General features: G+C 62.5%; 102 protein-coding genes (1 of these 102 running past the window's edge). 55 read left to right on the forward strand and 47 right to left on the reverse strand.

Annotation, left to right across the window (positions count from 1 at the left end):
- From C0456_RS07400 to C0456_RS07430, 8 genes are all read left to right on the forward strand, one after another.
- Positions 1–761: hypothetical protein (locus tag C0456_RS07400; RefSeq protein WP_291050152.1), on the forward strand; the 761-nt coding region annotated here is incomplete at its 5' end.
- A gap of 2 nt (positions 762–763) precedes the next feature.
- On the forward strand, positions 764–1,231 hold the full coding sequence (locus C0456_RS07405; protein ID WP_291050154.1) for a GIY-YIG nuclease family protein: 468 nt from the start codon (positions 764–766) through the stop codon (positions 1,229–1,231).
- A 346-nt stretch (positions 1,232–1,577) separates the two neighbouring features.
- Positions 1,578–1,814, forward strand: a complete 237-nt coding sequence (locus C0456_RS07410) for a DUF6538 domain-containing protein (RefSeq protein WP_291050155.1) — start codon at positions 1,578–1,580, stop codon at positions 1,812–1,814.
- Positions 1,771–2,313: a hypothetical protein gene (locus C0456_RS07415; protein WP_291050157.1), complete on the forward strand. Its 543-nt coding sequence runs from the start codon at positions 1,771–1,773 to the stop codon at positions 2,311–2,313. Before C0456_RS07410 ends, C0456_RS07415 begins: the two co-directional genes overlap by 44 nt.
- Positions 2,314–2,429: 116 nt before the next feature.
- Entirely contained in the window at positions 2,430–2,837 is a 408-nt protein-coding gene (locus tag C0456_RS07420; protein ID WP_291050159.1) for a hypothetical protein, read from the forward strand.
- Complete coding sequence (locus C0456_RS20900) at positions 2,783–3,097, forward strand: hypothetical protein (RefSeq protein WP_367179227.1); 315 nt, start codon at positions 2,783–2,785, stop codon at positions 3,095–3,097. The genes C0456_RS07420 and C0456_RS20900 overlap by 55 nt, the downstream gene beginning before the upstream one ends.
- Positions 3,098–3,293: 196 nt before the next feature.
- Positions 3,294–3,845 carry a YSC84-related protein gene (locus tag C0456_RS07425; RefSeq protein ID WP_367179228.1) on the forward strand — a complete coding sequence of 184 codons (552 nt, stop codon included), beginning with the start codon at positions 3,294–3,296 and terminating at the stop codon, positions 3,843–3,845.
- A 588-nt stretch (positions 3,846–4,433) separates the two neighbouring features.
- Positions 4,434–8,807: a CheR family methyltransferase gene (locus C0456_RS07430; protein WP_291050163.1), complete on the forward strand. Its 4,374-nt coding sequence runs from the start codon at positions 4,434–4,436 to the stop codon at positions 8,805–8,807.
- Here C0456_RS07430 and C0456_RS07435 read toward each other — a convergent pair.
- The 4 genes from C0456_RS07435 to C0456_RS07450 all read right to left on the reverse strand — a co-directional run bounded on the left by C0456_RS07435 (position 8,794) and on the right by C0456_RS07450 (position 11,232).
- The gene (locus C0456_RS07435; RefSeq protein ID WP_291050165.1) at positions 8,794–9,426 is read right to left on the reverse strand and encodes a heme-binding protein; all 633 of its coding nucleotides are present in this window, start codon (positions 9,424–9,426) and stop codon (positions 8,794–8,796) included. The genes C0456_RS07430 and C0456_RS07435 overlap by 14 nt on opposite strands.
- Positions 9,427–9,440: 14 nt before the next feature.
- Entirely contained in the window at positions 9,441–9,899 is a 459-nt protein-coding gene (locus C0456_RS07440; protein WP_291050167.1) for a hypothetical protein, read from the reverse strand.
- 2 nt (positions 9,900–9,901) lie between these two features.
- A complete protein-coding gene (locus C0456_RS07445; RefSeq protein WP_291050169.1) occupies positions 9,902–10,210 on the reverse strand; it encodes a hypothetical protein in 309 nt (102 codons plus the stop codon).
- A gap of 80 nt (positions 10,211–10,290) precedes the next feature.
- Positions 10,291–11,232 carry a sigma-70 family RNA polymerase sigma factor gene (locus tag C0456_RS07450; protein ID WP_291050171.1) on the reverse strand — a complete coding sequence of 314 codons (942 nt, stop codon included), beginning with the start codon at positions 11,230–11,232 and terminating at the stop codon, positions 10,291–10,293.
- Positions 11,233–11,345: 113 nt separating this feature from the next.
- Here C0456_RS07450 and C0456_RS07455 point away from each other — a divergent pair, with 113 nt between their 5' ends.
- The 3 genes from C0456_RS07455 to C0456_RS07465 all read left to right on the forward strand — a co-directional run bounded on the left by C0456_RS07455 (position 11,346) and on the right by C0456_RS07465 (position 13,574).
- The gene (locus tag C0456_RS07455; protein WP_291050173.1) at positions 11,346–11,699 is read left to right on the forward strand and encodes a DUF4398 domain-containing protein; all 354 of its coding nucleotides are present in this window, start codon (positions 11,346–11,348) and stop codon (positions 11,697–11,699) included.
- A gap of 12 nt (positions 11,700–11,711) precedes the next feature.
- Entirely contained in the window at positions 11,712–12,605 is an 894-nt protein-coding gene (locus C0456_RS07460) for an OmpA family protein (protein ID WP_291050175.1), read from the forward strand.
- Between the two features lie 315 nt (positions 12,606–12,920).
- Positions 12,921–13,574, forward strand: a complete 654-nt coding sequence (locus tag C0456_RS07465; RefSeq protein WP_291050177.1) for a Crp/Fnr family transcriptional regulator — start codon at positions 12,921–12,923, stop codon at positions 13,572–13,574.
- Positions 13,575–13,718: 144 nt separating this feature from the next.
- On the opposite strand, the gene C0456_RS07470 is transcribed toward C0456_RS07465, so the two are convergent.
- On the reverse strand, positions 13,719–13,973 hold the full coding sequence (locus tag C0456_RS07470) for a hypothetical protein (RefSeq protein WP_291050179.1): 255 nt from the start codon (positions 13,971–13,973) through the stop codon (positions 13,719–13,721).
- Positions 13,974–15,017: 1,044 nt separating this feature from the next.
- On the opposite strand from C0456_RS07470, the gene C0456_RS07475 reads away from it, so the two are divergent.
- The 10 genes from C0456_RS07475 to C0456_RS07520 all read left to right on the forward strand — a co-directional run bounded on the left by C0456_RS07475 (position 15,018) and on the right by C0456_RS07520 (position 31,957).
- Positions 15,018–15,755 (forward strand): ABC transporter ATP-binding protein, encoded by a 738-nt coding sequence (locus C0456_RS07475; RefSeq protein WP_291050181.1) that lies wholly within the window; start codon positions 15,018–15,020, stop codon positions 15,753–15,755.
- Complete coding sequence (locus C0456_RS07480) at positions 15,752–18,142, forward strand: ABC transporter permease (RefSeq protein WP_291050183.1); 2,391 nt, start codon at positions 15,752–15,754, stop codon at positions 18,140–18,142. Before C0456_RS07475 ends, C0456_RS07480 begins: the two co-directional genes overlap by 4 nt.
- A gap of 11 nt (positions 18,143–18,153) precedes the next feature.
- Positions 18,154–19,380, forward strand: a complete 1,227-nt coding sequence (locus C0456_RS07485; RefSeq protein WP_291050185.1) for an HlyD family efflux transporter periplasmic adaptor subunit — start codon at positions 18,154–18,156, stop codon at positions 19,378–19,380.
- 208 nt (positions 19,381–19,588) lie between these two features.
- Positions 19,589–20,356: a glucose 1-dehydrogenase gene (locus C0456_RS07490; RefSeq protein WP_291050187.1), complete on the forward strand. Its 768-nt coding sequence runs from the start codon at positions 19,589–19,591 to the stop codon at positions 20,354–20,356.
- A gap of 177 nt (positions 20,357–20,533) precedes the next feature.
- Positions 20,534–23,245, forward strand: a complete 2,712-nt coding sequence (locus C0456_RS07495) for a cation-transporting P-type ATPase (protein WP_291050188.1) — start codon at positions 20,534–20,536, stop codon at positions 23,243–23,245.
- Between the two features lie 247 nt (positions 23,246–23,492).
- A complete protein-coding gene (locus C0456_RS07500) occupies positions 23,493–24,068 on the forward strand; it encodes a sigma-70 family RNA polymerase sigma factor (RefSeq protein ID WP_291050190.1) in 576 nt (191 codons plus the stop codon).
- Between the two features lie 36 nt (positions 24,069–24,104).
- Complete coding sequence (locus C0456_RS07505; protein WP_291050192.1) at positions 24,105–25,127, forward strand: FecR domain-containing protein; 1,023 nt, start codon at positions 24,105–24,107, stop codon at positions 25,125–25,127.
- 184 nt (positions 25,128–25,311) lie between these two features.
- Positions 25,312–28,167, forward strand: coding sequence for a TonB-dependent receptor (locus C0456_RS07510; RefSeq protein WP_291050194.1), 2,856 nt, complete (start codon positions 25,312–25,314; stop codon positions 28,165–28,167).
- Between the two features lie 88 nt (positions 28,168–28,255).
- Positions 28,256–30,391 (forward strand): acylase, encoded by a 2,136-nt coding sequence (locus C0456_RS07515; RefSeq protein WP_291050195.1) that lies wholly within the window; start codon positions 28,256–28,258, stop codon positions 30,389–30,391.
- A gap of 21 nt (positions 30,392–30,412) precedes the next feature.
- Positions 30,413–31,957 (forward strand): CRTAC1 family protein, encoded by a 1,545-nt coding sequence (locus tag C0456_RS07520; RefSeq protein ID WP_291050197.1) that lies wholly within the window; start codon positions 30,413–30,415, stop codon positions 31,955–31,957.
- A 69-nt stretch (positions 31,958–32,026) separates the two neighbouring features.
- Here the strand turns inward: C0456_RS07520 and C0456_RS07525 are convergent, their stop codons facing one another.
- Positions 32,027–32,965, reverse strand: a complete 939-nt coding sequence (locus C0456_RS07525) for a sterol desaturase family protein (RefSeq protein WP_291050199.1) — start codon at positions 32,963–32,965, stop codon at positions 32,027–32,029.
- 13 nt (positions 32,966–32,978) lie between these two features.
- Positions 32,979–34,283 (reverse strand): amidohydrolase family protein, encoded by a 1,305-nt coding sequence (locus tag C0456_RS07530; protein WP_291050201.1) that lies wholly within the window; start codon positions 34,281–34,283, stop codon positions 32,979–32,981.
- 148 nt (positions 34,284–34,431) lie between these two features.
- Here C0456_RS07530 and C0456_RS07535 point away from each other — a divergent pair, with 148 nt between their 5' ends.
- Positions 34,432–35,340 (forward strand): crotonase/enoyl-CoA hydratase family protein, encoded by a 909-nt coding sequence (locus C0456_RS07535; protein ID WP_291050204.1) that lies wholly within the window; start codon positions 34,432–34,434, stop codon positions 35,338–35,340.
- 27 nt (positions 35,341–35,367) lie between these two features.
- Positions 35,368–35,853 (forward strand): CinA family protein, encoded by a 486-nt coding sequence (locus C0456_RS07540; RefSeq protein WP_291050206.1) that lies wholly within the window; start codon positions 35,368–35,370, stop codon positions 35,851–35,853.
- Positions 35,854–36,180: 327 nt separating this feature from the next.
- On the opposite strand, the gene C0456_RS07545 is transcribed toward C0456_RS07540, so the two are convergent.
- From C0456_RS07545 to rpsF, 5 genes are all read right to left on the reverse strand, one after another.
- Positions 36,181–36,885 (reverse strand): hypothetical protein, encoded by a 705-nt coding sequence (locus tag C0456_RS07545; RefSeq protein ID WP_291050208.1) that lies wholly within the window; start codon positions 36,883–36,885, stop codon positions 36,181–36,183.
- Between the two features lie 272 nt (positions 36,886–37,157).
- The gene (locus C0456_RS07550; RefSeq protein ID WP_291050210.1) at positions 37,158–38,648 is read right to left on the reverse strand and encodes a replicative DNA helicase; all 1,491 of its coding nucleotides are present in this window, start codon (positions 38,646–38,648) and stop codon (positions 37,158–37,160) included.
- Between the two features lie 171 nt (positions 38,649–38,819).
- Positions 38,820–39,404: a 50S ribosomal protein L9 gene (rplI, locus tag C0456_RS07555; RefSeq protein ID WP_291050212.1), complete on the reverse strand. Its 585-nt coding sequence runs from the start codon at positions 39,402–39,404 to the stop codon at positions 38,820–38,822.
- A gap of 12 nt (positions 39,405–39,416) precedes the next feature.
- The gene (gene rpsR, locus C0456_RS07560) at positions 39,417–39,674 is read right to left on the reverse strand and encodes a 30S ribosomal protein S18 (protein ID WP_035596393.1); all 258 of its coding nucleotides are present in this window, start codon (positions 39,672–39,674) and stop codon (positions 39,417–39,419) included.
- 18 nt (positions 39,675–39,692) lie between these two features.
- On the reverse strand, positions 39,693–40,034 hold the full coding sequence (rpsF, locus tag C0456_RS07565; RefSeq protein ID WP_162545157.1) for a 30S ribosomal protein S6: 342 nt from the start codon (positions 40,032–40,034) through the stop codon (positions 39,693–39,695).
- 650 nt (positions 40,035–40,684) lie between these two features.
- On the opposite strand from rpsF, the gene fabD reads away from it, so the two are divergent.
- The 7 genes from fabD to gmk all read left to right on the forward strand — a co-directional run bounded on the left by fabD (position 40,685) and on the right by gmk (position 46,792).
- Positions 40,685–41,632, forward strand: a complete 948-nt coding sequence (gene fabD / locus C0456_RS07570) for an ACP S-malonyltransferase (protein WP_291050214.1) — start codon at positions 40,685–40,687, stop codon at positions 41,630–41,632.
- A gap of 5 nt (positions 41,633–41,637) precedes the next feature.
- A complete protein-coding gene (gene fabG, locus C0456_RS07575) occupies positions 41,638–42,375 on the forward strand; it encodes a 3-oxoacyl-[acyl-carrier-protein] reductase (protein WP_291050216.1) in 738 nt (245 codons plus the stop codon).
- 113 nt (positions 42,376–42,488) lie between these two features.
- On the forward strand, positions 42,489–42,722 hold the full coding sequence (locus C0456_RS07580) for an acyl carrier protein (RefSeq protein ID WP_035596381.1): 234 nt from the start codon (positions 42,489–42,491) through the stop codon (positions 42,720–42,722).
- A gap of 15 nt (positions 42,723–42,737) precedes the next feature.
- The gene (gene fabF / locus C0456_RS07585; protein WP_291050219.1) at positions 42,738–44,024 is read left to right on the forward strand and encodes a beta-ketoacyl-ACP synthase II; all 1,287 of its coding nucleotides are present in this window, start codon (positions 42,738–42,740) and stop codon (positions 44,022–44,024) included.
- A 203-nt stretch (positions 44,025–44,227) separates the two neighbouring features.
- Positions 44,228–45,265 (forward strand): endolytic transglycosylase MltG, encoded by a 1,038-nt coding sequence (gene mltG, locus C0456_RS07590; RefSeq protein ID WP_291050221.1) that lies wholly within the window; start codon positions 44,228–44,230, stop codon positions 45,263–45,265.
- The gene (locus tag C0456_RS07595) at positions 45,265–46,149 is read left to right on the forward strand and encodes a YicC/YloC family endoribonuclease (protein ID WP_291050223.1); all 885 of its coding nucleotides are present in this window, start codon (positions 45,265–45,267) and stop codon (positions 46,147–46,149) included. Before mltG ends, C0456_RS07595 begins: the two co-directional genes overlap by 1 nt.
- Positions 46,139–46,792 carry a guanylate kinase gene (gene gmk / locus C0456_RS07600; RefSeq protein WP_291050225.1) on the forward strand — a complete coding sequence of 218 codons (654 nt, stop codon included), beginning with the start codon at positions 46,139–46,141 and terminating at the stop codon, positions 46,790–46,792. Before C0456_RS07595 ends, gmk begins: the two co-directional genes overlap by 11 nt.
- 40 nt (positions 46,793–46,832) lie before the next feature.
- Here gmk and rsmA read toward each other — a convergent pair whose 3' ends face one another.
- From rsmA to C0456_RS07670, 14 genes are all read right to left on the reverse strand, one after another.
- Positions 46,833–47,693, reverse strand: coding sequence for a 16S rRNA (adenine(1518)-N(6)/adenine(1519)-N(6))-dimethyltransferase RsmA (rsmA, locus tag C0456_RS07605; RefSeq protein WP_291050227.1), 861 nt, complete (start codon positions 47,691–47,693; stop codon positions 46,833–46,835).
- The gene (gene pdxA, locus C0456_RS07610) at positions 47,690–48,697 is read right to left on the reverse strand and encodes a 4-hydroxythreonine-4-phosphate dehydrogenase PdxA (RefSeq protein WP_291050229.1); all 1,008 of its coding nucleotides are present in this window, start codon (positions 48,695–48,697) and stop codon (positions 47,690–47,692) included. Before pdxA ends, rsmA begins: the two co-directional genes overlap by 4 nt.
- Before the next feature lie 51 nt (positions 48,698–48,748).
- Entirely contained in the window at positions 48,749–49,996 is a 1,248-nt protein-coding gene (locus C0456_RS07615) for a peptidylprolyl isomerase (protein WP_291050231.1), read from the reverse strand.
- A gap of 142 nt (positions 49,997–50,138) precedes the next feature.
- The gene (locus C0456_RS07620) at positions 50,139–52,319 is read right to left on the reverse strand and encodes an LPS assembly protein LptD (protein WP_291050232.1); all 2,181 of its coding nucleotides are present in this window, start codon (positions 52,317–52,319) and stop codon (positions 50,139–50,141) included.
- 259 nt (positions 52,320–52,578) lie between these two features.
- Positions 52,579–53,694 carry a DNA-processing protein DprA gene (gene dprA, locus C0456_RS07625; protein WP_291050234.1) on the reverse strand — a complete coding sequence of 372 codons (1,116 nt, stop codon included), beginning with the start codon at positions 53,692–53,694 and terminating at the stop codon, positions 52,579–52,581.
- The gene (gene plsY / locus C0456_RS07630) at positions 53,691–54,314 is read right to left on the reverse strand and encodes a glycerol-3-phosphate 1-O-acyltransferase PlsY (RefSeq protein WP_291050236.1); all 624 of its coding nucleotides are present in this window, start codon (positions 54,312–54,314) and stop codon (positions 53,691–53,693) included. The genes dprA and plsY overlap by 4 nt, the downstream gene beginning before the upstream one ends.
- A gap of 235 nt (positions 54,315–54,549) precedes the next feature.
- Entirely contained in the window at positions 54,550–54,948 is a 399-nt protein-coding gene (locus tag C0456_RS07635) for a PIN domain-containing protein (RefSeq protein WP_291050238.1), read from the reverse strand.
- A gap of 7 nt (positions 54,949–54,955) precedes the next feature.
- On the reverse strand, positions 54,956–55,195 hold the full coding sequence (locus tag C0456_RS07640; RefSeq protein WP_291050240.1) for an AbrB/MazE/SpoVT family DNA-binding domain-containing protein: 240 nt from the start codon (positions 55,193–55,195) through the stop codon (positions 54,956–54,958).
- A gap of 330 nt (positions 55,196–55,525) precedes the next feature.
- A complete protein-coding gene (locus C0456_RS07645; protein WP_291050242.1) occupies positions 55,526–56,125 on the reverse strand; it encodes a phospholipid-binding protein MlaC in 600 nt (199 codons plus the stop codon).
- 116 nt (positions 56,126–56,241) lie between these two features.
- Positions 56,242–57,084 carry a fumarylacetoacetate hydrolase family protein gene (locus C0456_RS07650; protein WP_291050244.1) on the reverse strand — a complete coding sequence of 281 codons (843 nt, stop codon included), beginning with the start codon at positions 57,082–57,084 and terminating at the stop codon, positions 56,242–56,244.
- Positions 57,085–57,095: 11 nt separating this feature from the next.
- Positions 57,096–57,830, reverse strand: coding sequence for an SDR family oxidoreductase (locus C0456_RS07655; protein ID WP_291050246.1), 735 nt, complete (start codon positions 57,828–57,830; stop codon positions 57,096–57,098).
- Position 57,831: 1 nt separating this feature from the next.
- On the reverse strand, positions 57,832–58,671 hold the full coding sequence (locus C0456_RS07660) for an amidohydrolase (RefSeq protein ID WP_291050248.1): 840 nt from the start codon (positions 58,669–58,671) through the stop codon (positions 57,832–57,834).
- Entirely contained in the window at positions 58,671–59,663 is a 993-nt protein-coding gene (locus C0456_RS07665) for an aldo/keto reductase (protein WP_291050250.1), read from the reverse strand. The genes C0456_RS07660 and C0456_RS07665 overlap by 1 nt, the downstream gene beginning before the upstream one ends.
- Positions 59,660–60,964, reverse strand: a complete 1,305-nt coding sequence (locus C0456_RS07670; protein WP_291050252.1) for an enolase C-terminal domain-like protein — start codon at positions 60,962–60,964, stop codon at positions 59,660–59,662. Before C0456_RS07670 ends, C0456_RS07665 begins: the two co-directional genes overlap by 4 nt.
- 279 nt (positions 60,965–61,243) lie before the next feature.
- Here C0456_RS07670 and C0456_RS07675 point away from each other — a divergent pair, with 279 nt between their 5' ends.
- Positions 61,244–61,573, forward strand: a complete 330-nt coding sequence (locus tag C0456_RS07675; RefSeq protein WP_367179229.1) for an L-rhamnose mutarotase — start codon at positions 61,244–61,246, stop codon at positions 61,571–61,573.
- A 9-nt stretch (positions 61,574–61,582) separates the two neighbouring features.
- Here C0456_RS07675 and C0456_RS07680 read toward each other — a convergent pair whose 3' ends face one another.
- The 4 genes from C0456_RS07680 to C0456_RS07695 all read right to left on the reverse strand — a co-directional run bounded on the left by C0456_RS07680 (position 61,583) and on the right by C0456_RS07695 (position 67,246).
- Positions 61,583–62,350 carry an IclR family transcriptional regulator gene (locus C0456_RS07680; RefSeq protein WP_291050256.1) on the reverse strand — a complete coding sequence of 256 codons (768 nt, stop codon included), beginning with the start codon at positions 62,348–62,350 and terminating at the stop codon, positions 61,583–61,585.
- Positions 62,351–62,465: 115 nt separating this feature from the next.
- Entirely contained in the window at positions 62,466–63,155 is a 690-nt protein-coding gene (locus tag C0456_RS07685) for a TetR/AcrR family transcriptional regulator (protein WP_291050258.1), read from the reverse strand.
- Between the two features lie 63 nt (positions 63,156–63,218).
- On the reverse strand, positions 63,219–64,655 hold the full coding sequence (locus tag C0456_RS07690; RefSeq protein ID WP_291050260.1) for an MFS transporter: 1,437 nt from the start codon (positions 64,653–64,655) through the stop codon (positions 63,219–63,221).
- Between the two features lie 23 nt (positions 64,656–64,678).
- Positions 64,679–67,246, reverse strand: coding sequence for a TonB-dependent receptor (locus C0456_RS07695; protein WP_291050262.1), 2,568 nt, complete (start codon positions 67,244–67,246; stop codon positions 64,679–64,681).
- 231 nt (positions 67,247–67,477) lie between these two features.
- On the opposite strand from C0456_RS07695, the gene C0456_RS07700 reads away from it, so the two are divergent.
- From C0456_RS07700 to C0456_RS07720, 5 genes are read left to right on the forward strand one after another with little or no spacing between them, the layout of a single operon-like run.
- Entirely contained in the window at positions 67,478–68,632 is a 1,155-nt protein-coding gene (locus C0456_RS07700) for a DUF2891 domain-containing protein (protein ID WP_291050264.1), read from the forward strand.
- The gene (locus tag C0456_RS07705) at positions 68,629–69,843 is read left to right on the forward strand and encodes an Nramp family divalent metal transporter (protein WP_291050266.1); all 1,215 of its coding nucleotides are present in this window, start codon (positions 68,629–68,631) and stop codon (positions 69,841–69,843) included. The genes C0456_RS07700 and C0456_RS07705 overlap by 4 nt, the downstream gene beginning before the upstream one ends.
- Positions 69,840–70,592, forward strand: coding sequence for a 5-oxoprolinase subunit PxpA (pxpA, locus tag C0456_RS07710; protein WP_291050268.1), 753 nt, complete (start codon positions 69,840–69,842; stop codon positions 70,590–70,592). Before C0456_RS07705 ends, pxpA begins: the two co-directional genes overlap by 4 nt.
- Entirely contained in the window at positions 70,589–71,218 is a 630-nt protein-coding gene (locus tag C0456_RS07715) for a carboxyltransferase domain-containing protein (RefSeq protein WP_291050270.1), read from the forward strand. The genes pxpA and C0456_RS07715 overlap by 4 nt, the downstream gene beginning before the upstream one ends.
- A gap of 2 nt (positions 71,219–71,220) precedes the next feature.
- Positions 71,221–72,150, forward strand: a complete 930-nt coding sequence (locus tag C0456_RS07720) for a biotin-dependent carboxyltransferase family protein (protein ID WP_291050272.1) — start codon at positions 71,221–71,223, stop codon at positions 72,148–72,150.
- On the opposite strand, the gene C0456_RS07725 is transcribed toward C0456_RS07720, so the two are convergent.
- Complete coding sequence (locus C0456_RS07725) at positions 72,147–72,302, reverse strand: hypothetical protein (RefSeq protein WP_291050274.1); 156 nt, start codon at positions 72,300–72,302, stop codon at positions 72,147–72,149. The two genes, C0456_RS07720 and C0456_RS07725, sit on opposite strands and share 4 nt — an antisense overlap.
- A 598-nt stretch (positions 72,303–72,900) precedes the next feature.
- Here C0456_RS07725 and C0456_RS07730 point away from each other — a divergent pair.
- From C0456_RS07730 to C0456_RS07740, 3 genes are all read left to right on the forward strand, one after another.
- Positions 72,901–75,237: a TonB-dependent receptor gene (locus C0456_RS07730; RefSeq protein ID WP_291050276.1), complete on the forward strand. Its 2,337-nt coding sequence runs from the start codon at positions 72,901–72,903 to the stop codon at positions 75,235–75,237.
- A gap of 247 nt (positions 75,238–75,484) precedes the next feature.
- Positions 75,485–76,129 carry a TetR/AcrR family transcriptional regulator gene (locus tag C0456_RS07735; RefSeq protein WP_291050278.1) on the forward strand — a complete coding sequence of 215 codons (645 nt, stop codon included), beginning with the start codon at positions 75,485–75,487 and terminating at the stop codon, positions 76,127–76,129.
- A 93-nt stretch (positions 76,130–76,222) separates the two neighbouring features.
- Positions 76,223–77,323 (forward strand): NAD(P)-dependent alcohol dehydrogenase, encoded by a 1,101-nt coding sequence (locus tag C0456_RS07740; protein ID WP_291050280.1) that lies wholly within the window; start codon positions 76,223–76,225, stop codon positions 77,321–77,323.
- Here the strand turns inward: C0456_RS07740 and C0456_RS07745 are convergent.
- Genes C0456_RS07745 through C0456_RS07755 form a run of 3 tightly spaced genes read right to left on the reverse strand, consistent with a single transcriptional unit; the run spans position 77,320 to position 81,352 of the window.
- Positions 77,320–78,414: an alpha-hydroxy acid oxidase gene (locus tag C0456_RS07745; RefSeq protein ID WP_291050282.1), complete on the reverse strand. Its 1,095-nt coding sequence runs from the start codon at positions 78,412–78,414 to the stop codon at positions 77,320–77,322. The genes C0456_RS07740 and C0456_RS07745 overlap by 4 nt on opposite strands.
- Positions 78,411–79,091, reverse strand: coding sequence for a Fe2+-dependent dioxygenase (locus C0456_RS07750; protein WP_291050283.1), 681 nt, complete (start codon positions 79,089–79,091; stop codon positions 78,411–78,413). Before C0456_RS07750 ends, C0456_RS07745 begins: the two co-directional genes overlap by 4 nt.
- An 11-nt stretch (positions 79,092–79,102) precedes the next feature.
- Positions 79,103–81,352: a catecholate siderophore receptor Fiu gene (locus C0456_RS07755; RefSeq protein ID WP_291050284.1), complete on the reverse strand. Its 2,250-nt coding sequence runs from the start codon at positions 81,350–81,352 to the stop codon at positions 79,103–79,105.
- Positions 81,353–81,930: 578 nt separating this feature from the next.
- Here C0456_RS07755 and katG point away from each other — a divergent pair.
- A complete protein-coding gene (katG, locus tag C0456_RS07760) occupies positions 81,931–84,105 on the forward strand; it encodes a catalase/peroxidase HPI (RefSeq protein WP_291050287.1) in 2,175 nt (724 codons plus the stop codon).
- Between the two features lie 157 nt (positions 84,106–84,262).
- Here katG and C0456_RS07765 read toward each other — a convergent pair whose 3' ends face one another.
- The gene (locus C0456_RS07765) at positions 84,263–84,835 is read right to left on the reverse strand and encodes a TetR/AcrR family transcriptional regulator (RefSeq protein WP_291050289.1); all 573 of its coding nucleotides are present in this window, start codon (positions 84,833–84,835) and stop codon (positions 84,263–84,265) included.
- Positions 84,836–84,970: 135 nt separating this feature from the next.
- On the opposite strand from C0456_RS07765, the gene C0456_RS07770 reads away from it, so the two are divergent.
- The 4 genes from C0456_RS07770 (at position 84,971) to C0456_RS07785 (ending at position 91,640) form a co-directional block, all read left to right on the forward strand.
- Positions 84,971–86,164: an efflux RND transporter periplasmic adaptor subunit gene (locus tag C0456_RS07770; RefSeq protein WP_291050290.1), complete on the forward strand. Its 1,194-nt coding sequence runs from the start codon at positions 84,971–84,973 to the stop codon at positions 86,162–86,164.
- Positions 86,165–86,225: 61 nt separating this feature from the next.
- Complete coding sequence (locus tag C0456_RS07775) at positions 86,226–89,432, forward strand: efflux RND transporter permease subunit (protein ID WP_291050292.1); 3,207 nt, start codon at positions 86,226–86,228, stop codon at positions 89,430–89,432.
- Positions 89,429–90,832: a TolC family protein gene (locus tag C0456_RS07780; RefSeq protein ID WP_291050294.1), complete on the forward strand. Its 1,404-nt coding sequence runs from the start codon at positions 89,429–89,431 to the stop codon at positions 90,830–90,832. The genes C0456_RS07775 and C0456_RS07780 overlap by 4 nt, the downstream gene beginning before the upstream one ends.
- Positions 90,833–91,247: 415 nt before the next feature.
- Positions 91,248–91,640, forward strand: coding sequence for a hypothetical protein (locus C0456_RS07785; protein WP_291050296.1), 393 nt, complete (start codon positions 91,248–91,250; stop codon positions 91,638–91,640).
- A gap of 215 nt (positions 91,641–91,855) precedes the next feature.
- Here the strand turns inward: C0456_RS07785 and ccoS are convergent, their stop codons facing one another.
- Genes ccoS through ccoN form a run of 8 tightly spaced genes read right to left on the reverse strand, consistent with a single transcriptional unit; the run spans position 91,856 to position 99,741 of the window.
- The gene (gene ccoS / locus C0456_RS07790; protein WP_291050298.1) at positions 91,856–92,026 is read right to left on the reverse strand and encodes a cbb3-type cytochrome oxidase assembly protein CcoS; all 171 of its coding nucleotides are present in this window, start codon (positions 92,024–92,026) and stop codon (positions 91,856–91,858) included.
- On the reverse strand, positions 92,023–94,242 hold the full coding sequence (locus C0456_RS07795; RefSeq protein ID WP_291050300.1) for a heavy metal translocating P-type ATPase: 2,220 nt from the start codon (positions 94,240–94,242) through the stop codon (positions 92,023–92,025). The genes ccoS and C0456_RS07795 overlap by 4 nt, the downstream gene beginning before the upstream one ends.
- Positions 94,239–94,757: a FixH family protein gene (locus C0456_RS07800; protein ID WP_291050302.1), complete on the reverse strand. Its 519-nt coding sequence runs from the start codon at positions 94,755–94,757 to the stop codon at positions 94,239–94,241. The genes C0456_RS07795 and C0456_RS07800 overlap by 4 nt, the downstream gene beginning before the upstream one ends.
- The gene (ccoG, locus tag C0456_RS07805) at positions 94,757–96,211 is read right to left on the reverse strand and encodes a cytochrome c oxidase accessory protein CcoG (RefSeq protein ID WP_367179230.1); all 1,455 of its coding nucleotides are present in this window, start codon (positions 96,209–96,211) and stop codon (positions 94,757–94,759) included. Before ccoG ends, C0456_RS07800 begins: the two co-directional genes overlap by 1 nt.
- A 14-nt stretch (positions 96,212–96,225) precedes the next feature.
- Positions 96,226–97,116, reverse strand: coding sequence for a cytochrome-c oxidase, cbb3-type subunit III (gene ccoP, locus C0456_RS07810; protein ID WP_291050306.1), 891 nt, complete (start codon positions 97,114–97,116; stop codon positions 96,226–96,228).
- A complete protein-coding gene (locus tag C0456_RS07815) occupies positions 97,109–97,270 on the reverse strand; it encodes a cbb3-type cytochrome c oxidase subunit 3 (protein WP_291050308.1) in 162 nt (53 codons plus the stop codon). The genes ccoP and C0456_RS07815 overlap by 8 nt, the downstream gene beginning before the upstream one ends.
- 11 nt (positions 97,271–97,281) lie before the next feature.
- Positions 97,282–98,049: a cytochrome-c oxidase, cbb3-type subunit II gene (ccoO, locus tag C0456_RS07820; RefSeq protein WP_291050310.1), complete on the reverse strand. Its 768-nt coding sequence runs from the start codon at positions 98,047–98,049 to the stop codon at positions 97,282–97,284.
- Between the two features lie 12 nt (positions 98,050–98,061).
- A complete protein-coding gene (ccoN, locus tag C0456_RS07825; RefSeq protein WP_291050312.1) occupies positions 98,062–99,741 on the reverse strand; it encodes a cytochrome-c oxidase, cbb3-type subunit I in 1,680 nt (559 codons plus the stop codon).
- A gap of 148 nt (positions 99,742–99,889) precedes the next feature.
- Here ccoN and C0456_RS07830 point away from each other — a divergent pair, with 148 nt between their 5' ends.
- The 4 genes from C0456_RS07830 (at position 99,890) to C0456_RS07845 (ending at position 102,510) form a co-directional block, all read left to right on the forward strand.
- On the forward strand, positions 99,890–100,180 hold the full coding sequence (locus C0456_RS07830) for a hypothetical protein (protein WP_291050314.1): 291 nt from the start codon (positions 99,890–99,892) through the stop codon (positions 100,178–100,180).
- Positions 100,181–100,250: 70 nt separating this feature from the next.
- Positions 100,251–101,417, forward strand: a complete 1,167-nt coding sequence (locus C0456_RS07835) for a PAS domain-containing sensor histidine kinase (RefSeq protein ID WP_291050316.1) — start codon at positions 100,251–100,253, stop codon at positions 101,415–101,417.
- A complete protein-coding gene (locus C0456_RS07840; protein WP_291050318.1) occupies positions 101,414–102,031 on the forward strand; it encodes a response regulator in 618 nt (205 codons plus the stop codon). The genes C0456_RS07835 and C0456_RS07840 overlap by 4 nt, the downstream gene beginning before the upstream one ends.
- Before the next feature lie 83 nt (positions 102,032–102,114).
- The gene (locus C0456_RS07845; RefSeq protein WP_291050320.1) at positions 102,115–102,510 is read left to right on the forward strand and encodes a response regulator; all 396 of its coding nucleotides are present in this window, start codon (positions 102,115–102,117) and stop codon (positions 102,508–102,510) included.
- Positions 102,511–102,518: 8 nt separating this feature from the next.
- Here the strand turns inward: C0456_RS07845 and C0456_RS07850 are convergent, their stop codons facing one another.
- Positions 102,519–103,136: a helix-turn-helix domain-containing protein gene (locus C0456_RS07850; protein WP_291050322.1), complete on the reverse strand. Its 618-nt coding sequence runs from the start codon at positions 103,134–103,136 to the stop codon at positions 102,519–102,521.
- Between the two features lie 240 nt (positions 103,137–103,376).
- Between C0456_RS07850 and C0456_RS07855 the strand changes: the two genes are divergently transcribed.
- Positions 103,377–105,272 (forward strand): TonB-dependent siderophore receptor, encoded by a 1,896-nt coding sequence (locus C0456_RS07855; protein ID WP_291050324.1) that lies wholly within the window; start codon positions 103,377–103,379, stop codon positions 105,270–105,272.
- An 88-nt stretch (positions 105,273–105,360) separates the two neighbouring features.
- Positions 105,361–106,224 (forward strand): glycerophosphodiester phosphodiesterase family protein, encoded by an 864-nt coding sequence (locus C0456_RS07860; protein WP_291050326.1) that lies wholly within the window; start codon positions 105,361–105,363, stop codon positions 106,222–106,224.
- Here C0456_RS07860 and C0456_RS07865 read toward each other — a convergent pair.
- Positions 106,221–107,660, reverse strand: coding sequence for a short-chain fatty acyl-CoA regulator family protein (locus C0456_RS07865; protein WP_291050328.1), 1,440 nt, complete (start codon positions 107,658–107,660; stop codon positions 106,221–106,223). The genes C0456_RS07860 and C0456_RS07865 overlap by 4 nt on opposite strands.
- A 157-nt stretch (positions 107,661–107,817) precedes the next feature.
- Here C0456_RS07865 and aceB point away from each other — a divergent pair, with 157 nt between their 5' ends.
- Together aceB and C0456_RS07875 are read left to right on the forward strand one after the other, a co-directional pair.
- Positions 107,818–109,455, forward strand: a complete 1,638-nt coding sequence (aceB, locus tag C0456_RS07870) for a malate synthase A (protein ID WP_291050330.1) — start codon at positions 107,818–107,820, stop codon at positions 109,453–109,455.
- A gap of 44 nt (positions 109,456–109,499) precedes the next feature.
- Complete coding sequence (locus tag C0456_RS07875) at positions 109,500–111,119, forward strand: isocitrate lyase (protein WP_291050332.1); 1,620 nt, start codon at positions 109,500–109,502, stop codon at positions 111,117–111,119.
- A gap of 57 nt (positions 111,120–111,176) precedes the next feature.
- Here the strand turns inward: C0456_RS07875 and C0456_RS07880 are convergent, their stop codons facing one another.
- Entirely contained in the window at positions 111,177–111,566 is a 390-nt protein-coding gene (locus C0456_RS07880; RefSeq protein ID WP_291050334.1) for a hypothetical protein, read from the reverse strand.
- Between the two features lie 596 nt (positions 111,567–112,162).
- Between C0456_RS07880 and C0456_RS07885 the strand changes: the two genes are divergently transcribed.
- Complete coding sequence (locus C0456_RS07885; RefSeq protein ID WP_291050336.1) at positions 112,163–112,360, forward strand: hypothetical protein; 198 nt, start codon at positions 112,163–112,165, stop codon at positions 112,358–112,360.
- Positions 112,361–112,362: 2 nt separating this feature from the next.
- Here the strand turns inward: C0456_RS07885 and C0456_RS07890 are convergent, their stop codons facing one another.
- Complete coding sequence (locus tag C0456_RS07890; RefSeq protein ID WP_291050338.1) at positions 112,363–112,926, reverse strand: TIGR00730 family Rossman fold protein; 564 nt, start codon at positions 112,924–112,926, stop codon at positions 112,363–112,365.
- Positions 112,927–113,046: 120 nt separating this feature from the next.
- On the opposite strand from C0456_RS07890, the gene C0456_RS07895 reads away from it, so the two are divergent.
- A complete protein-coding gene (locus tag C0456_RS07895) occupies positions 113,047–114,924 on the forward strand; it encodes an ABC transporter ATP-binding protein/permease (protein WP_291050340.1) in 1,878 nt (625 codons plus the stop codon).
- Positions 114,921–115,343, forward strand: partial view of a phosphatidylserine decarboxylase gene (locus C0456_RS07900; protein ID WP_291050342.1) — the 5' portion only. Its footprint extends 528 nt past the window's final position; only the first 423 of its 951 coding nucleotides appear in the window; it begins with the start codon at positions 114,921–114,923; the stop codon falls past the right edge of the window. The genes C0456_RS07895 and C0456_RS07900 overlap by 4 nt, the downstream gene beginning before the upstream one ends.

A 115,343-nucleotide genomic window follows, 5' to 3' on the forward strand; every position in this document is an offset into this window, starting at 1 on the left:
GTAGGTTCCTCAAGAGATATATTCTTCGTTCAGACGCTCATGGCTTTGTCGGCCGTGTAGTGGATCTTTCGATTGTTGGAATGCATTTCGACACATACGAAGAGCTTTGCGAATATGAAGACGCGAAGTATGTCTGGGATGTGTACAATGCGCTTTGCTCGGTAAGAGACCGTGTTGAATCGCTAAACATGGTTGCGGCCATGTTATGGCCGAAAAATCTACCGGAAGATTTTAAGCACTTTCCAGTATCTCGATATGAGTGGCTTAGAATATCAGTAGACGTATTTCTGGTTCGATACATTTCTGTAGTTGATTGCCTGATTATTCTTGCGAGCGAGGTATTGGATACCGGGTTGCCAATCAAATCTTGTACATTGAACAACCTGAAAAAAACGTCGGCGCCAGCTTCAATTATTTCGCACTTGGACCTAATGATCGGCGACCAGGGCGAGCTTCGATCTGAACGTAATCGACGTGTGCATCATGGACTGGAGCGAGCCTTTAGTTCTGACGATCAAATTCTTGAAATGGGAGCATTGTTTGAGCATCGGTATAGCACTGCTCGCGGCGAAAATGGCCGCCCGTTACCGGTAAACAAGTTGTTTAGAGAAGGGCTCGTCGAGCTCCAGCGTGACTTCAACGCTGCCTCTAAGTTACTCGTGCGAAGGATCGACGTTCTGTATGATATGCTGTCAACAGCGTTTGAAGAACGATTTTGCGAAAGACTTGAGCGGAGATTGTCAGAACAAGGAGGAGGTTAAAAATGTGCTTCAATGATATTGGAGGCATCATTCCTGTATGGCAGCTTCACCGGGTTGATCCAGGTTTTGTCTACATAATTGAGAGCCATGGGAAATATAAGATTGGAAAATCTAAACACGCAGTGCATCGCTTGAGGGCAGCGAAAACTTGGCTACCCGATATGAAGCTGATTGGCTTTAAGCCATTCTGGGGGGGCTCTCATCACGAGCGAATGATGCATGTCGGGTTTGCCAATTATTGGTACTCCGGTGAATGGTTCAGCTTCCCGGAAGACGACGACGTCCGAGAGCTGTTGATTGAAGGATTTTGCGCTTTTTCAGACCACCTGCCGGACCGGAACTCGATTGACTTCATTTATTGGTTCAACGGTAGTGGCATGGCTGAATTCGTAATGGAAATGGGCAAGCAGAAGCTCTCGCTTCCGAAATTTCAAAGGCAGGAATCCGATGAGCAAAAACGCTCTTTTTAAGCTGAGGGGGATTAATTACCGTTCGAAAGCGCCGCGAGCAGTCCTGGTAGGTTTTGGCGTGATTGCCTGATCACTAGCAAGCAGTGTGAACAGTTCCGAGCTAAAGATACTCTGGTACAATAACTGGTACGTTGGGCGTTTTGGTTGGAAAATTAGCTTATATATTTCAATGGAATAATTGTTTTGGGTTATTCTCCCTTCCTCTCCGCCAGATCTTATCTCCATATGATCAAATAACTCCCTGAAAATACGAAGTTAATTGGCTTGAATTGCTCTGGTGCACCCAGTCGAGCCTGAACTGCTGCACATATTGCTGCACATTCTGCTGCACACTGGCGGAGCGGCGATGTCTGTTTTCAAGCGGGGCTGCAAGTACCAGATGCGCCGGCGGGTGCCGCAGCGCTATGGCGGGATCGAACCCCGGGACATCATCTGGATCAGCCTGCACACCGCTTCTGAAAGCGTTGCCCGGAGCAAGGCGGACCTTGCCTGGGCCCAGCTCACCGAGGCCTGGGAAGCGCGGCGCGCCGGGAATTCCGGTGAAGCGGATCGGAAAGGCAGAGAAGCCGGCGATCACCGTTGAGGCGGCCCTGGAGCTCTACTGGCCCCTGGCGCGGGAGAAGGTGCTCGGCAAGAGCGAGGACCAGCTGCGCCGCTGGAAGACCCCCAGGATCAGGGCGGTGCGCAATTTCGTGGCGGGGGCCGGCAACAAGGCGATCAGGGAGGTCACGCGGGACGACCTGCTCGACTTCCGGCAGCACTGGCTTGAGCGGATCGAATCCGGAGAGGTGACCCCGAGTTCAGCCAACAAGGACCTCATCCATCTCGGCAACATCCTGAAGACCGTCAACACCATGAAGCGGCTCGGCATCGATCTGCCGCGGGGCGAGAGGCGCAACGCTGGAGCATGTGCACAAGCTGGTGCTGGGGATCGCGATCCGAGGCGCCGGACACTTGCAGGCGGCTTCGCGCGCATTGTCCCGGTTGTGAGGTATGGCCTCGATCTCGTGATGATCAGTTCCAGAAGCTCCGCCGACTGCAGGTATGACTCCTTCTGCGAAAATGATAGTGACTGCGCGTAAATCCGTGATTGCGGCGCCGCTGTGGCAGATCGTGTCTCGAAATCTTCCCGGCCGGTAAGAACTCATGGTCTGGTCAGGCACAAATGGCCCGATCTTCCCGATCGGGAAGATTTAGCATGATCAGTAACGCGACGGAATTCGGCCCGATGGTAGCCCGCGCCCGCAAGGCGCTGGGCATAACCCAGCGCGAGCTCGTCCTGGCAATCAATGCCGGTGAGCGCTTCATCGTGGACCTTGAAGCGGGCAAGCCAACCGCCCTGCTGGGGAAGGCGCTCGCTGCCGCCCGGGCGGCAGGTGTGCGCCTTGAAGACGTCTCTGGCAACAGATCAGGCGGAGCCCCGGGGATGAACCTGCGTGTCTTTGCCAATGGGATGAAGGTTGGCGCGTTTCGTTCCGGTGAGACAGGCGTGTCCTTCCAGTATGCCACTGGGTGGCGGCGCCACGGGGCGCTTTCCCGGTCTCGCTGTCCATGCCGCTCCGCCAGGAGATCGCCGGACCTGAGATTGCCACTCCCTGGCTCATGAATCTCCTGCCGGAAGGCGAACCGCTGCGGGCGATGACCCGCGCGTTTGGTCTGGGGGCGGAGGACATAGCGGGGCGTGGCGGCTCCGGACCCAGCCGGGGTTTTGCCCGGGCGGAAGAGAAGAGGAAGCGTCCGCATGGGCTGAAAGCGCGCCGCCGAGAGCGGCCCCCGCCTGCGATGCGAATGTATTATCGGCCGGCGACTGCGCCAGCTGCCCGCTGGTGCCCTATGGCCGCTCGCGTTCATCGAAGCGTTCATTGATGGACTGCGTGCGGAGTGTAGGCCGGCAATAAGCCCCTTGTTTCATGCAGAGGATGATCTGGCCTGGCGCCATGCGCGTTGTTTTCGGCTTTGAAGTGTAGAGCCGTCTCCGTAGATTCCGACCCTGCCCGGCTGCGGTAGGTCCCGATAGGAATGAATTGTGTTCGTGGCGAACCCACAGGAGCTGACGATGGCAATGCTTAGATATCTGTTTTTGAGTGCGCTTACTGGGGCGGTTTTGACGTTGACGGGGTGTACGTCAACACCGCCGTCTGCGGCGACCACCAGCAACATAGACGCGATGAGTGTTCAGGCGCTGGATTCATTGACCAGCAACAATGCCGCCGCGCGCGCCATTGCCAGCAAATCGAGAGCCGTTCTGATTTTTCCTTCAATCACGAAGGCAGGGTTCGTGCTGGGCGGCGCGTATGGCGAAGGAGAACTACGCCGTGGCAGGGAAGTGGCTGGTTATTACAGCACGTTTACGGGATCGTGGGGCCTTCAGGCGGGCGCGCAATCCTATGGTTATGCCGTATTCCTCATGACCAAGGAAGCCGAAGACTACGCACTTGCGGCCGATGGCTGGGAAATTGGAGTCGGGCCTACGGTCGTCGTCGTCAATCAGGGCCTGGCTGAAAACCTCTCTTCGACTACCCTACAGGATGACGCCTATGCCTTCATCTTTGATCAGAAGGGTCTGATGGCCAGTATAAGCATTGAAGGTACCAAGATTACACGCATCAAATAGTCTGTACCTTTAGGGGACGCCGCATTGGCAAGATGGGAACAGTAGATTGCTCTCTCCTGCTTCCAGATTGCCAGTGCGGTAGCTCTGTCCGTATAAACATCATTTTTTTGTCGTTCGGTGTCTAAGTAAAGTGGGGCTCAGGGCGTGCTTTGGACAGTCGAAATGTACTGGCCGGAGTTAGGTATTGGGGCTTGTGAGTTCTTATACACTCGGCATTTCATCCATGTACTGATTGTACTGACGGCAATTGCAGAAGCGGCGATGGCAATGACCTGACCGCCAGACACTCGGTTGGCTGGAAGCGAGTGCATTTTGGCATTGCCGTTGCGCCGCCATACCAATCAGGCAAGCTCCGGCCTAGGGGTTTGTCCGGATCCCGGGGCCAGTGACTGGATGATATGGTTAGTTGGCAGTTTGTTTGGGATTGACTGCTTCACCGGATATGGGAGCTGACAATATTCAGGCCCGCCCGGTTCTTCCGGTGCCGACTTTGGCCGGATCGCATGACAAGACGTCCGAATATTTCCCGTTCAGGCTGTGAAGTGTGGTAGGGATGAACATCAGCGATCGCGCTGAGGGTGCAAATTAATGCCAGAATCAAGACCACCCTCTTCGGGAGAGGGAGCCATTCCAGGTATTGCGGCTTCTCAGCCGGGCGTATCGGAATTGGAGAAGAAGGCGATTCCTGTCGTCGGAATCGGCGCGTCAACCGGCGGCCTTCATGCCTTCATTCACTTGCTCGAGGCCGTGCCTGAGCGAGCGGGAATGGCTTTTGTCCTCATTCAGCACCTTTCGCCGGACCATGAAAGCATGATGGCGGAGTTGTTGGGCGCCAGCACGCATATGACCGTTCGCCAGATTGACGCCGACATGGTGATCGAGCCGGACTGCGTTTACGTAAATGCGCCGGGACAAGACGTCTCCCTGTCGGAAAATACGCTTCTGGTGACTGATCGTCCTGCGAAGAGGGCGGATCGCCTGCCATTTGATACCTTCCTGATGTCTCTTGCCCTGGAGCGCGCCGGTCAGGCCATGTGCGTGGTGCTTTCCGGGATGGGGCATGACGGAAGCAAGGGTTTGAAGGCGATCCGGCATGTCGGAGGTTTTGTGATTGCGCAGGATCCGGCGGAAGCTGAGGCCGACGGCATGCCACAAAGCGCCATTCAGACCGGAGATGTGGACGCTATCCTTTCGGCAGCCCTTATTCCTGCCGCGCTGATGAACTGGAACAATCTTCCCGACCGCACCCGCAAACTTCGCACCAAAGCTGCGGTTGACGACGAGCCTGACTGGTTGAGCCGGATTCTGAAGATATTGCTGGAGCGAACCGGTACGGATTTCAGCCTCTATAAGCCCGGAACACTTGTCCGCCGGATTACGCGGAGGATGTCCCTGTTGTCGGCAAAAACTCTGCAGGGTGCAGATTATCTCAAGATACTTCTGGACAGCCCGCAGGAGTGTGAGGCGCTCGCGGCGGATTTGCTGATCAATGTAACGCGCTTTTTTCGCGACGGCGATGTGTTCCAGTTTCTGGAAAGCAGTGTGATTCCCGAACTTGTAGGCAATCACAGGGATGACCGGCCCTTCCGGGTCTGGGTTGCGGGCTGCAGCACAGGTGAAGAAGCCTGGTCGCTCGCCATGCTGCTGCACGAAGCGATAGCGTCCGACGGCCGGAACATAAGGCTGCAAATCCTCGCCTCCGATATTGATCCGGATGCAATCGCCACCGCAAGGGCGGGCATCTACCCCTCATCTATCGCCGCTGACATTTCCGCCGAAAGACTGGCTCGCTTTTTCACGCCGGACGAGCGCGGGTACCGGGTGCGGGACGACTTGCGCGCCCACGCAGTGTTCACGGTGCAGAACCTGCTTACCGATCCACCCTTTGCCCGGCTTGATCTTGTCTCATGCCGCAATGTCCTCATCTATCTGGGCCCTGAGGCGCAGGCCAAGATCATCTCGCATTTCGAGTTCTCTCTGGTTGCGCGTGGAATCCTGTTGCTTGGCTCGTCCGAGACAGGGGGAGACATCAGCGGCAGGTTCGAAGTGGTTTCCAAGCCGGCCCGCGTCTACAGGCGCGTTGGCCGCACCTGGCAGCCTGAAGCCCATACTCAGGACTTTTTTAAGGATGCTTATCCTGAACCGCCTCGCTTCTTCCTTGATCTGGAGCCTACACCGGATGTGCGCTTTGCCGATGTTTGCCGCCGGGCTGTATCCCAGCATTACACGCCTGCCTCCGTACTTGTGACGAGGGAGGGAGCATGCCTTCACTTCCTCGGCCCCGTCGACCGGTTTCTGGAGGTTCCTGAAGGCTCGGCCTCTCTGGACATTCTGCCGATGGTGCCGCTTTCACATCGCGCCGCCCTTCGAGCCGCCATCGAAGAGGTCGGACAAGACAATCCCTACATTCAGATTGCGGGTTTAAGCACGCTCGAGTCTGGCGCCGAAAAGCCGTTCAGTACGGATGTCAGGTATACGCCCTCAGAGTCTGATGAACTCATTCTGATCACATTCCACCCTTCGCATCTGCCTGACCGGGAAGCTGGGCCGGATTCTGCGGCGCCCATTGGCAGCGAAGCGCTCCGGCTGGCTGAGATTTCTGGGCTGAGGCGGGAAGTTGCCCATGCAGGCCGCCTTGTGGACCAGGCACTGGAAAGCGAACGCAAGACCCGGCGAGAGTGTGTGCGATTGAATGAAGAGTATCAGTCTACGAATGAAGAGCTATTAACTTCGAAGGAAGAGCTTCAGGCCCTCAATGAAGAGCTGACAGTCCTGAACAGCCAGCTTCAGGAAACAATCGAGCGCCAGCGCACGACCGCAGACGACCTGACCAATGTTCTCAACAGCACAAATGTGGCGACCCTGTTTCTGGATCTCAATCTCTGCATCCGCTTCTTCACCCCCGCGACCCGGACGGTGTTCGGTGTCATCGCCACGGACATCGGCAGGCCAATCTATGATCTCCGTCCGTTGGCGTTGGATACATACCTGCTTGATGAGGCCAGAAAAGTTCTCGATTCAGAAGAGCCGATCGAACGCCAAATCTCGACATCTGAGGACATATGGTTCCTCAGGCGCATACTGCCCTACCGGACGCATGCCGGCCAGGTCGAAGGTATCGTGATCACTTATGTGAACATTCAGGAACAACATCTGGCGAATGAAACGCTCAAGGCCGCTATCTTCAAGGCGGAGCAGGCGATTATCGCCAAGAACCGGTTTCTCGCATCGGCGAGCCACGATCTGCGCCAGCCTCTGCAAACACTGACTTTTATTCACAGCTTGCTTTCCCGCAGCGCGGAAGCTGAAGAGGTGCGGCTCCTCGCGAGCCGGATGCAACAGGCCGTCAGCGCGATGTCCGGCATGTTGGATACAATGCTGGACATCAATCAGATACAGGCAGGGATCATAACCTACGAGCTCGAAAACATTCCGGTTGCCGAGATCCTGTCAAACCTCTTCAACGAGTTTTCATACCACGCGCATGCCAAAGCACTTGAGTTGAGAATGGCTCGTTCGAGCGCGGTCATCCGTACCGATCGCCGGCTTTTTGAGCAGATGATCCGGAACCTGCTAAGTAATGCCATCCGGTATACGGATACAGGGCGCATTCTTATTGGTTGCCGCCGGCGAAACGGCCGCCTGCGGATCGAAATCTGGGATACCGGCATCGGCATCTCAGAGAGAGAGCTTCCCAAAGTGTTCGGCGAATACCATAAGGTGGGCACCGGGAACCGCGTCTCATCCGGGGGCGTGGGTCTGGGCCTGTCTATTGTCCAGAGGCTTGCCGGCCTTCTGAGCCACAGCATTCACGTCCGCTCCTGGCCGTCCAGAGGGTCAATGTTCTCCATCGAAGTCGACCTGGCCAGTGACGCTCCCGACGAAGCAAGGCGGCATTCCGGCGATGCCGTATCCTCGGTGCAGGCCAGCCCCCGGCTGACAGCCCGCATACTGCTCGTTGAGGATGAGCCGGACCTGCGCCAGATGCTTGAGATTCTGCTCAAGAAGGCCGGTCACGATGTTGTTTCAACAGCAACGCTGGAGGAGGCCATGGAGGTAGCGGCGTTGCGGGCGGGGTATCCTGATCTTGTGATCGCCGACTACAATCTTCCCAATGGCCGGAACGGGGCCGAACTGGCGCGGTTGCTCCGGCGGCAGAACGCTTCGCTTCCGGTTATTATCCTGACAGGTGACATATCCGCTTCCACCCGCAGCCTGATTGCGGGCGAGGGGCTCACCCAGATGAACAAGCCTGTCAGTGCAGGCGATTTGGAAGACCAAACCCAGGCCATGCTGCGCCTGCAAGAGGGGGGCTCTGAAAGCACTTCTCGATATGAGCCGCAGGTCACCTCGGGTATTCACGTCGTTATTGTAGACGATGACCTGAACTTCTGTGAAACACTTTCGCTGCTGCTTCGGGCGGATGGCATTCCCACATCTTACTTCGCCTCAGGGGAAGCCTTCCTTGGGCAATGGAATGACCTCGATACCCAAGGCGGGGAAGTCTGCGTTCTCATTGATGCTTATCTTGGCGGCATCAGCGGCTTTGATGTTCTGGCGGCATTGAAGAAAGCCGGATCGAGGGCGCGGTCTATAATGATCACCGGGAACGGCGATGTGAGGATGGCAGTGCAGGCGATGAAGTCAGGTGCCCTCGATTTCATCGAGAAACCTGTGGAACTATCCAGTCTTCGGGCTGCCATTGACCGCGCGATTGCCATCGGCCGGTACACCCTTCCGCGTCAGGAAGCCGATCCGGATGCTTCAAGACGTTTGGAAAATCTGACCCCGCGGGAGCGCGAAGTGCTGGAGCGGATTCTGTCAGGTCAGCCCAACAAGAATATTGCGGCTGATCTGGGGATCAGTCAGAGGACGGTCGAAAGTCATCGGGCGTCGATAATGGTGAAATCCCAATGCAAGTCATTGCCGGAGCTTGTGCGTCTTGCGTTCATGGCGTCCTGACCACATGCGCGCGGTATCCACGGCCTCGCGCTGGATGGTAGTATTTTAGACGGTTTCCCGCCGGCCAACCTGGCAATGGTATCGAAATTTCTGTCAGTATACCGAATGGTCCACGCTTTGATACGCGAAGCTGAGAATTTCTGACAAGAGGCGTGGATGCAAGGTTTCGGATTATAATGAAAGTTTGAAGCTGCTCGGCATGTTTCTTTATGTTGTGTAGCGAAGGCGCGCCGGCAAACCAGATCGTGGCTGAGCGCACAGGTGCGATCGTTCGCAGATGCAGACGGGGATCGGCAGGCTGGGGAAAATATCCCCTGGAGGCATCATCCGGAAAATCAAACCTGACAACCGGTTTTCCCCTTACCCGTTCTGCTTCCGCAGGTGCGGCAAGAACCCATTGGTCATCCGCCGATTGCTCCACGGGTGCCCGAAGATTTATGGGGCGGTGAGAGGCATTGCGGCCTGACAGGTAGTCAATGAGGATGAGATAACAGTTCTCTTCAGAAGCGTCTTCGCCCTCAACAATGTCGATTTCCGCCGACAGATGCTCCGGGATTTCCCGGATCTCTATCCGGCCCTCCCTCAGTATTGTCCGTCCCCGATGGTTTTGCGTTTCCATACCATCGGATCCTTTCAATTTGTGGTTCTGCTGCCGGGAAGTCTTTCTGCATCGTCCATGATCTTTATGAGGAATGGGCTCAGTGCCGCCGGGAGGCTCACAGAACCAAGACCTGACAGCAAGGCAACAAGAAGCGCGGCCATCGGACTGTCAGGCGCCATGCGTTCGGCAATCCGCATTCCGCGGGCCACGACGTCGTCTGATCCCGTCATTTTCTCCGTATCAGAGGCTTCATTCTTTGCCTCTGGTCTGGCCGTCATGCTGCGGCTTACAAGATAGCCGAGCAGCGATATGCAAATGAATACTCCGCCGGTAATCGCTGCCGCCAGCGGCTGCGCGACGATCAGCGCAAACCAACCCCACACCGCGATGCTAAGCCAAACAAGGCCAAGCATCGCAATTGTGCTGAGTGCCACCAGGAGCAGGATGCGCCCCAGCGCACTCTCAGATTTGCGGATTGCATAGTTGAGCATGCTCAGCGACGACCTGACAGCATCATGCCAATGAGTACACCAATTCCGGCAACCACACCCACGGTAAGATTTGGGCGCTCCTGAAGGGACTGGCGGACAAATTTGATGACCTTCGAGGATTCATCTTCGGCAAGGTGCGCCAGCTGGCGAACACCGTCCTTGGTGTCCGACTGAGCAGCCTCTGCGAGTGCACCAATGTCTTTGGCTGCGGTGCGAGCTGCCACGGCGGTGTCGTGAAACGTCTCGGCAGCTGCGGTGGCAGTGTTCTTGGCGCTTTTTACAACAGTATTGGTGATGGATTCGTTCGACATTTTAATGCTCCGGGAGGCAGATGCGTAAGTGACAGGATCGTCACGCAGGCATCACACATATTTAATGTTTTCCGCGCGGCTCACACAGGCTCGGATTGTACGGGTTGCCTGTGCATCAATCTCGCCGTCGTATCCCCGGCCCGATCCGTACCACCTGCAAGCAGGGCGAGCTGATCCATAAGGTCGTCGATCGCGTCGCCGGCACTGAGAGTGGAGTTTGAGATCAAGCCCTGCTCGCTCCCTAACATGAGTTCAGCCAGCCGGACGCGCGCCCGCGACACTCTGCTTTTGATCGTACCTACTGCGCAGCCGCATACCTTTGCCGCTTCGATGTAGCTTTTGCTGCCAACCCCGACGAGAAGTATTGCTTCACGCTGGTCCAAAGGCAGCAATCCAATCGCGTGCCTCAGGGACAGCAGCTCAAGCCGGTGGTCGAGGTTGCATTCTTCTGAAGCAAGATTGGCGATGATATCGTCGGACAAAGGTGTCGTTCGCCAACTGCGCCGCTTATGTGAAAAGAATACGTTGCGCAGGATCGTGGTGCACCAGGCTTTCAGATTGGTGCCTGCCTCAAAACGGCTACGTGCCGCCCATGCGTTGAGAAGAGTTTCCTGGATCAGATCGTCCGCCAGACTGCTGGACCGGCAGAGCCAGAGCGCATAGCTGCGTAACTCAATCATCTGGCGGGCGAGATCGACGCTGAAACTCTGCTGGCCCTCTTGGGCGGGGCGTATTCCCGGGTTTGCCGGAACGCCAGCGGCAACGGGCAGGCCGTTAGGAAAACGGACGGGCAGCGCAGGTCTTTCCGCCGGCTGTCTCACCGGCCAGAGACGACCGGTTTCAGGCGTTCGTACGACATTCTTCCTAGCTTGAGAGATCATTGGAAACCTCGACTTTCGCATTTGTGCGCCAAATCCGGCGTCAGCATGAGCAATGATGAAAGGCCAGCTCTGGTGCGCCTTCCCACTCAGGTTCATTAAAGAATACACAACAAACTGATCTCGGTTAGCTTCGGGAATCACGCAGGCCGTCTGCCGTGGAAATAATCAGGAGCCGGAAGGGAACCATTCGGCTCACCCGGCACTAACAGGAAACAGATCACGCTCCGCCAATGGAGCGGCTGAGGAGATTTCCGATGAGTAAGATTTTTGCAGCGACCCTTCTGGGGCTCGCATTACTGGCTGCACCTGCGGCATTTGCCGATCCTGCCCGGGATGAGCTGATCCGGACTGAAGCGCAGATCGCTGCGCTAAACACAGCGGATGCATCAACTGCCGCCCCCGCGAATTTCAAGGAAGCCCAACTCCGGCTCAGTGAAGCGCGCGCTGCAGAAGACAAGAACAAGGACAAGGAATCCATATGGCGCTCTACGGAGGCATCGCTTCAGGCAGAAATTGTCCAGGAAAAAATCAAGCTTCGCAGTCTCCAGCGAACAGTCTCTGAAATCGAGATTGGCATCGCCACGCTCCGCCGTGAACTGAACTCATAGAAAGTGACGACGATGAAACGCCAACAAACACAACAAGCCGGGCTCACAGGAATCGCCCTTGTTCTTGCCCTGGGCGCCTGTGCTTCTGCGCCGGATGCGAGCCCCCGGCTTCTCGCGGCTGAGGCGTCTCTGGCGCAGGCCAGAACCCAACCGGCAACCATGCAATCGGGCCGCTCTGCAATCGAAAGAGCAGACATAGCAATGGCAGAGGCGCGTGAGTACTACATGCGCCGCAAACAGGATGAGTACATTCACGCAATCCGTATGGGGGAGGGGTATGTTACCCTTGCTGAAACGCGTGGGCTTCAAAGTACCTCAAATGCGCGTATCGCGGCCCTCAATGCGGAACGCGCAGAAATTGTCTCGCAAGCCAGATTGCGAGACCTGGCAACGGCCAGAGACAGGGCAATGGTTGCCGAGAAACGGGCAGACCGCTCAGAAGTGGTTGCTGCCGGGGCAGTCGCAGACAGCGAAATCTCGGAAGCCGGCCGCGTCTCGGCTGAAGCCCGCGCTACCACCCTGAGAGAAGAACTTGCCGAATACGAACAATCAAGAACAGACCTCGGTGTGACGCTTATCCTTAGAGACCTGCAGTTTGCTTCTGGATCTGCGGTGCTGACCAGCGGTGCAAAAGGACGTTTGTCACCTTTGGCCTCCTTTCTGGCCAAGCAGCCCGAAGCGCGTATCCAGATTGCGGGCCATACTGACTCACAAGGCACTGAAGACTACAATCTGGGCCTCTCCGAACGCCGGGCAAGGTCGGTAGCGGCCTACCTCATTTCTACGGGCGTCGATGCCGGGAGGGTCACCAGTATTGGCTTTGGTGAAAGCGTTCCATTGTCGTCAAATGATACCGCCGCAGGCCGGGCGATAAATCGCCGCGTGGAAGTGACAATTATGGACTGAGGTTTTTGTTCGGCGAAATATTCGGGCTCCTCATTAGCCAGCCCTAAGAGGGGAGGCGGCTGCAGGGGCACGAATCCGCCTGACGGCGATATCGGTTCTTGTTTCCTGAAGCTTATGGAGAGTGAAATGCCGCGCAATGCAGACCGCGCCTTTCGCGCAGAGGCGAACCTCCGGTCTCAGGTGCCCAAGCCCGATTCCCTGGAGACCGGACTGGATATATCGGGCGTGCGACACTCGAGCGTTCTGCCGCTGCCTGAGGCTTTCCGGTACAAGCTTGAAAGATACGCTCGCCTGAGGGGACGCGCGCCCAAATCTATGGACGCGCTGCTGAAATCAAGTCGTGGGTTTGAACCTGGTGTGCAGCTGCTTTGCCAGGGTGAGCGCGCCGGGCAGGTGTTCATCGTCAAGCAGGGTTGGACATTTACCAGCTGCTCACAGCCCAATGGAACCCGTCAGATTCACAACGTGCAGATACCGGGGGATGTGGCCGGCTTGCAAAATCTTCTTATGCCCTTCACGCTCTGTGACCTTACAGCCATCACACGCGTTGAAGCATGCGAGATCGGCGCAGATTGCCTGGCAGAGGCTGCGGCAACAGATCCTGAACTTGCGCATTTCCTGCTCTGGCTTCTGGCCTGTGAAATCGCAGTGGCGGGCGAGCGCCTGATTGGCGTCGGCCGCCGGACAGCGATCGAGCGCACAGCCCATTTCATTCTGGAACTTGCGGCCCGCCTGAAGCTTGCAGGTTTGGAAACAGAGAATGCGTTTGCCTGTCCGATGACACAGCACCTCTTTGGCGATTCGCTGGGTTTAACGTCCGTACACGTAAACAGGATGATGCGGGAACTTCGTACAGCAGGCCTCGTCCACCATCAATGCGGCTGGCTGCGGGTGCTTGATCGGGAGAGACTTGCGCGGATGGCAATGTTTGACAGTGCCTATCTTGATTATCCGGCTCTGGCTGGCTGAAGAAACGGAAACGGCACCGCTGGGGATACCAGGGTGCCGTCATTCCAATGCTCCCCCGGCTGTAGCAGTCTAGCATTTTCCGCCAGATCGGGAAGCCGGCGCTCAATCTTGCGCGGGGCCGTTGGAGTTCAGAAACAGTTCGACTTACTTGAGCGCCCGGGCCGCTTCCTTGAGTTCACGCATAGCCTCGGTGTTATTGCCGGATTTCTGCGCTTTCTCAGCAGACTGATAATGCTTCAGAGCGTTGGCTTTCTTGACGCCTTCCGGCGCCTCGTCCCAGGCGGTCTTCACCGTCTGCATTTCGGTGATCACACCTGATTGACTGTCATTGGAAGAACCTTCTGCCGACAGCTGAGTCTGAGGAACGATGGGGTCTTTGTTCGTGTTCTGATCGGTCATTTTCGGTTTCCTTGTATTTGTGCCTGGACTCCGGTGGTGGCGCCCGCGCACACTTCTGCTGACGGGTCACCGTCAGCAGAAAAGCAAGTGTATGTCGTCATCGGAATTGGCGCATTGATTCAGGTTGGTTTCGAACCAGATAGTAATTTTTGGGTCATTGGCATTTCACCTGACTTCACTTGCGGAACCCGCCTCATTCGTCCGGCAATGCGGATCCAATGCCAGATTCACATTCGACCTCAGATCTCCGCAGGAATTCTGGGTGAAGCGGGCGCGCCGATGCGGCAGTGTTCAAGGGATGCCTAACCATTGGATGTCAGCACTTCGAGACACGTGGCTATCCCTTTTGCCGCTCCGTACCGGCACCCGAGCGGCCAAGCTAAAGAGGCATTGAACGCAAGCCGTCGGCAGCAATATCGCCGCCGCGCGCATTTGTCCTAGGGCATTTGGATTATGCATCAACAAACATGTCGAATCCGGCGAGCCTGGTGCTATGGATCATTTGATAACTGCTGCACGCCGGATGAGTAATGAAAAATAAAAAATGCCTTATGTTATTCGTCCGTTGACGGAAAATTATTCCTCTCCGCCACTTTCCTGGAAAGTTGAAACAAGACAAACGCCTATCGCGGCGGGTAACCGTCTTATGAAGTCGATGAAGGCTTCCTGCCGTCCGGGCGGCTGGCGGCTGATGTGGGCAGATCTGCAAGGGTATCTCTGGGCGGACGGTATTGCTGGCAGGCTGAGGCAGACTTTTGGGGAGTTTATCTCCCCGGTGCCTCAAACGAAGGTGGTCCTGATACGTGAGGCAGCAGGCACACATATTCCAGGGCGCGGCCGGGTGGGATGCGTAGGCTAACTTGAAGTTGACGAAGCACGGTTGCGCCTGCCTGCGGGAGGCGCAGTAGAATGGCCTCCTCAGGGGCGATATTTCGCACATAGGGAGAACTACCTAGGGCCCCTCCGGCCCGTGTCCGAGTATGAAGCGGATGTGAGGCTTGCAGGCCTCTGCCTGGGCGCCCACACTTCCGGAGCGAGGGTTTCATGCCGCAAACAGCCGCCCCAGCCCTTACTGATACGGGCAATTGTTTCGAAGTCCGCAGGCTCCGGCGCGTCTATGGGACCGGGACGGCGGCGGTGCATGCGCTCCGCGGGATCGATCTCGACCTTCCCAAAGGCGAACTGGTCGTTGTTCTCGGCGCTTCGGGTAGCGGGAAGTCGACCTTTCTCAACATCATCGGCGGCCTCGACCGGCCGACCGAGGGAACGGTGCTGTTCCGGGGGCAGGATATTTCAAAAGCTACAGACCGAGCGTTGACGGACTACAGGCGCCGCCATGTCGGATTTGTTTTCCAGTTCTACAACCTCATGCCCAGCCTGACCGCCTGGGAGAATGTGGCGCTGGTGACGGAGATTGCCGAAAACCCCATGCCCCCCCTTGAGGCACTCGCGCTCGTCGGGCTGGAAGAGAGGGCGAACCATTTTCCAGCGCAGCTTTCGGGCGGCGAGCAGCAGCGCGTTGCCATCGCGCGCGCGGTTGCCAAACAGCCGAATGTCCTGCTGTGCGACGAGCCGACGGGCGCGCTCGACTCCCGGACAGGGGTACGCGTGCTCGAAGCGCTCAAGACCGTGAACGAAAACCTCAACGCCACCACGCTGCTGATCACGCACAATGCGGGTATCGCGGCGATGGCCCATAGGGTCATAGAGTTCTCTGACGGACTTGTACGGGAGGTTAGAGAGAACCGGAGCCGGATCAAGCCCAGCGAGATTTCCTGGTGAGCTTCGTTCATCTTCCCGCCTGGCTTGGCATTCTTGATCGCAAGCTGCTGCGTGATCTCTGGGCCATCCGCGTGCAGGTGCTTGCGATTGCGCTTGTGATTGCGGGCGGTGTGTCGATCCAGCTCCTGTCTGCAGGCTTGATGACCTCTTTGCAGGAAACCCGGCGCGTCTATTACGAGCAGTCGCTGATGGCGGATATCTGGGCGCCGGTGGTGCGCGCGCCAGATCGCAGCGTCCAGCCGCTCGCCGAGATTGGCGGTGTCCAGGCCGTGGAGGCGCGCATTCGCATGCCGGCCAGGATTGACGTGCCGGGCAGGGCCGGGTTTGCGGCCGGCGAGCTGATTTCGCTACCCGAGGGCCGGGAAGCGTCGGTGAACCGGCTGTATCTGGAAATGGGACGGCTGCCGGATCCGCATCGCCGCGACGAGGTAGCCGTGCTGAAGGGGTTTGCCCTCGCCAATGGGCTGTTGCCCGGAGACTTTCTGGATGTAACCGCGCAGGGATCGCAATTCAGGGTGACGATCACCGGATTTGTTCTGTCTGCAGAACATGTCTACAGTATCGCGCCGGGCCAGCTTGTACCCGATGAAGCCGAGTTCGGTGTGCTCTGGATGAGCCATCTGCCCCTGGCCCAGCTTACCGACCGCCGGGGCAGCTTTACCGAGGCAGTCTTCCGTCTGCGCGATCTTGCGCAGGAAGCTGCGGTGATTGCCGAGATTGACCGGATACTGGCGCCCTATGGCGGCCTTGGGGCTTATGGGCGCAAGGATCAGCTCTCCGATGCGTTCGTCTCAAGCGAGATCGACCAGTTGCAAACGCTGGGGCAGGTTGTGCCGCCGGTGTTTCTCGCTGTGGCCGCATTTCTCGTCTATGTGGTCGTCTCCCGCCTGGTTCAGGTGCAACGCCCTGCCATCGGGCTCCTGAAATCCTATGGCTACAGTGATCTTGAAGTGACGATGCACTATTTCCGGCTGCTGATGATCATCGGTGGCCTGGGGCTTCTGATCGGCATCCTGCTCGGCGCCTGGTTTGGGCACCGGCTGACGGCCATGTATATCCGCTATTATGATTTTCCGTATCTCATCTTCCGGGCCAGCCTGACGGACTATGTGATTGTCTGCGCGGTGTCGGCTGCGGCTGTTGTGGGCGGCGGGCTGGTCGCCGTCCGGCGGGTGGCCCGGCTGAACCCTGCCGAGGCGATGAACCCTCCTCCGCCGCCGGACTTTTCGCGCGGCGCAGGCACCTGGATCACGCGGTTTGACTTCATCGATCAGCAAACCCGGATGATCCTGCGCCAGATCGTGCGCTGGCCGGGCCGGGCCGCGCTGACGGTGAGCGGCGTTACCGCATCGCTCGCGCTGCTGATCTCGGTGATGACCATGACCGATGCCATGCAGCACATGATCGCGACCCATTTCGCCGAGGCCAACCGGTACGACGCCGCCGTGATCTTCAATGAAGCGCGCGACGCCCGCGCTGAACGCGAGATTGCCCGCATGCCGGGGGTGACAATGGCAGAGCCCTTCCGGGCCGTACCAGTCAGGATCGAGGCAGCCCAGCGCAGCGAACGGGTTGCGCTGATGGGTGTGGTGGAGGGCGCCGAACTCTCGCGGCTGCTGGACGCGAAAGGGCGGCCCGTGACGCCCCCGCCGGGCGGTCTGGTCCTGTCGTCCGATCTGGCCGCGCGGCTGTCCATAGCGGCTGGCGACGACGTGCGGATCAGTGTTCTTGAGGGGCGCCGTCCCGTGCGGACCCTGCCGGTGTCTGCGATTGCGGAAACCTATTTCGGCTCAGGCGCCCAGATGGAAGCGGGGGATCTGGCCCGGCTTCTGGGAGACAGCCAGCTGGCCTCGGGTGTCTATCTTCGCCTTGACCCGGCATTGGAAACAGCCGTCCATGACAAGCTTCGCGACGCCCCGCTCGTCACCGGTGTCACGCTTCAGAACCAAGCGCGGGAACGCCTGTCGCAACTGATGGATGAGAATCTCGGCGTGTCGCTCGGCGTATTCGTCATCTTTGCTGCCGTGATTGCGCTCGGTGTGGTCTACAACACCGTGCGGATCAGCTTCATCGAGCGTCAGCGCGAACTGGCTTCCCTGCGCGTGCTGGGCTTCTCCCGCGGCGCCGTCTCCTACATCCTGCTGGGGGAGGTGGCGCTGCTGACCCTCCTGGCCATCCCCTTGGGCCTGATCGCCGGGGCGGGCTTGTCCGTCTATTTCTCTCACGCCATGGCATCTGACCTGTTCCGGCTGCCGTTCATCATCAACCCGGCGACCTATGCCTTTGCCACGCTTGTCATCCTTGGCGCGGCGGCCCTTTCGGGCCTGCTCGTGCGTCATCAGATTGACCGGCTGGATCTCGTCGAAGCTCTCAAGGGCCTTCAGTAATGGAGAAGCCAATGCCTTTCCGTCTCCCGCAATTCGTGTTCCGGCATTATCTCTGGGCCGGCGCAGCGATCATCCTGGCCTTGCTGCTTGTCTTCGCCTTCCTGCCCCGCCCGCTGGAGGTCCAACTCAGCGAGATCACGCGCGGCGAGGTCAATGTCGAGGTCCGGGAGGAAGGGCGCACCCGCGTCCGCGACATTTATCTGGTCTCCGCGCCTCAGGCCGGACATCTCCTCAGGATCGGGAACCCGGTGGGCGAGACCGTCCAGGCCGGGGAGGTCATCGCCGTGCTCCTGCCGGGGGAGTCTGCATTGCTCGACCCGCGCAGCCGGAGTGACGCCGAAGCCGCGCTCAGGGCGTCGACCGCAGCTTACAGCGCCGCCGAGGCCGGTCTTGCCGAAGCCGACGCCGCGCTTGAACTCGCCCGGCGGGAAGCTGAACGCGCAGAAACGCTGTTCGCCAGGGGCGTGTCGGCCCAGGCGGCACTCGACAGGGCACGCACCGAACTGGATGCCTCCCGGACCCGGCGAAACGCGGCGGCAGCAGGCGTTGCCCGGGCGGCGGCAGAGAGAAACGGCGCCGCGCAGCGGCTCACCCCGCCCCGCAACGGTCAGCGGGAGGCCGATGTCATCGACATCCGCGCGCCTGTCACGGGAAGGGTGCTGCGGGTCCTGCAGGAAAGCGAAGCGGTCATCGCCGCAGGTGCGCCCATTCTCGAAATCGGCGATCCGGCCAGCCTCGAGATTGTCGCCGAATATCTGTCCGAGGACGCCGTGCGCATCGCTGCCGGCGCGCCTGTCCGGATCGAAGCCTGGGGCGGAGAGGGGCCCCTGGATGGACGTGTACGGATGGTGGAGCCTTTCGGCTTCCGCAAGATATCTGCCCTTGGCATCGAGGAGCAGCGCGTCAATGTGATCATCGATTTTGCCGACACTGACGCCGACCCGCAGGTGCAGCGCCTCGGGCATGGCTACCGGATGGATGTTTTCGCTCTTGTCTGGTCAGGCAGTCATGAATTACGCGTGCCGGTCGCCGCGCTTGTGCGCCAGGGCAGTGGCTGGGCGGTCTTTCGGGAGGAGAATGGCAAAGCGCTCCTCACCCCTGTGACCATCGGCGCCCAGGATACGCGCCATGCTGTTGTGGCATCCGGTCTTTCCGAGGGCGACCGTGTGATCCTCTATCCCGGCCGGGATATTGAATCCGGCACGTCAATCCGTGCACGCAAAAATCAGAGCCAGTGAGCGCAGGAATCGTCGTTCCGGGAGCAGGATCGGCGCTTTATGAGTAGTTTCCCTTATTAACCCCCTCCTGCTGTTTGCTAGCCTGCGGTTCATCGGTTCAATTTGTGTGATCTGCCGGGCGGACAACAGATGTCCCCCAAAGGCGCGCACAGCGATTAGCCTGCGCAATCACCTGCGCGGGCGGAACCAGAAAAGGGAGGCATGAGAGATGGCAGAGCTGGAATTTGCCGGTCAGGTAGCACTGGTTACGGGTGGTTCATCAGGTATTGGCGCGGCGACCGTGAAGGCGTTCTGCAAGGCTGGGGCGGCCGTCGTCATTGCCGATATTCTGGATGCCGAGGGCAAGGCGCTGGCCGCAGAACTGGCAAAGGCCGGTCATCGCGCAGTCTACCAGCATTGCGATGTGACGCGCGAAGGTGACATCGCTGCGGCTGTGGAATGCGCCACCGGAACATTCGGCGCCCTGCATCACGCGTTCAACAATGCCGGTATTGAGGGCGAGGCCGCGCCGGTCGATCAGGCAACGAATGATGATTGGGAGCGCGTCATCGCGGTCAATCTGCGCGGTGTGTGGTGGTGCATGAAGCATGAGATCCCGGCCATGCGTGCGACGGGAGCGGCCTGTTCGATCGTCAATTGTTCGTCGATCGCCGGCCTCACCGGCTTTGCAGCTATCCCGGCCTATGTGGCGAGTAAACATGGGGTGGTCGGCCTCACCCGCAGCGCGGCGCTCGACCTGGCAACAGGATCAATCCGTGTAAATGCAATCTGTCCCGGCGTGATCCAGACCCCGATGATCGACCGGTTTGCGGGCGAAGACGGCGCAGCCCGTGAGGCGCTCACATCGGGCGCGCCGATGGCGCGGATGGGCACGCCCGAAGAGATCGCGCGCGCGGTGCTCTGGCTTTGCGGCCGGGGCGCGAGCTACATGACCGGGCAGGCGATCGCCGTGGACGGCGGCTGGACGGCCCGGTAGGGGCTGCAGGTAATGCGAGGAGGGGCGTGAAGCATGAAACGGGCCGCAAGGGGGGGTGATTGCCTCTCGCCTCGGATCGCACACGCGCCTCATCCTTGCCACTGCCGCCGGTGAAATGCGCCACGCTCAGAGACATCCGCCCAGGAACTGACTGACTCCAACCGCAGGCTTCCGAACATGACCGACATTGCGACATCTCCCCCGGCTGCCGCGCCGGCCTATCATGCCCGCCCCATTGCCGATGTCGTGTCGGCGCTCGGCGCTGATCCGAGGCAGGGGTTGACCGAAGCTGAAGCTGCGGCCCGCCTTCAGAAATACGGCCCCAACCGGTTGCCTGAGGGAAAGCGGCGCCATCCGGCGCTCCGCTTCCTCGCCCATTTCCACAATGTCCTGATCTATGTGCTGATCGGGGCGGGTATTGTGACGGCTTTTCTGGAGCACTGGATCGACACCGCCGTCATCCTGGCTGTGGTGGTGGTCAACGCCGTCATCGGCTTCATCCAGGAAGGGCGCGCCGAACAGGCGATGGACGCGATCCGCGACATGCTGAGCCCGCACGCCTCGGTCCTGCGGGGCGGGCACCGTATCTCCGTTGACGGAGAAAATATCGTGCCCGGCGACATCGTGCTGCTCGAAGCGGGAGATAAAGTGCCTGCCGATTTGCGCCTCATTCAGGCCAGCAATCTTCAGGCCCAGGAAGCGATCCTCACCGGCGAGTCCGTTCCGGTGGCCAAACATGTGGATCCGGTGGCGGAAGCCGCGCCCCTCGGCGACCGGAAATGCCTCCTCTTCAGTGGCACCCTGCTGACCTCCGGCACAGCTCGCGGCGTTGTTGTCGCCACCGGCCAGGAAACCGAGATCGGCCGGATCAGCGGCCTTCTCGGCGAAGTGCAGACGCTGACCACGCCTCTGGTCGCCCAGATGGCAGGCTTTGCCCGCTGGCTCACGGTGATGATCCTGCTGATATCGGCGGTGCTGCTCCTCTTTGGCTATTTCGTCGATCATTTCGAATTCATCGATGTGTTCATGGCAGTGGTCAGCCTGGCGGTGGCCGCCATTCCCGAAGGGTTGCCCGCAGTTCTGACAATCACCCTCGCCGTTGGCGTCCAGGCCATGGCGCGCCGCAATGCCATCGTCCGCCGGCTGCCTGCGATCGAGACGATCGGGTCGGTCTCCGTTATCTGCAGCGACAAGACCGGCACCCTCACCCGCAATGAAATGGTCGTCGCATCCGTTGTGACATCTGCGGGCACAGCCGAGATCGGTGGGGAGGGCTACGCGCCTGCCGGTCCTGTCACCGGGCTTGACCCGGCCAGCCTCGTCCCGCTCGCCCGGATCGCGGCGCTCTGCAATGATGCCAGCCTCACGCAGGCGGAGGGCGACTGGCGCGTGGAGGGCGATCCCATGGAGGGCGCCCTCATCGCGCTCGCCGGCAAACTCTCTGTTCCCCGCGACGAGGTAGAAGCGCAGCATCCGCGCATTGCCGAAATCCCGTTCGATTCCAGCACGCGCTATATGGCGACGCTTCACCGGGACGAAGCCGGGCGGGGCCTTGCCGGCATCAAGGGCGCGCCTGAGCGGATCGCGGCGATGGCAACCCTTCAGCGCGCCGCCGATGGCGGCACCGAACCTGTCGATCCCGCCTACTGGCAGAAGATGGGCGATGAGATCGCGGCGCGCGGCATGCGTGTTCTGGCGCTCGCCGAAAAGCCGCTTGCCGCGCCGCCGGATGAATTTGATCCGTCCACGCTCGAAACCGGTGTCGTTCTCCTCGGCCTCGTCGGCCTCATAGACCCGCCGCGCGCCGAGGCGATCGAAGCGGTTGCTGCCTGTCATGGCGCGGGTATCGCGGTGAAGATGATTACCGGCGATCATGCGGGCACTGCCGCCGCCATCGGCCGCCAGATCGGCCTCATCAATCCGGACGAAGTGCTCACCGGCGCCGATCTCGACATGCTGGACGACGCCCAGCTGCAGGCGCGGATCGAGCGGACCAACATCTTCGCCCGCACCAGCCCCGAGCATAAGCTGCGCCTTGTCATGGCGCTGCAGGCGCGCGGTCTCAGCGTCGCCATGACCGGTGACGGGGTGAATGACGCCCCCGCCCTGAAGCGGGCCGATGCCGGCATCGCCATGGGCCGGAAGGGATCGGAAGCGGCCAAGGAAGCGGCTGACCTTGTGCTCGCCGACGACAATTTCGCCTCCATCGTGGCCGGCGTACAGGAAGGCCGCACCGTCTACGACAATATCAAGAAGGTCATCAGCTGGACCCTGCCGACCAATGCCGGCGAGGCGGCCACGATCATGGTCGCCCTGGTGTTCGGCTTCGCCTTGCCGATGACGCCGGTGCAGCTTCTCTGGATCAATCTGATCACCGCCGTCACGCTCGGTCTCGCGCTCGCCTTCGAGCCGACCGAGAAGACCACGATGCGCCGTCCGCCCCGCCCGCGCAGCGAGCCGCTGCTCACCGGCGAACTTGTCTGGCATATCGTTCTGGTATCCACCCTCTTCCTGGCCGCCGTGTACGGTATGTTCCTCTATGCCAAGGATCAGGGCTATCCGATCGAGCTTGCCCGCACCATCGCGCTGAACACGCTCGTTGTGCTGGAGATATTCCATCTGTTCTTTATCCGGAATATCTATGGGGCATCGCTGACCTGGGCGGCTGCAAAGGGAACCAGGTTCGTCTGGTTCGCTGTCATCGCCGTCACAGCAGGGCAGTTCGCGATTACCTATGTTCCCTGGTTGCAGCAGATTTTCGGCACGGCGGCCGTGCCGCTGCAGGACGGCGTTCTCATCGTCGCCGTGGGGGCGGCCTTCTTTGCCATCATCGAAACCGAGAAGCAGATACGCCTGCGCGTCGCCGGCCTGCGCGGTGTCCATGCCTGAGGCGGCGCGCGGGACATTCGCGAAGGGGGCCGCGATCCTGCCGTGAATGCAGGCGTTTGAGTGTGTTCCAGCCCTATCGAAGCTGCGGATGGCTGGCTGAAATGCGGAAATGTGGCCGTTCGGACCCGGCATTGACCGGATTGTGCGCAGATGGCCGCCTCGCAAAGCATATCCGGCCGGGCGCCTTGATGCGGCGCGAGAAAAGCGCAACACTTCTGAGGTGTTACAACAGATGCGGGCGTTGGACGTGAGCAATTCACCTGTGGGGTCTCTGCCAATAGACCAGAGCGGCCGGCCGGCACCTTCCGGCGGCGGGCGGTCACATGCGGTTGCCATTGAGGAATTGTACCGGACCTACTGGAAGGACCTTTGCCAGCAGCTCCGCCGGGCATTTGGCTCTGGCCCGCCTGAGCCGGAAGACGTTGCGCAGGCCGCTTTTGCGCGGTTTGCGGAGCTTGGCGAGGCGGTGCAGGTTCGCAATCCGCGGGCATTGCTGCTGGTGACTGCCCGGAACATTGTTCTGGATCACAAGCGCCGCAATGGGCGCCATGCGGCCTATGCCCGGTCGATGCAGGCGGAACTCCTCAATGCGGGCCAGGATGATATCTCGCCGGAACGCGCTCTCCTGGACATGGAGCGGCTGGAGATTGTAAGGCGCGCCATTGATCAGCTGCCGCACAAACAGAAAGTCGTCCTCAGCCTCCACCGGCATCGCGGATATACCTATCAGCAGATCGTCCAGGAAACCGGCTGGTCGTATGGGGATGTCTACCGTCAGATGGAATCGGCGCTTGCCTCGCTCTCCGAAGCGTTGAAAAGCTGATCGAAATACCAACCGGCCAGGGATGGGCTATCTGACGTGACTGAGGACAACCGCAAGGGAAACGGGATAGAGGCTGCCGCCCGCAGTTGGGCGGTCTACCTGCATTCCGGCGATGCCCGGCCGGAGAAGGTCGCGGAGTTTGATGCCTGGCTTGCGGCAGACCGGGCGCACTTGCTGGCGTTCCGCCGCTATGAAAGATTGATGAGCGATCTGGCGCTGATCCCGGAGCTGGGCGATGTCGACATCGCCGCAGCGCCGAAGCTGCCGCCGGGCCAGCGTCCGCGCGTTCATCGTCCCCAGCAGCTGATCACGGCCCTTGCCCTGATAGTGGTGGTGCTGGGCGGCGCATTCGTGGGATTGCGCGGGGCTTCGCCCGGTTCCTCGCCGGTGGCTGATCCGGCGTATGAAACGATGATTGCGGAAATCCGCGATATTCATCTGGCCGATGGCAGCATCGTGACCCTCGGTGCCCGCTCGCGCATCGAACCGGCATTTACCGACACGATGCGGATCGTGAAACTGCAGGAGGGGGAAGCCTTCTTTGATGTGGCGCCTGATCCTGAGCGTCCATTTTATGTTGAAGCCGGGGACCGCCTGATCCGCGTGGTGGGAACACGTTTCGATGTGCGCCAGGGCCCTGACACCGTAAGAGTGGCCGTGGTGGAGGGGATCGTCGAAGTGCTTCAGGCCGAGACGCCCGCGCAGGCGGAGGCTTCACGCCAGGTGATCGAGAAGAACGTGCTGCAGGCGGGAGATGAAGTCGTCGCCCGCATCGGGTCTGTCGAGGCCACCCTCGGCGCCATAGAGCCGGCGGAGGCGGCGCCCTGGCGGCGGGGATGGCTGACCTATGAGGATGCGAGCCTCGCCGAGATCGTGTCGGACGCCAATCGCTACAGCCGGCGGCAGATCATCCTCAAAGATGAACGTATCGGCGACCTGCGGATGACGGCCGCCTTCAGTGTCGAGAAGATTGATCAGTTCGCCGCGGGCCTTGAGGTCACCTATGGTCTCAGGGCGGATTATGCCGACCCCACCAGGATCATCCTGAGCGGTTCGTGACGCCGCCAACCCCCCAGACGCGCTTAAAAGTTGGGTGAGCTCTGCTTAAAACCTGCGCATATCCCGGCATGTGTAAGAAACATTCAACGCAGAACCTCATTTATTTTGGATAATTGGCATCGCACGCTCGTCCTCACTTATGAGGGCTGCCTGCAGGGGGCGCCCATATCGGGGTTACAATTCCATGCGCAAGACGCTTCCTCCACTTCTCCGGGTCAGCCTGGCGAGCGCGGTCTCGATGACTGCTTTGCAGTTCGCGGCGGCCTCCGCCCAGATCGCCACCAGTTCGCCGGCAGCATTTGAAATCGAATCCCAGTCGCTGGCCAAAGCGCTGGTGAAGTATTCCGAACAGTCACACATGGTGATCGTGGCGCCTGTCGAACTCGTGAATGGCAAGACGTCTGCTGCGGTCCAGGGCGTTTTTCCGCCTGAGCAGGCGCTCAACAATCTGCTGACCGGCACGGGCCTGACCGCTCAGACGCATGAAAGCGGCGCCCTTACGCTCAAACTCGCCTCGGTCGAGGAGGGCCGCAGCCCGGCCCGCCCTTTAGTGATGGCGCAGGCGGCGACCACGGCGCCGCAACCCGCACCGGCACGGGCAAGTAGCCCCGCAGAAGATAGCGTCAGCGTCCAGGAAACGGTCATTGTGACCGGTGTTCGCGGCGCGCCGCGCTCGATCATCGACAGCCCGACACCGATCGATGTGTTCTCGGCCGATGATATTCAGCAGGGCAGCCCGACGGGCGTGTTTGAATCCCTGCGCTATCTGGTGCCCTCCTTCAACCTGCCGACCCGCGCAGGCGGGGGCACGGCCACGGTTATCGCGACCGGCGGCCTGCGTGGCTTGAACCCGGACCACACCCTCGTCCTCGTCAACGGCAAGCGCCGCCACAAGACGGCGCTGATCAACTCGGTCTCCTCGCTCTATAACGGCGCTGCGGGCGTTGATCTCAACATGATCCCGTCTTCGGCGATTGCGCGCATCGAAGTGCTGCGCGATGGCGCGGCAGCCCAGTATGGGTCTGACGCGATTGCCGGTGTCATCAACATCATCCTGAAAGACAGCCCCGAAGGCGGTGAAGCCTCGGTCAGCTTCGGCGAGAATTTCGACCGTTCGGACGGGGAGTTCCTCACCGGCTCGCTCAACCAGGGATATGCCATCGGCGAGTCCGGCTTTGCACATTTCTCCTACAGCTATATGGACCGCAACGCGTCCAACCGCGCCGTGCCGATTGCCGACACGGTGAACCTCTATCCGCTGCTGCCGGGCGGTGTGCGCGATCCCCGCGAGGCGACGATTGACCGTCTCGTGACGAAAAACTATGGCGCCTTCCCGCAGACCTCCCACACCTTCGGCGTGAACCTCGGCTATGAGGTCAATGGGCTGGAGCTTTACGGCTTCGGCACTTATGGCGCCCGAACCTCCGTGCTCGACTGGTCCTATCGCGCGCCCAACAATATTGCCTCGCTGCCGGAACTCTATCCCAACGGCTTCAGCCCGCGTCTGACGATCTATGAAGACGATTTCGAAATCGCCGGGGGCGTGCGCGGCAGCTATGGCGAATGGAACTGGGATCTCTCGTCCAATTACGGCATCGACATTACCGACTGGGAGAATGACAACGGCCTGAATGCCAGCCTCGGCCCGGCGAGCCCGACGCATTTTGAAGTCGGCCGGCTGATCTCGTCTGAATGGGTCAACGCGTTTGACGCGACCCGCCCCTATGACCTGGGCAGCTCCGGTGAACTGCAGGTGTCTTTCGGCTTCCAGCACCGTCTTGAGAAGTATGAGATCGAAGAAGGCGAAGAAGCCAGCTGGGCCGCCGGCACCTATGTCCGCCCGGTGGGTCAACCCTTCGCTGGCCAGTTGCAGACGCCAGGCTCGCAGGCCACCCCCGGCTTCCGTCCGGATGATGCCGGATCTGTTGAACGCAACAACCTGTCCGTCTACGGCGAACTTGGCTGGAGCGCGACCGACAAGCTGTTCCTGTCCGGCGCCCTGCGTTTCGAGAGCTTCGATGACGATGCCGGCGAGGAACTGATCTACAAGCTCAATGGCCGCTATGAACTCACCGACTGGCTGGCGGCACGTGCGTCGTATAACACGGGCTTCCGGGCGCCGACGCTGGCCCAGCAGGCCTATTCCTCGACCACCAGCCAGTTCCGCGATCTCAATGGCGACGGTGAGAACGAATTGCTGTTGCTGAAGAACCTGCCGGTCAATTCTGCGGCGGCCATCGCCCTTGGGGCGAGCCCGCTTGTGCCGGAGACTTCCACCAATATCAGCTTCGGTGTCACCCTGACGCCGCTGAACAATCTGGCCATTACCATTGATGCCTACCGCATTGATGTGGACGACCGGATCGCAGTGACTACCACTTTCTCGCCGCTCGACACCCGGTTGTCGGCAGATGGGGTGACGACCATCGGCCGGCAGATCCAGAACATCCTGACGGCAAACGGTCTGCCCGCCGAGATCAGCGGACAGTACTATACCAATGCCATTGATACGCGCACTGAGGGTGTCGATGTGGTGGCGACCTATATGCTTCCGACAGACGGTTTCGGCGATTTTGCCTTCAAGGCCGGCTACAACAAGAACGAAACCGAGATCACCGGCATTGTCGATAACCCGGCGTCGCTCTCCGTTCTGGGGGGCATCGTGATCTTTGACCGGAGCAAGCAGAATGCCCTGACCACCGCCATTCCCGATTCCAAGATCACCCTTGGACTGGACTGGACGCTCGGCGGTTTCTCGGTCAATGCGCGGACGACGCGGTTTGGCACCTATACCGTTCAGAATGCCACAAACCCGGCGGCAGATTATGATGTCGATCCGGCATGGATCACTGATCTCGAAATCGGCTATGCCATCAGCGAAGCATTGAGTGTGTTTGCCGGGGCGAACAATGTGTTCAACGAATATCCTCAGGAGATCGCAGCGCCTGGTGCAACGACGGGATCGAACATGTACAACACGTTTGCGCCCTTCGGTTTCACGGGCGGCTCCTGGTTCGTTCGCGGCGTCTATAAGTGGTAATTTGAAGCATAGGGCCCGGCAGACCGCTGCCGGGCCCTATCCATTCTGCAGGCAGATAAAAATCGAGAGGATTTCAGGGATGAAACAAATGAGGTTGGCTGCGGCCGGCTTCCTGGTGATGGCCCAGCTCGGGCTCGCAGGATGTGCAAGCGGCGGCAACGCCGCGTCAACGCTCGCCGGGGAAGTTGAGCCGGCGCCCCAGCAGGCCGAGATCCTCTGGGACACCTATGGCGTCCCGCATATCTATGGTCCGGATGCGGACTCAGTCTTCTATGGCTATGGCTGGGCGCAGGTCGCCAGCCACGCCAACACGGTGCTGCGCCTCTATGGCGAGGCACGCGGCAAGGGCGCCGAATATTGGGGCGCAGAGTATGAAGAGACCGCCAGATGGCTGGTGATGAACGACGTGCCGGCCCGCGCCCAGAAATGGTATGAGGCCTACTCGCCGGAGTTCCGTGTAAAGATCGATGCGTTCGCCGAGGGCATGAATGCCTATGCGGCCGCCCATCCCGAAGCGATTGATCCTGAGCTTGCGATTGTCCTGCCGGTCAGCGGCGTGGATGTGGTGGCCCATGCCCACCGGCTGATGAATTTCATCTATGTCGCCTCGCCCGGCCGTGTGGCGGGGGAGGGCGATCCGCCCGAGCTTTCCGAACAGGGCTCCAACACATGGGCCATCGCCGGTTCGAAGACGGCATCGGGCAACACGATGCTGCTGCAGAACCCGCACCTTCCCTGGGGCACAGGCTATTTCATCTATTACGAGGCTCACCTCACCGCCCCTGATTTCGAGATCTATGGCGCCACGCAGATCGGCCTGCCGGTGATCCGTTTTGCCTTCAACCAGCAGATGGGCATCTCCAACACCGTCAACGGAATGCTGGGCGCCACCACCTACAAACTCTCGCTGAAAGACAATGGCTATCTCTTCGATGGCGAGGTGCTGCCCTTCGAGGTGCGCGAAACCGGCTACAAGGTGCGCCAGGAAGATGGCAGCCTGCTGGACGTGCCGGTTTCCGTGCGCTCCACCGTTCATGGCCCTGTGTTCGACAAGCCCGATGGCACGGCGGTTGCGCTACGGGTGGCCGGCCTCGACCGGGGCGGCATGCTGGAACAGTATTTCGACATGGTCACCGCAGACAGCTACGCCGAATTCGATGCAGCGATGAGCCGCCTGCAGGTGCCGACCTTCAACATCTCCTATGCAGACCGGGACGGGCATATCGAATACACCTTCAATGGCATCGCGCCCAAGCGGGCTTCGGGCGATCTTGCCTTCTGGCAAGGGCTCGTGCCGGGCGATACATCCGAATATCTCTGGACGGAGGTTCACCCCTTCGAAGACCTTCCGCGCGTGACCGATCCGGCCACCGGCTTCATCCAGAATTCCAACGATCCGCCCTGGGAGGCGACCTATCCGGTCGCCTACAAGCCGGAAGACTTCCCGCCCTATCTTGCCCCGCGCACGCCGCTCTCCATGCGCGCTCAGGAATCCATCCGCATGATGGTGGAGGCTGAAAACCTCACGCTTGAAGAACTCGTCGAGTTGAAACTCTCCGCCAATGCGCTGATGGCAGACCGCGTGTTGCCGGACCTGCTGGCGGCGGCCGCCAATGATCCGGACCCGGATATGCAGGCGGCTGTTGCGCTTCTCTCGGAATGGGACCGGACCTTTTCCAGCGATAATCGCGCGGGCGTCCTCTTCGAGGAATGGGCCAAGCTCTTTACCGGCCCGCGCATGACGGGGCAGGCCGGCTTTGCCGTGCCCTGGTCTGCGGATGATCCCATCAACACGCCTTCCGGCCTGAAAGATCCGGCCGCCGCCACCGAACAGCTGCGCAAGGCAATTGCTTCGACCAAGGAGAAATATGGGCGGATCGATCCGGTCTATGGGGAGGTGTCGCGCTTCATCCTTGAGGATGTGGATGTGCCGGGCCATGGCGGCTTTGGTAACCTCGGCGCCTTCCATGTGATCACCTGGTCGGACCCGGACGCCGAAGGCGTGCGCACGCCCACACACGGGGAAACCTGGGTCGCGATGATCGAGTTTTCGACGCCCGTGAAGGCTTACGGCCTGATGAGCTATGGCAACTCCCGCCAACCCGGCACCGCCCATTACAGCGACCAGCTGGAGATGCTCTCGGAAGGAAAGTATCGCGAGCTCTGGCTGCAGCGCGATCAGGTAGAAGCCAATCTTTCCGAACGCACCCCGCTCAATCGATAATCCGATAACGGAACAGAGAACATGCAACATCGCCTGAAATACCTGCCCGTCCTGCTTCCGCTGCTGGCGGCTGCCTGCGCGGCCACGCCCGAAGCGCCACAGTTCGCCGAAGCCGGGGCTGCCACCCCGGCAGCTGAAGAGGCGGGGCCCCTGTTGCCCTTCGTTTCGGTTCAGCCGGAACTCTTCGGGGAAGCCGGATCCCTCTCCAATGCCTGGGCCGATTTTGACGGTGACGGTCAGCTTGATCTTGCTGTTTCCGTCAAAGGCGGTGCAATCCGGCTCTACAGGCAGGAGAATGGCGTCTTCACCAGCGTTGGCGAAGCGCTTGGCCTGCCTGTGTCCGGTCCGGAATTCCGTGGGCTGAGCTGGGGCGATTTCAATGGCGATGGCTATCCCGACCTCATGGCCGGCGCGACCTCGCCACAGGAACTCAGCCGCGTTTTCCGCAACGAGGCCGGAAAGGGGTTCACCGATGTCGCGCCTGAGATCGGCCTGACGATCCCCGGCCGATCGGCCCGCCAGACCAACTGGATCGACTATGACAATGATGGCGATCTGGATGTCTATTCGGCAAACCGCGCCGGTGGGAACAAGCTTTATCAGAATACAGACGGCCTCTTCACCGAAGTCTTCATGGGCGAAGGGCCGAGCGATGAGCGCCCCACGGTGGGTGCCTGCTGGTTTGACTACGATCAGGATGGCAGGATTGACCTCTTCCTGACAAACCAGTCCGGCGCGGAAGATGCCGTCTGGCGCAATGAGGGTAAGGGCTTCACCGATGTTGCCGCCAGTATCGGCATCGAGACGTCCGGGCGTACACAGCAGGAAGGCGGCGTTGGCTGCGCTGTTGGCGACTTCGACAATGACGGCCTGCTCGACGTCTATTTCATCAATTACGGCCCCAACAAGCTCTATCGCAACACGGGCGATGGAAGGTTGGAGGATGTCACCGACACCTTCGGCCTGGCCGAGCCTGACCATGCCGTGGGCGGTGATTGGGGCGATTTCAACAATGATGGATATCTCGATCTGTTCGTGGTCGGCTATGAGGGGCCCCCCGGCGAGCAGGTTCCGGTCAACTATCTCTATCTCAATGACGGCAAGGGCGGGTTTGCCAATATCCTGCCACTCGACCACCCCATGAATGCCGGCGATCATGGCGCGATCTGGGTGGATTATGATCTCGATGGCGCGCTCGACCTGTCGCTGACCGATGGGTATGGCCCGGAGGGCGGGCATTTCGTGTTCCGCAATACGCTGGGCGGCAAGGCGGCCGGCCGGGCGCTGAATGTCATGGTGCTGAACAAATCCGGCCTGGGTGTTGTACCGGGGGCTGAGGTTCGCCTCTATGACGCGAGCGGCAACATCCTTGCCACACGCCTGGTGCATACGGGCGGAGGCTACAATGCCCAGAGCGCCATACCGGTGCATTTCGGCCTGAAGGATCTCCGCCCGGTCACGGTCGAGGTAACCTTCCTGACGCCCGAAGGCCGCGTGACCCAGTCCATACAGGGTGTGGACCCGGCCGAATGGGCCGGAAAGGCGTTTGTGGTTCAGCAACAATGATAGACGAAGGCTGAGCCGGTTTCTGAACCGCTCGCGGGTTTTCACGGCCGGGGAACTGGTGGCGCTGGGCTAGTCGCGCGCTGTTGGCAAGCCGGGCTGGCCGGCCTGGTCGGGATGGGCAGCGATATAGGCCTGTTTGAGCTCTGCGGAGCGGTTGTGGCGTCCCTCCGGGCTCCAGCCGGGCGCATTGACCGCGCGGCCCAGCCAGCGCCAGGGGCGCAGGCCATCGCGGGCGCAATCGGTCAGGAAGCCGCCGAGTTCGTGGAAGGCGATGGTGACGGGATTGTGCGTGGTCAGCTGTCTGACGATGCCATAGCTCGGCTTGTCATCCTCCCGCTCGGGCACGAAGGTGCCGAACATCTTGTCCCAGATGATGAAGACGCCGGCATAGTTCGTATCCAGATAACGCGGATTGGTGGCGTGGTGGACGCGGTGGTGGGAGGGGGTGTTCATCACCGCCTCGAACCAGCGGGGCATCTTGCCGACCGCCTCTGTATGTATCCAGAACTGGTAGATGAGGTTCAGCCCGCCCGCGAGAGCGAGGACGTAGGGGTGGAAGCCGAGCCAGACCAGCGGCAGGCCGACGAGGATGAGCCCGGTGAACGGGCCGAACCAGGGCTGGCGCAGGGCGGTCGTCAGGTTGTAGTGGCGGGAGGAATGGTGCGTCACATGCTCCATCCAGAACCAGCGCATGCGGTGGGCGAAGCGGTGTTTCCAGTAATAGATGAAGTCATACGCCACGAAGCAGAGGGCAAAGCTCCACCAGGTGAGCGGGATGGTCATTATACGGAACGGCCAGGCGAGCATCATCATCCAGAGGGCGATGGTGGCCGTGAGGGTGTTGACCACGACATTGCCGAGCCCCATCGCCATGGAGGCGAGGGCGTCCTTCGTTTCATAGCGGCCCCTGGCGCGTCCGGTTTTGACCGCCCACCATTCCCAGGCCACCGAGGCCACGAAGACCGGGGCGGCAAGGGCGGTGACATCCGGGAAGGGCGTGAAGTCCACGGGGCGGTGATCCTTAGAAGGACGAAGCCTGAGGCACGCCGCCCTGTTTGTAGACGACGCCGCCCTTCATCACGAAATCGACATTGGCGAGGCGTTGCATGTCGGCCAGCGGATCAGCGGTGACGGCCACGAAGTCTGCCTTGCAGCCAACGTCTCCGCAGCCGACTTCGCCGGACCTGCCGAGGGCTTCGGCGGCGAAGGAGGTGCCCGCGCGCAGGGCCTGCATCGGCGTCATGCCGAAGGTGACCATGCGGGAGAACTGGTTGCCGTTGAGGCCGTGGGGATAGACCCCGGCATCCGACCCGAACACGACCTTGGCGCCGGCCTTGACGGCGGCGGAGAAGCTCGCCCGCTGGCGCGCCGAGATGGAGCGTTCCTTGGCGAGCGATTCTTCCAGGAGGCCATTCTTGGCGCCTTCGGAGAGGATGTATTCGGTGTTGTAGATGTCCATCGAGAGGTAGGTGCCATGCTCGACGGCGAGCTGGATGGTGGCCTCGTCCATGATCGAGCCATGCTCGACCGTGTCGACGCCGGCGAGGATCGCGTTGCGGATGCCGACCGTGCCGTGGGCGTGGCTGGCGACTTTCAGGCCGCGGGCGTGGGCCTCTTCGACGATGGCTTCGATCTCTTCGATGGTGCCCTGGGCGGCGCCGAGCGCCGTGCCCTTGGAGAGGACGCCGCCCGTGGAGCAGGTCTTGATCAGGTCGACACCATACTTGATGTTCTCGCGGACCTTGGCGCGCATTTCCCAGGGGCCGTTGGCGACGCCTTCGCCCTTCAGGCGGTATTCTGAGGGCAGGAGGTTCATATCCGAACAGTGGCCGCCGGTGATTCCGACTGGCGGGCCGGAGACGAGAAGGCGCGGGCCGGGCACTTCGCCCGCCTCGATGGCGTCGCGCAGGGCCACATCGCCATAGCTTTCGGCGCCGAGATTGCGGACCGTGGTGAAGCCGGCGAGCAGGGTCTTGCGGGCATTCTTGACGCCCTTGATGGCCATCCGCTCATCCGAAAGGCTCAGGGAGTAATACGGGCCGTCTTCCGCGTCGCTGGTGAGGTGGACGTGCATGTCGATGAAGCCGGGCATCAGATACGCCTGGCCGAGATCGACCGTTTTGGCGCCGCGCGGGGCTTTGAGGCTGGCCCTGGTGCCGCGCTGGGTGACGGCGCCGTTCTCGATCACGAAGGCGGCGTCGCGCACGGTCTCGCCGGAAACAGGGTCGATGAAATGGCCGGCGGTCAGGTAGACCGTTTCGGCGGCAGCGGGGCTGGCGGCAAGGGTGAGGGCTGCGGCAGCAGCAGCGAGGGCGCGAAGGATCATGGCCGGGCGATTCCTGTATCTTTCGTCATGCGTCGTGTCTGTTGTGGGGCGCGGGGGGCGCTCGCGTCAAGCACCCCGGCACGCTTGACGGACGTTAGGGAAGGCGGGCCTTCTCGGGCGGGAAACACATCACTGGAGGAGACCGACGATGGCCAGACCCAAGGAATTCAAGGAAATCATTCTCGACATCGAGGACGGCATCGCCACCCTCACCCTGCACCGCCCGGACAATATGAACGCCTTCACCGGCACCATGATGTACGAGATGATCGAGGCCTTCGACATTACCGACGCCAATGACGACGTGAAGGTGGTGATCGTGACCGGGCATGGCGACCGGGCCTTCTGCGCCGGGGCCGACCTTTCGGCGGGCGCCAAGACGTTCGACTATGACGCCCGCGCGGGCGACGGCGAGAAGGGCCGGACCGAATCGGTGGACATCCAGCGTGATGGCGGCGGGCGCGTGACCCTGCGCATCTTCCAGAGCCTGAAGCCTGTGATCGGCGCGATCAATGGCGCGGCGGTGGGCATTGGCGTGACGATGCAGCTGCCGATGGATATCCGCATTGCGTCTGACAAGGCGCGGTTTGGCTTTGTGTTCAACCGCCGGGGCATCAACCCGGAGGCCGCTTCCAGCTGGTTCCTGCCGCGCCTTGTGGGCATCCAGCAGGCGCTGGAATGGTGCTATACCGGCCGCGTGTTCCCGGCCGATGAAGCGCTGAAGGGCGGGCTGGTTTCCCGTGTTGTTCCGCATGCGGAGCTGATGAATGAAGCGCGCGCGCTGGCCAGGGAGATTGCCGAGAATACCGCGCCGGTTTCCAACGCCCTGACGCGGCAGATGATGTGGCGGATGCTGGGCGCGAGCCATCCGATGGAGGCCCATATCGTGGATTCGGCCGCCATCTATACCCGCGGCAAGACGCCGGACGCGAAAGAGGGCGTGATGAGCTTCCTGGAGAAGCGCACGCCGACCTATCCGGTGAAGGTTTCCGACGGGATGCCGGGCTTCTTCCCCTGGTGGGACGAGCCGGAATTTGAATGGATCGGCAACAAGTGATGCTGGCCGGCGAGGGGCGATAAGACCATGCAGACACTATTGCCCCTTGCCGCCGAGGTTGGCGACATTCTGAAGGCGCGGCGGGAGACTGTCGCGATTTCGGAATCCTCCGCTGGCGGACTGATCTCCGCCGCCCTGCTGGCCGCGCCGGGCGCTTCGCGCTATTACCGGGGCGGCGGGGTGATCTATACGCCGCAGGCCTTTCGCGGCCTTCTGGGGCTGACCCGGGAAGACCTGGGCGACAAACGCTCGTCCACCGAGCCTTATGCCAGGATGCTGGCCGGGCGCATCCGGGAATTGCTGGAGGCCGATTGGGGGCTGTGCGAGACGGGCGCTTCGGGGCCCACGGGCAATATGTATGGCGACGATGCGGGGCATACCTGCGTGGCGCTGGCGGGGCCGGGCGGCGTGATCGTGTCGCGCACGCTGGAGACGGGGATATCTGACCGGGAAGCGAACATGCGCCTGTTTGCGGCCGAGGCGCTGGACCTGCTGAAGGGCGGGCTCGGCTGAGGCTGGCGGCGGCGGGCTGCTATTCAGTCAAACACACGCCTCTTTCTCTTTCGTCTTCCCGGGATTTGCGAAAGCAAATGCCCGGGATCCAGCGCAAGCGAGAAGGTCTGGGTCCCGGTCTTCGCCTGCGGCGAAACCGGGATGACGCCACATGTGATGTGCGCATGCGGAGCGTTCAGGAGATGGGCCCTCAGATGGCCTACGGCCATCGAGGGTGACGATGGAGGGGAGAGGGCGGGATATGCCTGCGCGATCTGACTTGCGCACAAACGCCTTTATCCTCCCTCGCTGGGCGGGGGAGGTGATCGGCTGGCGAGGCGGGGATGTTCAGGATGTGTTGGGGAGCGCCCTGGCGCGGGCGGCCTGGGTCAGTTCCTTCAGGAGGCTGATGGTATTTTCGCCCAGGGATCTGCTGACGCCGGGGATCTTGACGGGGGCCAGTGCCCTGGCGGCATCGGCGGCAGAGCGCGCGCGGCGGCGGAGCCAGCGGCGGGCATAGGGGGCCGGATCGTCATAGGCAGCGCGCAGCGCCTGGAAGCGGCGGTGAAAGGCAGCGGCAGGATCCTGCGGCGCGGGCGGCGGCCGGGCCGGCGCCGTGCGGGCGCGCAGGACAGACTCGGTGAGCAGCGTGATGCGGGGCATCAGGTCTTCTGAAAGATAATCCGTCTTGCGGTAGTGTGTGGGGCGCGGCTGAGGCTCGCTCATGCGGAAGAGGGGCGCGCGGGGGGCGGCCGGTTTGCCCTTGGCCGCTGCTGCAGGCTGGCGGGCAGCTTTGGAAGGGGCCCGGGCAGGCGCCGGGGGCGGCAGCTTGGTGGCGATCAGGAGGATGGCGCGGCGCAGGGCGGCTTCGGCAGGCAGCAGCGCGCGGCGCATCAGATAGCCGGCAGCCCGCGCATCGAGCGGAGTATCGCCCAGCCGCTCCAGCGCAGTGTCGATAAAGCCGATCAGACCAAGAATGAAATACCGCGCCCTTCCCAGAAGGTCGTTCAGGATGTCGAGGTCATCCGCAGGCTGAAAGGGCGTGTCATCCATGCCGGGAAGAATAGCATGGCCGCAGAGGGGGTGGACAAGTTGGCCGGAATTTCTTTCAAGGGGTTGAAAGAGTTGAGGTTTTTGTCGGGATTTTGGGGGATAAGAGGGCGCGCCGCTTCATCCTTCGGCTTCGCTCATCCTTCGGCTTCGCTCATCCTTCGGCTTCGCTCAGGATGAGTATTGTGGGGGGCCTGGCGAGATCCCCGCCTTCGCGGGGATGAGCGGGAAGGGGGAGGGGATGAGCGGAAAGGGGGGGAGGGGGAGCTTGGCCGCTATTCGTAGACGTCTTCGCCCATTCGGGATTTGTCGAGGTCTCCGAAGCGGGTGACGTTGGCGTCGAAGGCGAGCTTGACTGTGCCGATGGGGCCGTGGCGCTGTTTGGAGACGATGACTTCGGCGGTGCCGTAGACCTGGTCCATCCGGGCGCGCCAGGCGTTCCATTTTTCGTTCGAGGTCGGATCGTTCGGGTCGGCGGGCGGCTCTGTCCGCGCGAGATAGTATTCCTCACGGAACACGAACATCACGATGTCGGCGTCCTGCTCGATCGAGCCGGATTCGCGCAGGTCTGACAGCTGCGGGCGCTTGTCGTCGCGCTGTTCCACCGCGCGGGAGAGCTGGGACAGGGCGACGATGGGGACGTTGAGATCCTTGGCGAGGGCCTTGAGCGCCGTGGTGATCTGGGTGACTTCCTGCACGCGGTTGGTCTGGCCGCCGGAGCTGGAGACCGTGATCAGCTGCAGATAGTCGATCACGATCATGTCGAGGCCGACCGAGCGCTGCAGGCGGCGGGCGCGGGCGGTCAGCTCACTGATGGAAATGCCGCCGGTATCATCGATATAGAGGGGCAGGTTCTGCAGCTCGGCGGTGGCTTCGACGAGTTGTTCAAAGTCTGCCTTGGTGAGGTCGCCCTGGCGGATGCGGTGAGCGTTGATGCCGGTGCGTTCGGCGAGGATACGGGTGGCGAGCTGCTCGTTCGACATCTCGAGCGAGAAGAAGGCCACGACCGCGCCGTCCATCGTCTTCTTCGAGCCGTCTTCCTGGGTTTCGTATTTGTAGGCGGCGGCCGCATTGTAGGCAATGTTGGTGGCGAGCGAGGTTTTGCCCATCGAGGGGCGGCCGGCGAGGATCAGAAGGTCAGACCGGTGGAAGCCGCCAAGCTGGCTGTCGAGATCGCGCAGGCCGGTGGGGATGCCGGCAATCTTGCCGCCGCGCTTGAAGGCGGCTTCGGCGGTGATCAGCGATTCGGCGAGGGCTTCGGCGAAGCTGGAGAAGCCGCGTTCGGCGCTGCCGCGTTCGGCCAGATCGAAGAGGGCCCGCTCGGCCTTGTTGATGAGGACCGAGCCAGTGTCGTCGGGCTCCGGCATGATCGCCTGGGACTGGATCGTGCCGCCGACATTGATGAGTTCGCGCCGGATGGCGAGGTCGCGGATGATGCGGGCATAATCCTTGACCTCCGGCCCAAAGGCGGCCGCTTCCAGCAGGTCTACGAGGTATTTTGCGCCGCCGATCTCGGCGAGCTTTTCGCGCTGCTCGAAATATTCGCGCAGGGTGACGCCGTCGGCCACCCGGCCGGTCTGGATCATGTTGGAGGCGACGGCGTACACCTCGCGGTGGGCGGGGGCGTAGAAATCGTTCGCGGTGAGGATGTCGGCGATGAACTGGTAGACGTTGTTGTCGAACAGGATCGCGCCGAGCACGGCGGCTTCGGCGGCAAGGTTGTTGGGCGGCGTGATCGCGCTGCTTCCCGGCTTTTGCTCAGACATTGGCACCCCCATGGCGCAAACGTTTACTATAGCGGGCCGGGCCGGTTTTGCGACTCGCCGAAGCAGGTTGGGGCCGAATTCCCTCAGCGTTTCCCCAGCCTTTGGGGCAAAGAAAAACGGCGGCCCGTGAGAGCCGCCGTTTGGATTGTGTGGCCGTGGCCGGGACGAAGATTACTCTTCGTCGCCGCCCAGTTCTGCGCGTTCGGCAGCAGCAGCGGCGAGTTCGCCGGCCTGCTCGTCGGCCTGAGCCTGGTTGGCAGCCTGCAGCGCGGCGACGATGTCCTCGCCTTTTTCCTGACGCTCGGCCTCTTCGGTCGAGCGGGCCACGTTCACCTGAACTTTCACGCTGACTTCAGCGTGCAGGCGGACGGAGACTTCGGAAATGCCGATGGCCTTGATCGGCTTGTCGAGGCGAACCGCAGCGCGGTCGACCTTGTAGCCGGCAGCGTCAGCGGCTTCAGCGATGTCGCGGGCCGAGACAGACCCGTAGAGCTGGCCGGTTTCGCCAGCCTGACGGATCAGCACGAAGGTGGCACCTTCGAGTTTTTCCGCTTCGGTCTTTGCGGCGTCGCGGGCAGCGGCGTTGCGGGCTTCGATGGCTTCACGCTCGGCTTCGAACCGCTTGCGGTTCTTGTCGTTGGCGATCAGCGCCTTGCCTTGCGGGATGAGGAAGTTGCGCGCGAAGCCGTTCTTGACGCGGACTTCGTCACCGATCTTGCCGAGGCGGTCGATGCGCTCAAGGAGAATGACTTGCATGGGGGTCTCTCCTTACTTCACTTCAAACGGAATCAGGGCCAGCATGCGGGCGCGTTTGATCGCCTGGGCAAGCTTGCGCTGGTTCTTGAGGTTTACAGCCGTGATGCGGCTCGGCACGATTTTCCCTTTTTCAGAGATGTAGCGCTGAAGCAGTTTCACGTCTTTGTAATCGATTTCCTGTGCGTTCTGGCCGGTAAACGGGTCCACCTTGCGGCGGCGTCCGAACGGGCGGCGGGCAGGAATGTTCGTGATGTTGATTTTCTGTGCCATGTGTCGGTTTCCTTCCCGTTAGTCGCGCGGACGGCGCTCTTTGCGAGAGAGAACCGGCGAAGGCTCGTCGCTCAGCGTTTCAACGCGGACGGTCATGTAGCGCATGACATCTTCGGAAATGCGCTGGCGGCGTTCCAGTTCGTGGATCGCGTCGGCGGGGCCGTCGATGTTGATCAGGGAGTAGTGACCCTTGCGCTGTTTCTTGATCGGGTAGGCGAGGCTGCGAAGGCCCCAATACTCGGTCTTGCCGACAGTTGCGCCTTTTTCCTTGAGGAAGGTGGAAATCTCTTCGATGAAGGTTTCAACCTGGGCGGGCGAGATATCAGGCCGTGTGATCACGACGTGCTCGTATAGTGCCATGTTTTCATTCCCAAAATTACGAAGATGCGGCACCGGGGAGCGGGAAACTCTTCCAGTGATGGCCCCTCTTTCTCCGGCTCATTCCGGATAGTCGAGGACCGCACCTTGCTGTGAAGAGGCGCTCTTAAGCCTATCCTTGTGGAAAATTCAAGCGCTTGCATGCTGGAAGGTGCGCATAGGGCGCATTGCGCTGGGCTTAATGCACCTTACGGAGCAATGAGGCTATACAGCTAGCGTTCATTACCGGTCTGAGGGCTTGCTTCTATGACTTCGGCGTCGGGTAAAAAGCCAGCACAATCCGACAGTTGCGGCTGACCAAGGAATGAGGATCGCAAGAAACCATGAGAGGAAAACTAGCGAAGAGTAAGCAACATCCACGTTTCCGTCGAGAATGAACTCCCCCTGCATGTTGTGCCGCATTCCCGCATAGAGGCAAAAGCTCGCCCAAGCGGTAGAAAGAAGCACTCCCAAAGCTAGGAACTTTTTCATTCTAGATCATGCCTGCTGACAAGTTTCATGGTCGCCAACCAAACAGTTGGGCAAATAGTACGCCGCATTGATTGAAGCGCAATGTGCTTCATCTGGCCTCGGGTTGTACCTTTCTCCGGACCGCTTTAGGTACGCCGGAAAACTAGGGAGACACGGGTAACATGACCCTCGCATTCATCTTTCCGGGGCAGGGCAGCCAGGAAATCGGCATGGGCAAGGCGCTGGCAGACGCCTTTCCGGCCGCCAGAGCCGTATTTGACGAAGTGGATGAGGCGCTCGGCCAGAAGCTGTCCGCCCTGATGTGGGAAGGCGACATTGCCGAGCTGACCCTGACGGCCAACACCCAGCCCGCCCTGATGGCCCATTCGGTGGCCGCGATGCGGGCGCTGGAGGCCGGTTTCGGGATTTCGGCGAAGGACGCCGCCTTTGTGGCCGGCCATTCGCTGGGCGAGTATTCGGCGCTGGCCTCTGCCGGGGCGATTGGCGTGGGCGATACGGCCCGCCTGCTGCGCATTCGCGGCAATGCCATGCAATCGGCGGTGCAGCCGGGCCAGGGCGCCATGGCGGCGCTGCTGGGGGCCGATTACGATCAGGCGGAAGCGGCCTGCAAGGCGGGCCGCGAGACCGGTGGGGTGTGTGACATCGCCAATGACAACGCGCCGGGCCAGCTGGTGATCTCCGGCAGCAAGGCGGCGATTGATGCCGCCGTGGCCTGGGCGCAGGGCAATGGCGTGAAGAAGGCGATGGCGCTGAACGTGTCGGCCCCCTTCCATTGCGGGCTGATGCAGCCGGCGGCGGACGCCATGGCTGCGGCGCTGGCGGACGCCGAGATCAGGGCGCCGATGGTGCCGCTGGTGGCGAATGTGATGGCGAGCGCTGTCACCGACCCCGAGACGATCCGCCAGAATCTCGTAAAACAGGTCACCGGCCGGGTTCGCTGGACCGAGAGCGTGCAGTATATGGTCAGCCAGGGCGTCACCACGACAGGGGAAGCCGGGGCAGGCAAGGTGCTGACCGTGATGCAGCGCCGGATCGAGAAGTCACTCAACGGCTTCACCCTCGGCACGCCTGAGGATCTGGAAGCCTTCGCCACAGCGATCAAAGGATAAGACCCATGTTTGACCTGACCGGCCGCACGGCCCTTGTTACCGGCGCTTCGGGCGGCATTGGCCGGGCGATTGCGCAGGCGCTTTCCGAAGCAGGCGCCAAGGTCGCCCTTTCCGGCACCCGCGAGGCGGTGCTGCAGGAAGTGGCCGCCACCCTCAAGGGCGAGACCGCCATTCTGCCCTGCAACCTGTCTGATCCGGCCGCCGTGGACGCGCTGGTGGGCCAGGCAGAGGCCGCCATCGGCCCGCTGGACATCCTGGTGGCGAATGCCGGCATCACCCGCGACAAGCTGCTCATCCAGATGAAGGATGAGGACTGGAGCGACGTGATCAATGTTAACCTGGGAAGCTATTTCCGCCTGACCAAATCAGCTGTGAGGGGAATGATGAAGCGCCGCCATGGCCGCATCATCGGAATCACCTCGGTTGTCGGGGTTACGGGGAATCCCGGACAGACAAATTATTGTGCCTCCAAGGCCGGCATGATCGGCTTTACCAAATCGATCGCCCAGGAGGTCGCCTCGCGCGGCATTACGGCCAACACGATTGCCCCCGGATTCATCGAATCGCCCATGACGGATGTGCTGCCGGAAGCCCAGAAAACGGCGCTTTTGGGGCAGATTCCGGCCGGAAGGCTGGGGGCAGGCGGCGACATTGCAGCCGCAGCAGTGTATCTTGCTTCGAATGAAGCGGCTTATGTCACCGGCCAGACGCTGCACGTAAATGGCGGCATGGCAATGATTTAAGCCCAGCAGTAGGGCATCAGACTAGGGCTTGGCGCTCATCCGTAGTGTGTGCTAGGCGCAACACCAATGGTTCGCATGAGGACCAGTCATCAGACATATCGAGAGAGGTATTCATGTCTGACGTTTTTGAACGTGTGAAGAAAATCGTAGTCGAGAACCTCGACGTGGATGCGGACAAGGTCGTGGAAAGCGCAAGCTTCATCGATGACCTGGGTGCAGACTCGCTGGACCTCGTCGAACTCGTGATGGCTTTCGAAGAAGAGTTCAACATCGAGATCCCTGATGACGTGCAGGAGTCGATCCGTTCGGTCGGTGACGCCGTCTCGCACATCAAGGCTCACGTCTAAGACGCGGGGCCAAGGATGTCGGAGCGTCGAGTCGTCATTACCGGTATCGGTATCGTGTCACCGCTTGCAAATGGCCGTGAGGCTACGTGGGAGCGGCTGATTGCCGGTAAATCCGGAGCAGGCAAGATTGACGCCTTCGATGCGTCCGACATGCCGTGCAAGATCGCCTTCCAGGTTCCGTGGGCCTCTGGCCGCGGCGGCGGGGCGGGCGATCCGCATGCCTTCGATCCTGACAAGGTGCTCTCCGCCAAGGAGCAGCGCCGGATCGACGAATTCATTCTTTACGGGATCGCCGCTGCGGACGAAGCCCTCGAGGATTCCGGCTGGAAGCCGGAGACCGAAGAGGAAAAGGAACGTTCCGGCGTCATGATCGGCTCGGGCATCGGCGGCCTGGAATCGATCTATGATACGGCGATTACCCTGCACGAGCATGGCCCGCGCAAGGTCAGCCCGTTCTTCATTCCCTCGGCGCTGATCAACCTGGCCTCCGGGCAGGTGTCCATCCGCCACGGCCTGAAGGGGCCCAACCATTCGGTGGTGACGGCCTGTGCCACCGGGGCTCACGCCATTGGCGATTCTGCCCGCCTGATTAAGTATGGCGATGCCGATGTCATGCTGGCGGGCGGCGCCGAAGCCGTGATCGGCCGGATTGGCATTGCCGGCTTCTGCGCGGCCAAGGCCATGTCCACCAATTTCAACGAGACGCCCGAAAAGGCCTCGCGCCCCTATGACAAGGACCGCGACGGCTTCGTGATGGGCGAAGGCGCGGCTGTTCTGGTGCTCGAAGAGTATGAGCACGCCAAGAAGCGCGGCGCGAAGATCTATGCCGAAGTCCTCGGCTATGGCCTGACGGGCGACGCCTACCACATCACGGCCCCTGCCGAGGGCGCCGAGGGCGGCTACCGTGCCATGAAGATGGCGCTGAAGAATGCCAAGATCGACCCGTCGGAGATCGATTATGTCAACGCGCACGGCACCTCCACGCCCAAGGGCGATGAAGGCGAGGCCGGCGCTGTCGAGCGGGCATTTGGCGATCACGCCAAGAACCTGTCGATGTCATCGACCAAATCGGCGGTCGGGCACCTGCTCGGCGCGGCTGGGGCGATCGAGGCGGCGTTCTGCGCCCTCGCGATTCGCGATCAGGTGATGCCGCCGACGCTGAACCTCGACAATCCGAGCTTCGAGACGGTGATCGACCTCATCCCGCACAAGGCCAAGAAGGGCCAGGTGCGCGCGGCCATGTCCAACAGCTTCGGCTTTGGCGGCACGAACGCCTCGCTGGTGCTGCGCAAGGTCGACTGACGCCTCGCGCGAGCGTCTGACGCTTTTGAATAAACCGCTGGCTGTAAAGCCGGCGGTTTTTTCATTTTGCCTGACAGCGCGCCGACTCATGGCAAGGTTCATGACATATCGGTTATTGCCTGATCCGGCTGCGGAGTATGCTTTTCGCAGGCCACATGGCCGGGTTAGAACTCCGCGCTGGGACACGCGAACAAGAGGCCTGCATGGGATTCCTGAGAACGCTCCTTACCTGGGTGTTTGTGCTCGCATTCATTGCGGCCGCTGCGCTTGTGGCCGGCTGGGTGTGGATCAACAACGAGATGACCCGGCCGGGGCCTCTGCAGGACGAGATCGTCTTCATGGTGACGGAGGGCGACACGCTGACGGCGGTGGCCTCGCGGCTTGAAGAACAGGGCATCATCACCGATGGCCGCATCCTGCTGCTCAAGAGCCGGATCGACAAGGAGATGCAGGGCACCGTGCCCCATGTGAAGGTGGGCGAGTATGTTCTCGACCCCGGCATCAGCATGGCGGGCGTGCTGGCGATCCTCACCGAGGGCCGCTCCATTCTCCACAGGATCACCCTGCCGGAAGGGCGCACGACCGCGCAGCTACTGCGCATCATCGAGGCGCATGAGGCGCTGGTGGGCGATATGCCCGAAGTGTTGCCCGAGGAGGGCACGCTTCTTCCGGACACCTATCTTTTCCACCGCGGCATGACGCGCCAGCAGCTGATCGACAAGGTGCAGAAGGCGCAGGCTGATGTGCTGGCAGAGCTGTGGCCGCAGCGGGCTGAGGGCCTGCTGCTGGAGACGCCGTATGAAGCGGTGATCCTGGCCTCCATCGTGGAGAAGGAAACGGGCATTGCGGAGGAGCGCGACGAGATTGCCGCCCTCTTCACCACGCGCCTCAAAAAGGGGATGCGCCTGCAGAGCGATCCGACGATCATCTATGGCATTTCGCAGGGCGAGCCGCTCTACAACAGCAAGGGCCAGCGCCGCACACTGCTCCGTTCCGAGATTGACCGGCATACCGAGTGGAACACCTATCAGATTGACGGCCTGCCCAAGACGCCGATCTGCAATCCGGGCCGGGAGGCGATCGCGGCTGTGCTGAACCCTCCGGATACGGAATATCTGTTTTTCGTGGCGGACGGGAAAGGCGGGCATCTCTTCGCCAGGACGCTGGCCGAACATAACCGCAATGTTGCGGCTTACCGCGCCTATGAGCGCAGAGAAATCGAACGGGAGCGGTCTAACTGATGGGCGCATTGTCTGGGATGACGGGGTTCGCGCGGGTGACCGGCGAAGCGGGCTGGGGCGGATGGGCCTGGGAGGCGAAAAGCGTCAATGGCCGCTCGCTGGATGTGCGGGTGAATGTGCCGCCGGGCGCCGAAGCGCTGGAGCGGGAGGTCAAGGCCATGGCGGCGGCGCGGTTCAATCGCGGCTCGCTGCAGGTGGGCCTGCGGATTGAGCTGTCTGCATCCGGCGCCAATGCCGTGATCAATGACGCGCTGCTGACCGAGCTGGCGCAGGCGGCGCGCAAGGTTTCGGGCCGTGAGCTGTCGTCCGAGGCGATTGCGACGCTGATGGGGGTGAAGGGCGTGGTCGATGCCGGCGCCACCTCCACGCGGGATGTGATGGACGAAGAGACGATCGCGGCGCTGACGGCGGGCGCGGCGCATGCGCTGGACGGGCTCGCCGAAGGGCGCCGGGCCGAGGGCGCGTCGCTGGAGACGCTGCTGGGCGATCTGCTGAATGAGATGGAGCGTCTGAAGGGCGAGGCCGAGACATTTGCGGGCGCCCAGCCAGAACTCATCCGCGCGAAGCTGACCAAGCAGCTGGAAGACCTCGACCGGGAAGGCAGGGTGGACGCCGAGCGCTATGCGGCAGAGGTGGCGCTGTCGGCGGCCAAGGCCGATGTGCGCGAGGAGCTGGACCGGCTGGCGGCGCATATCCGGACGGGCCGCGAGCTGCTGAAGGCAGGCTCGCCGGCGGGGCGGAAGCTGGATTTCCTGGCGCAGGAGCTGAACCGGGAAGCCAATACGCTCTGCTCGAAATCCCTCAGCCTCGATTTGACGAATGCCGGCCTTGGCCTCAAAGGGGTGATCGACCAGTTCAAGGAGCAATCGGCCAATGTCGAATAGCGGACATCCCAAGGACAGCGGCCACCGGCGCGGATTGATGCTGGTGCTGTCGAGCCCGTCGGGGGCGGGCAAGACGACGCTGTCGAAGATGCTGCTGGACGAGTTTCTCGATGTGAAGCTGTCGGTTTCGGCCACCACGCGCCCGCCGCGGCCGAACGAGGTGGACGGGAAGGACTATTACTTCAAGACGCCTGAAGAGTTTCACAAGATGATCGAGCGGCGCGAGTTTCTCGAATGGGCGCAGGTGTTTGACAAGCATTACGGCACGCCGAAGGCCGACACGGTGGCGCGGCTTGAGGCGGGCGAGGACGTGCTGTTCGATGTGGACTGGCAGGGCGCCGACGCGCTGCATGACCAGATGCCGAATGATGTGGTGTCGGTATTCATCCTGCCGCCGAGCATCGAGGCGCTGCAGGCGCGGCTGATGGGCCGGGAAGGCTCGACACCGGAAATGGTGGCCCGCCGCATGGACGACGCCAAGCGCGAGATCATGCACTGGCGGCGCTATGACTATGTGATCGTCAATGACAAGCTGGAAGTGGCCTATCAGCGCCTCAAGCGTATTCTGCTGACGGAGCGTCTGAAGCGGCTGCGCCAGCTCGACCTTGAGGATCATGTGCGGGCGCTGCTGGGCGAGGCTTAGCGTAGTAGCCCCTTCTCCCGAGGGAGAGGGGCTTCAGGGGCTAGGCGAGGCTTTCGGCGAGTTTGCGGAATTCGGCCTGGGTGAGCGTTTCGGCGCGGGCGGTGGGGTTGATGCCGCAGTCTTCCAGCCAGGCTTCAGCCTTCATGCCGCGCTTCTTGGCGAAGGGTTTGAGGGCGGCGCGCAGCATCTTGCGGCGCTGGCCGAAGGCGGCGCCGGCGATCTGTTCGAGAAGCGCGAGATGTTCGAAGCGTTCGCCGGGCGGCAGCGGCTCGAACTCCACCACGGCGCTGTCCACCTTCGGCGGCGGGCGGAAGGCGCCCGGCGGCAGGGTGAAGGCGATGCGGGGGCGGGTGACGGCCTGCGAGATGACGGCGAGGCGGCCATAGGCATCGGTATCGGGCCTCGCGCAGATGCGGTCCGCCACTTCCTTCTGGAACATCAGCGCCATGCGCCCGCGCCAGTCGCCGGCTTTGAGCCAGTCGATCAAAAGGGGCGTGCCGACATTGTAGGGAAGGTTGGCGATGATCATCACGGGCGTCTTCGCGCCCGCTTCGGTCAGCACCTTTTCCCAGTGAACCTTGCGGGCGTCGCGCGCGATCACCTGCAGCTTGCCGGATTTCGCTTCGGGCCAGCTGAGCAGCGCTTCGGAAAAGCGCGGATCGGTCTCCACGGCGATCAGCAGGGCGGGTTCCTCGTTCAGGATCGCGCGGGTGAGGCCGCCGGGGCCGGGGCCGACCTCTATGACGGTTTGCCCCTTGAGGGAGCCGGCGGCATTGGCGGCGCGCTTCAGGATGCTGGGATCAAACAGGAAGTGCTGGCCGAGCGCCTTGCGCGCCGGGGCGTCAGTGAGGGCGGGCGTTTCCCCGGTGTCCTCATCATAACTGTCGGTGTTGTCGCTCATGCGGCGTTCCTTGCGCGGTGGGCGGCCTGTTCGCGGGCGGCGTGGAGGGCCGCGATCAGGCTGTCAGGTTTGGCAGTGCCGGCGGCGGCCGCGTCATAGGCGGTGCCATGGTCCGGGCTGGTGCGGATGAGGGGCAGGCCGAGCGTGGTGTTGACGCCGCCCCACATGTCCAGCGTCTTGACCGGGATCAGGCCCTGATCATGGGTCATGGCGATGACCGCATCAAACCGCCCGGAGAGGGCTTCGGCAAACACCGTGTCGCCGGGGCGGGCATCGGAGATGTCGATGCCTTCGGCGCGCAGCCGGGCGGCGGCGGGATTGATGATCTCGATTTCCTCGCGGCCGATCGTGCCATCCTCGCCCGCATGAGGGTTGAGGCCGGTGAAGGCGAGGCGGGGGGCGGGCAGGCCGAAATTCTGTTTCAGGGCGGCGTGCGTGATGCGGGCGATGCGCGGCAGGCGGCCATCGGCCAGCGCGGCGGGCACGGCAGTGTAGGGCATATGGATGGTGGCGAGCGCCACGCGCAGGCCGCCGCCGGTGAGCATCATCACAGGCTCGGGCGCGGCCCGGCCTTCCGGCGCGCAGAGGTCTGCAATGAATTCGGTATGGCCGGGAAAGCGGAAGCCCTGGCCATAGAGCAGCGCCTTGTTGATCGGGTTGGTGACCACCGCGCCGGCAAGGCCGCGCAGGGCGTGACCGGTGGCCAGCGTGATGGCGGCGATGATGCCGGCGGCGGTTTCCGGATCCGGCGTGCCGGGAGTGACGGGGCGGGCGTTTTCCAGCGCCAGAACCGGCAGGGCGCGCGGGAAGACGGCGGCCGCCTCTGCGGGCGCGGCGATGATTTCCACAGGCACGCCGGGGTAAAGCCCCGGCCAGCCGATGACATAAAAGGTGTTGGCGGGGTCAGCGTGCAGCGCCTTCCAGGCAGCCATGGTGATCTGCGGCCCGCAACCGGCCGGGTCGCCCATCGACAGGGCAAGGGGAAGTGCAGAGGGCGTGGTCACGCGCCGGGGTGTCGCGCCAATTGCGCGGCGGATCAAGCGGTTTCGCCTGTCCTAGCGGTAGATGATGGTGGCGAGGCGGCGCGCGTTGCGCAGTTCGCGCTCGGAAATCATGTTGAGTTCGCGCGATTTCAGCGAGCCTTTGAGATCTTCGCGGGAGGGCAGCGCCTCGGCGCCATCTTCGCGGCGGCAGACATACATCACGGCGAGGCCGGAGCTGACCGCGAAAATCTCGGTCGGGCTGCCAACGTCTGCGGCCAGAACCAGGCTGCGGCCTTCGGGGCCAAGTTCCTCGACATTGATGTCGGTGATGTCCTGAGCGCGGAGGGTGGAGCGGGAGTTGGCGACGGACTGGACCTCATCGCAGCTTTTGATGCGGCTGATGGCTTCGGTGAGGGTGGCTTCGGCCCCGTCGGTGGCGACAAGGCGTTTGAGGTCCACGCGGGTGACCGGCTCGGCCGGTTCACGCTTGCCGCCGACCAGGATGATGTAGATGCCGTTGTCAGTCTGGACCGGCTCGAGAAGGCCGTTTCCGGAAGACGCGCGCACGGCGGCCGCAATGGCCGGATCAAGGTCGTCGGTGGTGACCCAGCCCATGTCGCCGCCAGCAGCCGAGGTGGGGGCGGAGGAAATACGCTGGGCGGCGACGCGGAAGTCGGCGCCCTGATTGAGCTGGGCGATGATGGATTGCGCTGCCGGCAGGGCCTCGGCCTTGGTGGCCTCATCGGGCGCATAGAGGAAGATTTCGCCGAGCCGGTACTGGGTCTTCCTGGAAGCGGCGCGCAGGCGGGAGAGCTGGTCGTCGACCTGATTCTCGGAGATGCGGATACGGTTGCCATAGAGGCCGCTCATCAGGCGGTTCCAGGCGATTTCGGCGCGCATCTGCTCTTCCAGGCTGACCGGGTTGACGCCCGAGGCCGTCAGCTGCTGGCGCAGAACTTCGCCGGAAAGGCCCGCATCGGCGGCCATATCACGCACTGCGGCGTCGATTTCGCGGGGATCCACCTCGACCTTGTATTCCGCCACGCGATCAAGCTGGAGCTTTTCGTCGACCAGCTGTTCCAGCGCCTGGCTGGTGATCTGCTGCACCTGTTCCTGGGTGGGGTTGGCCGCGCCGATCGTCAGCAGCAGCAGACGGGCGCGCTGGCGCACATCGGAATAGGAGATGGGCTTGTCATTCACGATGGCGGCAATGCCTTCGAGGGTCTGCCGGTCTGATTCCTGCGCGCTGGCGGGCGACACCGGGGCGCTGAGCGCGCTGATCGCCGCAAAAGCTGCTGCCAAGAACACAACACGTACCATACGACGTCTCCATGGCCCCCAGAACCGGGAAATTAAGCCTGTTTTTCGCTTGCCGACCTTACAAGTCTCGTCTCATCGCGCAACGCGCCGCTACAGTCATCAGCGAAGTTTGCTGCAGTTCGTTTTTTGTGTGGGAACCGGTTCAGAAGCCGTTGGAGCCGAAATTGCCGAGCGACAGCAGCGAGAAACGGATCTGGAAGCTCTCCTGCGGCCCGAGCGTCCGGTCGCGCACCTCTGAGCGGTCATAGATGATCTCGAAACGGGCGCAGTCGTCGGTATAGGCCAGGCCGATTTCCTGACGTGTATCGACATTGCGGCTGATGTCGCGCAGCTGGCCGAAAATGATCGAATAGCGGCTGGTTATGTCGATTTCGCCGCGCAGGTAGATGCCTTCATCGGAGGTTCCGGCCGGGCTGATGCGTTCGTCGATCTTGTAATACTGGCCGACCCCGCGGAAGCGGTTGAAGGAGGTGGAGGCGCGCATATCGAGCCGGCTGAGCGACAGGTCGTCCTCGTTCAGGCGCACGCGCGAGTTGAGCTGCAGCGCCTGTCCCATCTTCAGGCTGGCGGAGGCAAGCCAGTCTGAGGAGGTGCCATTGAGGTTGCTGGCGACATCAAAGTTCGGATCGACGCGGGAGCGCCAGCGGCGCCCGACCGTGGTGGAGATTTCCGTGCCGTTCTTCCAGATCGCGCGCGCGGTGATGCCGGCGCTCAGCTTTCCGTCGCCTTCGTAAAGGTCGTAATTTCCAACGCCATTGGGTTCAAACAGGCTGGATTCGTCGAATTCGTAGAGCAGGCTGTCTTCCACCGGGATGGCGGGGTCGTTCACATTCGAGAAGCCCCAGGCCGCCATCACGGCCGGTTCAAGCATCAGATCCACGCTCTTGCCCCGGCGGATCAGCGGATAGGCGAGCGTGGCGCCCGTATTGCCCACGGCGCGGGCCACCGAATCCTTGCCGCTGACGGCTTCGTCCAGCAGGTAATAGTCGCCGCGCAGCTCTGCGAAGGGCTTGAAGGTGAAGCCGCCGGGCAGGATTTTCATCGTGCTCCAGTCCCCGCCGAGGCTGACGCGGTGGCTGTCGGCGCCGACTTCCCGGGTGAGGATGGCCGAAGAGGCGTTGACGGAGGCAAAGCCCAGATCGCCCATATCCCAGTATTTCTCGGCATAGGCGAGGGGCGCGACATTGGGCAGGCGGGCGGCATCATCCTCGCCGCGCAGGCCCTGGAAGTTCAGGACAGCCGCGTCTGTGTAATAGCTGTCGCCCTGGCCGGTGACGAACACCTGGGAGAGCAGGCGGCGCGGCTGGTTTGAATAGAGGCCCCGCTTGGCGTTCTGATTGCTGATCCGGTAGCGCAGGTCGTAGAGGTCGTCCGTCTGGGTTTCCAGGCCGAAGCCCCACTGCCAGCCCGGCGTGATCGTGAACAGGCCATTGCCATAGAGGTGGCCGCGGAAGGACTCTTCGCCGAAGGTCTGCCCGTTGCTGTCAAAATCCGCTTCGTGGGTGAAGCTGCCCTCCAGACTGACGGCGCCGGAATAGAACCGTTTGCGCGCTTCCACCCCGATCAGCGGGTTCACCTTCTGGTAAACGGTGGGCGAAATCGTGATGTCGGAATAGTCTGAAACGGCCCAGTAATAGGGCTGTTTGTAGAAGCCGCCCACCATCGTGGAGAGGCCGGCATTGGGCATCAGGAATCCTGAGCGGCGCTCGGAATTGGGATCGGGGTGAGACAGATAGGGCAGGTAGAATACCGGGACGCCGGCCACTTCGAGCACCGCGTCACGGTAGGAGATCATCTGCGTTTCTTCGTCCAGCACCGCGCGGCGCGCCCGGATCTGCCAGGTAGGCTTCTTGTCTTCGCAGACAGGGCAGGCGGTATAGACGATATGCTCCATGGCATTGATGCCATCGGAGCGGCGGATGGCGGATTTGGCGGCGACGGAGGCATTGCCTTCCAGCCGGGCCGAATAGCCGATGGCATAGCCATCGGAGAGGTTGGGGCCGACATCGACCTCATCGGCGAATTGCTGGCTGCCATCGGCCTCGATGATGATGACATTCCCCGAAGCGCGGGCGCGCTCGGTGGTGCGGTCATAGATCAGCCGGTCAGCGCGCAGGATGCGGCCCTGATAGAGGGCTTCGACATTGCCTTCGGCGATGATCGTGTTGTCGGCGGAGTTTTCGTAGACCGTATCGGCCTCCAGAACCACGCGTTCGTCCGTGGTGGCTGCAGGCGTGCCGGTTTCAGGGCCACTCTGGGCATGGGCCGCGACGGGCAGGACCGCCGAAAATCCGGCGAGCAGCGCATAGTGAGACCATTTCACCACAGATGGCATCCTGAACAACCCGTACACAACGCCCCACCCGGCATCCGGCGCCGCGTTTTTCCCGAAAGGTGAGGCTTAGAGAGGAACCGCCGGGGCGTCCAGCCATCCAATTGCCGGTATATGCTTTCGGGCCATTACAGTGCTGTCAGGCCACAGCCGAACCTTACCATTCCCTGACAATTCAAGGCGCGAGCAGGCACAGACAAGGACAGGGCGCGGACATTTGCGGACAAATCCGGACATTTCCGGACAGGTTTCAGACAGCCCGCGCCGCCAGGCCGCCGGGGAAGGTGATCGCCTCGCCGGCAAGTTCCAGCTCCATCAGGATGGCCCCGACACGGGCGGCGTGGATGCCCGTGGCGCGGGCGATCTCGTCCAGCGGCATGGCATGGGGGCTGAGCGCTTCGCGGACGCGGGCGGTTTCAGACGGCGGGATGGGATCGCCGCCGCCATGGACCGGATCATACATTTCCGCCGGGGGCGCGGAGACCTGCAGCAGGGGCAGGCTGCTCAGCACTTCCAGCACATCGCCGGCATGGCGGACCAGGGCCGCGCCGTTGCGGATGAGGTTGTTGGTGCCTGCCGCGCGCGGATCGAGCGGGGAGCCGGGGACGGCCATCACCTCGCGGCCCTGTTCATTCGCGACACGGGCAGAGATCAGCGAGCCGGAGCGCTCGGCCGCTTCTACCACCACGGTGCCGCGGGCAAGGCCGGTGATGATGCGGTTGCGGCGGGGGAAGTCCTGCGCCTTGGCGCGGTGGCCGAAGGGCATTTCGGAGAGGATGAGGCCCTGCTGGGCGATTTCGGCATAGAGCCGGTCATGCTGGGGCGGGTAGACGTGATCGATGCCGCCGCCGAGCACGGCGATGGTGCCGGTGGAGAGGCTGGCGGCGTGGGCCTCCCCGTCAATGCCGAGGGCGAGGCCGGAGACGATGGTGTAGCCGGCCTTCCCAAGGCCAGCGGCCATATCCCGCGCGATCTTGCGGCCGGCGGCAGACGCATTGCGCGCGCCGACGATGGCGCAGCTGGGCTGGGCAGCGAGGGCGGCATTGCCCAGCAGGGTGAGCGCCGGGGGCGGGGGATCAAGCGCGCGCAGGAGGGCGGGGAAGTCCGGCTCGCAGCTCGCCACGATGCGGGCGCCATATCGGGTGGCCGCGTCGATCTCGCGGGCGATACTGTCCGCAGACGGAATGGCGACGGATTTGCCGCGCAGGGCGCGGCTGGCGATTTCCGGCAGGGCGGTGAGCGCGCGCCCGGCATCGCCATAGCGGCCGATCAGCTGGGCGAAGGTGACCGGGCCGACGTTTTGTGTGCGCGCCAGGCGCAGCCAGTCAAGGCGTTCCCCATCGGTGAGGGGACGCGCCAGCGTCATTCTCCGGCGGCGTCTTTCTTCTTGGCGCCGAAGCGGGGCTCAGTGCCTGCAAGCAGGCGGCCGATATTGGCCCGGTGCGTCCAGAAGACGAGTACGGAGAGGGCGGCAAGGCCGCCGAGGATCACCGGGCTGCGCTCTCCCAGAAGATACGCTCCCGGAGGAACGGCGACGGCGGCGGTGAGCGCCGAAAGCGAGGAAATGCGCGTGAGGGCGAACATGCCGAGCCAGACCGGCGCGCCTACGACGAGGCCGTGCAGCGGCGTGATGAAGAGGAGCAGGCCGGCATAGGTGGCCACGCCCTTGCCGCCCTTGAACTTTAGCCAGAGGGGATAGCAATGGCCGAGGAAGGCAGCGGCGCCCGCGACCATGCCCGCTTCGCGCCCCGCGATCAGCGTGAAGGCGAGGGCGACGAGGCCGGCCTTCAGGCTGTCGAGCAGGAGGGTGGCGAGGGCCAGATCCTTGCGGCCTGTGCGCAGGACGTTTGTGGCGCCGATGCTTTTCGAGCCGATCTCGCGGATGTCTCCGAGGCCGGCGGCCTTGACCAGGACGAGGCCAAACGGGATCGACCCGGCGAGATAGCCCGCCACCGCCGCGACTGCGTAAATTGCCCATTCCGGCATGTGTGCTGGTTCCTCGCCCGACCCTGTTGAGGGCAAGGTTTAGGGGGGCGGGGGGGAAGGGGCAAGTGGGCAGGCGTTGTGGTCTGCTGAGAGCTGCCCCACCCCAACCCTCCCCACATCCGTGGGGAGGGGGCCTGTTGCTCTGTGGGGATAGGTAAGCTCTCCAACGGCACGACCTTACCCCCTCCCCATGACTATGGGGAGGGTTGGGGTGGGGGTCGGGGATTGGGAAAGCCTACTTCAACAGCCGCATCCCCGCTTCCTTTGCGGCGTTGCGGTCGAAGGTGACGGTTTCGCTTGCGCCGGCGAGGCTGGCGGTTTCGGTGATGAGGGCGTCGGCGAAGTCGGCCGAGGAAGACGCCATGTAGACGCCGAGCGCCCGGTAGGCGGCTTCGGCGTTCTCGACGATGAGTTCAGACGAGCGGAGCAGGCCTTCGAGGACGCGGGCAATGTCTCCGCGCGGGGCCTTGTAGGCACGGGCGAGCACCCAGCTGATTTCGGCCAGGACGACGGCGCTGATGAAGCCGGGGCGGTCTTTCGTCAGGCGCGAGATGAAACGTGTGGCGGCGGCAGACTGGGCGGCATCATCCTGCACGAGGAAGCGGATGACGATATTGGTGTCGAGGCCGGTCATGGACCGGTCATCCGCCTTTGGCGCCGCCCGCGATGGCGGCGTCCATGTCTTCCAGGGAAACAGGCTTCTTCGGTTTCGGGATGATGCCCTTGAGGCGTTTGACCGGCTGGGTGGCAGGCAGGACGGCGAAATTTCCATCGGCCATGCGCACGAAATCCACCCGGTCTCCTGGCCCAATGCCAAGGGCCTCGCGCACGGCCTTGGGCACGGTGATCTGGCCTTTGGAGGTGATCGTGGCGGTGGACATGGGCTTGCCTTAAGTCTGGTAAGGAGAAAAGTAAGGCGTAGGGAAAGCCAAGTCAAGGAAAGCGGCTGTCCAGCTTGCGCCCCTTAGCCTCCCCTCCGCAGCGGGGGAGGTGGATCGCGCTGCAGGCGCGAGACCGAGGGGGCGATTGATTGTGGAGAGCTGCCCCACCCCGTCATTCGGGCAATCGCAGTGCGATTGCTGATCCTCATGACCCCCATAGTCATGGGGAGGGGGCCTGTTGCTCTGTCGGGAGATAGGGAAGCTCTCCAACCGCACGACCTGACCCCCTCCCCATGACGATGGGGAGGGTGGGGGTCGGGGGTGGGGGCGTTAGCTGGCCGCGCCGATTTCTTTGATCAGGGCGCTGACATCGCCGCCATTCTTGTCCAGCATGGCCTGGAACTGGGCGCGTTGTTCGATGGCGAACCAGAGGCCCATGGCTTCGATGTCGGTGACTTTCCAGCCATTGTTCTCATTGACGCGCCAGCTGACCATATGTTCCTTGTTGTCGACGCCGCTGACTTTGGTGGTGACGATGGCGTCGCCCGGCTTGCGCTCGACGGTGCGCAGGATTTCCACTTCGGCTTCGGAGAAATCGGCCAGGTGTTCGCGCAGCTGGACGCGGGCGAAGCTGTGGAAGGCTTTCATGAAGTCTGCCTGCGTGGCTTCGTCCATGCCGCGCCAGTGGCGGCCCATGGTGAACTGGGCAACGCGTTCCACATCGATCACTTTTAGAATTTCATCCGCCTCCTGATCGGAAATATGCGCGTCCTGCAGCGCCGCGAGGGTGCGGTCGACAGCGGTTTCAACGACGGCTTCGGGGGTCGCGCCTGTCGCGGCTGCAGGCTGGGCGAGGAAAGCGAAGGAGAGCGCAAGGCCGGTGAGGGCGTGGCGCGTCTTGAGGGCTGGGAGGGACTTCAGGACTGGCATGTTCGGCTCCATCGGGTCTGTGTCGTATCCGGAAGGAATTCGACTTCGCTGATGAACGCCTCGCCGGGTCTATCGGTTCCCGGCGGCACTGAGGGTGGGATCAGGGGGTGTGGCTTTCAGGCATCAATGCAGACCTGCTTCTGGTCGCCAAGGCCTTGTATTCCAAGGGTAACCACGTCGCCGGCGCGCAGATAGCGGGGCGGGGTGCGCGAGAGGCCGACGCCGGGGGGCGTGCCGGTGGAGATCACGTCGCCGGGCTGGAGGCTCATGAATTGGGAGAGGTAGCTGACGATGTGGGCGACGCCGAAAATCATCGTCGAGGTGGAGCCGCGCTGCATCGCTTCCCCGTTCACGTCGAGCCACAGGGAGAGGGCGTGGGGATCGGGCACTTCATCCCGCGTGACGAGCCAGGGGCCGATGGGGCCGAACGTGTCAGCGCTCTTGCCCTTTACCCATTGGCCGGTGCCTTCCAGCTGAAACGCACGCTCGGAGACATCATGGATGACGCAATAGCCCGCGACATGATCCAGGGCATCTTCCCGGCTGACATATTTCGTCTGTTTACCGATGACGATGCCGAGTTCGACTTCCCAGTCTGTCTTTTCCGAGCGGCGGGGAATTTCCAGATGGTCGTTCGGGCCGCAGATGGCGCTGGTGGCCTTGAAGAAGACGACGGGCTCTGCCGGGACGGCGGCGCCGGTTTCGGCGGCGTGATCGGCATAGTTCAGCCCTATACAGATGAATTTGCCGACGCCCGCGACGCAGGGGCCGATGCGGCTGGCGGGCGGGAGAATGGGGAGGGCGGTGAGGTCCTCCTTGCGCAGCTGGTCCAGCACGGCATCGGCGAGGGCGGGGCCGTCCCAGTCATCCACCAGGGCGGAGACATCGCGGTAGTTTCCGCTGGGATCGAGGAGGGCCGGCTTTTCGCGCCCAGCAGGGCCGATTCTCAGGAGTTTCATCTCATCGGTTCCTAATTGGTCCAGCCACCATCCACGACATGGATGGCGCCGGTGGTGAAGGAGGCCTCATCCGAGGCGAGATAGACGGCCAGATGGGCGATTTCTTCGGCTGTGCCGAGGCGGCCCATGGGCTGGCGGGCGATGAACATCTGGCGGGCTGTGTCATAATCCCCCTGCGCCGACATGCGGCCCTGCAGGGAGGGCGTATCGACCGTGCCCGGACAGATGGCGTTGCAGCGGATGTTGCGGCCGGCATAGTCTGCGGCGATGGCCTTGGTGAGGCCGATGACGCCGGCCTTGGTGGCGCCATAGGCGAAGCGGTTTGGCGCGCCGGTGACGCTGGAGGCGACAGAACTCATGTTCAGGATGACGCCGCGGCCATGGGCCAGCATGTTCGGCAGGGCGGCGCGGCAGGTTTCGTACATCGAGGTGAGGTTGATCAGCAGCGAGCGGTCCCAGTCTGCGCGGCCGCATTGCTCAATCGTGCCGTGATGGACCCAACCAGCGACGTTGAAGAGGATGTCCAGATCGCCATGGGCCGCAAGGAGGCGGGCGATGGCGGCGGGGTCTGTCACGTCCAGCACCTGCGTTTCAATGTTCGCGGCGTTGAGCGCCGAGAGGGCGTCTGCGTTGATGTCGGTGGCGATGACATGGGCGCCTTCGCGGGCGAACGCCTCGGCCGAGGCGCGGCCGATCCCGGCGCCTGCAGCGGTAATCAGTGCTTTCTTGCCTGTCAGACGGCCCATGTCATGCTCCTGATCGGTTGAGATAGATGCGCCGGGCATTGCCTGCCCAGACGGCATCCTGATGCTCCGGGAAGAAACGATTTATCAGCCGCGCGCTCTGGGCGGCCCAGCCGGCATAGTCTCCGGCCAGATTGAGCACCGGCCAGTCGCTGCCCCACATCACGCGGGACGGCCCGAAACAGTCGCGGATATGGGCGGCCACCTCACCGAGGGCGTCGTCGCTGGTGCGGGGCCCGGCTTCGGTGAGCAGGCCGGAGAGTTTGCAGGCGGCGTTGGGGCGCCGGGCGAGGGCGGCAAGGTCTGTGCGCCAGGTGGCGAGATTGCCGCTGGCGATCTGGGGTTTGCCGCCATGGTTGAGGACGATCTGCAGGGCGGGGTGGCGATCGGCCAGCCGGGTCATGAAGGGGATGAGATCGGCGCGGGCATGGCCGTCGAAGACGAGGCCGTGCGCGGCCATCGCTTCCAGCAGGGGCGAGAAGGCGGGGCGGAGAATCCATTCCGGGTCCGGAAGGTCGGCGATCATGGGGCGCAGGCCGAGCATTCGGCGGTCAGCTGCGCGGCGGGCGATTTCGGCGGCGGCATCAGCTGCCTCGAAATCCACCCAGCCGACGACGCCGGCAACCCTCGCGTCGGCTTCGGCGAGGGAGAGGAGGTAGTTCGTTTCGGCGGCGGTGGCGGCGGCCTGGACGAGGATGGTGCGCGAGATGCCGGCCGCGCGAGCGGCGGGCCAGGCGTCGTCGATCTCAAAGTCACGATAGATCGCGCCGAGGTCTGGCGTCATCCAGTCATAATCGCCGCGCGCGAGGCGCCAGACATGCATATGGGTGTCGATCTTTTCCATCAGGGCACCGGCGCCTCGGCGGAAATGAGGCCCTTGTCTTTCAGCGCGGTCCAGAGGGCAGGATCAATCGTCTCGCCGATCCAGCTGGCGATCTGGTTTACCTGCGCCGCTGATTGAGCGCCGGGGACAACGGAGATGACCGCCGGATGGGCCTTGCAGAAATGCAGCGCAGCGGCCGGAAGGGACGCGCCGAATGATCCGCATACGTCCCGAAGGGCGTTGGCGCGCTCGACCGCCCAGCCAGGCGCGGCGGCGTAGTTATAATGAAGCGCGTCCCCCGGCGCGGCGGCGAGGAGGCCGGAATTGAAGGCGCCGCCGATGATGACTTTAACGCCTGCGCGGTGGCATTCATCGAGGAAGCCGAGGGAGGCGGCATGTTCCAGCAGCGTGTAGCGGCCGGCGAGCAGCAGCAGGTCGAGATCGAAATGTTCCAGCACGTCCCGGCAGACATCGATTTCGTTGACGCCGAGGCCGATGGCGCGGGTGAGCCCTTCCCATTTCATGGCGGCCATTTCCGGCAGGGATTCTTCCAGGGCCTGCGCCAGGATTTGCGGATGGGCGGCGCCATGCGTCATCTCGCCAATATCATGCAGCAGCAGGACATCGACCGACGGGACGCCGAGGCGGGCCTGGCTGCCCTCAAAGGCGGCTCGGATACCGTGGGCGGAATAATCGAAGACGGGGACGAACGGGGCCGGATCGGCAAAGCCATTGTCTGGAACAGGACGCCCGGCGGCCGGCTCCAGCCGGCGGCCAACCTTGGTGGAGAGGAAAGGCTGGGCGCCTTCGGCCCAGCGATGGGCGCCGACGCGCTGCTCGCTGAGGCCGTGGCCATAGAAGGGGGCGGTGTCGATATAGGTGAGGCCCGCCGCCTGCGCTGCCGTCAGTGTATGACTGGCCTGCGCATCAGAAACCGCCGTATACAGATTGCCGAGCCCCGCAGCGCCGAGGCCGAAATCCGGCAGGGAGAAGGGGGCGGGCGCGGCTCTCATCCGGCGACGGGCTCCTCCGCCCAGACCTTGCCATTCGGAAACTCATGATCGGCCATACTCTGGGGCCAGAGGTCTACCGAATAGCCCGGCGCGAGCGGGGCAAGATAGCGCCCGTCGCGGATTTCGATGGGGTTGCGGAAATGCTGGTGAAGGTGGGCGGCGTGTTCGATGACGCGGCCCTCCATCGTGCCGGAGATGCAGATATAGTCGATCATCGAGAGGTGTTGCACATATTCGCAGAGGCCGACGCCGCCCGCATGGGGGCAGACGGGGATGCCGGCCTTGTCCGCCATCAGCATCACGGCGACGACTTCATTGACGCCCGCAAGGCGGCAGGAATCGATCTGGCAGAAGCCGATGGCGCGGGCCTGCAGGAATTGTTTGAACATGACCTTGTTATGGGCGTGTTCGCCGGTGGCGAGCTGGATGGGCGCAACCTGGCGGGCGATTTCCTTGTGGCCGAGCACATCATCCGGGCTGGTGGGTTCTTCTACCCAGTAGATGTCGTAAGGGGCAATCGCCTTGATGGCGGCAACGGCCTGGTCGATGTTCCAGACCTGGTTGGCGTCAACGCTGAGCTTGACGTCCTTGCCGAGGGTTTCGCGGAAGAGGGCGCAGCGGCGCACATCGGTGGCGAGATCGCCGCCGACCTTGATCTTGAAATGGCGCCAGCCTTCGGCATAGGCGGTTTTCAGCAGGCTGACGATCTGGGCATCAGTGTAGCCGATCCAGCCGGCGGATGTTGTGTAGGCCGGATAGCCTTCGCTGAGCAGGCGTTCGATGCGGGCGGCCTTGCCGGGCGCCTGCGCACTCAGGCGGGCGAGGGCTTCTTCCCGGCTGAGGAAGTCTGCGATGTGGCGGAAATCGATGGCGGAGACGAGCTTCTCCGGCGAGAGATCGGCCACATAGCGCCAGAGCGGCTTGCCGGCGCGCTTTGCCAGCGCGTCCCAGACGGCATTGTTCAGCGCGGCGGCGGCGAGATGGACCACGCCCTTTTCCGGGCCGAGCCAGCGATACTGGCTGTCATTCAGCAGGAGGCGCGAGGCAAGGCCGAGATCGGCTTCGAATTCGTCGAGGCTGCGGCCGATCAGATGCTTGCCGAGGCCATGAATGGCGGCGACGCAGAGATCATTCCCCCGGCCGATGGTGAAGGTGAGGCCGTTTCCATCCGGATCGCCGCCGCGCATCTTCAGCGTGGCATAGGCGCAGGAATAGTCCGGGTCCGGATTCATGGCGTCAGAGCCATGGCTATCGCGCGAGGTGGGAAAACGGATGTCGCGGGCCTCGATGGTTTCAATCATGCCTTGGGTTCCAGTGTGTCAGGGAGGGGGAGAAGGCCTGCAGGGCCGGGGCGCTGCAGGGGCGCGGGCGTTTCGGCGCGGGGGCGCGTCCGGAGCGGGGCGTCATGTTTCCTCCCTGGAATCATTTTTCACGGCCGCCTCTTGCCGGGTGGCCTCTGCGGAGATTGTTAGGTAAAGAGTGTTTCATATGCAAGCGGGATGTTTGTATATGAACCTTAAATGACCTCGCGTCAGGCGGCGCGAAGTGGCAGGCTGAGGGCGGGAACGCGGGAGGAAATGATGCAGCGCAAGGCGATGATGATCCGGCTGAAGCCGGAAAAGATTTCGGAATACAAGGCGCTGCACGCCAATGCCTGGCCCGCGATCCTGCGGCAGATCACGGCCTGCAATATCCGCAATTACAGCATCTTCCTGCGCGAGCCGGAGAATCTGCTGGTCGGCATGTTCGAATATCACGGCAGCGATTATGAGGCCGACATGAAGGCGATGGCGGAGGATCCAGAGACCCGGCGCTGGTGGGCGCTGACCGATCCGTGCCAGAGCCCGCTGGAGTCAGCCGCGCCGGGCGAGTGGTGGGCGCCGATGGAAGAAGTGTTCCATCACGATTGATTCTTCGCCTTAGCGGGGCGCGTGGCCCAGCGTGGCGGAGATGCGCGCGGCGGTTTCGGCCACGAGATGGGGCGCCTCTTCCAGCGAGACGCGGGCGCGGCGGGTGACCACGAAGGGTACGGTGAGGCTGGCGACGGCGCCGCGGCTGGTGGCATCGAAGATCGGCGCGCCGATATCGGTCACGCCATCGACCATGCGGGAGGGCATGCAGACAAAGCCCTTCTCGCGCACGTCTCTGGTCTGCGCATAGAGGGTTTCAAGCTCTGCGGCGGTGGCGCCGGCGGCTTTCAGGTCTTCCACCATCTTGGCCTCATGCACGGGGGAGGCGAAGGCAAAGAGCACAAGGCCAGAGGCGGATTTCATGATCGAGCGGCGATGGCCGAGGCGGACGCTGAAGCCGACATCATCCGGGCTTTCCGTCCGTGCAATGACGACGATCTGATCGGAGCTGACCACGGCGAGCTGAATCGACTGCATCATGCGGGAGGCCAGCGCCGACATTTCCGGCAGGGCCGCCTCATGCAGGTCCATCTTCGGCGGCGAGCGCATGCCGACTTCGAACAGGCGGTTGGACAGTTGCAGCTTTTCCGGATCGTCCGTACGCTCCACATAGCCGCGCATTTCGAGCACGACGACCATGCGGTAAATCTCGCTGCGGGAGCGGCCGAGATTGCGGGCGATATCGGAGATGGATTGCGGCGTGCGCAGGCTGGCCAGGCATTCGAGAATATCGAGGCCTTTTTCCAGGGCGGGGGCTTTGTAGGGCGCTTCCGTCATTGATCGCCAGTATCCTCAGATTGCTCGGGCTGTTTTATATATGAACGCAATCTGTAAAAATATCCATGGGTGACTGGGGCAAATTTCGCGGAAAAAGCAGGCCTGGCCGCGCGGGTCAGGCGCCGGTCACATCCTTGGCGGCCAGCATCTGGCGGGCGGCATTTTCAGCCAGGTCCACGGCCTGTTCGATTTCATCGGCCAGTTTGCGCTTTCCCGGGGCGGTGGCCCATCTTTCGTGGGGCAGGATCAGGCATTCCACCATCAGGGCGGCGGCAAGATCGGCAAGATAGCCGGCGGCGCGGTCCAGTTTGAAGTCTGCGGCGATATATTCCGCATAGACATCTTTTTGTCCGTGTTCGTACTGTGTCCAGGCAAAGGCGAGTTCCCGGTCATGGCGCAGATTGTTCCAGAGGGCCGCGTCGGACTGCTGGGCGCTGCGGCGGATGGCGGCATAGGCGAGGGCCTCTTCCCGGAAGAATTCAAAAAAGCCCTTGCTGGCGCGCGCGGCCCAGGCGCGTTCGCGCAGTGTGTCGACCGCGACGGCGGCCAGGCTGCTGGCGAGGTCATTCTTGGAATTGAAATGCATGAACAGGGTGGTGACGTGAATGTCCGCCTCATCCGCGATGGTCTGCATCGTGGTGGCGGCAAAGCCTGTCTTGCTGAACTGTTCGAAGGCGACGTTGAGAATCTTTTCGCGCGTGCGCCGGCGCCGCTCTGTGCGCCGGGGATACTTCACCTCTGCCGCCGTTGCCGGTCCGGCCCCCTGGACGGGCTCCGGCTTTTCGGTTTTGGGAGTTTTGGCCATTGAAAGTCTCTTGTCCAGGATCAGGGTGGTCTGCGGGTTAGTCTAGGATGGAACGCCGGGGCGTCAAAGTTGTTCGGCCCTTTTGCGCGCCAGTGTTTCAACAGCCCTTTCATGATCCTGCTTTGATACGGGATAAAAACTCATGATGATGAGGGCCGCCGAAGTGAAGATGAAGGTTGCCACTGTCAGCGCCAGTGCCAGATCATTCACCGTCGTGAGGTCTACGGCGCCCGGTTTAGCGTCATTCGGGAAGCCTACAAGCGTCAGCAGCAGGCCGGACACCAGAACGCCCATTCCCGACACGGTCTTTCCAATGAAGGTGGCGGCCGAAAACAGGAGGCCTTCGGATTGCCGGCCGGTGGTAAGCTGAATCTGGTCGGTGGCGTCAGCGATCATCGAGGCTGTGAGGATCGCCGCAGCGACCACCGACATGGCCACCACCGCCTGGAAGAGGAACAGCGAGGGCAGCAGGGCAGAGTTCCCATTCTCCGGGAACAGACCACCGAGCCGCAACAGCACGGGAACCACGATGCCGGTCAGCGTGACGGCGAACAGCGTCAGCGTGGTCCATTTCTTGCCGAAGGTTCTGGACAGGGGAAGCGCAATCACCAGGGCGAGAACGACGCCGAGCAGGCCGGCCGAGGTGAGCACCGCGATCTGGTCGCTGGTCAGCTCCCAGAAATAGGTCTGCATGTAGATGGTGAGCGCCGCGTTGAGGCCGCCGGCCATGGAGCCGAAGATGCTGCCGATGAAGATGGGCGCGTTCACGCGGTGGAAGAGCGTGGCAAACATCTCCCTGATGGTTTGCAGGAAGGGTTTGCGCTCAGGCGGCGGGGGAGTGAGGAGGCTGGATATGCGGCTGTGCGTGCCGAGACTTGAGGCGAAGATGGCAGTGGCCATCAGGGGCGCCGCAATCCAGGCATAGGTGTGATAGCCGGCGCTGTCGAGCAGGCCGCCGGCCGAAGCGGCCTCGGGCGAGAAGATGACCGTGAACACGAATATGCCCATCAGGATGCCCCCGGCAACGCCGAAGAAATACCTGTAGGAAACAAGTTCCGTGCGCTCGTGATAGTTCTGGGTGAACTCGGCCAGGAGCGCCGTAGACGGAATTTCATAGATGCCGATGAAGGTCCGCGTGATGGTGGTCAGGATCAGCAGATAGGCAAAGAGGACAGTGTAGGAGGCCTCAGCAGGCGGGAACCAGAGGAGAAGATAGAAGATACCCACCGGCAGGACAGAGGCATACATGAAGGGATGGCGCCGCCCCCATTTGCTCCGCAGGCTGTCAGACCATTGGCCGACCACGGGATCGAGAATGGCATCCGCGACCATGGCAATCATGATCGCGGCGCCAACCCAGGCGGCCGGGAGGCCCATCACCTGGTTGTAATAGATCATCAGGAGGGCGTTGAAACCATGGTCCTTGATACCGAACGCAATGGTTCCAACGCCGTAGACGAGTTTCGTCCGCCAGGGCAGTTTTCCAGCCTTGTCAGCCACAGACAACTCCCCCAGCCGCCGGATCAGAAACGCACTTGCAGCTGAACGCCATAGGTGCGCGGCGGGGTAAGGTAGAGCGTTGTGGACGAGCCGCCAGCGGGGATCGCCGTCAGCGTGCCGGTTGCCCCGTCATAACCCTGCTCGTCGAACACATTCTTGACGTAGCCCACGACACGGTATCGGTCTGCCGGGCTTTTCCACACGCCGATGAGGTCTATCTGATCGAAGGCTTCGGTCTCCGAATACGGACGGTTGAAGACGCCGTGATAGGTGGCGTCCTGCCAGGAATAGTTGCCCGATACGGTCAGATCGCCATTTGCCCCGAGCGGGATGTCATAGCTGATGTTGAGGCCCACCTTGTTGGGAATGGTGCGCGGCAGCATCTGGCCTTTGAGGTCCTGCGGCTGGTTGCCGTTGGCATCAATCGGGCCTACGGGCTGGGCATCCGGTTGCAGGCCGAGCGGGTCTACAACGTCGATGAAGCAGCAGGCGCTGCGCACTTCGGAGTCGTTATAGGCATAACTTGCCAGGATGCGCAGTTGATCCGTAGGCGTCCACATGGCCTCCAGCTCGACGCCCTGGGCGCGGGAATCCTCAATGTTGAAGAAACGCGTGAGGCGCACGCCATTTTCCACCACATCCAGCGGCACCTGCAGGCCATCGTAAGCATAGTAGAAATAGCTGGCGTTGAGTTGCAGCTGATCGCCGAAGGATTTCTTCAGGCCCACTTCATAGGCATCAAGCGTTTCCTTGCCAGTCAGCGGGAACTGGCTGATGCCGCCGGCATTGAAGCCGCCGGATTTGTAACCGCGGCTGTAGCGGGCATAGTAGTTCGTGGCCGCATCCGGCTGCCACTGGATGCCGGCCACACCGGAGAGCGCGTCCCAGTCATGGGCAAGGCGGCGGCGGGCAAGGCCCGTGGCCGGATCAATTTCCACACTGCTGGCCACACCGGGCGCATCGGCATAGGATACTGTGGCCGCCGTGAGGTCGATCACCGGCGCCAGGGCGCCCGAGCCGCCGAGCGAGATGCCCGGAATGATGCCATAGCCCAGCACGCGCAGCTGTTCGGAGCCGTATTTCTCGTCCTGCGAATAGCGCAGGCCGCCCGTCAGTGTGATCGTGTCAGTGACCGAATAGTCGGCCTGGCCGAACACCGCGTAGGATTTGGTGTTGAGGTCCGAGATCGCAGTGACGTAATCGCCGCTGGGATTGGGCGCTGCGCCAAAGGGGGCGAGCATCTGGGGTTGGGCCGCATTGCCGAAATGCGATTCCTGGTGGGCATCCTCATAGTAGGCATAGGCCCCGGCAATCCACCACAGATCCGAATCGGCCGTGGACTGAACAGTCATCTCATGGCTGGAATAGGCCCGGTCCTCGATATAGCCGAAGGTGCGCGCGGGAAAGACGGTGGCCGGGGCGCAGATGGGGCCGATATTCTCGATCAGCCAGGCGCAGTTCGGCCCGCCGGTGAAGAGTTCCCCGGCTGCAATGTTGGCCGGGTCCAGCGGATAGGTGTAGGAGATCATGTCCGTGTTGTCGTCATCACGGATCGAATTGTAGTCGAACGTGCGGTAGCCGCCCTGATACTTGATGTCGACGGTGGGCAGGCTCCAGGTGGCGATGGCGGCAAAGCCGTAATTGCCGTCCACATTGGAGCGAGTGGGCGTGTTGGCGTTGAACTTGCGGATGTCGCTGGCGCCGGGATTGGTGGTCGCCGATCCGGCCTGGGTGAAGCCCGGCATGTAATAGCCGAAGGCGTTGCCCGGCGTCAGATAGCCCGGCGGGAAGGGGAAGGGATCATAGGGCGAGGCAAGATTGGTGCTGCGATTGCGCAGGGAGGCATCGAGATAATCGGCCTTGAGCCACAGGGAGAAGCCCTCGGCGGGGTCCATATCCAGCTGGAATTCCGCATACGTTGTTTCATTGGCGCCGCCCTCGCTGGGGCCGCCGGCGACATTCTTGTAATAGCCGTCTTCCTGATTGCGGAACGAGCCGCCGAGCTTGGCGCGGACCTTGTCGGTCAGCGGGCCGGAAATGGCGGCTTCGACTTCATAGGTCTGATAGTTGGCGATGCCGGCGCGTGCTTCGGCGCTGAAAGTGTCGGTGGGGCGTTTGGAGATGACGTTGATCGCCCCGCCGATGGAATTGCGGCCATAGAGCGTACCCTGCGGGCCGCGCAGGATCTCGACGCGCTCGACGAAGAAGTCGCTCTTGCCGACGGCGCCGGTGGAAGAATCATAGATGCCATCGGCATAGGTCGCCACGCCGGGGTCAGAGCCGTTGGTGTTGGTCTGGCGGCCGACGCCGCGGATGAACACCCGGTCGTCGCCCGATGAGAAGGCAAGGCTGGGCGTGAAGCGGGCAAAGTCTGCGAGGCTGTCGAGCGCGAGTTCCTGGCGCATCTCCTCGGTGAAGGCGGTGACGGAGACAGGTACATCATTGAGGCTCTGCTCGCGCTTTACGGCGGTGACAGTCACCTGTTCCAGGCGCTTCACTTCGGCGGTGTCGGTGTCTTCCTGGGCGATGGCCTGCCCTGCGGCAACAATGGCCAGCGCGCTTGCGGCTGCCCACAAAGATGGTCTCTTCATTGTCGTATTCCTCCCAATCATCCTTTTTTTGAGTCAGCCGGGGCCTGGATGATTTTCGGCAGGATATGGTCGATTAATCTATTTGCATAGTGCTATCTTGAGCTTCCGCTACGTCCAGTGGGCAGGCCGGCGTCCGCCGGGCCCGCTTGCGCCGGCGGGCTGCCTGCTGTTACCCCTCGGGAAGGCCGCATCACGGCTAGATAACACTCAGAGGACAGGGGAGTGCCGGGCATGAGATATGGGATACTGGCCGCTGGCCTTGGCCTGCTGGTGCTGGCAGGGTGCGGGCCGCAGGCGCCCGGCGGCGTGCCCACTCAGGAGGCCGAGGTGCAGACAGACCCGCTCGCCGATCTGCCCCCGCCGAGAGAGGGCGTGGTGATAGACCGGTTCGCGCGCCTGGCCCTTTCCTGCATCCACAAGGAATATCCCAACAAGATCAGCCATGTGCTGAACTCGGCCGCCGATGCTGCCCCGCCGCGCCAGCTCTATCCGGCTTTCTATGGCTGCTTTGACTGGCACTCCTCGGTGCATGGCCACTGGCTGCTGGCGCGCATCCTGAATACCGATCCGCAAACGCCTTATGCGGAGGCCATCAAGGCGGCGCTGGCGCAGAGCTTCACGGCGGAGAACATCGCTGGGGAGGTCGCCTATTTCCAGCAGCCCGACCGGGCCTCCTTCGAGCGCCCCTATGGCACGGCCTGGTTCCTGCAGCTGATGACGGAGCTGCGCCAGGCGGACTATCCCGAAGCGGCGGGCTGGGCCGAGACGCTTGCGCCGCTGGAAACGCTGATTGCGGACTATACCAGCGCCTGGTTGCCCAGGCTCGTCTATCCCATCCGCGCGGGCACGCATAACCAGACCGCCTTTGCCTTCGGCCTGATGATCGACTGGGCCGACGCCACCGGCAATACGGCCTTCCGTGAACAGATTGCCGCGAAGTCTCTGGAGTTCTATGCCGGGGACGTGTCCTGCCCGCTCGCCTATGAGCCTTCGGGGGAGGATTTCCTCTCGCCCTGCCTGATGGAGGCCGACCTGATGCGCCGTATCATGCGCCGGGAAGACTTTGCCGCCTGGCTTACCGCCTTCCTGCCGCTGATCCCGCAGGATGGGCGCGGGGACTGGCTGGCGCCGGGCGTGGTGCTGGACCCCTCCGATGGCAAGCTGGTGCATCTGGATGGCCTGAACCTTTCCCGGGCCTGGGCGATGGAGGGGATTGCTGCGGCCCTGCCGGAGGCCGATCCGCGCCGCCCGGCACTGCTCGCCTCGGCGGCGGTGCATAAGGAAAGCGGCGTGGCCGCCGTCAGCGAAGAGCACTATGCCGGCAGCCACTGGCTGGCGAGCTTTGCCACCTATCTGGAAACCCGCCGGGGCATTTCTGCCGAATGAAAGCCCGGCTCTCCTTCGGTCCCGGCGCGCTGGTAGCGGCTGCCTTCATTGGTCCGGGTACGGTAACGGCTTGCACGCTGGCAGGGGCCAATTTCGGCTTTGCGCTGGTCTGGGCGCTGGTGTTTGCCACGCTGGCGACCATCATCCTGCAGGAAATGACCGTGCGCCTTGGTATTCTGGGCGGCGCGGGGCTCGGCGAAGCGCTGGTGGCGCCCGGCACGCCAGCGGCGCTGAAATGGGGCGCGATCATCCTTGTGCTGGCGGCGCTGGCGCTGGGCAATGCGGCGTATGAAGCGGGCAATATTACGGGCGGCGCGCTGGGCATGCGCGCCATCCTCGGAGAGGGGGACGGTGTGCAGCGGATCGCTGCCCTCGCCACCGGACTCATAGCGGCGCTTGTGCTGCTGCTCGGGCGTTACAAGACGCTGGAGCGGTTCCTCATTGGACTTGTCATCCTCATGAGCCTCGCCTTTGCGGCCAGCCTCGTGCTGGTGCGGCCTGACCTTGGCGCGATGCTGGGGGGGCTGCGCCCGCAGCTGCCAGATGGCAGCCTGCTGACGGCCATGGCGCTGATCGGCACGACGATTGTGCCGTATAACCTCTTCCTCCACGCCGCCGCCGTGCGTGAGCGCTGGAAGGAGAATACCGAGGCAGGCCTTGCCGCCGCGATTGCCGATACGCGCGTCTCCGTTGGTCTCGGCGGGCTCATATCCATCCTTGTGCTGAGCACGGCGGCCGCAAGCCTTTTTGGTGCCGGGCTGGTCATCAGCAGCGGGGCGGACATGGCCTTGGCGCTGGAGCCGGCCTATGGCCCGGCCGCGCGCATCCTGGTTGGCGCGGGCCTCTGCGCGGCGGGGCTTTCCTCCGCCATCACGGCGCCGCTCGCCACCGCCTATGCCGTGTGCGAAGTGACAGGCCGGCCAAAATCGGGCTGGCTGTTCAAGGGCATCGCGCTGACGATTGTGGCGATCGGGCTCAGCGTGGCGCTGCTCGGCATCCGGCCGGTGCAACTGATCCTTGTGGCGCAGGTGGCCAATGGTCTGCTGCTGCCCATTGTGGCCGTCTTCCTGCTGATCACCATGAACCGGAAGTCGGTGCTTGGGGATCATGTCAATGGGCCGGTGCGCAATGCGCTCGGCGGGCTGGTTGTCCTCGTGGCGGCGTTTCTCGGACTGCGGCTTATCCTGCGCGCGGTGGGCATCTGGCCATGACGCGCCGCATCTGTCTCAATGCCGATATTGGCGAGCTTCCGGGTGAGGCGGGCAGGGCGCTCGACCGGGCGATTCTCAGGGTTGTGTCCCGCTGCAGCATCGCCTGTGGCGGGCATGCGGGCGATGCGGCGTCCATGGCGCAGACGCTGGAGATGGCGCAGGAGTTTGGCGTGCTGGCGGGCGCGCATCCCTCTTATCCCGACCGGGCGGGATTTGGCCGTTCCCGGAACAATATGTCTGGGGCGGAGCTTGCCGTTTCGCTGAAAGATCAGGTGTCTGAGCTTCAGCGTATCGCGGCGGCGACCGGCGCGCAGGTCCGCCATATCAAGCCGCATGGGGCGCTGTACAATGATGCGGCGAAGGACGAAGGGCTTGCCGGTATGGTTGCCGCGCTGTGCGTGGAGACGGGCATCCCGGCGCTGCTCGGCCCGCCGGCTTCGGAGATGGAGCGGGCGGCGCGGACAGGCGGCCTCACCTATATTGCCGAGGGCTTTGCCGACCGCGCCTATGAGGCCGATCTCAGCCTCACCCCGCGCAATCTTCCGGGGGCGGTGTTTCATGATCCCGAAACCCAGCGCGCCCAGGCGCTGTCCATCGCCCTGCGCCATGAGGTCACCACGCGCACTGGCGAAACCATTCCGCTCCACGTTCAGACGCTCTGCCTGCATGGCGACACGCCGGGCGCGGCGGAGAATGCCGCCTTGCTCCGCGCCGCGCTGGAAGCGCAGGGCATTGCCATCTGCCCATGAACGCGCCGGAGATATTCTTCGTGGGGGATGATGCGCTCGCCGTGAAGGTGGCGGCGCGCGCGGCGCGCCACGCGCTGGCGGCGGCGCTGCGCGCTTCGGGGCAATGGGTGGACGTGGTGCCGGGCAAGGGCGAGGTCACCGTTCAATTCGATCCTCTGGCCATCCCTCCCAGCCAGGCGGAGGCCTTGTTGCGCCAGCAAGCGGAAGATATTCCGGAGACAGAGGACATTCCGGCGCAGACTATCACCCTGCACATGCAGGCGGACGACGCCGCCGCGCCGGATCTTGCCCGTATCGCTGCAGAAAATGGCCTGACGCCGGAGGCCTTCCTTGCGCGCATAGCGGCCTCGCCGCTGATTGTCGACATGATGGGTTTCACCGCCGGTTTTGCTTATGTTGCCGGGGTAGACCCCGCGCTGGTTGCGCCGCGCCTCGATACGCCCCGGCAGAGGGTCCCGGCGGGTTCGGTGGGCATGATTTCCGGCCAGCTGGGTCTCTATGCGCTCGCGGGGCCGGCAGGCTGGCCGGTCATTGGCCGCATTGCGGAGCCGCTGTTCGATGCCCGGCGGGAGACGCCCTTCACCCTGGACGCGGGCGTCCGCATCCGGCTGCTGATAGAGCGGTGAGCATGGCGCTGACGGTCCTCAAGCCTGGCCCATTGGCCACCCTTCAGGGCAGCGCCCGCCAGGGCCTGCGCTATCAGGGCATCCCCGCCAGCGGCCCGGCTGATCCGCTCTCCATGGCGCTGGCCAACCGCCTTTGTGGCAACGCTTCGGAAGCCACCGCAATTGAAATCACCTTCGGCGGCGCAGCCTTCGAGTTTCATCAGGATACGGCATTTTCCTTCGCAGGCGCGGCGCTATCGGCTGCGCTGTCGGGCATGTCTGTGCCCGCCCATGAAGCCCTGGAAGCAAGGCGCGGTGATGTTCTGACGTTTGATCATCCACCTTCCGGGGTGCGGACATATCTTGCCATACCGGGCGGCTTTCGCGCCGAGACGATGTTCGGGAGCGCATCGACCTTTCTGCCTGCCGGGTTTGGCGGTTTTTCCGGCCGCGCGCTGCGGGCGGGTGATCAGATTGAAAGGGCAGGCGCAGCGAACAAGCCCCCGCCTCTCGCCACGCCTGCCCCCCTGCGGCCGCACATGGCGCGGGCCCACAGTCTGAGAGCGGTTCCCGGTCCGGACTTTGCGGCGCTGACGCCCGCTGTCTGGCGGGAAACCTTCCAGACAACCCACCGGATGGACCGCACGGGCCTCGAACTCGCCGGCAACTGGCCAAGGCCAGAAGGCGGCGGACATCGTCCGAGTGCGGCATTGTTTACCGGCGCCGTACAGCTGACACCGTCGGGAAACGCCTTTGTCCTGCTGCCGGACGCGCAGACAACCGGAGGCTATCTGCACGTCCTGCAGGTTATCCGGGCAGACCGGCATCTGCTTGGCCAGATCGCGCCGGGGGATCGCATCAGTTTTCTGAGCAGATCCACAGAAGACGCTTATCAGGATCTCCGGGCAAAAGCCGGATACATCGCAGAATGGCTGCCGGATTTCCGCTTCTAGGGCGGTGGTCCGTCTGTAGGCGAACCATCTGAACTATAGCAGCGGCCGTCCATTTCCCGCTCGCGCGCATGCGCGGCCACCCACCACGCACCCAGCACGAAGCCGAAACTCGTCCCGACCCAGAACATTACAAGAGAGATAAACCACGTCACAATCCACACCTCCTTGGTGATCCAAGGCTTAGGAAAATGATCTCCGATGAACTATCGCGCAGCGCCGTTTTCCAGCGCCTATCCCCAGATTGATGGCCGGGCCTGTGGAAAATCTGCTTATGTTCGCAGCGCGGAACCGTCAGTATACGTGGTTATCACAAATTAAGCAAGAATTGCGTTACAAATAAGTCATGACACGGAGGATGTATATTTCCCTCCTGTCGTGAATTTCGCGATGAAAGGCTCGAAAATGGGGGAGGGTGTGCCGCCATGAGACGATACGGATTGATCAATCCTCGTGGGGAGAGAACTGCCGCCGGATCGGTCGCCCAGCGCTTGGGTAGAGCTTCTGGCGAGGCGCGGCTTTCGGTGGCGTGTGTGAGAATTTCAGGGGTCCCTATCAGATAGACTCCGCCGGGAGAGCGGGCCTGCGTGCCGCTGGGGAAGGCGGTGGGCGCCCGCGAGTCCGGGCAGGTTGCCGTGGCTTCCTGCGGCGCGCGACCGGAACGGGTAGGCTCTTGACAGAAATAATAGATGGATGTCCAACAAACATTATATGGCCCAAGAGGCGATAAATAAGACATCCTGGGAGGATACATTGTCATTCAAACGTAACGTGCGGCTTCTGGCCGGTACGGCCCTTGTCTGGTGTGCGGCGCTCGAAGGCGCCTGGGCACAGGAAGCCACCACCCCCGCTGAGCCCGAAGCTGCCGAGCCTGCCGCGCAGGAAAATGATCGCCGCCTGTCCACCGTCACGGTGACCGCGCAACGCCGCGAAGAGAGCGTTCAGGACGTGCCGCTCGCCGTCACCGCTGTCACGGGCGAGCAGATGGCCGCCCTTCGCGTGGAGAATATCGAGAATATCAGCCTCGTTTCGCCCAGCATCACGTTCAGCAAGACCAACTCTCCGGCTGCTTCCTCCAACATCCAGATCCGCGGCATCGGTACGACCGGTCAGTCGCGCGTGTTTGAAGGCGCCGTGGGCGTGTTCATCGACGGCGTTTACAGAACGCGTTCCGGCCAGGCCCTGTCGAGCTTCCTTGACATGGATGGTCTGCAGGTTCTGCGCGGCCCCCAGGGCACGCTGTTCGGCAAGAACACGTCGGCTGGCGCCCTGCTGCTCAATTCGGCTGCGCCCAATCTTGATGAAGTCTCCGGCTTCGTCTCGGCCAGCTATGGCAACTATAATGCGTTCGACGTTTCGGGCGCTGTGAACATTCCTGTGTCGGACACGTTTGCGCTGCGCGTTGCGGCCAGCCATTCGGAGCAGGACGGTTTCCTTGAGAGCCCCGCTGGCAAGAGCGAGGGCGACCAGAATATGGACTCGTTCAAGATCAGCGCCCTGTGGGAGCCGACCGACTCCCTCTCGCTGAAGCTGATCGCGGACTATTCCAAGCAGGATGACGAAGTGGGCTATGCCACCGTCAACGTTGTGGATGGCCCGCTGACGCCGCTGATCAACGCGCTCACCCTGGCAAACGGCCTTGCCGTTCCGTCCAGCAACATCAAGGACTATCAGGCCAGCATCAATACGCCGACCTCCAACAAGGTCGAAGACAAGGGCATTGCGCTACTGGTGGATTGGGATGTCGGCCCCGGCACGCTGAAATCGGTCACTGCGCTGCGCGAGTATGACACCGTTCAGACCGCCGACGCAGACTTCACCGGCGCAGACATCCTGAACATCAACGAGCTATTCAATTCGCAGTTCTTCTCGCAGGAATTCACCTATGGCGGTGAACTCTCCGGCACGGTGAATGCCAACTATCTGTTCGGCGTCTTCTACTCCGATGAAGAACTGGACATGGGCCGCAACCTGTCGCACGGCACGCAGGCTCAGGCTTTCTGGAACACGCTTCTGGGCGCGCAGGGCGTGCCCTCGGCCATCATCAATGCGGCCCCTGGCGAATGGGCGCGCGAAGTGCTCATCGGCAAGGCTGAATCCCTCGCGCTCTTCACGCACTGGGATTTTGCCCTCACCGAGAAAGTCAACCTGATCACGGGCCTGCGGTACTCCGAAGACGACAAGACCGGTTCGTTCAACTACGATCTCTTCCGTGATCCGGTGTTCGATCCCTTCGCCATTGCCGGCTCCGGCCCTGGCCCGGAATATGCCCGCAAGTTCTCCGACGAGGCCATCTCCGGCACGCTCAGCCTGCAATACCGTCTGAACTCGGACGTTATGTATTACGCAAGCTACAACCGCGGCTACAAGGCCGGCGGCGTCAATGTCGATGCCAGCGGCGCCGGCGTTCCGGGCAGCTCGCTCAACCCGCTGGATACCGGCTCGTCAGCTGATCCGGTGTTCGCGCCCGAAACCATCGACGCCTATGAAATCGGCGCCAAGGTGGACTGGATGAACGGCGCAGCCCGTACCAACGTCGCGGTCTTCTATAACGACATTCAGGACCTTCAGGTGGCTCAGTTCCTCGGGCTGATCTTCACCATCCTGAACTCGCCGAAAGCGGAATCCTACGGCGCAGAGTTCGAGCATACCCAGGCGCTCAACGACTATCTGACCTGGAATGCGTCGGCCACCTGGCTGCCGGAAGCAAGCTATGGCGAAGATGCCGGCATCGGCGTTCTCTCCGGCCGCCGCTTCCCCAACGCCCCGGAACTCTCGGCAAACACCTCACTGAACCTGAACTATGAACTCTCCGGTGGCAAGGCGCTGACGGGACTCCTGCAGGTCCAGTATATGGGTGACCGGTACACCAACACCGCGTCAAACCTGAAGGAAGATGCGGTCACGTTGGTGAACGGCAATCTCGGGCTCACATTTGACTCCGGGCTTTCGGTCTCCGCCTTCATCCGCAATGCGTTCGATGAGCGCTATGTGATGCAGCACTTCAACACGCCGATCCAGGACACCGACCGGAACGGCTATGTCGCCGCGCCGCGTACCTTCGGTGTGGCCGTCCGCAAGACCTTCTGATCCCATTCCCTCTGCCGCGGCGGAAGAAACCGCTTTCGCCGCGGCCAACTTTATTACGCAGGCGCACAATGAGGCGCCTTGTTTCCTCCCCGAAACTGGCGCGCTGCACGCTTTGTGCAGCGCCGCATTTTCCAGCGGTCCTGTCATCCATTTGACAGGCTGTGGCAAACACGCATCAATGTTCCCGATGCGTACAAAAAATAAACGGGCAGCCCAAAAAAGCTGACCCTGAATCTCGGGGGAGATAATGAAACAGCACGAGCGCCGGCAGCAGTCGTCGGACAAACTCATCAATGCCTGCCTGGAGCTAGCCTCCGAGCAGGGCGTCTCAGCACTCACATTTGACAATATCGGTCTGCGGGCCGGATACAGCCGCAATCTGGCCTTCCAGAAGTTCGGGTCCAAGAGCGGCCTGCTGGAGGCGGTCATCAACCATCTGCACGAAGTAATGTCGGAACGCCGCCGCCGTCAGGATCTCGATTCTCTGGCGGGTCTGGACGCGCTGCTGCTCTATTGCGACGTGCATATCGCCGCGCTCGACAAGACGCCGGAGATGAAGGCCTATTTCATCCTGATGAGCGAGGCCATCGCGGCCATGTCCGACATGCGCGGGCAGTTCGTCGGCTCCCACCAGCGCTCGGCCACAGAGCTCATGCGCATCATCCGCCTCGGCCGCGAGGACGGGTCCATCCGCAAGGATGTGAATGTCGAAATGGCCGCGCGCCTCATCGGCACGCAGCTGATCGGCATTTCGTCGCAATATCTGATCGAGCCAAGCTTCAATCTGAAGAAGGCCCGCAAGGAACTTCACCAGATCATCCGCGCCGCCTATGGCACCGGCCAGGAAGCCGCTTCCTCGCGGAAATCCGCGGTGGCGGTGTCGGGCAGATAATTCCTCCGTTCACGGCAGGGAAAGCTGGCGCTCCGGTTGACGGTCATCCACCGCGCTTATAGCGTTGCGTGCAGCTAATCACCGGAGAGAAAGATGAAAACCCAGGCAGCGGTCGCCTATACCGGACAGCCCGGTTTCAAGTATGAAACCGTGGAGATTGAGGCGCCGCGCGCCGACGAGATTCTCGTCCGCGTGCTCGGTGTCGGCCTCTGCCATACCGATCTGGTGTTCAGTTCCGGCGCGGCGCCCTATCCCTTTCCGGCGGTGTTTGGCCATGAAGGCTCCGGCGTGGTCGAAGCGGTCGGCGCGGATGTGACCAAGGTGAAGGCCGGCGACAGCGTGCTCATCACCTTCCGCTCCTGCGGCGCGTGCGACCGGTGTGGCACGGGCGACGCTGCCTACTGCCGCACCATGCCGCTGCTGAACTATACCGGCCGGCGCACCGATGGCACCTCGGCGATCAGCAACGATGCCGGCCCGGTCTCGTCAAACTTCTTCGGCCAGTCCAGCTTTGCCGGCCATGCCATCACCTATGAGCGCAATGTGGTGAAGGTCGATCCGTCCCTCCCGGTGGAGATCATGGGCCCGCTCGGCTGCGGCATCCAGACCGGGGCCGGCGCCGTGATGCGCTCGCTCGCCGCGAAGAAGGGCTCAGCCTTCCTCGTCACTGGCGGCGGCTCGGTGGGCCTCAGCGCCGTGATGGGCGCGAAGATCCAGGGCTGCGCCATTATCATCCTGGTTGAGCCGATGGAGTCGCGCCGCCAGCTGGCGCTGGAACTCGGCGCAACGCATTGCATCGATCCCGCCGCCACAGCGGACGTGCCTGCGGCCGTGCGCGCAATTGCGCCGATGGGGGTGGACAATGCGCTGGATACGACCGGTATTCCGGCAGTTCAGGCGGCTGCGCTTGCCTGCCTTGGGTCGAAAGCCACCCTCGGCCTTGTCGGGGTCAGCGCGCCGGGCACGCCGATGCCGGGGGATGTGAATACCGTCATGACGTTCGGGCAGGCGGTGAAGGGCATCATCGAGGGCGATTCGGACCCTGATGAATTCATCCCGGAACTGATCGAACACTTCAAGGCAGGCCGCCTGCCGTTTGACAAGCTGGTGAAGAAATACCGCCTCAGCGAGATCAGCGAGGCCATCGCCGCCCAGCATCATGGCGAGTGCGTGAAGGCTGTCCTGATTCCCTAAGGGCGGTGCAGATCGGCCTGGCGGATGTCCGCCAGCGTCCGGCAGCCCATCAGCGCCATGGTGATTTCCAGCTCCTCGCGCAGCGTGCGCAGGAGGTGGGCGACGCCGAGGGCACCTGCCACGCTGAGCGCCCAGATATAGGGCCGCCCGATCATTACCGCGTCTGCGCCCAGCGCGATGGCCTTGAAGGCATCGCTGCCGCGCCGGATGCCGCTATCAAAAAGGATCGGCGCGGCTCCCTTCAGGCGCTGGGCAATCGCGGGCAGGGCGGTGATCGCGGCGGGCGCGCCATCGAGCACGCGGCCGCCATGATTGGACACCACCACGCCCGCCGCCCCGGCATCCATGGCGCGGGCGGCATCATCCGCCTGCAGAATACCCTTCACGAATACGGGCAGGTGGGTCAGCCGCGTCAGCCACTCTATATCGGCCCACCCCGGCGCGGCCCGCATCATGGCGTCAAACACGGGGCTTTCCCCGGGTTTCAGCGCGGGCGGCGGAGTCTCGGGCGGCAGGTTTGCCGCTACCATGCCGGGCGGCAGGGCAAAGCCCGCGCGCTGGGCCCGGTTGCGGATGCCGCCAATCGGCGCGTCCACCGTCACCAGCAGCGCGCGGCAGCCGGCCGCTTCGGCCCGGCGCACCAGTGCCTCGGTTTCCGCCCGCGTTGGCTGCATGTATAGCTGAAGCCAGACCGGTCCGCCTTGCCCGGCAATCGCCTCGACGGTTTCTGTCGCCATGCAGGAGACGGCAAAGGGCGCGTCCATCAGGCGGGCCGCCTGGGCACTTGCAAGCTCCCCCTGCGGATGAAACAGCTGCTGCCAGCCAACCGGCGCCAGAAGGAAGGGGTGTGACAGCGCCTCGCCTGCCAGCGTCAGGCGCGTATGCCCACCGGCCACATCGGCCAGCACGCGCGGCGTCATCATCAGGGCGTCCAGCGCCGCGCGATTGGCGCGCAGCGTGATCTCGTCGCCCGCCCCGCCGGCCAGATAGGCCCAGATGCACGGATCGAGAATTTTCTCCGCATACCGCTCATAATCGCCCGCGCTGACGATGTCGGGCGGGATCGCCGCAAGGGGGATGCCAGCGCTCATGCTTCTGCCCATTGGCGCACAAGATTGTGGTAATGGCCCGTCAGCGCCACCACTTCCGGCGCATCAGCGATCTTTCCCCGCAGGGAAAGGATGGTCATGTCCAGCTGGAACAGCATGCCCCGGCGGGCATCATCGCGCACCCGGCTCTGCGTCCAGAGGAAAGAGGCCAGCCGCGTGCCGCGCGTGACCGGCTCAACCCGGTGCAGGCTGGTGGAGGGGTAGAGGATGGCATCACCGGCGGGCAACTTCACCTCATGAACGCCATAAGTGTCCTCGACGATCAACTCGCCCCCATCATACGCATCAGGATCATTCAGAAAGACAGTAGTCGAAACATCCGTGCGTACACTGATGCCTGTGTAGGGGTCGGTATGGATCGCGCTGTCGACATGATTGCCGTAATGCCCGCCGCCTTCATAGCGGTTGAAGCGCGGCGTCAGCACGGTATGGGGCAGGGCGGCAGACTGGAACAGCGGATGGCGCAGCAGCGCCGCCTTCACCAGTTCGCCCATTGCCCTTGCTTCGGGGGCGTCGGCGGGCAGTTGCAGGTTCTGCTTCACGCGCGCTGCTTGCGCCCCGGCGGTGGCGGCGCCATCGCGCCAATCCGCCGCCGAAAGCGCGGTGCGGAGTATGGCCAGCTCCTGAGGGTTCAGGATTTCCGGAATATGCAGGAGCATGGCCGTTTTCCCTAGAAGCGGACGTTCAGCGCCAGGTAAGCCGAGAGCGGCTGACCGGGCGTCAGGCGCGCGCCGGAATTGTTCAGGGTCGCGATATAATCCTCGTCAAAGAGGTTATACACGTTGAGCTGAAGCGCCAGCCGCTCGCTGAACTCATACCGGGCCATCGCGTCCACCACCCAGGCTTCCGGGATCACCGGAACGTTCTGTGTGGAAAGATCCGTTCCGGGAACAACCACGCGTTTCTGTTCCCCCATATAGCGGGCGCCGCCGCCGAAGGTGAAGGCGGGCGTAAGGGCATAGGTGGTCCAGATCGTGGCGGAGATATCCGGCGACCAGCGGGCCGCGGCGCCCTGGCTGTTATTGCCCGTGGTGCCTTCGGTCACTTCGGTATCCATGGTCGTCAGGCCGGCGGAAATCTGCCAGTTCTGCGTCAGCTTGCCCACGGCAGAGAGCTCGATGCCTTCCACCTTGCGTTCGCCCAGCTGCTCATAGGTGTTCGATCCGGGATCGAGCACGGCCAGCTCGTCCTTGTTCGTGGTCGAATAATAGGCGGCCGCCACGGCAAGGTGTTCGCCGAAGAGTTCCCATTTCGTGCCGATTTCCAGATTCTCCGTCTCCTGAGGATCGAAAGCCGGGTTGTTGATGCTGGATTCCGAAGACGACAGCGAGAAGTTCGCTCCGCCCGGCGGGGTCAGCGAATTGCCATAGCTGATATAGACGCTGCCATTTTCCCGTGGCTTGTACAGCGCGCCGAGTTTCCAGCTCACGAGGCTGCCATCGGCGCTGATGGAGGTTGGCACCAGGGTGCCCACCGGCAGGGTGGGATGCGAGGTGGCGGTCGACACGGAAACCGCATCATAGTCGGTGTCGTAATTCTCCGCGCGCAGACCGGCGGTGAAGAACCATTTCTCGTCCAGCTTCACCGTGTCGAACAGGAAGGCAGCCAGCGTCATTGTGCTACCATCGGTTTCAGCGCCGGTGGCGTAGGGGATGGGCAGGCTGACATTCGCAGACGGATTATAGAGCGGCGCGGCCGGAATGGTCAGGCCCGTTGTCGAGAAGGTGCGTGCCTTCTGGTTTTCATAGAGCGCCTCGATGCCGGTCGAAAAATCATGCACCAGGCGGCCGGTATTGAAGCTGCCGGTGAGGATCGTCTGGTTGGCGAGGATTTCGTTTGTCTGGTCCACGCGCTGGCGCGAACGGGAAACCGTCCAGGTCGCCGGGTCAGAGGAGGGGGCAGACAGTGCGTTGATGCCCGTCAGCACACGGTCCATCTGCGTCTTGCCATAGCGGGACGTATTGGTCAGCGTCAGGCCGCCGCCAAGATCATGGATCACCTTGGCGGTGATCATATTGGCTTCCACATCTTCATAGTCGCTGCTGCTGCCATAGAAGTTTGACGGATCAACCGCTGCGCCGGCGCGCAGATCAGCATTCGCATTATAGAAGCCTTCCAGGCCGATGGAGGGAATGCCGCCATCGGGCACATTGTCCTGAACGATGTGCTGGCCGAACAGCTGGAATTCCGTGCCCGTGCCGATGCCGAAGGCGATGGAGGGCGCGATGCCGTATCCGGCATTCTTCACTTCGTTGCGGCCCGGCACGGGCATGTCCTGCACCATCACATTCAGGCGCACGCCCGTCGTCTCGCCGAGCATCTTGTTGGCGTCGCCCGTCACGCGCACGCCGCCTTCGCTGGTCGCCCCGGCATTGAGGGTTGTGAAATCGTCTGCCTCCGGTGTTTTGGAAACCTGGTTGATATAGCCAGAGGAGGCGCCCCGGCCGATGTCCGATCCGGCGGGTCCCTTGGCCACTTCAATCTGCTGGAGATTGAAGCTGTCGCGCGTCACCGCGCCCAGGTCGCGGATACCGTCCTGGAAGACCGAGCCTTGCGAGGAAAAGCCCCGCATCGAGAAGGTATCGCCCGAGGAGGTGTTGCCATTCTCGCCCAGCTGCATCGTGATGCCGGGCGTGTTGCGCAGCGCTTCCATGAGGCTGACCGCGCCCTGATCGGCGATGAGCTGGCCAGAGATCACAGTGATTGTCTGGGGCGTGTTGACCAGTTCCTGGGTCAGTTTCGGGGAGGAGACCCGCGGCACGATGTAGAGGCTTTCGCCTTCCACAACCACCGTCTCCTCACGCTTCTCCGGCTCGGTATTGCGGGCCTCGTCGGGGTCCGCATGGGCGGCAAGCGGGGCGCTCAGCGCGGCGATGAGGGCGAGGCTAGTAGTCAATCCATGTTTGCGACTGCGTATCATTATCGTCTCCAGAATGTGGGGGCGTCCGGGCGGCGCAGGTGCTTGCGCCAAGCGCGGACGGGGTTGGCTGTCAGAATGCCCGCGCGGGGGCGGGATTGGGCAGGCCATGAACGTGCCGGGGAGGTCCGGGTGTCCCATGCGGCCGCTTCGGGCCGCAGGCGGAAATGGGCAGAACCTCCCGAGAACGGCCATCGGGCCGGGTGAAAAACCTCTCCTCTTTCTTCTCTCGGGGGCGCAGGAGGCTGCTCCCTGCGTCGCGCAGCGGACTTCAGTTTCTCCAAATCACCCCGGTTCAGCGCCTAAGCTTATTGAGAATGATTTGCAACATGAATCTTGCAAATGCTTCACATTCTCGATTTATGTGCCCTTCAGGCAGCAGGACCGGCCTCTCAGAATGCCCCGGTGGCCGCAGATCCGGGCGCGATATGACAGAAACCGAGAGGTTCTCCGGCAGTTTCCCGTCATCTGAGGGTGCACCCAAAGGCTCCCTCTATAGGTCGCCCGCTAAAAATTGATTGGATCAATGGTTTCGCCTGGCGCACTCTCTCCGGATAAGTTCACACGCGAGGAGAGAAACAATGGACGGCAACGACCTGCCCCCCCAAGACAAATGCCCTGTCATGCATGGCGCCATCACGGTGGCCGGCAATTCCAACACGGCCTGGTGGCCGGAAACGCTGAACCTCGACATTCTCCACCAGCACGACACCAAGGTCAGCCCGCTCGGCAAGGACTTCAACTATCGCGAAGCGGTCAAGACGCTCGATTTTGAAGCCCTCAAGAAAGACATGCACGACCTGATGACCAACAGTCAGGACTGGTGGCCGGCAGACTATGGCCATTATGGCGGCCTGATGATCCGCCTCGCCTGGCATTCTGCCGGTTCCTACCGTCTGGCGGATGGCCGCGGTGGTGGCGGGTCCGGCAACATCCGCTTTGCGCCGCTCAACTCCTGGCCGGATAACGGCAACCTCGACAAGGCCCGCCGCCTGCTGTGGCCGATCAAGAAGAAATACGGCAACAAGATTTCCTGGGCTGACCTGATCCTGCTGTCGGGCACCATCGCCTATGAAAGCATGGGCCTGAAAACCTATGGCTTCTCCTTCGGCCGGGAAGACATCTGGGCACCGGAGAAAGACGTTTACTGGGGCGCAGAGAAGGAATGGCTCGCGCCGTCTGACTCGCGCTACGAAAACCTCGACGCGCCCGAGACGATGGAAAACCCGCTTGCCGCCGTGCAGATGGGTCTCATCTACGTCAACCCGGAAGGCGTCAACGGCAACTCCGACCCGCTGAAAACGGCGCTGCATGTCCGCGAAACCTTCGCCCGCATGGCCATGAATGACGAGGAAACCGCAGCCCTCACCTGCGGCGGCCACACCGTCGGCAAGGCCCATGGCAATGGCGACGCCAGCAAGCTCAGCCCGCCGCCCGAAGGCAACGACCTGGAAGCCCAGGGCTTCGGCTGGCTGAACCCGCATATGGACGGCAAGGCCACCAATGCCGTCACCTCCGGCATCGAAGGCGCCTGGACCACCCACCCGACGAAATGGGACATGGGCTATTTCAAGCTGCTGTTCGGATATGACTGGGAACTGACGAAATCGCCTGCCGGTGCCAGCCAGTGGCGCCCGGTCAACATCAAGGAAGAAGACATGCCGGTGGATCCGACCGATCCCACCAAGCGTGTCATGCCGATGATGACCGATGCCGACATGGCAATGAAGATGGACCCCACCTACAACGCCATCTGCCAGAAGTTCATGGCCGATGAAGCCTACTTCTCCGACTGCTTCGCGCGCGCCTGGTTCAAGCTGACCCACCGCGACCTTGGCCCCCGCGTCCGCTACATCGGCCCCGACGCGCCCAAGGAAGACCTGATCTGGCAAGACCCGGTTCCTGCCGGCAACAGCTCCTATGATGTGGGCGCCGTCAAGGCGAAGATCGAAGCCTCGGGCCTGTCGATCTCCGAGATGGTTTCCACCGCCTGGGACAGCGCCCGCACCTTCCGCGGCTCTGACCTGCGCGGCGGCGCCAACGGCGCGCGCATCCGCCTTGCCCCGCAGAAGGATTGGGAAGGCAATGAGCCCGCCCGCCTTCAGAAGGTGCTTTCGGTGCTTGAGCCGATCGCCAAGGAAACCGGCGCCAGCGTGGCGGACGTGATCGTCCTTGCCGGGAATGTCGGTATCGAGAAGGCCATCAAGGCGGCCGGTCTCAATGTCGCCGTTCCCTTCGTGCCGGGCCGGGGCGACGCCACGGCAGAGCAGACCGATGCGGCCTCCTTCTCCGTGCTGGAGCCCATCGCTGATGGCTTCCGCAACTGGGTGAAGAAGGAATATGCCGTGAAGCCGGAAGAGCTGCTGCTCGACCGCGCCCAGCTCCTCGGCCTCACCGGCCCGGAGATGACGGTTCTCCTCGGCGGCCTGCGTGTCCTCGGCGCCAACCATGGCGGCACCAAGCATGGTGTGTTCACGGATAAGGTCGGTGTGCTGACGAACGACTTCTTCGTCCACCTCACCGACATGGGCTATCGCTGGGTGCCGAAAGGCAAGAATGCGTATGACATCGTGGACCGGAAGTCCGGCGCCGTGAAGTTCACCGCAACCCGCGCAGACCTGGTGTTCGGCTCGAACTCCGTCCTGCGCGCCTATGCCGAAGTCTACGCTCAGGACGACGCCAAGGAGAAGTTCGTGAAGGACTTCGTGGCCGCCTGGACCAAGGTGATGAACGCAGACCGCTTCGATCTGCACTGATCGGTCAGCGGATTAAAAACGAAGAAGGGCGGCTCGCAAGGGCCGCCCTTTTTTCTTGCCGTTGACGGAGGGCGGGTTGAGCGCAGCGATACCCGCCATCCACGCTCTCACCGGTAACGCCGCCCGGCCGCGCCGCCAGCCCCTCAAACGGGGGAGGTCAGAGCGGCTTTACCGCCAGGCGGATGATCTCGGTGAACCGCTGTTTCATTTTCTCGCGCAGCTCAGGATCATCCGTCAGCTTGCCGGAAATATGCTGACTGATCGACATCCCGAGCAGGATGGAGCCGAAAAGCTGCGAGCGCTCCTTGGCATGTTCCCCGCCGATCACCACCGCAAAGGGCTCGTGAAACCGGTCGTCGATGGAAGCGCGCACAATCGGGCCGGCAATCGGGGAATTGCCCGAATGCAGCATGACGAGGATGTCCTCCATCGGCTTTCCGTCATCGTCCGGGTCGAACATCAGCTCGCCCACCCGCTCGGGCAGGCCTTCCAGCTCATTACCGATTACGTCCACGCCGCGCTCGCCCGAATTCATCACGGCGGCAAACAGCTCTTCCTTTGATCCGAAATAGCGTGACACCAGCGCCGCATCCGCCCCGGCCAGGGAGGCGATCTCGCGGATGCCGACATTCTCGTAACTGTCCCGCGCAAACAGGGTTCGCGCCGCGCAGAGGATGGCGTTTTTCGTGCTGGCGGCGTCCCGGCGCCGGATTGGCTGACTACATTTCATACGTTTTCCTACCCCATAAAAATTAATTTGTCATCACCTGTTGACTTATGCTTCCCGCGACGTCACATGCGGTCAACAGCTGATGACTTACAGGCGTTGCTCCACCGGTTCGCCTTGTTTATGAAGGAAAAATGAATGCGTTCGCGCCATTTTGCAACCGTTTCCGTGCTGGCAACGGCACTTGTCGTGGGGGCATGCAGCGCGCCCCAGGCACAGCAACAAGGCGGTCCTCCCCCGCCTCAGGTTGATGTCGCTGTCCCCCTCTCTTCCCAGGTTGCGGACTGGAACGGCTATACCGGCCGTTTCGAGTCCGTGGAACGCGTAGATGTACGTGCCCGCGTCAGCGGATATGTCAAATCGGTCGCGTTTGAAGATGGCGCCCGCGTCAAGGCAGGGGACCTGTTGTTCACCCTGGACGACCGTCCGTTCCGCGCGACGCTCGCCCAGGCTGAAGCGCAGCTTGCCCAGGCCAGGGCCCAGCTCGGCCAGGCCCAGTCTGATCTGGAACGCTCCGAGAAGCTCGCTGAATCCGGCGCCGTGTCGGTTGAGGAGCTTGAGCGCAACCGCACCAGCCTCGCCAGCGCGCAGGCCACTGTTGCGGCCGCCGAAGCCGGTGTCGAGGCCGCCCGCCTCGATCTCAGCTTCACCCGCGTCACCGCGCCGATCGATGGCCGTGTCTCGGCCCGCAATGTTGACCCCGGCAACCTCGTCGCCGGCGGCAACTCGGCCGGGGACATCCTCACCACCATCGTCCGCGACGAAGAACTCTACTTCACCTTCAACGTCTCCGAAGCCGACTATCTGCGCTACATGCGCACCGAACAGGCCGAAGGCGCCGTCAAGGCAGAGGCCCGCCTGCAGGATGAAGCCACCTTCACGCGTCCCGGCGAAGTCATCTTTGCGGATAACCGCATGGGCGACACCACCGGCTCGATCCGCGTCCGCGCGCTGGTCGAGAATGAAGACGGTCTGATCCGCCCCGGTATGACCGGCGAAGTGCGCATCAACGGCTCGGCGCCCTATGCCGCGCTGATGGTGCCGCAGGGCGCCGTCCAGACTGACGGCACCCGCCGCACGCTGTTCCTGGTCAATGAACGCAATGAGGTCGAGGTCGTCCCGGTCCAGCTTGGTCCGCTCAGCGGCAACATGCAGGTCATCACCGGCGGCATCGAGGCGAGCGACCGCGTGATCGTCAACGGCCTGCTGCGTGCCCGTCCGGGCGCAACGGTGAACCCCGTTTCGGTCCAGCTTGACTATGAAACGGCTGCCGAAGGCCCCGTCACGGTTCAGAGCCGTCCCGCCATGACGGCCCGCCGCATCACAAACTGACACGCGGCGGCCCGCCAGCTGCCAGCCCATTCCATTCTCTTCCTCCCAGAGAGACGAACCCATGCGCCTGTCCCATTTTTTCATCAAGCGGCCCATTTTTGCGGCTGTTATCTCGGTCGTGATCACCCTGCTCGGCGCATTCGCGTTCCCGCGTCTCCCGCTTGCTCAGTATCCTGAAATTGCCCCGCCCACCGTGGTCGTCAGCGCGTCCTATCCCGGCGCGTCCGCCGAAGACGTGGCCAACCAGGTCGCCGCCCCGCTGGAGCAGGAAATCAACGGTGTGGAGGGCATGATCTACATGACCTCCTCTTCCACAGCCGATGGTGTGGTCAGCCTGACGATCACCTTCGAGCCGGGAACCGATCTTGATACCGCCCAGGTCCAGGTGCAGAACCGGGTGTCGCGCGCAGAGCCGCGCCTGCCCGAACAGGTGCGCCAGACCGGCGTTTCGGTGAACCAGCAATCCTCCGGCTTCCTCCTGCTCGTGGCGCTCACCTCGCCGGGCAGCCAGCTTGATCAGGATTATGTGGCCAACTACGCCGCTTCCACCATCAAGGACCGTCTGCTGCGGATCAACGGGGTTGGCGGCGTCGAAGTGTTCGGGGGCGGCAACTATTCCATGCGCGTCTGGATCAATCCGGAACGCGCCGCCGCGCTGAACCTCACCTCCAGCGACATCGTCGCCGCCCTCCGTGCCCAGAACATCCAGGCCGCCGGCGGCACGCTCGGCCAGCCGCCCTTTGCAAAGACGGGGGCGCCCGAATTCCAGATCCCGGTTCAGGTCCGCGGCCGTCTGATCGAGCCGGACGAGTTCGGGGATGTCGTCATCCGCCGCGATGCAGACGGCTCCGTCGTGCGCCTGCGGGATGTCGCCCGTGTCGATATCGGCGCGGAAACCTATCTGATGCGCTCCTATTTCGATGGCCAGCCCGGCCTTGGCCTTGCCGTCACCCAGCTTCCCGGCTCCAACGCTCTGGATACGGCAGAGCAGGTGCTGGCCGAGATGGAACTTGCCCGCCAGGAATTCCCCGAAGGCCTGGAATACTCGATCCCCTACAATCCGACAGAGTTCGTTGAGGCCTCGGTGTCGGCGGTGGAACATGCGCTCGTCGAAGCCGTGTTCCTGGTGATGATCGTCATCCTCGTCTTCCTGCAGACATGGCGCGCGGCCCTCATCCCGATCCTGGCGATCCCGGTCTCCATCATCGGCGTGTTCGCCGTGCAGCTCGCGCTGGGCTATTCGATCAACTCTCTGTCGCTGTTCGCCCTCGTGCTCGCGGTCGGTATCGTCGTCGATGACGCCATCGTCGTGGTGGAGAATGTCGAGCGCTCGATCCGGGACGGCAAGAGCCCGATGCAGGCGGCCCTCTCCTCGATGGACGAGGTCGGCGGCGCGCTGATAGCCATGAACCTTGTGCTGGTGTCGGTGTTCGTACCCACCCTGTTCATGGGCGGCATTCCCGGCATCTTCTACGAACAGTTCGCCGTCGCCATCGCTTCGGCTGCGGTCATCTCCCTGGTGGTGTCGCTCACCCTGTCGCCCGCCCTCTGCGCGCTGCTGCTGAAGCCGCACGAGGAACACGGCCACAGGAAGGGCAACCCCATCCTCGCCCCGCTGCGCTTTGCCGGCAACGCCTTCAACAGCGGCTTTGACTGGCTGTCGAATGCCTACGGGTCGCTGGTCGCCAAACTCGTCCGTATGCTGGTGATCGTGATGATCGTCTATGCAGCGCTCCTGGCCACCACCGGCTGGCGCCTGTCGGCCACGCCCACCGGCTTCATTCCGGAGCAGGATCAGGGCTTCCTGATCGGCGTTGTCCAGCTTCCCGCCGGCGCCTCGCTTGAGCGCACTGACATCGTGATGACGCGCATCGTCGAGGAACTCCGCGCTACCGAAGGCGTCCAGGGCGTCGCCGCCATGGTCGGCATGGATGGCTCCAGCTTCTCCTCGGCCTCCAATGCGGGCACGATGTTCATCCGCCTGGCAGACTTTGAAGAACGCAAGGGCCGCGAAGATCTCTCCGCCGTGGCCATCTCCCACCGCCTGACCGGCCATTTCATGGCAGCCCTTCCTGAAGGCAACGCCTTCATCATCGCCCCGCCGGCTGTGCAGGGCATGGGGCAGGGCGGCGGTTTCAAGATGATGATCCAGGACCGCGCCGGTGTCGGCACCGCCGCCCTCCAGCAGGCCACCTATGCCATGATGGGCGCCGCTGCGCAGGACCCGCGCGTCACCAGCGTCTACACCACCTTCGACACCAACTCGCCCACCGTGCGGGTGGAGGTGGACCGCGACCGCGCCCAGCTCCTCGGCGTCGAACCGGCCGATGTCTACGCCACCCTCGGCACCAATCTCGGCTCCACCTATGTGAACGACTTCAACTTCGTCGGGCGCACATTCCGCGTCACCGCCCAGGCAGATGCTCCGTTCCGTGAAACGGCCGCCAGTATCGGCCAGTTCCAGGTGCGCTCGTCCACCGGTGAGATGGTGCCGATCTCGGCTGTGGCCAAAATCATCGACGGCTCCGGCCCGGTCCGCATGGTGCGCCACAACATCTTCCCGGCCATCGAGCTCAACGGCCAGACCCCGGCGGGCGTCTCCACCGGCGAATCCCTGAAAGCGATGGAAGAGATCGCCGCCCAGGTCCTGCCCGAAGGCGTCAGCTATGAGTGGACCGAGATGGCCTATCAGGAGAAAGCCGCCGGCAGTTCCATTCTGATGGTCTTCGGCATGGCGGTCATCTTCGTCTTCCTCGTCCTGGCGGCGCAGTATGAATCCTTCACCCTGCCATTCGCGGTGATCTTCATCGTCCCGATGTGTATCCTCGCGGCCACCATCGGCATCAACATCGCCGGCATGGCCAATGACATTCTCGCCCAGGTCGGTCTCATCGTCCTTGTCGCGCTGGCGGCCAAGAACGCGATCCTTCTGGTCGAGTTTGCCAAGCAGCAGGAAGAAAACCATGGCGTCACCCCGCGGGAAGCCGCCGTCTCCGGCTCCCGGATGCGCCTGCGCCCGATCCTGATGACGTCCTTCGCCTTCATCTTCGGGGTGATGCCGCTGGCATTCGCCACCGGGGCAGGGGCCGAGATGCGCCAGTCGATCGGTATCACCGTGTTCTCCGGCATGATCGGGGTCACGCTGTTCGGCCTGATCTTCACCCCGGCCTTCTATGTCATTGGCCGGATGATCTCGAAACTGCTCCCCGGCTCAAACCGCAGCCATGACGATCACACTCCCACGCCGGTCGAAGGAGGCCAGGCATGACCCATTTCAAACTCACCGCCTTCACCACCGTTGCCGCCCTCGCCCTTACGGCCTGCGCCACGGCGCCTGCCGCCCCAGACAGCACGGTCACCCCGCGCGTCGAAGGCACGCTGATCTCGGCAGAGACTGCCGGTGTCGCCGATGCGGCCGTGCCGAAAGACTGGTGGCGCCTCTACAACAGCCCGGAACTGGACAGCCTCGTCCAGACCGCGCTCGCCAACAACCGCACCCTGGCCGGCGCGGCGGCAAATCTGGAACAGGTCCGCGCAGGTCTCACCGAGGCCCGCTCCGCCCTCCTGCCGTCCACCACCGCCACCGCCAGTGGTCAGTATACGCGCGATCCGAGCTTTGCGCCCGGCGATGTGGAAACCGATGTCTATTCCCTCGGTTTCCAGACCAGTTATGAGGTCGACATCTTCGGCCGGGTCGCCGCCAGCATTGATGCCGCCCGCCAGGATGCCGCCGCTGCCGAAGCCGCCTATCAGGCCGCCTCGCTGATGGTCGCCGGTGAAACCGCCCGCGCCTGGATCGATTATTGCTCGGGCAATATCCAGCTTGAAACCGCCGAGTCGAATTACCGCCTGCAGGAAGAGACCCTCGGTCTCACCCGCACGCTGTTCGATGCCGGCCGCGGCATCCGCCTGGATGTCGTGCAGGCCGAGGCCGCGCTCCGCCGCGCCGAAGCCGACATTCCGTCCGTGCGCGCAGCACGTGACGCCGCCTTGTTCCGCCTGGCCCGCCTGACTGGCCAGACCCCGCGCGAGATGAGTCAAGCGGTCCCCGCATGCGAGAGCATGCCGCAGCTCGTCTCGCTTCTCCCCACCGGGGAAAGCGCAGCCCTCCTTGCGCGCCGTCCGGATGTGCGCCAGGCGGAACTTCAGCTTGCCGGCGCGGCTGCCCGTGTGGGCATCGCCACGGCAAATCTCTACCCCTCGGTCAGTATCGGCGGCTCGGTCAGCACCGCCTCGCTGGGCGGCACGGGCGACCTCTTCAAGGAAGACGGCCTCAGCTTCGGCATCGGCCCGCTGATCAGCTGGAACTTCCCGAACGTCGCCGCCTCCCGCGCCCGGCTGAAATCGGCAGAGGCCGGCGTTGACATCGCCCTCGCCAATTTCGACGAGACCTTCCTCACGGCGCTGGAAGAGGCCGAAGTCGCCCTCACCAACTACGCCGCCGAGAAAGAGCGCTACGCTGCCCTCGAAGCTTCCGCTGCCGCCGCCGAAGAGGCCGCCGAACTTGCCCGCACCCGCTACCGGGCCGGCTCGGCCAACTTCCTCAGCGTCCTCGACGCAGAGCGCACCTTCATCGAAACCCGCACCTCGCTCGTCCAGTCCGAAGCGGCAAGGGCCAGCGCCGAGATCAACGTCTTCATGGCCATGGGTGGCGGCTGGGCTGACTAGCTCTGGCTCCACCAGCGGCCCAGCACGGCGCGGGATGGCACCAGCTGTCCCGCGCCGTGTCCTTTTGTGTCCGGATTTGTCCGGATTTGTCCAAATCTGTCCCTGGAGCGCCGTTGGAGTTTTTTGGAGTCCCGTTGGAGTTTTCCGGAAAAACCTCCAACGGCATTTCAAGCGGATAGCGCCCCCACCCCAGCCCTCCCCGCCAGCGGGGAGGGGGCAAGTCACTCTTCACCGAAACCGTCCCTCTCCCCAAACGCAACAGGTCCCCTCCCCACGGAGGTGGGGAGGGATAGGGTGGGGCCCCTCTCCGCAAAAACGAAGCCTATCCAACAAATTTCCCCCCAAACCTGCAGCAAACACGCAGAAAAAACTTTCTTTTCCCACCCCCTCCGGGAACGGAGCTATACTCCTCCCCATGTCACCCCAGATCGCCGCCCGTCTTTATGCTCACGTATTGCCAGTCTTCTGGCCATACCTCTGGCTGCAGCTGCGCTGGATCTTCAAACGTCAGGACAAGGAACTCAGAACCCTCCTGATCTCGGTCTCCAAATGGGGCCACGTCCATATCGTCCAGGTCGGCGACCATTGGAGGGCTTACAAGAAACCCAAGGCGGTGAAACCGAGCTGGGACGATCCCGTCTGGGAATCGAACATCTCCCCAAACCTCGTTGGAGTTTTTCTGGAAGAGTCCAAAACCCTTCTGGCTGCCAATTCCTCAACCCCCAACACGGGTATCCTCCCCTGCGAAGCGGGGGAGGTGGACGCGAAGCGGACGGAGGGGGGAGCCCCACACCCCGACACCTCCTAGCCGCGAGCAGCTCCACCCCCACCCTCCCCATTGTCATGGGGAGGGGGCAAGTCGCGCCCTGGGGAAAAGTCGCCCTCCGCTGAAACCTCCCCTCACCCCACAAAGCAACAGGTCCCCTCCCCCAGACATGGGGGAGGGCTAGGGTGGGGCACCTCTCAATAAAAAAGCAACACCGGCCGCGCCCCCCCGCGCGTTCCGGCCCTCCGTGCTGGGCGCTACTCCACCTGCTTGCGATCGGGAAGCGGTTCGTCCGGTGAAATCAGGATGCGCGCTGCCGCGCCATCAGGATCATCAAACTGGCCCGACCGGACCGCCCAGAGAAAGCCGGCAAGGCCCATGGCGCCCATCATCAGGGCGATCGGGATCAGGAATACAAGGCCGCTCATGCCTGTTTCTCCGTGTTCAGAGTAAGCCGCAATGCGTTGAGGCAGACGATAATGGAAGACCCCGACATGGCAATGGCCGCCACCAGCGGGGTCGCATGGCCCAGGATGGCAATCGGCACCGCCACCACATTGTAGACAGCCGCAAAGCCGAAATTCTGCAGCATCACCGCCTTGGCCGCCCGCGCGGTTTTCACCAGGCCGGGCAGGGGCGAAAGGCCGCCGGAATAGACCGTATCAGAGGCTGACTGGCTCACATCCAGCGCGCCGCCGGGCGCCGCCGACGCATGGGCGAGCGCCAGCGCCCCGGCATCATTCAGGCCATCGCCGATCATCAGCACTTTCCGGCCTTCGGCCTGTAGCGCCTCCAGCCGGGCCACCTTGTCCTGCGGGCTCGCGCTCGCCGTCCACTGATCAATGCCAAGGCTGCGGGAAACTTCCGCCACCGCTTCTGCCCGGTCGCCGGAGACGATTTCCATCGTCATCCCCATCGCCCGCAATTTCGCCAGCGTGCCGGCGGCATTCGCCTGGATGTCGTCCTCAAAGCGCAGTTCCACCGGCCTTTCCTGCCCGCGCGCAAAGAACAGCGTGGCGCCGGTATGGCCGGTTGCCTTCGCGCCGGTCCATTCGGCCGAGCCAAGCCGGCAGGCAATTCCGTTCACCTCGCCTTCCAGGCCAAGGCCGGGGCGTTCCTTCACGTCTTTCGCCAGGGGGCCGGGGCCGGCAGCGGCGGTGAGCGCGCGCGACAGCGGATGCCGGCTTGCCCGCGCCAGCTGCGCAGCCTCCGCCAGAAGCTCGGTACTGATCTGCGTGGAAACCAGGCGCGGCGTGCCAAGCGTCAGCGTGCCGGTCTTGTCGAAGATGATGTGGTCGCAGGCGGCAATCCGTTCCAGCGCGTCGCCGGATTTGAGATACGCCCCGCCCTTGAACAGGCGCCCGGCCGCCACAACCTGCACCACGGGCGCGGCCAGCGCCAGCGCGCAGGGGCAGGTGATGATCAGCGTAGAGACGGCAATCAGGATCGCCTCGCGCAGGCCGCTGCCGCCCACCAGCCACCAGCCCAGAAAGGTCAGGAGCGCGGTGGAATGCACCACCGGCACATAGAGGGAGACGGCCTTGTCGGCGATCTGGCGATAGGTGGAGCGTTTCTGCTCGCCCGCCGTCAGCATCTGGCTGATCTCGGAGAGCAGCGAGTCGGCCGCTGCCGCCGTTGCCCGCCCGGTCAGCGGTTGGGAAAGGTTGATCGAGCCGGCCATCAGCTTCATGCCCGCCCCGGTCCAGCGCGGCAGGCTCTCGCCGGTGACGAGGCTCTCGTCCACCTCGGACTCGCCGCCCTCGATCACCATGTCCACCACGGCCCGCTCGCCGGGCGCCAGAAGGATGCGGTCGCCAGGCTTCACCTCTTCGGAGCGGATCGATTGGGGCGTTCCGTCTGCGGAAATCCGCGTCACCGTCCGGCTCGCCAGCGCGGCCAGATCCCGCGCGGCCGACCAGGCCCGGCGGCGCACGCGCGCATCCAGGAACCGCCCGATCAGCAGGAAGAACAGCAACATGCACGCGGCATCAAAATACGCATGCTCCCCGCCCCGGATCGTTTCGGCCACGCTGACGGAGAAAGCCAGGATCAGCGCCAGGGAAATCGGCACATCCATATTGGTGCGCTTCTTCTTCAGCACGTTCCAGGCGGACTTGAAGAAAGGCCGCCCCGAATAGATAAGTGTCGGCAGGGCGATCACGCCTGAAAGCGCATGCAGGCCCTGGCGGGTCGCCTCCCCCATCTCACCATGCCCGCCCCAGACCGAGACCGACAGCAGCATGATGTTGGCGGTCGCAAATCCGGCCACGCCCATGGCGAGCAGAAGCGACTGCTCCTCCTTCTTGTGGGCATCATCATCCGTGCTCGTATCGAGCGGCGCAACGCCATATCCGAGGCGGCTGACCGCTTCGCTTATCCGCCGGGGTTCCAGGGTGCCGGACCATGCAATGTCCAGCTTCCCATTGGAAAGGTTCAGCCTTGCGCTCTCAACCCCCGGCAACGCCGTCACCGCCCCCTCGATGCGCGAGAGGCAGCCGCCACATTTCGCCCCGCGCACGGTCAGCGACAGGCGGCTCTGCTTGCCCACCTTGCGCACGAAGGCGGCGGGGTCGGAAGCATCCGAGCCGCTCGGCGGCGCCAGTCCGCTGGGGCATCCGTTGGCGTCGAGGGGCAGGTCGGTCATGGCACGATGATTTCCCGGCTGGCGCGGAATTCGTAGCCGTCCGTTTCCGGATCGACATCGGCCGAAATGTTGACGCTCCAGGCGCCGGCATGCAGGTCGCCAAGTTCAGCCACATACTCGCCGCCGCCAGCGGGGGTGAGGGTGATCACGCGGTCGAACGCCCGGTCGCTGGGATGGCGCAGCTGTGCCTGCGTGCCGAACACGGGCAGGGCAGTGCCCTCGCGCGTCAGCAGGCGGGCGGTCAGGAGAAAGCCCTGATTGGTGCCGCTGAGGCCGATTTCGGCATTCCAGCCGGCCTCTTCCTGATGTGCCCGGCGGGCAAGTTCCCGGTTATAGTCAAGGCCGGTGAGATAGGACTTTTCAACATCCTCGCCGGGGAAGCTCGTGATTGCGGCCCAGAGGAAGATGCCGTTCACGACAAACATGAAGCCGAAGAAACCGAGGAACCAGAGCAGGGCATGCCAGCCCTTCATCTTGCCTTTGCCGGAGTTCTCGAGTGACAGGGAAGCAGCCATTATTGGTCTCCTGTTGTAAAGGGGGCGTCAGCCTCGGCGATTTCGCCGGTGAGGACATCCTTGATCTGTACCGTGAGGGTTGTCCGGCGGGGCAGGCTTTCCGGGGATGCTGTCACCAGCAGCCGGTAGCGGGCCACGCCATGCGCGTCTGTGGTCACCTGCAGCGTGCCGCCATCCGGCGCCGAGCCGAGACCGATGATCTCGAAATCTGCTTCCGGCAGGCCTTCCACGGAAATATCAACGGCGCGCACATCGGTGGACTTGTTGACGAGTTTCAGCGTGTATCCGTTGCGGATGCGGCCATCCGACAGGCGGATGAAGGGCGGGGAACGGTCTTTCAGAACGTTGAACTCATAAGTGGATTTGGAGGTGTAGCCCCACACCATCAGCAGGCTGATGGCGGTAATCAGGATGGCATAGAGCACCGTGCGCGTGCGCAGCAGCTTGTAGCGCGGCTTTTCTCCGCAGGCGCGGGCGGCCACGGCCGCATCGGTGTCATAGGCGATCAGCCCCGTCGGGCGATCGACCTTCTTCATGATGTCGTCGCAGGCATCGATGCAGAGCGCGCAATGGATACACTCAAGCTGGGCGCCGTCGCGGATGTCGATGCCCATCGGGCAGACCTGGATGCACTGCTTGCAGTCAATACAGTCGCCCCGGCCTTCCCAGCTCTGGTCTTTCCGGTGGGGCCCGCGCGGTTCGCCGCGATCATAGCGATAGGTGACGTTGAGGGCGTGTTCGTCGGTCAGGGCGCCCTGAATACGCGGCCAGGGGCAGAGATAAGTGCAGACCTGTTCCCGCATCGTGCCGGCCAGGGCATAGGTGGTGAAGGTCAGGATGCCGGCGAAGAAATAGGCCGTGAGCGGTGCTTCGCCCGTGAAGAAGGTGCGCGCAATGGTCGGCGCGTCGTGCCAGTAGAGGATAAAGGCGCCGCCCGTGAGAAAGGCAATCAGCAGCCAGACGAGATGCTTGCCGGTCTTGCGCCAGGCCTTGTTGAAGCTCATCGGCTGGTGATCGAGCCGCATGCGGGCGGCGCGGTCGCCTTCAAAGGCGCGCTCCACCCAGATGTAAAGGTCAGTCCACACCGTTTGCGGGCAGGTATAGCCACACCAGACGCGGCCGAAGAGAGAGGTGACCAGGAACAGGGCCAACGCCGCCAGGATCAGCAGGCCGCCGAGATAATAGATTTCCTGCGGCCAGATTTCGAGGAAGAAGAAATAGAACTTCTCCCCCGAAAAATCTGCCAGAACGGCCTGATCGGGGATGCCCTCACCGCGCGGCCACCGGATCCAGGGGATCAGGTAGTAGATGCCGAGCGTGACCGCCATCACAAGCCATTTGAACGAACGGAACTTGCCGTGCGCCAGCTTGGGATAGATCTGGTTGCGCTTTTCATAAAGCGAGGGGGGATGCTCCGGCTTTTGCCCCGGAGCATCCCTTCCGCCCGCCTTGATGAGCGTGACTTTTGTCACTTCTCACCCCCGCCGAGCGAGTGAACATAGACAGCCAGGGCCTTGATGGTCGGATCATCGAGGCGGCCCTGCCATGCGGGCATATGTGCGTTCCGGGCACTGTAGATCGTCTGCTGAATGTCGCGCGGTTCGCCGCCGAACAGCCATTCATGATCGGTCAGATCCGGAGCGCCAAGCTGGCGGTTCCCCTTGCCGTCTGCGCCGTGGCAGGAGACGCACTGGGTGGCAAAGATGGGCGCCGCCCGGCCGACCGCGGCCTTGTTGGCCTCGCGGCCCGACAGGTTCAGGACATACTGCACCAGGTCATCAATCTCCCTCGGCGTCAGCAGCCCGTCCCGTCCGAAGGCGGGCATGCTGTTGCGGCGCGTATCGGGATCCTCATTATGGCGGATGCCGTGGCGGAGCGTGGTTTCGATCCCCTCCAGCGTGCCATCCCAGAGCCAGATGTCATCGGCCAGCATCGGATAGCCCTTGGCCCCGCGCCCGCCTGCGCCATGGCAGGTTGCGCAGTTGTCGCCAAAGGCACTCTCGCCCATGGCAAGAGCAAACTGCTGCAGCGACATGTCATTTTCGATCTCGCTCAGCGAGGCGCTGACGAGGCGGCTGGCAGCGGCGGCACGCTCCGTGTGCAGCGCTTCCACCTTCCGGGCCACTTCGGCGCGGTCGGAATGGCCAGCGATACCCAGCGTGTTGTTCATGCCCGTGCCCGGAAGCGCCGGAATGGCGGGCATGACGATCATGTAGCCGATGGCCCACACGATCGTGGCATAGAAAATATACAGCCACCAGCGCGGGAGAGGATTGTTGAGTTCCTTGATCCCGTCCCAGCTGTGCCCCGTCGTCTCAACGCCGGAGACTTCATCAATATCCCGTTTATGGTCAGTCATCTGACGGGTCCTTGTCGATCAGAGGTTGGTGAGCGGCCGCGCGGAATTTCTCGCCATTGCTCGGCCAGAGGGCGTAGGCGACGGCCACGAGGAACATCAGCACAAAGAAGCCGAGACCCCAGGTCTGTGCGAAGCTTGAAAGTGTTTCATACATCCTGCCTGCTCCTAGCGCCGGTTGCTGAGGTCGTTGGCCTCATAGGTGGAGAAGTCGACCAGGGTGCCGGTCATCTGCAGATAGGCGATGAGGGCATCCATTTCGGTGACGGCCTTCGGATTGTGATCGAAGTCGGAGATCTTCACCGTGCCTTCGCGGCCCGATGCCTCGGTATAACGGGCGACAAGCGCGTCTTCGGCATCGAAGTCAGCATTGGGCGAAGCCTGGGCGACAAGATCGGCCTTTGCGTTGGCAATCATGTCGTCCGTATAGGGCACACCCGCCAGACGCAGCGTCTTCAGATGGTCCTCGATGTCGTCATACTTCAACTTTTTCTTCGCGAGGAAGGCGTAGGGCGGCATGATCGAGTCCGGAACAACCGATTTGGGGTCCTTCAGGTGGTCGAGGTGCCATTCGTCCGAATACTTTCCGCCAACGCGGGCAAGGTCCGGCCCGGTCCGCTTGGAGCCCCACTGGAAGGGGTGATCGTACATGCTCTCGGCCGCCAGCGAATAGTGGCCATAGCGCTCCACCTCATCCCTCAGGGGACGTACCATCTGCGAGTGGCAGGTATAGCAGCCCTCGCGGATGTAGATGTTGCGGCCCTTCAGTTCCAGCGGCGTGTAGGGACGCATCCCCTGAACCTTCTCGATGGTGTTTTCGAGATAGAACAGGGGCGCGATCTCCACGAGGCCGCCGATGGCGACAACCACAAGGATGCCGACGGTGAGAAGCAGCGAGTGGCGCTCAAGCTTTTGGTGTTTGTCCATGATAGCCATGTTCGATGCTCCTTATTCAGCAGGCTGAAGCGCGGGGGTTGCAGTCTTGGGCGCGTCGGCAGCGGTGGCTTCACCGGCCTCGCCATGACCCAGGGCAGTGCGCACCAGGTTGTAGGCCATCAGCAGGGCGCCGGTCAGGTAGAGCAGGCCGCCGGCCACGCGGATCATGTACATGATATGCTTGGCTTTGACCGTCTCGATGAAGGCATACTCAAGGAAGCCGAACTCGTTATAGGCGCGCCACATGAGGCCCTCGGTGATGCCCGCCACATACATCGCCACGATGTAGAAGAGGATGCCGAGTGTCGCGAGCCAGAAGTGCCATTCCACGAGGGCTTTCGAGTAGAGCGCCTTGCGTTTCCACAGCCAGGGCGTGACGCAGTAGAGCGCGCCGAAGCTGATGAAGCCGACCCAGCCCATCGAGCCGGAGTGGACGTGGGCGATGCCCCATTCGGTGTAGTGGGAAAGGGCGTTGACGGCGCGCACGCTCATCAGCGGGCCCTCGAAGGTCGACATGCCATAGAAGGCGAGCGCGACGATCATCATGCGGACGATGGGGTCGGTGCGCAGCTTGTCCCAGGCGCCCGACAGGGTCATCACGCCGTTGATCATGCCGCCCCAGCTGGGCATCCAGAGCATCACCGAGAACACCATGCCGAGGGTCTGGGCCCATTGCGGCAGGGCAGTGTAGTGGAGGTGGTGCGGACCGGCCCAGATATAGATGAAGATCAGCGACCAGAAGTGAACGATCGACAAGCGGTAGGAATAGACCGGCCGGTTCACCTGCTTGGGAATGAAGTAGTACATGATGGCGAGGAAGCCGGTGGTCAGGAAGAAGCCCACGGCGTTGTGGCCATACCACCACTGGGTCAGCGCGTCCTGCACGCCGGCGAACAGCTGATAGCTCTTGGAACCCGTGAGGCTGACAGGGATCGCCAGATTGTTGACGATATGCAGCATCGCGATGGTGACGATGAAGGACAGGTAGAACCAGTTGGCCACATAGATGTGCGGCTCTTTCCGCTTCCACAGCGTACCGAGGAAGACGAGCAGATAGGCGACCCAGACGATGGTGAGCCAGAGATCGGCATACCATTCGGGTTCGGCATATTCCTTCGACTGGGTAACGCCGAGCAGGTAGCCCGTGCCGGCGACCACGATGAAGAGGTTGTAGCCCCAGAAGACGAACCACGGCCACATGCCGCCGGCAAGGCGCGTGCGGCAGGTGCGCTGGACGACATAGAAGCTTGTCGCGATCAGCACGTTGCCGCCGAAGGCAAAGATCACGGCAGAGGTGTGCAGCGGGCGGAGGCGTCCGAAATTCGTCCATCCCAGATCCGGGAAGTAGAAGATGTTCGGGAAGGTCAGCTGCAGGGCGATGATGACGCCGACCAGGAAGCCGGCAATGCCCCAGAACATGGAGGCAGCCACCCCGAACTTGACGATCGTGTCTTCATAGATCGCCGGATCGAACGGGTTGCGCCCGTTCAGGCTGCCCGCCCAGAGGCCGGTTATCAGCAGGCCCAGAACGGTAAGGAAAAAGAAAGTCCAGGCATGGGCGGCCATCATCGGATCGGCAGCATTGCCGGCGATGATCAGGACGCCCAGGGCAACAAGACCGGTCAGGGCACTGACTGTGCCTATGCTGAAGCCCGGTCCTGCGCCTCTGGATATGTCAGCGCGTGTATTCATTGGGAAAGCCCCCTCCAGTGCTGAATCGCAGTGATCGATACTGGTGCGTAACTGCCGGAGTGACGGCGCGAACTGTATAAGGGGATGTACGGATGGGCCTGCCTGTCGCACCGGGGGTAATCGGGTAGGACAGCAAAGGAGAGAGCTCATGTGGAAGACGGCAGCTCTGGGCACCGCCCTGACCGCAACTGGCGCGGTCAAATTCACCAATCATGTCGGCGAGATGGGGCGTCAGGCGACGCTTCAGGATTATCTCGCCATGCGCTGCGGGGGCGGGGCGCCGCTGCCGGCGCCAGGCGCAGAAACCAATGAAATCATGGCCTTGGCGGCCATGCACTGCTGGGGCTGCTATGCCATGGCAGCGGGCGTTGCGATGCTGGCCTATGCCCTATGGCAGGCCGCGCAACCCCGCTTGAAGGCGCTCCGCCGCCGGGGATAAAAGACGCCGCCTTGCGCCGCCTGGCGGCAGAGGGCAGTGAAAGGGGGCATTGCCGGATGGATCTTGACGGATGAGCGACACGCCGAAAACGACGCAGGCGCCTGTGAACCTGCTGGACGGGGAGACCCTCCAGCTGCACCTGGCGTCCATCCTCGCCTCTGTGCCCGATGGCATGGTAGTGACCGACGAGTCCGGGAAGATCCTGGCGTTCAGCCGCGCCGCAGAGGCGCTGTTCGGCTTTTCCGCCGAGGAGGTCATCGGCCAGCCCGTCAACATGCTGATGGCGGGCCGCGACAAGGTGAATCACGACAATTACATCGGCAATTACCTGCGCACCGGCGAGCGCCAGATCATCGGCAAGGGCAGGGTGGTCATCGCGTCGCGCGCTGATGGCACGCAGTTCCCCATCGATCTGAAGATCGGGGAAGCGCGAATCGGGGATCATTTCCTGTTCACCGCTTTCATCCGTGACCTGACAGAACAGCAGCGTTCGGAGCTGCGCATGCAGGAAATGCAGTCGGAACTGGTGCATTTCTCGCGTCTCAGCGCGGTGGGCACGATGGCCTCCGCGCTGGCGCATGAACTCAACCAGCCGCTGACGGCGGTGGCCAACTATCTCGAAGCCAGCCGCGATCTGATTGAGTCGCCCGACCCGGAAACGCGCGAAATCCTGCGGGAAGCGCTTACCGAAGCGGCCCGTCAGGCTGTGCGGGCCGGAGAAATCGTTCGCAAGCTGCGGTCCTATGTCTCACGCGGTGAGGTGGACGCCCGCCCGCTGAGCCTCGGCCCCTTGCTGGCCGATGCCATCGCGCTTTCCAAGCTCTCGCGGGATCTGGCGGATATTCCGATCAAGTTTGATCAGGATGAGGAGGCCGATCTGGTGATGGGCGATCCCATCCAGATCCAGCAGGTGGTCATCAATCTCATCCGCAATGCGATGGACGCCCTCTCCAACACCCAGGACGCCCGCATCACCGTGCGCGTCTTTCTCGCCGACGAGCCGGGTTTTGTGGCGGTGGAGGTCTGCGACAATGGGCCGGGGCTCACCCAGGAGCTGCGCGAGAACATCTTCAAACCCTTCGCCACCACGAAATCCCAGGGCATGGGGCTCGGCCTCTCGATCTGCCAGACCATCGTGGAAGCACATGGCGGAACCATCCGCGCCATTACGCCGCCCGAAGGGGGCACCTGTTTTCGGTTCACACTGAGAAAAGATGCTGCTAAATCAGGCTCATGACCGATACCCGCCTTATCCATCTGGTCGATGATGATGAAGCCATCCGCCATTCGGCAAGCTTCATGCTGCGTCATGCCGGATTCCGCGTGAAAACCTATGTCGATGGAGTCGCCTTCCTCGACCAGGTTGAGGAGGCCGAGAAGGGCTGCATCCTGCTCGATGTCCAGATGCCCAAGATGGATGGCCTGCAGGTGCAGGAAGTTCTCAACGAGCGCGGGGTCGCGATGCCGGTGATCGTGCTGACAGGGCATGGCGATGTCGCCGTGGCTGTTCGCGCGATGAAGGCGGGCGCCGTTGATTTCGTTGAAAAGCCCTACGCCAAGCAGACGCTGGTAGAGGCGCTGACCCGCGCTTTCGAGCGCCTGGAGGCCCGCCGCAAGGAAGAGGTGCTGGCCGATGAGGCCCGCGGCCTGATCGAACACCTCACCGCGCGCGAGAAGGAAGTTCTGCTCGGCCTTGTGGACGGGCAGACCAACAAGGAAATCGCCATCTCGCTGGATATTTCGCCGCGCACGGTCGAAATCCACCGGGCGAATGTGATGGAAAAGATGGGCGCGTCCAATCTTTCAACCGTTCTGCGAATCGCCTTCGCTGCTGGCTTCGGCATTGAATAAACAGCAGCTTTAGGGGCTTCTACTTAAAGACTGCAGGGGGAATCCCGTGCACATTTCAAGCTCCCGGAGTCCCGGAGAGTGATGTGAGCGCCACCGCAAAGCCTTTGCCAGTTCATCCCCCCCGCCGCATCGCTGTTGTCGATGACAGCCCGGCGGTACGCCAGTCCCTGCGCCTGCTTCTGGGCGCGCGGGGCTTCTCCGTAGACACATTCACCGGGGCAGACGAACTGCTGGTGGACGTGAAGCCCGGCGACTTTGACTGTTTCGTCATCGACCTGAAGCTGGATGGCATGGATGGCTTTGCCCTGCTCACTGCCTTGCGGGAGAGGGGGATCGATACGCCCGCCATCATGATTTCCGGCTGGGAGCTTCCCACGCTGGAAGTCTCGGCGCACCGGGCCGGCTTTGTCGCGCTCGTCCGTAAACCGATGATGGACACCTCCCTCGTCCGCGTCCTGCGCGACATCCTTCCGGAGTGAGGTGCGGTTCAGCCAAGCTCATCAAATGGGATCGACATCAACGCGCCGCCCATCTGGCGCAGTGAAGTTTCGTACTCTTCCTCGCTCAGCCGGCGGATTTCGCACAGGCACCAGATTTCCCCGCCTGAGCAGATGTGGGGTGTATCCATGCCCCGGAAATAAACCGGGCCGGAAGGTGTGACGATCCGGTTGAGGGACACCGTCATGGCAAGCTCACCGGAGAAGATCCCTGAACGCTCCCAGGCGAATACCTGCTCATCAGCCTCCTCACCGAACTGGCCATAGAGGCTTTTGCCTTTCAGCAGCTTTTCCACCGAAACTTCGGCAGGGACTCTGCGGCTCATTTCGAGAAGAATGGCCCCCTGCCGCAACAAGGTGGATGGCCAGTCCGACATCTGCACCCGGAGTTTTGCCAGAGTATCCAGTTTGTTGGCTGGATTTTGGCGCATCATGTCACGCATTCGTCGGCGCAGCTTTGCGCTGGGAAGCCCGGCGCCGCGTTCCCAGCGTGATACGCTTGTCTGGTCAACTTCCAGAAGATTTGCCAGCGCCCGCTGGGATAATCCCTGACTGCGGCGCAGATTGACGATCATTCCGGCCCAGCCGGTGTGCGGCGGCATCTCCATGGCTTACCTCGGCCGGAAAAATTTACGCGGCTTCAGGCTGTGGACATAGCGCCTGCTGCAATCATTTTTGTGACGGTCAGGTGATTTGAGGCGCCGCAATTATGGATTGTTCACGCAAATGCAAAATCACCGTCGCGCCGCCCCTGTAATCGGCACCCCAGAAATTCAGCTTCTGGGGTGTCAACCATGTCTGCCTTTTCCTTCCGAACATCGCTTCTTTGTGCCTTGTCTGTTTCAACCTTGTCTCACGGTCTCGCTCAGGCCCAGGAGGACGAGATCCTGAAGATGCAGGAGGTTATCGTTTCATCTTCGCGGTCTGCAGTTCCGGTCAGCCAGATGGGCGACGCGATCAGCATTCTTGATGCCGCCGAGATCGAGTTGCAACAGCTGGCAACGCTTGACGAGGCGCTGGAACGTATTCCCGGCGTTGCAATCACCCGCTCGGGCGGGGTGGGCCAAAACACGCAGGTCCGCATGCGGGGCTTTACCACCAAGCATGTCCTTGTGCTGATCGATGGTGTGAAGGTCAACAATCCCTCTGAAGCGGATAATCAGTTCGGTATCGACCACCTGTTCCTGGACAATGTGGAGCGTGTGGAAGTTCTGCGCGGGCCACAATCGGGCGTGTATGGAGCCGATGCCGTGGCCGGCGTCATCAATGTGATCACCAAGCGTCCGAACGGGCCTCTGGAGGTGCGTGGCTCTGCGATGGTTGGCGATAACAGCACCTATGAGCTGACCGCCGGAGCACAGCAGGGCACCGATACTTACGGCGTCTCCGGCAGCCTTTCCTATTATGATACAGCCGGTATCTCGCTCTCCAGCCGCCCGCCCGGCAATGTCGAGCGTGACGGCTATGAAAACTTCACAGCGCAGCTGCGCGGTGAAGTGCGGCCAACCACGAATACCGAGCTGAGTGCATGGGTGCGCTATACCGATGCGATGAACGAGATCGACGCTAATTATCTGCCGGCGAACAATCCTTTGGGCCTGCCGGCATTCCTTTTCCAGGACAGCGAAGGGCAGAATGAAAGCCAGCAGCTGTTCGGCGCGGTCAAGGGGGTCTGGAAGACCTTTGACGGCAAGCTGGATCACACGGCGCAGGTGTCCATTGTTGATCTGCAGGATGTCTATACTGCGCCGGGTACGGAGCAGGAAAGCGAAGGCCGCACCGTTGAGGGCATCTACTACGCCACCTGGCGGCCAACCGAGCGCGTCACCTTCGTCGGGGGGGCAGAGTACCGAGATGAACAGGCCGTGTTCGAACAACCTGTTGGCGCTGGTTATGCGCTGATCGATGATGGCATCTCCAACACTGCGGCTTTTGCAGAGGTAAACTTTGAAGTCCTCAAAGGTCTCTTCCTTTCCGGAGCGGCGCGCTATGACGACAATGAGAAGTTTGGCGGTGAATTCACTCACCGGCTGACGGCCGCCTACAACCTGCCGGACCAGATGGACCTTCCTGGCATCGACACGAAACTGCGCGCGTCATACGGCGAAGGCGCCGAAGCCCCCGGATTGCGCCAGCTGCTCGGCTCTTCAGCGACCTATGAAGGCAACCCGGACCTCAAACCGGAGTCGAGTTGGATGATGGACATCGGCATTGATCAGCGCCTGGAGAATGGTCTGGCCGGCTGGAGCATTACCTATTTCGACGGGGTTGCCGATGACGGCATCTTCTCCATCTTCAATCCGCTGACGGGCAAGTCTTCCCCGCAGAATATTCAGAGCCCTGTCGACATGTCCGGGGTCGAGCTTGATCTGCGTGTGTCACCTGCTTCCTGGATCGATCTGCGCGGCGCCTACACCTATATGGATGTCTCCCAGCGTTCCGTTGGCACGCAGCTTTTTGGCCGCCCCAAACATGAAGCCAGTGCTGCTGTAACTGTCCGTCCAATGAGCAAGCTGGCATTGACCGTGGATGGCTATTGGCGTGACGAATTTTTCAGCGATTATCCGAGCAGCTATGTCATGCCCGGCTATTCGCTTTATAGCGTTTCTGCGGTGTGGAATATTACCGAGCGGGTGAGCCTGGCAGGGAAGATCCACAACATCACCGACAAGTTCTATGAGGAAAAGCTGGGCGATTCGACTTATGGCCGCACCGCTCAAATCCGCCTGTCAGTTCGCTACTGAGGGAATGATCATGTTTAAAAACAGCTTCTTCCTGGTCTGCGCTGGCCTGCTTTCAAGTTGCGCCAGCACGTCGGCCCCATTGCAAGCGATGACGGGGACGCCTGCCAACTTTCCGCTGGTATCGGCGGCGGGCGATATGCCCGGCTTCTTCGACTGTCTGCGCGAAAACGACGCCGTAATCATCAGTGGCCATCGCGGCGGACCGGTGCCGGGCTATCCCGAGAATGCGCTGGAAACCTTCGCTCACACGGTTTCCGAAGTGCCCGCCCTGCTGGAGGTGGACGTACAGAAAAGCGCCGACGGCGTCCTCGTCTTGATGCACGATGACACGCTCGCGCGTACAACCGATGGCGAGGGTGAGGTGCGTAGCCTGACATATGAGCAGCTGCGCGAATTCTTCCTCGTGGACAATGATGGGACACTGACGCAGTTCCGGATTCCGACGCTAATGGAGACGCTAGGCTGGAGCGAAGGGCGCGCCATGCTTGCGCTCGATCGCAAGGCGGAAACAACCTATGAAGATCTGGTGGATGCGGTGAGAACGCAGGATGCGTTTGGCCGCGTCGTCTTTGCCACTTACTCCCTGGAGGACGCAGCACTTGTGTACCGGCTCGCGCCCGACGCGATGATCGTCACGCCGATAGAAACGCTCGCCGACCTCGATGCGTTGCGTATAAGCGGTGTCGATCTCTCCCGTATCCTTTCTTGGGGGGGTACGGAAGTTCCGAACCCGGATTTCTATGCGGCGCTGGCGGAAGAGGGTGTTGAGTCCGCCTTTGCGCCCCTTGGATGGTGGACGGGATCCTGGGACAGCCGCATCCGGATGCTGGGCGATGACACGCTTTATCGCCGCATCACGCAAGGGGTGCAACTTGTTGCTACGGATCGCGTTCGCGAAGTGGCAGCTGTCCTGCCGGGTGTTGCGCGCGCCAAGGCTTGCGTAAAGCCCTAATCGTCCTGGAAGCGGTAGAGCGAGATGCCGCGGGCGCGTTCGTCGAAGACCAGCTTGCGGCTCAGCGGGGCATGGGCGCGGGAGGCGCAATTCTGCCGCTCGCAAAGGTAGCAGTTGACGCCGATGGGCGTGGGCTCGGCTTTCTCCAGATTATGGTCGGTCGCATAGACGAGGCGTTTGGCGTAGGCAATGTCGCAGCCAAGCCCGATGGCGAGCTTCGGCCCTGGCTTGTCATAGAAGCCATCGGTGCGGGTAATCGTGCGGGCGATAGAGAAATACGTCGTATCGTCCGGCATCTGGATAATCTGTGTACGGATACGTCCCGGCGATTCAAAGCATTCGTGGATGTTCCAGAGCGGGCAGGCGCCGCCGAACTTCGAAAAATGGAACCGCCCCGCGCTGAAGCGCTTGGAAACGTTCCCCGCCGTGTCGATGCGTACAAAGAAGAAGGGAATGCCGCGCGCATCCGGCTTCTGCAGCGTCGTCAGCCGGTGGGCGGTCTGCTCGAAGCTGGTGTTGAAGCGGTGGCTCAGCAGTTGCACATCATATTTCGTCTTCTCCGCTTCGCGCAGGAAGGAATGATAGGGCATCAGCACGGCGGCGGCGAAATAGTTGGCAAGGCTGACCCGGGCCAGGCCGATCGCGTCCCGGTCGGTAAAGCCCGCCTTCAGCACATAGGAATCGATCAATTCGCCGAATTCCAGCATGCCCAGCTGGAAGGCAAGCTGGAAACGCCGGCCCGATTGGGGCAACAGCTCGGAAAGATCAATCCCGCGCTTGTGCCGGTCATAATAGCGCAGCGTGTTGGGCATGATGTCATACGGCACCACGCGCACGCGCAGCCCATGCTGGCCTTTAAGCCGCTGGATCATTGCCGCATACGGATCTTCATGGATGGTCGAAAGCTCCACCGAAAAGGATTCCGCCGCCTCGTCCAGCTCCGGGAAATAGTTCCGGTGGTCCTGCAGCATCTGGCGCACGGATTCCACGCTGCGCGCCGATTCCTCCAGCAGCTCCACCTTCTCCCGGTCCGTCAGCGGATTATTGTCCGAATAGGTGCGCAGCGCCAGTTCGCGGTATTTGTCATAGAGGTGCACGAAGGCGCGCGCGATGTCCGGGCTCGCATTGACGATATCCTCGACATCATTCTTGCCGACCTGCCCGGCTTCCAGAACCGGGTCGCGGATCACCTCCATCAGTTCCGACACAAGCCGCGCATCGCCCATCCCGCCGACATCGGAAATGTCGAAATCGTAAACCCGTGCCAGAGTTAACAGGAGGTTGGCGCTGATCGGGCGCTGGTTGCCCTCGATCAGGTTGATGTAACTCGCCGACACGCCGAGGTCTTCGGCCATCTGCGCCTGGGTGATGCCCAGCGTGCGCCGCAGCCGCCGAATACGCGGGCCGATAAGGGTTTTTTCCTTGCGCTCGGCCATCAGGCACCCCGGCTGAATTTACAAACGTTACAAGTGACACAGGGTTCTTGTTACAACGTAAACATAAAAACCCAATGGAAACAGAAAGGTACTCGATCCCGCGTCAGTCTGTAAATAAGGTTGTGTCAAGTTTTAAGACATCCAGGGAGAACCGGCCATGTCCATCGCTGCCACGCTTGAACAGCCTTCCGCTGCCCGCGCGCAGATCGAAGTGAAGGGCAAGGCCGCCGGTGTAGACCGCGTGCTGACCCCCCAGGCGCTTGCCTTCATCGAGGCGCTGGAGCGCCGCTTCGGCGCCCGCCGCCGCGATCTGCTCCGCCTGCGGAAGGAACGCCAGGCCCGGTTTGATGCCGGCGAACTGCCCGATTTCCTCCCAGAGACGAAATTCATCCGCAATGGCCATTGGGAAGTCGATCCGGTTCCCTCGGTGCTGCTCGATCGCTCGGTCGAGATCACCGGCCCAGTGGACCGCAAGATGATGATCAATGCGCTGAACTCCGGCGCCAAGATGTTCATGGCCGATTTCGAGGACGCCTCCTCGCCGACCTTTGCCAATATGATCGATGGCCAGGTCAACATGCAGGATTTTGCCCGCGGAAAGCTCGCCTATACAGATGCCGCTTCCGGCAAATCCTACACGCTGAACGAAAAGGTCGCCGTGATGATCGTCCGCCCGCGCGGCTGGCATATGGAGGAGGCGCATGTTCTCGTCGAGGGCCGCCCGATCTCCGCGAGCCTGTTCGATTTCGGCCTGCATTTCTATCACAATGGCAGGATGCTGTTTGAGGCTGGCATCGGCCCCTTCTACTACCTGCCCAAGATGGAAAGCCATCTGGAGGCCCGCCTCTGGGACGACGTGTTCGAATACGCACAAGGCGAAATCGGCATACCCACCGGATCGATCAAGGCAACCGTCCTTATCGAGACATTGCCCGCCGCCTTCGAGATGGACGAGATTCTCTACGAACTGCGCCGCCACATCGCCGGCCTCAATTGCGGCCGCTGGGATTACATCTTTTCCTATATCAAGACGCTGCGGAAAAACCCCGATTTCGTGCTGCCGGACCGCGCGCAGGTCGGCATGGACCGGGCCTTCCTCAACGCCTATTCGCTGCTGCTCATCAAGACCTGCCACCGGCGCCGCGCCCATGCCATGGGCGGCATGGCCGCGCAGATCCCGGTCAAGAATGACGAGGCGGCCAATGACGCGGCCTTCGCCAAGGTGCGCGCAGACAAGCTCCGTGAAGTGAAGAATGGCCATGATGGCACCTGGGTTGCTCACCCTGCGCTCGTCCCCGTCGCCATGGAAGTGTTCAACGAGCATATGCCGCTCGGCAACCAGGTGCTCGGCCAGCGCTGTTTCCCGCCGATCAGCCAGGCAGCGCTCTTGAAGCCCCATACCGGCGAGATCACCGAAGCGGGCGTGCGCACCAATGTGTCGGTCGGCATCGAATACACCGCCGCCTGGCTGAACGGACGCGGCGCCGTGCCGATCCACAACCTGATGGAAGACGCCGCCACCGCCGAAATCTCGCGCAGCCAGATCTGGCAGTGGATCCATCACGGCGCGCAGGTGATCGCTGCAGACGGCGCAGCCCGCACCTTCACGAAGGCATGGTTCCAGGAAATCCTCGCCGATGAACTCGGCAAGGTGCGCGCCGCCCTCGGCGAAACCGGTTTCAAGGCCGGCCGCTATGACATTGCCGCTGAAATCTTCACCAATACGGCGACCTCCGAAGACCTCGCCGACTTCCTGACGCTGCCCGCCTATGAAGCGCTGCGCACCCTTGCATGATCCGTCAACAAACTAATCAGAAAATTCTCCAAGGAGACACTCACATGTCCAAACGTCCTACCTACGCAGAGCTGCGCGCACAGGTTCAGAAACGTTACCCCACCGGCCAGGCGCCGGGCGGCGTCACCGTGGATGATATCGTCCAGCTGAAGATGCAGAACACCTACAACACCCACCTGGATATCGCCCGCGAGATGGCCGGTGTGATGCGCGCCGACATGGCCGCCTATGACAAGGACCATTCCAAATTCACCCAGTCGCTCGGCTGCTGGTCGGGCTTCCATGCCCAGCAGATGATCAAGGCCGTCAAGCGCATGAAGGGCACGGCCAAGGGCACTTATGTGTATCTCTCCGGCTGGATGGTCGCCGGTCTGCGCAACCGCTTCGGCCACCTGCCGGACCAGTCGATGCACGAGAAAACTTCCGTGGCAGACCTGATCGAGGAAATCTACGTCTCCCTCCGCCAGGCTGATGAAGTCGCCCTCAATGATCTCTTCCGTGAACTGAAATCTGCCCGCGAGAAGGGCGCCCCCGCTGACGTGATAGAGACGATCATTCAGCGCATCGACACCTTCGAATCCCATGTCGTTCCGATCATCGCTGACATTGATGCCGGCTTCGGCAACGAGCACGCGACCTATCTGCTCGCCAAGGAGCTGATCAAGGCCGGTGCCTGCTGCATCCAGATCGAGAATCAGGTGTCGGACGCCAAACAGTGCGGCCACCAGGATGGCAAGGTCACGGTGCCGCGGGAAGACTTCATCGAGAAGCTGCGCGCCTGCCGCCTGGCGTTTGAGGAACTCGGCGTGGATGACGGCGTCATCGTCGCCCGCACAGACAGCCTCGGCGCTGGCCTGACGCAGAAGGTGCCGGTCTCCCAGCATGCCGGTGACCTCGCTTCGGAATACACCAAATGGCTGGAAGTGGAGGAAATCACCCCCGCCAATCCGCTGAAAGAGGGCGACCTCGCCCTGCAGCAGAATGGCCGCCTCGTGAAGCCGGTTCGCCTGCCCAACGGCCTCTTCAAGTTCCGTGAGAACACCGGCGCTGACCGCGTGGTGGAAGACTGCATTGCCAATCTCACCCTCGGCGGCGCAGACCTTCTCTGGATCGAAACCGATACGCCGGACGTCGACGTTATCGCGGGCCTGGTAAACCGCGTGAAGGCCGCCGTTCCGGATGCCAAGCTCACCTACAACAACTCGCCCTCGTTCAACTGGACGCTCAACCTGCGCAAACAGGTCCGCAAGGCCTGGGCCGCTGAAGGCAAGATTGCGGAGGGCGAATATCCGGAAGCCGAGCTTATGTCGGCCAAGTATGACGACACCCCGCTCGGCCAGGAGGCGGACGCCCGCCTCAAGCGCTTCCAGTATGACATCTCCGAGCGCGCCGGCGTGTTCCACAACCTGATCACGCTGCCCACCTTCCACATGACGGCCTTCGCCACCGACCAGCTCTCCCGCGGCTACTTCGGCGAAGACAAGATGGCCGCCTATGTCAAAACCATCCAGCGCCAGGAAATCCGCAACAACGTCTCGGCTGTCAAACACCAGCACGAAGTCGGCTCGGACCTTGGCGACACGTTCAAGGAAATGGTTGCCGGTGAACGCGCCCTGAAAGCCAGCGGCGAGCACAACACCATGAACCAGTTCGAGAACGTCTGACACCTTTCCTGCTGCGTAGGGAAAACTCTGGCCCCATCTGCCTCCAGGCAGGTGGGGTTATTTTTGTTCAGGGCGCTTCATTGAGATGACGACTACCGGCTCGTCGCCAGCGAGCATATAGCGAAGCAGCAAGGTGCTTGCTGAAGGCGGGGGCGCGAGAGCTTCTGCGCGACAAATGTAGTCGTAGCCGGACTTGGTGCTGACTGTCACTTCGCCAAGAGTGTGCGCCGGATTTAGAATGATGTTCCTGAAAGCAGCGCGACAGCTCTCTCTCACGGCATCATCTCCCATCAGGGTTTCGTCCGGACCCGGCGCTTCCATGGGGAGACGCATGACCTGGCCGTCCGCTTCTTTCAGGGGCGGAGCCAATGTTGCGCTGCCCCCTTCCTGTGCCTCTGCAACAATCGGGCAGACGGCCAGTGCAGCGGTGAGTAGTACAAAGCGCATCCTGTTCTTCTCCCATGCCTGCAAACAGGCCGACCCTACCATCATCTACCAGTACGGGAAACCCTGGCTCCTCAAAGTGACCGTCTAATCATGCTCTGGGTTACGGCTCACCTACCGCAAATGTCACCGCTGTCGGATAGGACCGCGCATCCCTCTTGGCGCCTTCCGGCGCGGGGCGATGTGGCGGATGAGCACGGCATAGACCTCCGGCGCCAGGTCCTCCAGCCCGATCTCGCTGCCAGGCGAAACGATCATTGGTGCCCCGTTATGAACGCCAGCAAGGGAAGCATAGGCTGGGATCAGGAACGCCTCGCGGGCGGCGAGCGGCGCGCCGCCGAAGGTGACCCGGAATGTCCGGAAGTGTCCGGAATTGTCCGAAACTGTCCGGGATCTGTCCCGGCCTGTCCGCGCGGTGACCCGTCCGGGGCGTCTCCTGACGCTCTCCCTTTCAGGAGAAGGGGCGTCCGGGTGACAAATTTTTCATCCGCAGAAAGAATGAGAATAACTTGCAAAAAGGACAAATCTTTGCGACACCAGTATTGAGAATCGTTCTCATATAGGTTCTGGCGCGCCGGGCCCTGGTGAAGGAGAAACCCATGATCTGCATGCCCATCGATGACAGCCAGATGCTGTGCTGGCTGCGGTCGCAGCTGAAAGTGCTGTCGGCCTGGCGCGAGGAACTCGTCTGCCGCAACGAGACCGACCTTGAGGCGGTCACGCGGCTGGAACAGCATCATCAATGGCTGAATGCCGAGCTCGAACGGCTCGATCCCGGCATGCGCCATCACGGCTGAGATCAGATATCCAGCACCACGACGCGGTCCAGAAGGGCTTCGATGGCGGCGGTGGAGGTCTTGCTGTGAACCATCATCTGGCGGAATTCGTCGGGGATGAACCCGCCTTCGATGATCCGCTCAAGGAGGTCAAAGAAGGGCGACCAGAAGTCGTCCTCGTCCAGAAAGGCCATCGGCTTGGCATGCAGGCCAAGGCGCGCCCAGGAGAGGATTTCCACAGCCTCCTCCAGCGTGCCGATGCCACCGGGCAGCACGATAAAGGCTTCGGACTCCTCAAACATCATCTGTTTGCGGGTGTGCATGTCCTCGACGATGCGGTGTTCCACATCCTTGTAGATACGCTCCTTCTGCAGGAGGAAGCGGGGCATGATGCCCAGCACGCTGCCGCCGGCCTCATGCGCGGCGCGGGCGCAGGCGCCCATCAGGCCGACGCCGCCGCCGCCATAGACGAGGCGCATGCCCCGCCGGGCCAGTTCCCGGCCAAGGTCTTCGGCCAGCCGGATATAGCGCGGGTCCACCGCGTCGGAGGCGCCGCAATAGACGCAGATCGAGCGAATTTTTGTCATTTTATCAGTCTCTCGGCTCATTCTTTCCCTTAAGTGATAGGAGGCCGGAGGCAACTTCGCCAGACGGTTTCGCAGGGCGAGCGGGTTTCACTTCCGCGCAAACAGCGCCATATGGCAGGCATGAGCCCGCCCCATGCTGCCGTTCCGGCCCCTGAGAACCACGACCGTATCGACAGCGCCGATGGCGGGCTGTGGAAATCAATTTTACGCATCCTGACCCTGCTGGGCCGGCCGGAACTGGCCAAATGGCGGCCGGTGATGGCGCTGGCGGTGATCATCACGCTGGCCGCTTCCGTTCTAGAGGTCATCTCGCCCCTGGTGATGGGCCATGCGATCAACCAGGCTGTGCCTGAAGGCGGCGTGGCGGCCAGCTTCGCGACGGCGGCCCTGTGGCTGACCTATGGGCTGGCTCTGCGGTTTGCCGCAGCGGCCCTGCCGCAGATCCGTGACTGGTTGTTCTCGCCGGTCAGCCAGGACGCCCAGCGCGTGGCGAGTGTCGATGCGTTCGGGCATTCCCTGGCGCTTTCCCTCGGCTTTCACCAGACCCGCCGGACCGGCGCGCTCAACCGCATCATCGAGCGCGGCGCCAGCGCGATCGACTATCTGATCCGCTTCCTCGCCTTCAATATCGGGCCGACGCTGGTGCGTCTGGTGCTGGCTTCGGTCGCGCTCGGCATTGCCTATGACATCCGCCTGTCGCTGATCGCGGTGGCAACGATTGCGCTTTATGTGATCAGCACGGTGATCATCACCGAATGGCGCGTGCGCCAGCGCCGGAAGATGAACGAGGCGGACACGCATTTCCGCGCGACCTCGGTGGACATCCTCACCAACTTTGAAACGGTGAAATCCTTCGCCGCCGAAACCCGCGAAACGCGCCGGTTTGACGACGCGATGGCCAATTACAACCGGCATTATGTCGACACCAACCGCAGCATGTATGTGCTCAACACGGTGCAGGCGCTGGTGATGAATCTCGGCCTCTTGGCGGTGATGGTGCTGTCGGCCTGGAACGTCATCCAGGGCACGATGCAGATCGGTGACCTGACGGCGGTGATGCTGATGCTGCTGTCGCTGTATGCGCCGCTGAACATCCTCGGCTGGGCCTGGCGGGAGATCAAGCAGGGCGCGGTGGACCTTGAGAAGCTGCACGGCCTGATGGGCATGGTGCCGGAAGTGCAGGATGCCCCCGATGCCAAGGTGCTGACGGCGCCGAAGGGGCATGTGACCTTCGAGAAGGTGGCCTTCAGCCATGAAGGCCGGGCGGTGGGCGTTTCCGATGTCAGCTTTGATGTGGCGCCGGGGAAAAAGGTGGCCTTTGTCGGCACATCCGGGGCAGGCAAGTCCACCCTGCTGAAGCTCCTGTTCCGCTTCTATGATGTGGACGCGGGCGCGGTGAAGGTGGACGGGCAGGATGTGCGCGGGCTGACGCAGGAATCGCTGCGGGCGGCCCTCGGCCTCGTGCCCCAGGATGTGGTGCTGTTCAACGACACGCTGCGCGCCAACATCGCCTATGCGCGCCCCGAAGCGACCGAAGCGGAGCTGCGCGAAGCGGCCCGCCGGGCGCAGCTTCTGACCTTCATCGAAAGCCTGCCCGATGGCTGGAACACCCGCGTGGGCGAGCGCGGCCTGAAGCTCTCTGGCGGGGAGAAGCAGCGCGTCGGCATTGCCCGCGTGATCCTGGCGAACCCGGCGATCCTGGTGCTGGACGAGGCGACGAGCGCGCTCGACAGCGCCACCGAAGCCGCCGTTCAGGAGGCGCTGGAAGAGGCCTCGGCCGGACGCACGACGCTGGTTGTGGCCCACCGCCTCTCGACCGTGGTTTCGGCAGACGAGATCCTGGTGCTGGAAGCAGGCCGGATCGTGGAGCGCGGAACGCATGAGGGGCTGCTGGCAAAAGGCGGCAAATATGCTGATATGTGGCATCGTCAGGCGCACCGCGCCGATCCCGCTGAACTTCTCAGCGAAAACAGACCTGTAGAGGAGGCGAGCCGATGAGCGATGACTTCGAGCGCCAGTCGCTGCCCTGGATGAAAACCGTGTTCGACTGGGAAGCCGTGGCCGCAGCGGCCGGGGCCTTCCTGGCGGCGCTGCTGCTGGGCTGGATCTGGGCGCCGCTGTTCTGGATCGGTTTTGCCGCAATGGTGATCGCGCTCGCCGCCGGGCGCTGGGCGAGGCGCACGCCGCCGGACCTGGCCTATGGCGTGGTGGCCCCGTGCGACGGGGTGGTGGTGTCGGTCGGCTATGGCGACGCGCCTGCGGCGCTGCGCCTGAAGGGCGAGAGCCTGGTGCGCGTGCGGATCGCGTCCTCGCCGGTTTCGACCAACAAGCTTTACGCGCCGATGGCCGGGGGTGTGGAGATCGTGTCGCTGCAGCAGGGCGAACCGGGCCAGCCGATCTCTCCCAAGCCCGACCAG

This window comes from Hyphomonas sp. (assembly GCF_013823385.1).
Taxonomy (GTDB): domain Bacteria; phylum Pseudomonadota; class Alphaproteobacteria; order Caulobacterales; family Hyphomonadaceae; genus Hyphomonas.

Bases quoted from the DNA above. Each gene is read 5' to 3' on its own strand.
- C0456_RS07405 (WP_291050154.1), top strand. From the start codon at position 764: ATGTGCTTCAATGATATTGGAGGCATCATTCCTGTATGGCAGCTTCAC.
- C0456_RS07410 (WP_291050155.1), top strand. From the start codon at position 1,578: ATGTCTGTTTTCAAGCGGGGCTGCAAGTACCAGATGCGCCGGCGGGTG.
- C0456_RS07420 (WP_291050159.1), top strand. From the start codon at position 2,430: ATGATCAGTAACGCGACGGAATTCGGCCCGATGGTAGCCCGCGCCCGC.
- C0456_RS20900 (WP_367179227.1), top strand. From the start codon at position 2,783: ATGCCGCTCCGCCAGGAGATCGCCGGACCTGAGATTGCCACTCCCTGG.
- C0456_RS07425 (WP_367179228.1), top strand. From the start codon at position 3,294: ATGCTTAGATATCTGTTTTTGAGTGCGCTTACTGGGGCGGTTTTGACG.
- C0456_RS07430 (WP_291050163.1), top strand. From the start codon at position 4,434: ATGCCAGAATCAAGACCACCCTCTTCGGGAGAGGGAGCCATTCCAGGT.
- C0456_RS07435 (WP_291050165.1), bottom strand. From the start codon at position 9,426: ATGGAAACGCAAAACCATCGGGGACGGACAATACTGAGGGAGGGCCGG.
- C0456_RS07440 (WP_291050167.1), bottom strand. From the start codon at position 9,899: ATGCTCAACTATGCAATCCGCAAATCTGAGAGTGCGCTGGGGCGCATC.
- C0456_RS07445 (WP_291050169.1), bottom strand. From the start codon at position 10,210: ATGTCGAACGAATCCATCACCAATACTGTTGTAAAAAGCGCCAAGAAC.
- C0456_RS07455 (WP_291050173.1), top strand. From the start codon at position 11,346: ATGAGTAAGATTTTTGCAGCGACCCTTCTGGGGCTCGCATTACTGGCT.
- C0456_RS07460 (WP_291050175.1), top strand. From the start codon at position 11,712: ATGAAACGCCAACAAACACAACAAGCCGGGCTCACAGGAATCGCCCTT.
- C0456_RS07465 (WP_291050177.1), top strand. From the start codon at position 12,921: ATGGACGCGCTGCTGAAATCAAGTCGTGGGTTTGAACCTGGTGTGCAG.
- C0456_RS07470 (WP_291050179.1), bottom strand. From the start codon at position 13,973: ATGACCGATCAGAACACGAACAAAGACCCCATCGTTCCTCAGACTCAG.
- C0456_RS07475 (WP_291050181.1), top strand. From the start codon at position 15,018: ATGCCGCAAACAGCCGCCCCAGCCCTTACTGATACGGGCAATTGTTTC.
- C0456_RS07485 (WP_291050185.1), top strand. From the start codon at position 18,154: ATGCCTTTCCGTCTCCCGCAATTCGTGTTCCGGCATTATCTCTGGGCC.
- C0456_RS07490 (WP_291050187.1), top strand. From the start codon at position 19,589: ATGGCAGAGCTGGAATTTGCCGGTCAGGTAGCACTGGTTACGGGTGGT.
- C0456_RS07495 (WP_291050188.1), top strand. From the start codon at position 20,534: ATGACCGACATTGCGACATCTCCCCCGGCTGCCGCGCCGGCCTATCAT.
- C0456_RS07510 (WP_291050194.1), top strand. From the start codon at position 25,312: ATGCGCAAGACGCTTCCTCCACTTCTCCGGGTCAGCCTGGCGAGCGCG.
- C0456_RS07515 (WP_291050195.1), top strand. From the start codon at position 28,256: ATGAGGTTGGCTGCGGCCGGCTTCCTGGTGATGGCCCAGCTCGGGCTC.
- C0456_RS07520 (WP_291050197.1), top strand. From the start codon at position 30,413: ATGCAACATCGCCTGAAATACCTGCCCGTCCTGCTTCCGCTGCTGGCG.
- C0456_RS07530 (WP_291050201.1), bottom strand. From the start codon at position 34,283: ATGATCCTTCGCGCCCTCGCTGCTGCTGCCGCAGCCCTCACCCTTGCC.
- C0456_RS07535 (WP_291050204.1), top strand. From the start codon at position 34,432: ATGGCCAGACCCAAGGAATTCAAGGAAATCATTCTCGACATCGAGGAC.
- C0456_RS07540 (WP_291050206.1), top strand. From the start codon at position 35,368: ATGCAGACACTATTGCCCCTTGCCGCCGAGGTTGGCGACATTCTGAAG.
- C0456_RS07545 (WP_291050208.1), bottom strand. From the start codon at position 36,885: ATGGATGACACGCCCTTTCAGCCTGCGGATGACCTCGACATCCTGAAC.
- C0456_RS07550 (WP_291050210.1), bottom strand. From the start codon at position 38,648: ATGTCTGAGCAAAAGCCGGGAAGCAGCGCGATCACGCCGCCCAACAAC.
- rplI (WP_291050212.1), bottom strand. From the start codon at position 39,404: ATGCAAGTCATTCTCCTTGAGCGCATCGACCGCCTCGGCAAGATCGGT.
- rpsR (WP_035596393.1), bottom strand. From the start codon at position 39,674: ATGGCACAGAAAATCAACATCACGAACATTCCTGCCCGCCGCCCGTTC.
- rpsF (WP_162545157.1), bottom strand. From the start codon at position 40,034: ATGGCACTATACGAGCACGTCGTGATCACACGGCCTGATATCTCGCCC.
- fabD (WP_291050214.1), top strand. From the start codon at position 40,685: ATGACCCTCGCATTCATCTTTCCGGGGCAGGGCAGCCAGGAAATCGGC.
- fabG (WP_291050216.1), top strand. From the start codon at position 41,638: ATGTTTGACCTGACCGGCCGCACGGCCCTTGTTACCGGCGCTTCGGGC.
- C0456_RS07580 (WP_035596381.1), top strand. From the start codon at position 42,489: ATGTCTGACGTTTTTGAACGTGTGAAGAAAATCGTAGTCGAGAACCTC.
- fabF (WP_291050219.1), top strand. From the start codon at position 42,738: ATGTCGGAGCGTCGAGTCGTCATTACCGGTATCGGTATCGTGTCACCG.
- mltG (WP_291050221.1), top strand. From the start codon at position 44,228: ATGGGATTCCTGAGAACGCTCCTTACCTGGGTGTTTGTGCTCGCATTC.
- C0456_RS07595 (WP_291050223.1), top strand. From the start codon at position 45,265: ATGGGCGCATTGTCTGGGATGACGGGGTTCGCGCGGGTGACCGGCGAA.
- gmk (WP_291050225.1), top strand. From the start codon at position 46,139: ATGTCGAATAGCGGACATCCCAAGGACAGCGGCCACCGGCGCGGATTG.
- rsmA (WP_291050227.1), bottom strand. From the start codon at position 47,693: ATGAGCGACAACACCGACAGTTATGATGAGGACACCGGGGAAACGCCC.
- C0456_RS07615 (WP_291050231.1), bottom strand. From the start codon at position 49,996: ATGGTACGTGTTGTGTTCTTGGCAGCAGCTTTTGCGGCGATCAGCGCG.
- dprA (WP_291050234.1), bottom strand. From the start codon at position 53,694: ATGACGCTGGCGCGTCCCCTCACCGATGGGGAACGCCTTGACTGGCTG.
- plsY (WP_291050236.1), bottom strand. From the start codon at position 54,314: ATGCCGGAATGGGCAATTTACGCAGTCGCGGCGGTGGCGGGCTATCTC.
- C0456_RS07635 (WP_291050238.1), bottom strand. From the start codon at position 54,948: ATGACCGGCCTCGACACCAATATCGTCATCCGCTTCCTCGTGCAGGAT.
- C0456_RS07640 (WP_291050240.1), bottom strand. From the start codon at position 55,195: ATGTCCACCGCCACGATCACCTCCAAAGGCCAGATCACCGTGCCCAAG.
- C0456_RS07645 (WP_291050242.1), bottom strand. From the start codon at position 56,125: ATGCCAGTCCTGAAGTCCCTCCCAGCCCTCAAGACGCGCCACGCCCTC.
- C0456_RS07650 (WP_291050244.1), bottom strand. From the start codon at position 57,084: ATGAAACTCCTGAGAATCGGCCCTGCTGGGCGCGAAAAGCCGGCCCTC.
- C0456_RS07655 (WP_291050246.1), bottom strand. From the start codon at position 57,830: ATGGGCCGTCTGACAGGCAAGAAAGCACTGATTACCGCTGCAGGCGCC.
- C0456_RS07660 (WP_291050248.1), bottom strand. From the start codon at position 58,671: ATGGAAAAGATCGACACCCATATGCATGTCTGGCGCCTCGCGCGCGGC.
- C0456_RS07665 (WP_291050250.1), bottom strand. From the start codon at position 59,663: ATGAGAGCCGCGCCCGCCCCCTTCTCCCTGCCGGATTTCGGCCTCGGC.
- C0456_RS07670 (WP_291050252.1), bottom strand. From the start codon at position 60,964: ATGATTGAAACCATCGAGGCCCGCGACATCCGTTTTCCCACCTCGCGC.
- C0456_RS07675 (WP_367179229.1), top strand. From the start codon at position 61,244: ATGCAGCGCAAGGCGATGATGATCCGGCTGAAGCCGGAAAAGATTTCG.
- C0456_RS07680 (WP_291050256.1), bottom strand. From the start codon at position 62,350: ATGACGGAAGCGCCCTACAAAGCCCCCGCCCTGGAAAAAGGCCTCGAT.
- C0456_RS07685 (WP_291050258.1), bottom strand. From the start codon at position 63,155: ATGGCCAAAACTCCCAAAACCGAAAAGCCGGAGCCCGTCCAGGGGGCC.
- C0456_RS07695 (WP_291050262.1), bottom strand. From the start codon at position 67,246: ATGAAGAGACCATCTTTGTGGGCAGCCGCAAGCGCGCTGGCCATTGTT.
- C0456_RS07700 (WP_291050264.1), top strand. From the start codon at position 67,478: ATGAGATATGGGATACTGGCCGCTGGCCTTGGCCTGCTGGTGCTGGCA.
- C0456_RS07705 (WP_291050266.1), top strand. From the start codon at position 68,629: ATGAAAGCCCGGCTCTCCTTCGGTCCCGGCGCGCTGGTAGCGGCTGCC.
- pxpA (WP_291050268.1), top strand. From the start codon at position 69,840: ATGACGCGCCGCATCTGTCTCAATGCCGATATTGGCGAGCTTCCGGGT.
- C0456_RS07715 (WP_291050270.1), top strand. From the start codon at position 70,589: ATGAACGCGCCGGAGATATTCTTCGTGGGGGATGATGCGCTCGCCGTG.
- C0456_RS07720 (WP_291050272.1), top strand. From the start codon at position 71,221: ATGGCGCTGACGGTCCTCAAGCCTGGCCCATTGGCCACCCTTCAGGGC.
- C0456_RS07735 (WP_291050278.1), top strand. From the start codon at position 75,485: ATGAAACAGCACGAGCGCCGGCAGCAGTCGTCGGACAAACTCATCAAT.
- C0456_RS07740 (WP_291050280.1), top strand. From the start codon at position 76,223: ATGAAAACCCAGGCAGCGGTCGCCTATACCGGACAGCCCGGTTTCAAG.
- C0456_RS07745 (WP_291050282.1), bottom strand. From the start codon at position 78,414: ATGAGCGCTGGCATCCCCCTTGCGGCGATCCCGCCCGACATCGTCAGC.
- C0456_RS07750 (WP_291050283.1), bottom strand. From the start codon at position 79,091: ATGCTCCTGCATATTCCGGAAATCCTGAACCCTCAGGAGCTGGCCATA.
- C0456_RS07755 (WP_291050284.1), bottom strand. From the start codon at position 81,352: ATGATACGCAGTCGCAAACATGGATTGACTACTAGCCTCGCCCTCATC.
- katG (WP_291050287.1), top strand. From the start codon at position 81,931: ATGGACGGCAACGACCTGCCCCCCCAAGACAAATGCCCTGTCATGCAT.
- C0456_RS07765 (WP_291050289.1), bottom strand. From the start codon at position 84,835: ATGAAATGTAGTCAGCCAATCCGGCGCCGGGACGCCGCCAGCACGAAA.
- C0456_RS07770 (WP_291050290.1), top strand. From the start codon at position 84,971: ATGCGTTCGCGCCATTTTGCAACCGTTTCCGTGCTGGCAACGGCACTT.
- C0456_RS07775 (WP_291050292.1), top strand. From the start codon at position 86,226: ATGCGCCTGTCCCATTTTTTCATCAAGCGGCCCATTTTTGCGGCTGTT.
- C0456_RS07780 (WP_291050294.1), top strand. From the start codon at position 89,429: ATGACCCATTTCAAACTCACCGCCTTCACCACCGTTGCCGCCCTCGCC.
- C0456_RS07785 (WP_291050296.1), top strand. From the start codon at position 91,248: ATGTCACCCCAGATCGCCGCCCGTCTTTATGCTCACGTATTGCCAGTC.
- ccoS (WP_291050298.1), bottom strand. From the start codon at position 92,026: ATGAGCGGCCTTGTATTCCTGATCCCGATCGCCCTGATGATGGGCGCC.
- C0456_RS07795 (WP_291050300.1), bottom strand. From the start codon at position 94,242: ATGACCGACCTGCCCCTCGACGCCAACGGATGCCCCAGCGGACTGGCG.
- C0456_RS07800 (WP_291050302.1), bottom strand. From the start codon at position 94,757: ATGGCTGCTTCCCTGTCACTCGAGAACTCCGGCAAAGGCAAGATGAAG.
- ccoP (WP_291050306.1), bottom strand. From the start codon at position 97,116: ATGACTGACCATAAACGGGATATTGATGAAGTCTCCGGCGTTGAGACG.
- C0456_RS07815 (WP_291050308.1), bottom strand. From the start codon at position 97,270: ATGTATGAAACACTTTCAAGCTTCGCACAGACCTGGGGTCTCGGCTTC.
- ccoO (WP_291050310.1), bottom strand. From the start codon at position 98,049: ATGGCTATCATGGACAAACACCAAAAGCTTGAGCGCCACTCGCTGCTT.
- ccoN (WP_291050312.1), bottom strand. From the start codon at position 99,741: ATGAATACACGCGCTGACATATCCAGAGGCGCAGGACCGGGCTTCAGC.
- C0456_RS07830 (WP_291050314.1), top strand. From the start codon at position 99,890: ATGTGGAAGACGGCAGCTCTGGGCACCGCCCTGACCGCAACTGGCGCG.
- C0456_RS07835 (WP_291050316.1), top strand. From the start codon at position 100,251: ATGAGCGACACGCCGAAAACGACGCAGGCGCCTGTGAACCTGCTGGAC.
- C0456_RS07840 (WP_291050318.1), top strand. From the start codon at position 101,414: ATGACCGATACCCGCCTTATCCATCTGGTCGATGATGATGAAGCCATC.
- C0456_RS07850 (WP_291050322.1), bottom strand. From the start codon at position 103,136: ATGGAGATGCCGCCGCACACCGGCTGGGCCGGAATGATCGTCAATCTG.
- C0456_RS07860 (WP_291050326.1), top strand. From the start codon at position 105,361: ATGACGGGGACGCCTGCCAACTTTCCGCTGGTATCGGCGGCGGGCGAT.
- C0456_RS07865 (WP_291050328.1), bottom strand. From the start codon at position 107,660: ATGGCCGAGCGCAAGGAAAAAACCCTTATCGGCCCGCGTATTCGGCGG.
- aceB (WP_291050330.1), top strand. From the start codon at position 107,818: ATGTCCATCGCTGCCACGCTTGAACAGCCTTCCGCTGCCCGCGCGCAG.
- C0456_RS07875 (WP_291050332.1), top strand. From the start codon at position 109,500: ATGTCCAAACGTCCTACCTACGCAGAGCTGCGCGCACAGGTTCAGAAA.
- C0456_RS07880 (WP_291050334.1), bottom strand. From the start codon at position 111,566: ATGCGCTTTGTACTACTCACCGCTGCACTGGCCGTCTGCCCGATTGTT.
- C0456_RS07885 (WP_291050336.1), top strand. From the start codon at position 112,163: ATGATCTGCATGCCCATCGATGACAGCCAGATGCTGTGCTGGCTGCGG.
- C0456_RS07890 (WP_291050338.1), bottom strand. From the start codon at position 112,926: ATGACAAAAATTCGCTCGATCTGCGTCTATTGCGGCGCCTCCGACGCG.
- C0456_RS07895 (WP_291050340.1), top strand. From the start codon at position 113,047: ATGAGCCCGCCCCATGCTGCCGTTCCGGCCCCTGAGAACCACGACCGT.